Below are 115,343 nucleotides of genomic sequence, written 5' to 3' on the forward strand. Positions count from 1 at the left end.
AATAACGATACTTGCTGCGCCACTGCCATACGCCATACTGCGCTCAATTGTCCAGCCCTGCATCAATCCATACAGGAACCCAGCCGCATAGGAGTCGCCTGCACCGAACGTTTTTACCACTTTTGCCGGATAGCTGTCAGCGCGGTGGGAAAGCCCTTCACGCGTATAAGCAATGGACCCTTCCTTGCCGTGTTTGATTACAACGATATTCGCTGAGAAATCAAACCATTTCTGCGCAGTCACCTGATCGCTATGATCCGGATTGTAATCGAATGTCTCCATCATGTCGAACTCTTCACGTGTGCCGAGGATGATATCGCATTTCTCGGCTGCAAGGTTGTAATAGACCGCTGTCTCTTCATCTGATGTCCATGTGTATGGGCGATAGTCCAGATCAAACACAATAACTGTGCCATGTTTTTTTGCATACGTTAGTGCCTGTAATACGGCTTCACGGGATGGGCTCTTCGCGAGGGCTGTGCCTGAGATTAACAGCACTTTGGAGTCAGCAATCAACTGCTCTTGTACCTCTTGCGCCTGTAATAACAGATCAGCTACATTGTCCCGGTACATCAGGATACTGCAATCCGTTGGGCTTTTGATTTCGGTAAAAGCAAGCCCTGTCACCGCTCCAGTGTCATCTGTAACTACATTTGATGTGTCGATGCCGTTCTTCTCCAAATAACTCTGGATGAATCTGCCCATCTGGTCACCCGCGATCTTACCGATAAAAGCCGTCTCCATACCCAGTCTGGACATGCCAATCGTAATATTGGCCGGAGAGCCGCCAACATACTTCGTGAACGTCATCGTCTCTTCCATCGGGCGATTGATCTCATTGGCGTTCAAGTCGATGCACAAGCGACCAATGGCGGTGAAATCCTTCTTCCTGGATACCGGAAAGGATACGTAAGTCATTGCATGTGAGCCCCTTTCTGTAGTGGGATTTTCCATGTTGTATATGGATATCTAGACTAGTTACTCATTCCATCGTAAGAACTCGTAAACGGCTAGAGTAAGTCAGTTTTATTTTCCAATCGTAACGTTATACTCTTGCTGGCCTTCTTCCTTTTCACTTCATGGGTTTGGCCTCTGACCGCTGCAATGCTGAACAAATCAGCTGTGTTTGTATAAGGACTCCATATAGTTCAAGGAGCGTTTGGCATACTCGTACGGGTTATGAATCGCAGGGTCCTGCTCTCCTTCAAGCATCGCCCAGCCATCGTACCCTCGTGTGATCAGTTCTTGCAGAATTGGTGCAAAATCAATGCATCCATCTCCTGGTACGGTGAACACTCCTCTACGAATACAACCGACAAAGTCAGACTGCTCCGCGCGTGCTTCATCCAGCACATGCGGGCGGATATCTTTCAGATGGATATAGGCGATCCGATCATAATGTTTGCGTAGCAGTTCAAGTGGATCGGCTCCGCCATAATAGGCATGACCAGTATCATAGAGCAGGTACACGAGAGAAGGGTCTGTCAGCTCCATCAGTCGATCAATCTCATCCGGTTGCTCTACCACTGTGCCTCCATGATGATGGTACGTAAGCTTCAACCCATGTTCGCGGGCAATAGCTCCTGCTTCGTTCAATCCTTCAGCGAGGATATGCCATTCAGATTCGCTCAGTCTGAGCACTTCTTTTTCATTCGGTGTCCGTCTTGGATCAAAATGAAGTGACCCGCCTACCTCTGCCGTACTGATTACCTTACTGCCCATGGATTGGAGAAATTCCACATGTTTGCGATAACTGTCCAGCTCCGACTGACGATATGCCGGGTCGGAGAAAAGTACGGATTTCCACTGGGAGACCAGCTTGATATTCCTTTTACTTAATTCCTCACGCAATATAGCGGGATCGGTTGGATACTTACGTCCCATCTCTGTGCCTGTCAGCCCAAGACGCTGAATGTCATCCAGAATCTGTGCACACGTTGTCGCATCACCATGCTCCTTCACATCTTCACCGACCCAATTGATCGGATGAATCCCAAGCTGGAATGGCAGCTTGCTCATTGCCCCACGTCTCCTTTGTCGTTCAACATTGTGATTCACTATATTAAACCGGATTAAATCGGTCTTGCTTTGGCACGGTTGGCTTTCATGGTGTGATGAGCATGAACTACCTTTTCTTCGGCAGATACCTCAGGTACACCCACATTCCACCATGACTCGTATCCACCTGCGTTGGTTCCAGGCACGACCGGAATCTCAATCAACGTACTTACTGTTTCGTTCTTCGCATCTCGGAGTGCTTGTTCCAGCTGTTCTGCCGTTTCCGCTCTATAGGATTTGGCTCCCATGCTTCGGGCGTGAGCTGCAAAGTCCATTGGCATGTAATCCCCGGTCAGTCGTCCACTCTCGGATTCCCGATAACGGAACTCATTGCCGAACCCGTCACTACCATGTTCCCGCTGCAAATTATGAATACATTGGAATCCATTGTTGTTGAATAAGAGGACAGTCATCTTCTTCTGTTCCTGCAAACTGGTCACAAACTCCGAATGCAGCATCAGATAACTACCATCCCCTACCATGGCGTACACTTCACGATCCGGCTCGGCAAGTGCTGCTCCGAACGCTCCACTTACCTCGTACCCCATACAGGAGAACCCATACTCCATGTGATACGTCTTTGGTTCAGCCGCACGCCACAGACGATGCAGATCGCCTGGCAGACTGCCCGCCGCACACACTATGACGGAGGATGGATCAATGGTTCGGTTAACGATGCCAACTGCTGTAGTCTGTGCCAGTCCTGCTTCATGTTGAGCTGCATACAGACGATCCACTTCTGCATTCCACTCAGCGCGGAGATCAGCGATTTCGGATGCACCATATGCACTGCGGTATTGTCTTTCCTGCAATTCCTTTTGCAAAGCCTGCAACCCTTCGCGTGCATCTGCCAAAATGGCTTCCCCACCTAACTTGGCGGCATCCATGCCATTCAGGTTAATGTTGATGAATGAAGCTTCCGGATGTTGAAAAGCAGAGCGGGACGCCGTCGTGAAATCCGAGAACCGCGTACCGACGCCGATCACAACGTCTGTTTCTCTCGCCAGCCTATTGGCTGCTAGAGAACCTGTAACCCCGATGGCCCCCACATTTAGTGGGTGGTCCCAAGAAACTGCGCTCTTGCCCGCCTGCGTCTCGGCGATCGGAATACCAAATGCCTCGGCGAATTCCACGAGCTGGGCGGACGCCTCAGAATACAACACACCGCCGCCTGCAACGAGCAGCGGCTTTCTGCCTCGGGCAATCTGCTCCGTTGCCCGTTCAATGGCTGCCTGTACTGGGGGGCGACGATCCAGATAATGTACTTTGCGGGCAAAGAAAGATTCCGGGTAATCGTACGCTTCTGCCTGCACATCCTGCGGCAATGCGAGCGTTACTGCTCCCGTCTCTGCTGGATCGGTTAGCACACGCATCGCCTGTGTAACAGCAATCATCAACTGTTCGGGACGAACAATGCGATCCCAGTATTTACTGACGGCTTTGAATGGATCAGTGGCTGAGATTGTATAATCACTGCTCACTTCCAACTGCTGAAGTACCGGGTCCGGTTCCCGTGTAGCAAAGTTGTCTCCAGGAAGCAATAAAACCGGAATTCGGTTCACCGTTGCAGTAGCTGCCGCCGTAATCATATTCAAAGCACCAGGTCCAATGGATGTAGTACATGCATAGATCTGTCTACGGTTTTTCTGCTTGGCATAAGCCGCTGCCGTATGCACCATGCCTTGTTCGTTCTTGCCTTGCATATACGTCAGGCTTCCCGGACTGCGCTCCAGCGCTTCTCCAATGCCTGTTACATTGCCATGTCCAAAAATACCGATGATTCCCTTCACAAACTTGGTTTCCACCCCGTCAACCGAGATATATTGCTGATCCAGGTATCGAAGCAGTGCCTGAGCCATCGTTAGTCGAATTGTTTTCATGAGTTTGATCGCCGTCCTTTCCTTTATGGGTTAAGCGCTTAATCTACGTTAAGTTTAAGCGCCTTACCCCTAAAGGTTAAGCGCTTAATTGATATGGTATTACAGGTTAATGATTTACGCAAGCTATTTTTGTAAGCGTTTTTATAAATTGTGATAAAGAAAAGATATTCTTGTGTTCGAACATGTGTTAGACCTTCTCTATTTGAACACTTCCACAATGACTAAGGACAGACTTAAAAGAGAGGGGAATATATCGTGAGGATGGGATACATGTTGGTACATGCTAATCAGCTATATAATCCATGATCTTCGTATACAATCATGGTCAATATGCCTGTGAATGCAGAAAAAAAGAAAGAGACGGTGAGTACCGTCTCTTTCTTTTTCAATATATAAGCGGGTGATGGGAATCGAACCCACGCTATTAGCTTGGAAGGCTAAAGTTCTACCATTGAACTACACCCGCATAACAACAATCGGGATGACACGATTTGAACATGCGACCCCCTGGTCCCAAACCAGGTGCTCTACCAAGCTGAGCTACATCCCGTTATCTATACCGGCGAGAGGACTCGAACCTCCACGGTTTCCCACTCGATTTTGAGTCGAGCGCGTCTGCCATTCCGCCACGCCGGCAAAATATGAAGTTATAATGGCGCGCCCTGAGAGATTCGAACTCCCGGCCTTTTGATTCGTAGTCAAACGCTCTATCCAGCTGAGCTAAGGGCGCAAAATATTGGAGCGGAAGACGGGAATCGAACCCGCGACCCTCGCCTTGGCAAGGCGATGCTCTACCGCTGAGCCACTTCCGCAAATAAAGGATGCGCGTGGAGGGACTTGAACCCCCACGTCAAAGACGCTAGATCCTAAGTCTAGTGCGTCTGCCAATTCCGCCACACGCGCATATAATGGTGAGTCATGAAGGGCTCGAACCTTCGACACCCTGATTAAAAGTCAGGTGCTCTACCAACTGAGCTAATGACTCATAGAAAACTGGTGGAGGATGATGGATTCGAACCACCGAACCCGTACGGGAGCAGATTTACAGTCTGATGCGTTTGGCCGCTTCGCTAATCCTCCAGGATTACATGGTGCCGGCGAGAGGACTTGAACCCCCAACCTACTGATTACAAGTCAGTTGCTCTACCAGTTGAGCTACACCGGCGTATTACATGGTGTTATAAATGGTGGCTCGGGACGGAATCGAACCGCCGACACGAGGATTTTCAGTCCTCTGCTCTACCGACTGAGCTACCGAGCCTTACTACATTAAAAAAAAATGGCGGAACCGACGGGATTCGAACCCGCGATCTCCTGCGTGACAGGCAGGCATGTTAGGCCAACTACACCACGGTTCCAGATCACTTTCTCAAAGGAAAGTATAATTGCGGGGGCAGGATTTGAACCTGCGGCCTTCGGGTTATGAGCCCGACGAGCTACCGGGCTGCTCCACCCCGCGTCGTTATAAAGTTTATATGGTGGAGGCTGAGGGGATCGAACCCCCGACCCTCTGCTTGTAAGGCAGATGCTCTCCCAGCTGAGCTAAGCCTCCATATTATGACCCGTAGGGGATTCGAACCCCTGTTACCTCCGTGAAAGGGAGGTGTCTTAACCCCTTGACCAACGGGCCTTACTGGCTCCCCGAACAGGGCTCGAACCTGTGACAACTCGATTAACAGTCGAGTGCTCTACCAACTGAGCTATCAGGGAATGGTGGAGCCAAGCGGGATCGAACCGCTGACCTCCTGCTTGCAAGGCAGGCGCTCTCCCAGCTGAGCTATGGCCCCATACTCTGGTGTATTTCATTGTTGTGGTCTTGCTATGGGCCCTGGTGGACTCGAACCACCGGCCTCACCCTTATCAGAGGTGCGCTCTAACCAACTGAGCTAAGGGCCCTTATCAATTTTCGAAAAAAAATACCCCAATGGGGTTTCGCTTGGCGGCGTCCTACTCTCCCAGGACCCTGCGGTCCAAGTACCATCGGCGCTAGAGGGCTTAACGGTCGTGTTCGGGATGGGTACGTGTGGAACCCCTCCGCCATCGCCACCAAACGCATAGCTTACATTCAGAGATCGTTCTCTGAAAACTAGATTCGAAACGAAACACGCGAATTACAACTTGCTATTGGATAAGCCCTCGACCGATTAGTACTGGTCAGCTCCATGCATTGCTGCACTTCCACCCCCAGCCTATCTACCTCGTCGTCTTCAAGGGGTCTTACATACTGGGAAATCTCATCTTGAGGGGGGCTTCACGCTTAGATGCTTTCAGCGTTTATCCCGTCCGTACATAGCTACCCAGCGGTGCTCCTGGCGGAACAACTGGTACACCAGCGGTACGTCCATCCCGGTCCTCTCGTACTAAGGACAGCTCCTCTCAAATTTCCTACGCCCACGACAGATAGGGACCGAACTGTCTCACGACGTTCTGAACCCAGCTCGCGTACCGCTTTAATGGGCGAACAGCCCAACCCTTGGGACCTACTTCAGCCCCAGGATGCGATGAGCCGACATCGAGGTGCCAAACCTCCCCGTCGATGTGGACTCTTGGGGGAGATAAGCCTGTTATCCCCAGGGTAGCTTTTATCCGTTGAGCGATGGCCCTTCCATGCGGTACCACCGGATCACTAAGCCCGACTTTCGTCCCTGCTCGACTTGTAGGTCTCGCAGTCAAGCTCCCTTATGCCTTTGCACTCTTCGAATGATTTCCAACCATTCTGAGGGAACCTTTGGGCGCCTCCGTTACTCTTTAGGAGGCGACCGCCCCAGTCAAACTGCCCACCTGACACTGTCCCCGCACCGGATTACGGTACCAGGTTAGAACCTAGATACGATCAGGGTGGTATCCCAACGTTGCCTCCATGCAAGCTGGCGCTCACACTTCAAAGGCTCCCACCTATCCTGTACAGATCGTACCCAAATTCAATATCAAGCTGCAGTAAAGCTCCATGGGGTCTTTCCGTCTTGTCGCGGGTAACCTGCATCTTCACAGGTATTAAAATTTCACCGGATCTCTCGTTGAGACAGCGCCCAAGTCGTTACGCCATTCGTGCGGGTCAGAATTTACCTGACAAGGAATTTCGCTACCTTAGGACCGTTATAGTTACGGCCGCCGTTTACTGGGGCTTCGGTTCACAGCTTCGGATTGCTCCTAACCACTCCCCTTAACCTTCCAGCACCGGGCAGGCGTCAGCCCGTATACTTCGCCTTACGGCTTCGCACAGACCTGTGTTTTTGCTAAACAGTCGCTTGGGCCTTTTCACTGCGGCCCCCTCGTGCTATTCACACTACCGGGGCACCCCTTCTCCCGAAGTTACGGGGTCATTTTGCCGAGTTCCTTAACGAGAGTTCTTCCGCGCGCCTTAGAATACTCTTCTCGCCTACCTGTGTCGGTTTGCGGTACGGGCACCATCACCTGGCTAGAGGCTTTTCTTGGCAGTGTGAGATCATGACCTTCGCTACTATAATTTTCGCTCCCCATCACAGCTCAGCCTTACAATGTGCGGATTTGCCTACACATCAGCCTCACTGCTTAGACGGACATCCATCAGTCCGCGTCACTACCCTACTGCGTCCCCCCATTGCTCATAACGGCTTACGGTGGTACAGGAATTTCGACCTGTTGTCCTTCGACTACGCCTTTCGGCCTCGCCTTAGGTCCCGACTTACCCTGAGCGGACGAGCCTTCCTCAGGAACCCTTAGGCTTTCGGCGGATCAGATTCTCACTGATCTTTTCGTTACTCATACCGGCATTCTCACTTGTATAATGTCCAGCGCTCCTTACGGTACACCTTCAACCCTTATACAACGCTCCCCTACCCCTGATGCAAAGCATCAAGCCATAGCTTCGGTGGTGTGTTTAGCCCCGTTACATTTTCGGCGCAGAGTCACTCGACCAGTGAGCTATTACGCACTCTTTCAATGGTGGCTGCTTCTAAGCCAACATCCTGGTTGTCTGTGCAACTCCACATCCTTTCCCACTTAACACACACTTGGGGACCTTAGCTGATGGTCTGGGCTGTTTCCCTTTTGACAATGGATCTTAGCACTCACTGTCTGACTCCCGGAAGTAAGTCTATGGCATTCGGAGTTTGACTGAGCTTGGTAACCCTTGCGGGCCCCGCACCCAATCAGTGCTCTACCTCCACGACTCTGTTTTCCGAGGCTAGCCCTAAAGCTATTTCGGGGAGAACCAGCTATCTCCGAGTTCGATTGGAATTTCTCCGCTACCCCCACCTCATCCCCGCATTTTTCAACATGCGTGGGTTCGGGCCTCCAGTGCGTGTTACCGCACCTTCACCCTGGACAGGGGTAGATCACCCGGTTTCGGGTCTACGTCCACGTACTCATTCGCCCTATTCAGACTCGCTTTCGCTGCGGCTCCGGCTCTTCACCTTAACCTTGCACGGGAACGTAACTCGCCGGTTCATTCTACAAAAGGCACGCCATCACCCCTAAAACGGGCTCTGACTTTTTGTAAGCACACGGTTTCAGGTTCTATTTCACTCCCCTTCCGGGGTGCTTTTCACCTTTCCCTCACGGTACTGCTTCACTATCGGTCGCTAGGAAGTATTTAGCCTTGGCAGATGGTCCTGCCGGATTCATACGGGGTTTCACGTGCCCCGCACTACTCGGGATCCGTCTCGGAGGGAACAGACTTTCAACTACAGGGCTTTTACCTTCTTTGGCGGGCCTTTCCAGACCTCTTCGCTTAACCGGTTCCTTTGTAACTCCATGTGAGACGTCCCACAACCCCAAAGAGCAAGCTCTCTGGTTTGGGCTTCTCCGCGTTCGCTCGCCGCTACTGACGGAATCACTATTGTTTTCTCTTCCTCAGGGTACTTAGATGTTTCAGTTCCCCTGGTATGCCTCTACACAACCTATGTATTCAGTTGTGAGTAACTGGAAATTACCCCAGCTGGGTTTCCCCATTCGGACACCCCCGGATCAAAGCTTGCTTACAGCTCCCCGAGGCAGTTTCGTTGTTCGCCACGTCCTTCATCGGCTCCTAGCGCCTAGGCATCCTCCGTGTGCTCTTAGTAGCTTAACCATTTTGTTCCGGTTTCGGTCGCTCGCTTCCCTTGTTTTGCTTGCGCAAAGCCAAAAGTCGCTCTCACCCGATACCATCACAAAAGCAATTTGACTACCGTTTTTATTGAAACTTGTTTGCACAAGTTCAGCTAAAAAGGAATGTTCTAATTCGCGTTTGTTTCGTTTCGATATCTAGTTTTCAAAGAACAAGCTCCATGCAAAAGCAAGCTGTTTGAGAGTTTGAGCTCTCAAAACTGAGCAACGAGTGAGTGTTTTGCAGCTAAGCTGCATATTTGAATGTTTCCGTTGCAGGAAACGATTCTCCATAGAAAGGAGGTGATCCAGCCGCACCTTCCGATACGGCTACCTTGTTACGACTTCACCCCAATCATCTATCCCACCTTCGGCGGCTGGCTCCTTGCGGTTACCCCACCGACTTCGGGTGTTATAAACTCTCGTGGTGTGACGGGCGGTGTGTACAAGACCCGGGAACGTATTCACCGCGGCATGCTGATCCGCGATTACTAGCAATTCCGACTTCATGCAGGCGAGTTGCAGCCTGCAATCCGAACTGAGACCGGCTTTGTTGGGATTGGCTCCATCTCGCGATTTCGCAGCCCGTTGTACCGGCCATTGTAGTACGTGTGTAGCCCAGGTCATAAGGGGCATGATGATTTGACGTCATCCCCACCTTCCTCCGGTTTGTCACCGGCAGTCTATCTAGAGTGCCCATCCGAAATGCTGGCAACTAAATATAAGGGTTGCGCTCGTTGCGGGACTTAACCCAACATCTCACGACACGAGCTGACGACAACCATGCACCACCTGTCTCCTCTGTCCCGAAGGAAAGATACATCTCTGCATCGATCAGAGGGATGTCAAGACCTGGTAAGGTTCTTCGCGTTGCTTCGAATTAAACCACATACTCCACTGCTTGTGCGGGTCCCCGTCAATTCCTTTGAGTTTCAGTCTTGCGACCGTACTCCCCAGGCGGAGTGCTTAATGTGTTAACTTCGGCACCAAGGGTATCGAAACCCCTAACACCTAGCACTCATCGTTTACGGCGTGGACTACCAGGGTATCTAATCCTGTTTGCTCCCCACGCTTTCGCGCCTCAGCGTCAGTTACAGCCCAGAGAGTCGCCTTCGCCACTGGTGTTCCTCCACATATCTACGCATTTCACCGCTACACGTGGAATTCCACTCTCCTCTTCTGCACTCAAGTCACCCAGTTTCCAGTGCGATCCGGGGTTGAGCCCCGGGATTAAACACCAGACTTAAATGACCGCCTGCGCGCGCTTTACGCCCAATAATTCCGGACAACGCTTGCCCCCTACGTATTACCGCGGCTGCTGGCACGTAGTTAGCCGGGGCTTTCTTCTCAGGTACCGTCACCTTGAGAGCAGTTACTCTCCCAAGCGTTCTTCCCTGGCAACAGAGCTTTACGATCCGAAAACCTTCATCACTCACGCGGCATTGCTCCGTCAGGCTTTCGCCCATTGCGGAAGATTCCCTACTGCTGCCTCCCGTAGGAGTCTGGGCCGTGTCTCAGTCCCAGTGTGGCCGATCACCCTCTCAGGTCGGCTACGCATCGTCGCCTTGGTGAGCCGTTACCTCACCAACTAGCTAATGCGCCGCAGGCCCATCCCCAAGTGACAGATTGCTCCGTCTTTCCAGTTTCCTTCAGGCGAAGAAAACAATTATTCGGTATTAGCTACCGTTTCCGGTAGTTGTCCCAAACTTGAGGGCAGGTTGCCTACGTGTTACTCACCCGTCCGCCGCTAACCATCAGAGAAGCAAGCTTCTCTTCAAGTCCGCTCGACTTGCATGTATTAGGCATGCCGCCAGCGTTCGTCCTGAGCCAGGATCAAACTCTCCAATAAAGTATTGAAAAGAGCGATAAGCTCATTTTGAATCTGACGAGATTAAAAATCTCAATTGTGCTCCAGCCGATTCAAGCCAAGGCTTATCTCAAACTTTCGCGTTCATTCTGCAAGCAGAATGTTTACTCACTCGTTGTTCAGTTTTCAAAGATCAAACTCGTTTTCGTTACCGAGCGTTGTTCTCCTCAGCAACTTTTATATCATAACACTTCCGAACCAACTTAGCAAGCTCTTTTTTTAAGTTTCTTTCGAAGCTTATTTGTTTTGCCTGCGGCACTTTGTTTCTCGTGTTTTTTTGGCCGGAAATAGAATATATCATATACACAACACAATTACTACTTGTAAAATATCCCATCTGAAAACTTATTATATATTTGATTCAATCTCTTCATAATCTCTTTTTCCAATGGCAATATCCCCTTACTATATCCTATATACACTCACCGGTCTAATCTATCTCAATAATAGGTTGTGAATAGACTCATTCAACATCATTACATTCGTTCTATAAGATAAGAAACATAATACATCTTCTCAATAACACTGCTATCTATTATGTCGGTATCAAATCTAATAATTAAACTCCATAAGCTGTGGGCTTATATAGATTCTGCTTTTCACTTTTTATACCATTATAAGTCTCTGAACCTGCCCATCACTATCGTGTCGTAATACTGTCCATCCGCATGTCTACGATCCTTTTTCAAAATACCTTCGATCTCGAAGCCACTCTTTTGGTATAACTCGATTGCCTTTTCATTGGATGCCAGCACGTTCAACGTCATCTTCTCTACACCAGTCTGGTCTGCCCATTCTATCGACTTCTCTAACAAGTTCTTGCCAATCCCATGCCCCCAGAACTCTCTGGCTACACACACGCCGAACTCAACTTTATGGCAAAAGCGCTTCAGCTCTGTACCTTCACATCGGGAGTATCCCACAATCTCACCCGCTACTACAGCAACAAGGAACAGATTCCGTGACTTCTCAGTGTCCAAATGGATGATCCGCCTAAACCCGGCTGCGTCGATATACGCCTCGCCCTCTTCACGATCCATGTTCTCGGTTTCCCCATCGATTTGTACACGTAGTGAAGACAAGGCCTCAGCATCCTTTTCCTCTGCCGATCTAATGGAGTAAGATAAGCCTTTAATGTAATATTCCTGCTGATCGATCATCATAAGAACCATACCTCCTCTTCCACTTTATTTAATTACTATACCTGTATCGCTCTACCCCACCTCAGACGGACTCTTGCCCGTAAGCATTTTGAACACCTGGCTAAAATACGTCGCATTACGGAACCCCGTCATCTCGCTCACCTCATATACCATGTAATGTCCCGACTGCAACAGTTCCAACGCCCTCTGAATCCGGTACCCGTTCAAATAACTCACGAAATTCTCACCGGTCACCCTTTTGAACAGTTGACTCAGATACTTCGGATGTACGAACAGCCCCTTGGCGATCGCTTCAAAACTAATCTCTTCGGCGTAATGAAGCTCTACATACTGTTTCACCTGCTCGATAAGTTTATTGCTTTTCTTCTCGCCCATCTCCTTACGTATCTGTTCCAGCCAGTCGCAGATAATACGATCCATCCAGTTTACCAAATCATGCAACGCATATTTCGATTGAATTTCACGCAAAAAATCACTCATCGCCAGCGGCGGCGCTAACATAGGATGAAGTCGGTTCCAGCTATGCATCAACGTGTCAAACAGACTAACGGCCACAACCTGTACATCCTGTATCCCAACACATTTCCCCTCTTTCAGCAAAAGGCAAATATGATGCCATACCTCTTCGGCCAGGTCAGGTCGAATATCCGCCCAAGCCTCATTCCATTGACGAAGCAATAATGAATAATCGGTCACACTTGGTTCTGTTTCCTCTGATGTTTCATAGTGGTAGATACGACTTCCACCTTGGAACTCTGCTGTTTCCACCGCTTCCCTGCTCTCGAGATAGGAATCTATCACCTCACATGGGTGACTTTTGGATCTTCCGATTCCAGCACTCACTTCAATTTTCAGATACGTAAAGATCTGATCGATCATCCTCTCCACGAGTGGCAGGCATTCCTCCAGATGATCTTTATCTCCTAATAGAAGCAACACAAATACCTGATCCGAATAATCAACAATCTCTAACTGACCATTCATGCGCGCCGCTTGCTCCTTCACCGTCTCCTGAATAATATCGGCTGCACCATAACGGAGAAGCTGCCAATCCCGTTCTTTCATTCGTGTCAAAAATACGGGGCGATTCAGTTGCAGACTAATGGCGCGTGTCTGTGAGGACATATGAATGCCTATATAGTCCATGCGTTCTTTGGGCAGCTCGTCTGCCCGATATCGCGTAGTCAGCAGTTCGTGAAGAAATTGTTTGCGCAAATACGGAAGTACCCGTCCAACCTCCTGCTTGTACGTCTGCTCCAGTCGCTCATGCCGCTCTCGCACATCTTGTTCCAGTAGCACCTCCCGCAGCACAGACTCAATCTCCTCAACCTCTGCCGGCTTCAGCAAAAAGTGATTCACCCCCCAGCGCATGGCTGCCCGGGCGTTCTCGAATTCGTCATATCCACTAAGAATGATGATCGGCAAGTGGGGATGATCACGTCGCAACGTCTGTGTGATCTCAAGCCCGGTCATCCCCGGCAGGTAGACGTCAGTCATAACGACATCTGGATGCATGCGGTGAAACAGCTCCAGCGCATCCAAGCCATTGGAAGCAGTGCCTGCAATGCTGAGGCCCAGAGAAGGCCAATCGATATGATCCGTTAATGCCTTTACAATATGAGGATCGTCATCAACAAGCATAATGGTCTTCATCATTTTTCACCGTCCAGCCATAGATTTAATTGCTCGTCGGTCTCAATACGCGGCAGCGTAATGGTCACTTCCACGCCACCTGACTCTCTATCGCTCAGTTGAACACCATACCTCTTCCCACAATAAAGCTGAATGCGCTGATGTACATTCCGTACGCCGATGCCACACGTCTCTTCGAGTTTCCACCCCTCCGGCAAACCCCGCCCATTATCCGTGATACGAATGACGATATCCTCATGCGGGCCAACTTCTTCGTGCATATGCACATGAATTCGAAGTGTGCCTTCTTCAGGGTGCCCGTGCATAACGGCATTTTCGATGAAGGGCTGCAAAATGATCTTGGGAATGTAACAACCGCGAATATGCGGATCGATCTGCTCCTGATATTGAATGGAGAACGGCAGCCGCTCTGACTGGATGTTAACGTAGCAACGGGCATGTTCCAACTCATCACGAACCCGTATAAACAGTCTCCCTCCACTCAGTCCGATCCGTAACAGCTTACTTAGTTGTACAATCATGCGACTGATATCCTTGGCTTCGTAATCAAGTGCGCGCCAGTGGATCATGTCGAGGGTATTGTATAAAAAATGGGGTTTGATCTGGGCCTCAAGTAACCCCGTCTGGGCTTCACGCTTGGCCCGGCTCTCATCCTTCACCTGTTCCATCAGCGTCGTGAGCTGTGAAGCCATGTGATTAAAGCCATAAGCCAAATGGGCATATTCCTCCGTAAACGAAAGTTGGACCCGGGTATCGAAGTCCCCTTTCTCCAGTTGTCTCATTCGCTTGATTAATTGTCGCAAAGGTCGGATGATCTGCCTTACAAACAGGTACGCCAACACAGCCGAGCATAATAGTCCCAGCACGGCGATGCCAAGGATCTGCCAGCCTGCTTGTCTGAGCGGAGATAACAGTGTATATACCGGAATAGTCTGTACGAGGCGCCACTGAAGCATCGCTGGTCTGGAGTACAGCACCAATTGAGCACCTCCAGGTTGGCCGGAAACTACTTCGTACCCGTCTGCACCATGCTGGACATGTTCCTGAATCCATGCACTATCTATAATAGAAGAAGATGAATTTACAGCTTCACCCGTTTCCTGTACTGTACTCGCTTCATTTCTTCGATCCGCTCGTTCATTCTCCCCTGTTGGATCAACTCTCCCCATCTGCATTACGACATTACCAGCCGTATCTACCAACAGGACTTTTCCATCAAGCACCATGGGTACATCAGCAAACCTGCGTACGATGTCGGCTCTACTCAGTCGAATGAGCACATAGGCAACCGTCCCACCACGACTGTCGAAAATCCGTTGGGCGTATCCGACCAGGGATTGGCCAGATTCGTTCTCACGCAGCGGAACCCAAGCCGCATCAGCCTTTTCCAGCGTAGCAAACCAAGAGTCGTGTGCGATGGTGTCCACCGGAAATATGCGATCAGCCATAGTCACTGTCACTTCATTAAAGGCATCCGTATACAGTTCGATGGAAGTGATGCCTTCACTCACGACCATGGTATGATCCAGAATTCGAGAGACCTCTCTCCGCTGGTGAATCTGTGCAAGCCTGCCCGTATCAGCCGTTTCGAGCAGACTGGACAGTTCCCGATTGCTTGCCAAGGCATAGGAAGTTCCGGTTACCCCTGTGATGAAATCAAATCCCCGACGTGTGCTTTCGTTCAGAAGAGCCAGGCGTGCTTTGCTAATCTCGGCAAAGGTGACTGCTGAGAAAGACTGATATGCCAGCCAGACCACAACCGAGACGAGCAGGAGGTTAAACGCAATAAAGCAAGTCACCATCAACGTGGAGAGCTTGCTTTGTTGCAGCTTTTGATTAATAAATGAAGACCATCTTCCTTTCCTCATGGAAAAATCAACTCGTTTCGTCTTGGAATTACCCTTTGAGCCCAGAAGTCGCGATTCCTTCCACGAAGTACTTTTGACACACGATAAATACGATAAAACATGGCACCAGCGACAATACCGACATGGCAAACATCGGACCCCAATCGGATTGAGAGCTGGAATCAAGGAACAGGCGCAGACCCAGCGGCACGGTGTATTTGCTAACGTCACTCAGGTAGATCAACTGACTGAAGAAGTCGTCCCATGTCCACAAGAACGTAAAGATCATCGTAGTGACCAATGCTGGGAAAGCCAGTGGAATGATGATTTTGGTGTATATTTTCACAGGACCGCACCCATCAATAGTTGCCGCCTCATCCAGCTCTTTAGGCAATCCCCGGAAGAACTGTACCATGAGAAAAATGAAGAAGGCGTCTGTCGCCAACCATTTTGGCACCACAAGCGGCAGATACGTATTCACCCACTCCAGGTGGTTGAAAAGAATATACTGCGGGATCAGCGTCACATGATGGGGCAGCATGATCGTCATAAGCATCAGTCCGAAGCAGATGGCTTTGAAACGAAAATTCAATCGGGCGAAGGCATACGCCGCCATAGAGCAGGAAATCACATTGCCCAGCACCGCGCCAAGCGATAGAACGACAGAGTTAGTTAGAAACCGGGAGAACGGGTTGCCCTGAATTCCCGACCAGCCATTCATGTAATTTTGCCAATTCCATTCCTGTGGCCAAAACCAGGTCTCTGTAAAGATCATATGTCCCGGTTTGAATGAGCTGCCCAGCATCCAGAGGATCGGGTAGAGCATGACAAAGGCGATGCCTGAGATCAACACATGTTTGCTGACGACCCATGCTGTAGAGTTCCGTTGTCCAATCATGATTTCCCACCATCCTCATAGTGCACCCACAGCTTGCTGCTGCGGAATACGAGCAATGTAAATACGCCAATCAGGATGACCAGCACCCAGGCCATCGCAGAAGCATAGCCCATCTGAAAGAATGAAAATCCTTTTTTGTACAGATACAGAGAGTACATTAAGGTTGAGTTCACTGGTCCTCCGCTACCGTTACTGATGACAAAAGCCTGCGTGAAAGATTGAAAGGACGTAATCAGCTGCATGACGAGATTGAAGAAGATAACGGGTGACAGAATCGGCAACGTTATATAGAAGAATCTCCGCAGAGGACCTGCACCATCTACCGCTGAGGCTTCATCATACTCGGGTGGAATCTGCTTCAGGCCTGCCAGGAAAATAATCATCGACGATCCGAACTGCCACACGGATAACAGCACGATGGAGTACAGAGCATATTTCGGATTCGCTACCCAATCGGGCGCTTTAATGCCTACCATGGCAAGAACACTATTGAGTAGCCCGTCCCCACCCAGCATTTTACGCCACAACATTGCAATCGCCACGCTACCTCCAAGCAATGTCGGGATGTAATACACTGTCCGATAAATACCGAGCCCTCGAATCCCTTTATTGAGCAACATCGCTACAAGCAGCGCGAAAATCAATTTGACCGGTACGGATACAGCGACATACGTGAATGTGACTTTGAGCGACTGGGTAAATAGTTTATCCGATGTAAACATCGTGGTGTAGTTATCCAGACCGACCCAGGAAGGGGCGGCCAGGATACTGTAATCGGTGAACGAAATGTACAAGGATACCAACATGGGACCCAGGGTTAGAAATAACAATCCGACAAGCCATGGGGCGAGAAATAGAAGTGCTGCTCCATTATGCGCATATCTCCGTTTGACCCGCCGGGTAGTTACACGCTCGATTCGGGCTTGACTGACCTGTGATGTCGTCATCTTCGCAACCTCCCCGCAGAATTAGAAGTCTGAGACAGTTCCAATCATTATTGACTTGATCCAAGCGTAGCCTTGGCTCCTTCAATAAACTGGGCAATGACATCTGGAGTATTGCCTTGACCGAAGGCGATCTGCTCGCTTGCGCTTTTGAAACTCGTGTCCACTTCAGCAAATCCTTGCGGGTATGGCGGGTCAATCTCGCTGGAGTTCTTCGATACCGTATCGATAAATTGGAAAATGACTTGCTCTGCTTCCGGCAGCGTAGGTTGCATCTGTTCACGAATGCTGGAATTGACTGGCACCCCACGTTCAGAACCAAGAATGGCAGTTGCTTCTGGATCATTCACCATGAAATCAATGAACATGGCAACTTCCTTTGGATGTTTGGTTTTGCCATAACCGGAGAGGAACTGGCCTGGTTTCAGATATTCACCGATTTGCTTTTCACCTACACCATGCGGAAGCACTTGTATGCCAAGCTTATGATCCTGGTTTTTGTTCACCTGCTGGAATGTCAGCAATTGATTGGACCATGCAAAATCCATGGCGGCTGTGCCCAGTGAGATCGGGCGTGTCTCCAGCGCATTGGTTGTAGATGCTGTTATCTCCGCTGTGGTCACTCCACCATTCTCGCGTAGTGCGCTCCACATATCGAACCATTGCTGAAGCTCCTCGCTGGTAGCGGTCATTGTGCCACCGTCGAACAATCCTTTCCCGGATTGCCGGATAAACACTTCAAACATGTTTGTTGTACCGGAGATGTCTGCCGATCCATAGAACCCCTCACCTTTGGCTGCGGCAATCTTGGTTGCAATATCCCCAAAATCCTTCCATGTCCAGCTCTCTTGCGGTTCTTCAATACCTAATTCCTGAAATACGGTGGCATCATAGATGACACCCGGTGCGTTAACTCCGAGGGTAATCGCATATAATTTATCGTCAATTGATCCGGCTGTAATCATGCTCTGATCATGATCCTCTGTCCGCAGCTCTTTGCTCTCTGCAAACGGGGTTAGGTCAAGCAAAGCACCACGCCGGGCAAAGTCAGTCAAAAAGGCGTAATCCATCTGGATGATATCTGGTGCATTTGAACCGGCTACCTGTGTGGTCAACTTGTCAAAGTAACCGTCCCAACCAGAATATTCAGGTTTAATGGTGATTCCCGGATGTTTCTCTTCAAACAATTGGATCACTTTGGTCGTCAGATCATGTCTGGTCTGTGATCCCCACCAAGTCATGCGCAGTTCAATCTTGCCTGATGAATCTCCTTCACTTCCACTTGCTTCTCCAGAAGAAGATGGTGTATCGGTGGCCCCTCCAGAACAGGCTGTAGCGAACAATAACAGGGACAGGCAGAACAGGGTTACCCACTTTTTTGTAATCATCATAAATGAATTTCCTCCCCTTCTTGCATTCATGGAATCGCTTACAAAACCTATTGTATCGGTCTATTACTGCACATGACATAAACAAAAGTAAGCTTTCCTGTCAAAAAAGTAAGGAGTTACAGGAATCAAAAACCACCAGGAATGATATTCCCGGCGGTGATGATCCCGTCTCAAATATGATTACGGATATACAACCGTATTACGTGGAGAAGAAGACAACTTGTTGTATAGAAACGATAGTATGAAAATCAGACCTCGGTGGTCTGTCAGGAATGTGAGACGGCAGGTGAAGACACCCTGTGTTCAGCCAGATGTTTCTTCATTTTTGCTACTTCAGTTCCTGCCAGCATCATAATGCCTATTCCGTGATTGTCATTGGTGACGGTACGCAAGTCCTGATCATAATACTCTGCCGTAAACGCATATCTCGAACCGCTGCACACGCCATGGACATTCCCTTGACGATCAATCGCTTTGCAGATAAGTCCCTTCCAAGCCCGCTCGGCAGCTGTGACGTAAACTTCAGCGTCTTTGAACCAGCCAAAGCGTACACCTCTCGCAAAACCATAGGCAAACATCGCTGTGCAGGAGGCTTCTTCATACGTCTGCGGAACATTCAACACCTGATGCCACAACCCGCTTTCCCCTTGAAGCGCTGCGTACCCTTCACACAACTCATTAAAGAAATCTATTAAAGCTGGACGCTCGGGATGCTCTGCCGGCAAAGCTTCCAGTACCTCCGTCAAGGAAAACAGTGTCCAGCCATTTCCCCGTCCCCATGGAATCTGCGTTGCCTGTCCGTATTTGAAATCATACACATGGGACATGATCTTGAACTCAGGCATAAACAGATACTTCCGGTACAGTGAAAATTGTCTGGCGGCTTCATCCAATGCGGTTGAGTTGCCTGTCACCCGGGCATAACGAACGAGAAACGGCGTGCTCATATAGAGGTCATCTGCCCACATGGTATTCTCGGCATACTCCCCTACACATGTGCGATAAAATGCACCATCCTCCTGCCGTTCCAGGCGGGAAAGCATGAAATCTGCAATCCGTTCAGCAATCGGAAGAAACGTTGGTTCATGACACTCTGAATACGCTTCCAGCATGGCTGAACCAAAAGAACCGCAGTTATCCAGCATTTTCAGCATGACCAATTGTTGATTGACAGCCGGGAAACCATACTGCTCCCGATCCCATAATGAGTACTCATACATCTGGGTACATGCCTGCACATGCTCAGCCGCATAACGTGTAATGTCAGGTCTTTGCAAATAACGCCCCGTCCTTAATAGACCATATACAGTGACACCCAATGGATAATCCCAGCGACCATAATTGGTCACACTGCCCACTGTCCATTTGTTGCTTAACATGGCATTTTCATAATAAGGTCTGATCCAAGCATCCGGTCGATCTAAACGCCAATACGTCTGTTCTAGACCCGTTTGATACACTCGGTCCGTTCGAGTCAGATCCGCCAAGTCCGGTTCAACCTCCGACTCAAAAGGTCCAACATATAACCAAGACTCTCCATTAGCTCCGTGCACACGCTGAGGAAGTTCCAATGAGAGCGGCTTACCCGACACGGTTGCGTTCAAATTAAAATGCCAAGGTCTAGCCGTATCGTCATATTCACTTCGGACAAGCAGGTCACTCCGCCCAAAAGAAGCTGGTACATCCACCTCGAACAGACCCGCTTCCTTCACTTGCGCCACAGGCTTGCCGCTAATCCATATACTTAGAGAACCGGAAGATTGACCTGACAATCGCACTGCATTCCCGGTTGAATCGTTATTGTTCAGGTGGGTCCAAGCATAAGCATGCTTACCAGCAAGATTTCCGAATATTCGCTCGAAAGCTGGCTTGGTTTTATCTTCATCAGACCAGCCTGTCTCAGGCAGCCAGTTCAAGCTGTAGTCTGATTCTTTTCCAAGTAGGTCCGGTTGTTTACTCGTGGCTGGGTTCGGTTGGGAGAACACCCACCCCGCTTGCCCCTGTCTCTCCTGAAATGGAGCATATACATTCAAAATGCGCACTTTTCCTTCATCTGACCCAAATTGGCAACCAAATCCGGCAGGGGTGTTTTTCATCTCCAGCCAAATAGTGTTCCAACCAGGCTTGATATCGATGCTGAGCTTCACCGTTGCGTCTGGACTAATCTCATCCATTACGGTAGAGCGATAGACCAACTGCTCATTGAAATAGAAACGAACAGGCCCATAACAGCGGACCAACACGTCCAAATTCCGGTCCTCGTCCCCCCAAACCAATGCAGCTGCGTAGGATATATGGTCTTTAGGCGCATCAGGAAAGCGTTTACCTAAATTCAGATCATAAAGCCCTTTTTCATTTTGCAAAATACCAGACTTCTGGAATACCCGATATACAAAATCAGCCTGTGCATTGGCTCCAATATACCTCTCGGCCAGTACCTTCAACACCTGATCCTGATCTTCTCCAAATCGGTAATACATGCTCTGTGGTTCACTGAAATAGGTCGTCATCGATGGCACACATCCTTCTCCCGTTGAAATAAATTCTTATATCATTGCATTCATACCATCCACACTGGAGCACCAAACTAATATGCAGTAATAAAGTATAGCGCTTAACCTAGGTGGGTAATCCCCTTACCGGGAAATAGGTATGTCCCTTGGTTATCTTCTGAATAGCCGAATAATAATCCCAGTATAACTGACATGTTCGGTGGTGGCTACAGATTTTTGATTACGCTTTCAAAAAATCAGAAAATTCGGTTTTTACTTCGCCAATTACACCTTCATTGGGACATTAATTCAAAAAACGGAAAATGTTACCGATATAGAAACTATATATGTTGAACTAATCATTTACACAGAAACGTAGAGGACAGAAAAAAACTGAAAAAGCGAAGCGTTCGCCTAAAAGATTTCTGAAAGAAAGCTGCATCGTAAGCATACGCTATCACCGGATTTTTCCCTTGAGAAAAGGGAATCAAAAAAATCTGGGGATAACAGCGATTGGAAGGTTATTCTGTCATCGGAGTGTACGTGTGAATATATCTTTAGTTCAACTTATATAGATTGAAAAATTCCACTTTTTGTATCGGGAAGGAAAGATGCACATTGAATACTCTTGAATCTCTGGTAAATGCTATGCCTTTTGTTAGCCAAATGTTCCGTGACGACATATCCATATCCATTAATGATCATGAGAAAGTATTGTATTTTTCCGAAGCAAAAAGTCTGGAGATTGGCGTGAAGGTTGGGGATGAGCTGCATGATGATTATAAACATTTCAAAATGCTGACTAACAGAGATTCCCGTACCGTGGCACGCATGCCTGGTGATCTGCAGGGCAGACCTTTTGATGCCATTCTAATCCCTATTAAAGAGAACGATCAGGTCGTGGGTATATTGGGTGTGAACTACGCACTGGATAGTCACATGACACTGGAAACGCTGATCCGTGAAAATGAAACAACCATTAACGCGCTCGTCGGCGGCATTCAGCAGATTGCTGCACATTCCGAGGAACTCTCCGCGACATCGGAAGAGATTCTGCACAACTCCAAAAAAGCTTCAGAGAACTCGGTCAGTGTAAGTAAAGTAACAAACGTCATTCGTGAAGTATCAGAACAAACCAATCTGCTTGGACTAAACGCCATGATAGAGGCAGCCCGTGTGGGCGATCAGGGGGCCGGATTCGGTGTGGTGGCCAGTGAAGTACGTAAACTGTCGGATCATACGAAACAAGCAGCAGCTGATATCGAATCGTCCCTAGGCAGCGTGCAAGATTCCATGAAACATATGGAGCAGGAGATCGGTCAGATTACAACCGCAACAGTGGATCAGGCCAAGCTTGTTACCGAGTTCATGGAAAGTATCGAACAGCTTAGTGAGACAAGCGCGAATCTGAAAAAGTTTGTACATCAGATGCTGGCGCTCGAATAACAATAGAGTTCCACAACAGAAAGAACAAACGATATGAAATGTACATAACAAATGATTTAGAATGTGAAAAGCCTCCGGCCACTTCCCTTTGCAGGAAGTCAGCGGAGGCTTTGTTTCGTATTTGCGGTGATATCACCTTTACGATTTATGCTCACACGGCTGTTATATCTCTACAGCGACGCCAAAATGGTCAGACACGACCGGTCCATTTTTACCGTTCAAGACCACGGTGGAAGATTTAGCCCGAATCGGACGATTGGAGAAAATATAGTCGATCCGAAGATCGCATTTGTTATCTGCCCAGCCGGCAATGGCCTTGACCACGGTTGCTCCATCATCCTTTTGCAATGCTGTGGTGTACAGGTCATTCCAGCCTTTGTTCATCATATAATCATAGCCTTCATCACGCATTTCCGCGACATTATTGAAATCACCCATTATATATAACGGCTGGTCCATGTAGGGGGCAAGCTTGCTCTCCGTCAACTCCCACTGTCCCTTGAAAGGTTCCTGCGCATCATCCCACCAGTTATAGTGTCCGTTCACAAACCAGGTTGCTTCACCTTGGACAACCGTCTGGATTCCCACAATCTTGCGTGTACGATAGTTGTTATAATCCCGCATGTGGGACACGTATTCCCCAAAAGCCTGCTTAATCGGCGTCCGGCTAAGGATCGCCAGTCCTTCATCGTATTTTTGGAACCCGACATGCGCGGGAATCCACGTCCAGTAATATTGTTCTGTCAGCTGCTGAAGCAGGACGTAGGCATAGTTGTCTTTTTTAATCACAGCGTCGGATTCAGTAGCATAATACATCTTCAGTTCTTCTTCAGAAAGCGCCGCTTCCTGCATGGATTGGTTGACCTCCTGCATGGAGATCACATCGAATTGATGTGTATTAATAAAATCAGCCAGTTGACTGATCTTGTTCAGTTGATCCTCTTCCGCCCAGGCGTGTGTGTTTAACGTAAGTATTTTCATATGCTCTCTCCTGTTGTGTGTAGTATGGCCGTTTCCCCGGCCTGCATCGTTCCTGAAAGGAATACATACCATAAGCATACACAATATGGTGCAATCATGCATTCCATCCGCCAGCAGAACCGACGTGTTCATCCTGATTCCAGTTGGTCTAAAATAACTTCAAATTCTTCATAACCCATGCACGGATTGGCTCATAACTGATATGATGGATACAACAAATTTACAACATCACGTCATAGACGTGGTGATTACTGAACCTATGTTTACCCCAGGAGATGGAATGATGAACATACCGAATAACATGAGGATGGATGATGCGCAGTGGCAACAGTTGATCAGGCAGGTTGCAGAGCATTTTAATAACCTGACGATCATGCGCGGATTCCAATATTATAAACAGAAACGTGTCGGACCATTAACCTATTCCGAACAACAAGGGATCTCGGCCGTTGTACAAGGATCGGAAGAGTACAAAGTAACATTGAGCATGCAATCCCTGACTACAAGTCATTGTACCTGCCCGGTGAGTTCCGTATGCAAACATATGACGGCTGTATTGATGAGTTATGCCGAACAACTGGAGCGACCTGTGCATGCGATTGTGAATGCGCACTCCAGTACTGCACTCAAACAAACGACCAAACCCGTCGGGGCCATGTCCGCAGGAATATCCAGCTATGCAGATGCCGATGAACAACAGGATATGGACATTCCGGACAACCAATACAGCCAGATCAAGGAACGTGCAACAGAGCTTGCTGATCTCGAAATCTCGGAATGGCACGAACTATTCCACTCCTGTCTGAGACGGCTGGGTACTGGCACAGCAAGCACATCCTACGTACAGGAAGCAACGGACGAGCTATATGCCATTAAACCAAGGCTGTCCGCTGCAATGGACCAACTTTTTGAACTACATGTGCAGCTGCACCTCATCCGATTCTGCGTGCCGCCGGCTCGTAATTCAATCACTCATACCCCCGTGTACTTGAGCTACCCTGCCCAGCTCGCGGTGGATGCACTTCAGAAAGACATTGAACGGATCTTTAACCATCCGCTAGACCTGTCAGGTCTAAAGGGAAACAAGCTTGAACAACTTTGGAACAGACTGTCTGAAACCTCGGCTTATTTACGCAAACAGATGATGCCTGAGACAGCCAGCATGATGTTTTTCACTCCGATCTATCGACAACTATGGTTGAACTGGATCGTACCTGAGCTGCAAGGGTCGCGGGACATGTTAGTGTCGGAACAGGCCATCTTAGATGATATAGAACGCAATATAACCGCCGCTTCGTCACCTTCCCAGTCAGGTGGGAGTGTCTTGGGTAGCGCTCAAAATAATGGAAGTAGTAGTGATAGACCAGGCAAAGCCGTAACACTGCCTTTACCACTCATACTCGCGCAGAGCTGGATGCACTTCCATCTGGGGCAAGATGATCAGGCATGGCAGCGACTCATCCATGGAAGCTCGGCCTACGGCTTCCCGCCAGAACAACTGTTGCATTTTCTCCATGTACTCGCAGATTCGGCTGAATGGAAGCGACTTGGGGATTGGTTGGTACAACTTGGCCCCCTTCTGGTGAATCGGCGTAATACACCTTTGAATGATTACATGCATCTATGGGATACGGCCATTCAACATCTGCCCGATGCAGAGAACCGTATGTGGGACACGCTTGTCAGTATGCTTCCCCACTCCCGCCCCGCCTACGAGGATGCTATGCATTCGCGTGGACAGTGGCGCAGATGGATTGATTTTCAGCTGAGTACGGGAACGGAACCTCTCGAATTCCGCGTAGCGATGCTGCAACCAATCGAAAAAGATGCACCTGAGCTGCTGCTTCCCTTCTATCATCAGGCAGTGGAGCGTTATATCGGACACAAAAACAGGGACGGATACAAAGCAGCGGTGAAGCTGTTGAAACGTCTGTCCAAAATCTATAAAAAAATGAAGCAAGAAGCGCACTGGGAGCAATTCATCACCACACTCGCCGTTCGTAACAGTCGGCTGCGCGCCCTGCAGGAAGAGCTTCGGAAAGGTAAACTGATCTCATGAGCTTAATTCATCCTTACACTGAAACGATTGAGGTTCACGTCGCTTTAACCGGATATGGCGATGCTTTGTTTTACGGAGCACTCAACACACACCACTTTGTACCGGGACAGTCGCTTAAGCAGCGATTGTTCGCTTGGCATGCGCCTTCCTTCTACGGGACCGAACTGGAAGTTCGGCAGATTGAGGAGATTGAGCTGGTTGTTCTGCCTGCGGAAGAAGTGATTCCCTTTTTTGCCGAGATGCATACGCTGCTTCATATTGAATGGAAGTGGGACGAGCAAGCGGAACATCTGATTCGACTAGCTCCAGCACTGGCATCCTCCATAGAGAAACGAAAATACGTACCTAGCTTCGAGGCATACCGTGCAGGACAGCTTCAGTGGACCTGGGACCCGGATAGCTTGAAAAAGCAGGATCGGGCATCGCTTACCAAAGCGATTCAGCAAACGGACGAGAGTTATGCCGAAGGACTTGGGGCGGCCTATTCCGCCTTTGTATTCCAGCGCTGGTACAGTTCGGAAGAAGCTGCAACGGATCTGCGGCGTGAATTCCCGCAGTTGTTCCCAGAGCGTGGCACTCTACCCAAGACAGCCGGGATGGATGCTCAGTCCTGGCTCGTATCCATTGGCTGGAAAGCAGATGCCGCACCATTCAGACCCATGCTGCAATTGCAGGAGCCGGACGAGGATGAGCCATCTTGGCGGCTGCGATTGGTGTTGCAGAACAAGCTGGATGCCGCTGTATTGGTGCCCGTCATGCTGGATTCACGGGGCAGACTTGAAGGTGAATGGCCAGAGGTATGGACACCGTTCATTCTGGATCGCTCGGCCGGATGGCTGGATCAGCTGCGTGCACATCTGCCGCGTCTTGGAAGCTCCATTAGTGGTAGGCGGGATGTGCTGAGTGATCCTTTGGGAGATCAGGAAGCCTGGCAGTTCCTGACGCAGGATAGCGGGCGGTTACTCGCAGCGGGCTGGCAAGTTCTGCTGCCTGGTTGGTGGGAAGCAGCCCGTAAGAAGAAACCAAAGCTGCGTGCTAAGGTACAGCCGGAGGAAGGCAGTGAACGGGGACAGTCGTTCTTTGGACTGGACTCGATTATTCATTTTGACTGGCGAATTGCGATTGGTGACACGGATCTCAGCGAAGATGAATTCGCCGACCTTGTTGCCCGTAATGAACGACTGGTTCGCTTCCGTGGAGAATGGGTTCCTCTCGACCCCGACCTGCTGGAACAGATACGTCGTGCCATGGGCGGTGTAGATCGGGAACAGGGACTCTCATTCCAGGATATTCTGCACCTGCATCTGCTGCACAATGAGCAACGGGAATATCGCAACCAGAAATGGAAGGAAGGACAACAAACCGAGGAAGAGCAGCCACCACAGGATGATCAGAACATTCGGCTGGAAGTAGAACTGAATGAGCACCTGAACCGGGTTATTGCACAACTCGGGGGCGGACAAGGCGGCGCACCTTCCCTGCCCATTCCGACAGGGCTTCATGCCGAGCTGCGATCGTATCAGAAGGAAGGTTTTGCATGGCTTGGTTTCCTGCGCAGATTTGGCCTTGGGGCATGTCTTGCCGATGATATGGGTCTCGGGAAAACCATTCAGTTCATCACGTATCTGTTACACATCAAGGATCATGAACCACGTAAGCCGGGACAAGCCCCGGTTCTTCTGATCTGCCCAACCTCCGTACTGGGCAACTGGCAAAAGGAAATTAGCCGCTTCGCACCCTCCATTAATGTCAGTCTGCATTATGGCGCACGCCGATTAAGTGGAGAAGAATTCCGGGATCAGACCGAGCAGGTGGATATTATTATCACGTCCTTTGCTACGGCTACACTGGATCAGGAGATGTTACAAACCTATACGTGGTCATGCATCTGTCTCGATGAAGCGCAGAATATCAAAAACGCCCAGACCAAACAGTCCCTGGCTGTTCGCAGTTTCCCGGCGAAACACCGCATTGCCATGACAGGTACGCCGATCGAGAATCGGTTGTCCGAGCTGTGGTCGATCTATGACTTTATCAATCCAGGATATCTGGGCAACGCCCGGGCATTCCAGACTCGCTTCATCAGTGCCATAGAGAAAGACAAGGACGAGCAACGGATGCAGGATCTGCAGCAATTGGTGAAACCATTCATGCTACGCCGTAAGAAAAAAGATCCCAATATCCAGCTTGATCTGCCGGACAAAAACGAGATGAAAACCTATATTCACCTTACGGGCGAACAAAGTGCATTGTATGACCAGTCCGTACAGGCCCTGATGGATAAAATGAAAGAACTGGAAGGCATCAAGCGTAAAGGTGCAATTCTATCGGCGTTAACCCAGCTCAAGCAGCTGTGTGACCACCCTCTGCTGTTGACCAAAGAGGCTTTGCCGGAGGAACTTCCCGAAGACGGTGCACTGACATCTGCTTATGACATGTACAGTCCGCAAGATATGGCGATGCTGATTAGTCGCTCCGCGAAGCTGGAACGACTGATGGAACTTGTCCGCGAATTACGGGACGAGGGCGAGCGATGCCTGATTTTCACCCAATATATCGGTATGGGACAGATGCTGCAACAGGTACTGCGTCAGGAGTTGCAGGAGCCTGTGCTGTATCTGCACGGGGGCACGTCCAAGACGGCAAGGGATCGTATGATTGAGGAATTCCAATCCCGTACATTGCCTGAGGACAAGCAACCGTCCGTCTTCATTCTGTCCATCAAGGCAGGCGGTGTGGGGTTGAATCTGACCGCAGCCAATCATGTCTTCCATTTTGACCGCTGGTGGAACCCTGCTGTTGAGAATCAAGCCACCGACCGGGCTTATCGGATGGGTCAGACCAAAGATGTTCAGGTGCATAAGTTCATCTCTCTTGGCACATTGGAGGAGCGGATCGACGAGATGTTGGAGAGCAAACAGCAGCTCAGCGATAACATCATCACAAGCTCTGAGAACTGGATTACCGAATTGTCCACGGATGAGTTGCAGGATCTGTTCACTCGGCGTCGTGACTGGTCGGGCTAACTTGGATTAGATGAGATATATCATAAAAAAAGAGAAATACAAAAAGAGCGAAGTTTCGGAATTTGAATTCCGACTTCGCTCTTTTTGTATTGTTGCAGCAGTTAATCATCCGTTCTTAACGCATGTTACCGATGATGGATGATCTTGAATCCTGCATTTTTTTGACAAAGTTTGTCATGACATCAAACGCTTCATTGCGCTTGTTGGACATGGACTGCAGACGAAGCATGTCCATCTGTTGCGAGTTGCTTGCAGCATCAATTTGACCTTTCAGCTTTTGAACAGCTGCTTCATCCCCGTTTTGCTGGGCTACCTGCAATTGAGAGTTCAACTCCGCGATCTGTTGATTACGGTTCTGTACTTCCTGGATTTGCGTTTGCAATTGCGCATCCAGCAATTTGGCGCGTTCGCTCTGGACCATCATCAAAGCCGTTTCGATATCCATACTGCTAATGTTGATAGGTGTTACGCCAGAGATATCGGAGACTGAAACTGTGCTCGCTGAAGCTGAAGAGACGATGGATACTGCAGCAACAGCAGCAACCACTGTTGAAGCGAAAAATTTGCCTGAACGTTTCATGAATGTTCCTCCAAGTATATATGTAATTTGTACCAGTTTTTTGTTGGCATCTTCCGCCATTCTAAATCAAAAGAACTAGTTGTACAATCAAATTAACTTCAAATTTGAATTAATTTCGTTTCCCCTTACACACGCCTACCTCCGCTTACAATTTGAGTAAATTAAGCTGGGCATAATAAGTAAAAGTGTATTCTTACAGGCATATTTACTACGACTAGATTGTTCTTTACTCCTACGCTTGAAAGTCACATTGGAGATCGACGATACGTTCATGATTTTACTTTAGAAAATGGTTATGTTATATTTAATAATATATTTTACACAATTTAATTTTGTGATATTTATTATAAATTTATGTTATATATTTTACGGGAGGTTTTAATATGAAAAAGATACTGGTTGTTCTAACAAATGTAGATAAGTACGCAACAAAGGACGAGCCTACTGGCTTGTGGCTGAGCGAAGCAACTCATTTTATTGAAGAGTTTGACCATAATGACAATGTTCAGATCGATCTGGTTAGCCCTAAAGGCGGGAACGTACCTCTTGATCCGAAAAGTCTGGGCGACTCTCTGGATGAGAGCACCAAAGCCTATTTCGAGAACGAAATGTTCATGAACCAATTGAAAAATACGTTGAAACCTAGCGAAGTGAATGCAAGTGACTACGATGCAATCTACTTCACAGGCGGTCACGGTACGATGTGGGATTTCCCGGATAATGCTGAACTTCAAGAGCTTTCTCGTGAAATCTATGAAAAGGGTGGCGTTGTATCCGGCGTGTGCCACGGAGTTACAGCCCTGTTGAATGTGAAGCTGTCCAACGGCCTGCTTTTGATCAACGACAAAACCGTTTCCGGCTTCACGAATGAAGAAGAAACATTGGCTCAACAAACCGAGTATGTTCCTTTCCTGCTGGAAGATGCTTTGAGAGAACGCGCTGCACAATATGATAAAGCTGCTGCCTTCGGTTCCTATGTCACAACAGATGGCCGCGTGGTCACAGGACAGAATCCGCAATCTAGCAAAGCTGTAGCTGAAAGTGTTAAACAACTGCTGGGTCTGTAAAATAAACCGATCGATCCCTCTCCTCCCCCAGGAGATCATATAGATGTACAAAGCAAAACAGCACGTGATCCGTCATAATCTGACAGAACACATGCTGTTTTTTTCTAGTGATTTGTCGAAGCAGAAGCTTCCGTTGTTGTTCCTCCAGCCAGACGTTTCACGATATAAGGCACGGTCACCGACGTCAGGATCACGGCAAACGCAATCTGAGCGATAGCTGTGTCCACATATGGCGCATACGCCGGATTGAACCCGGCAGCCATCGAAGGCACCACCATGGACAATCCAGCAACCGAACATGTCGCAGCCGCTGCGTAACCGGGCCGTCTTAGTATCGTGCGATCGATTCCAATGAGCGGTAGCATGCAGATCAGCAAAAATAACACCGTGACCAACAAACCGGACAGACTGGACTGAAATGCAATACGCAGATCAATATTGGACCCGAAGCTGGTACCTAGAAAAGGTAGTAGAATCAGTGTTCCCGGAGCAAACATCTTCTGTATGTTGCTATCCAGGTTACCAAGCAGTATCCCGATCAAGAAAGGTACTAGTGTAGCAAATACACTGAGATAATCGATACCGACGCCGCTTGCCGAATTCAATATCATGACCGGAATAACCGGTACGGCGATCAGATTCAGAATGCCAAACGCAGCACGATCCACATCATCTCCATACGTGTTCATCAAGGCCAGATATAATCCTGGATTACAACTGGTCAGAACGGCAATGAAGGCTACCGCAGAAACTCCCCCGACCCCACTTATGCCAAAAAAGTGTACAAACGCCCATCCGAACAGGCAGCTGATGAGGATGCGTGAAATACAGAGCACCCCTGCTCTCTTCAAAGTCACCAGAAGCTGTGACAAGTTAAGCTGTGTTCCTGATATCAGTAAAATCATACCGATCAGCACCATGGTACCTTTCGATGTGAACAGCGCTGTTGTTGGATCTCCGATCTGAAAAAACGATGGAAACACCGTGTTGATGACCGCGGCGACCAGCATGGGAACAATCAGCAAGCCGCCGGGTATTTTTTTGATACGACCCAGAATGTTCATGGTGCGTTACAGTTCTGCTCCGTTGGTACGGATCACATTCTGATACCAGAAGAAGGAATCCTTACGATATCTTTTCAGCGTACCATTGCCATAGTCGTCCTGATCCACATAGATAAATCCGTACCGTTTGCTCATCTCGGAAGTCCCTGAACTGATCATGTCGATGGGCCCCCACATCGTGTATCCCAACACTTCGACCCCATCGGCAATGGCGAGTCCCATCTGTTCGATATGTTTGCTCAGAAAATCAATCCGGTAAGGATCGTTGATCGTTCCGTCTTCATTTAATTTATCGTAGAAGCCTGAGCTATTCTCCAGAATAAAGACCGGTTTTTGATACCTATCATAGACGAGATTCAGCGTATACCGCAGGCCAATGGGATCAATCTGCCAACCCCACTCGTTAGCGGGCAGATGCGGGTTTTTATATACACTGTGTACATTGCCTGCCGTTAGTTCGAGTTGTTCGGTATCACTACTGGAAATCATCGAGTTGTAATACGACATCCCCACGAAATCAGCCGTGTGCGCGCGAATGCTATCCAGATCGCCGTCCTCGATATTCAGCTGGATCTCCTTGTTTTTGAAATACGTTTTACTATAGTAAGGGTATTCGCCTTTATTAAGCACATCCAGATAGAACTGATTTTTCATCTGATCATCCTGTTGCATCTGGAGTGCGTCCTCCGGCTTGCAAGTGTAAGGATACGTTGTAAAATATGCCACCATGCTTCCGATCTGATTGTTTGGATCAATCTCATGGGCCATCTTGGTTGCTCTGGACGCAGCTACAAATTGATGATGCAACCCCTGGAACAGCATTTCCTCATAATTTGGAGCATCATAATCAATGATTCCCAGCGTTTTGGCCGATGCTTTCACGCTCATGTTGATCTCGTTGAATGTCACCCAATATTTCACTTTGCCCTTGTAGCGATTGAACAGCACATCACAATAGTTCACATACAGATCGATCAATTTGCGGTTATACCATCCTCCGAACTTGTCCATCAGTACAATTGGTGTATCAAAGTGACTGATCGTGATCAAGGGCTCCATACCGTGTTTAAGACATTCATCAATAACCTGATCATAGAACTCTAGTGCCTTTTCGTTCGGAGCGGCATTGTCGCCACCCGGAAATACTCTGGCCCATGAAATCGAATAACGGAATACTTTGAAGCCCATCTCAGCAAACAAGGCGATATCCTCACGGAAAGAATGATAAAAATCAATTCCCCGGCGCTTCGGATATTTCACGGTATCCTGGTCATTCCTGGCCTCTTCAATCATCTCCCAATTCACTCTGATCTGCTTGGTCACTTTGCGGTCGTTCTTCTCGTTAAATTTCATAACTTCAGGGATGGTCAGACTCTTGCCGTCCACATTATAAGCTCCCTCGGCCTGACAGGCAGACAGTGCACCGCCCCATAAAAAATCTTTTGGAAAATTGGAATTCGTCATTTTAGTTCCTCCTGTTATTACGTGTTATTAAGTCTTATTAAGACCATCTAGCTTGTAACTTGTAGCTTAATGAAAAGATGAGCAGTTCTTACGGAATCAGCTTGATCAAAGGTTCGCTCTCCCCAATCGGGCCGCTGGTCGCTGTAGTCAGCACATCTCCGTACTGTTGCATGTTGGTTACCACAATCGATGTAATGGTGTTATAACCTGCTGACGTAATACCCTTCGGATCAAAATCAACCAATAAATCCCCTGCCTTGATTGTCTGTCCCTGTTCGATATGGGCGTTAAAATATTTCCCTTTCAGACTGACGGTATCCACTCCGATATGAATCAGGATCTCGACACCATTCGCAGCTTTCAATCCGATGGCGTGTTTGGTGCGATAAAGTGCTTCGACTACCCCGTCAAATGGAGCATATACCTTGCCATCTGTCGGAACGATTGCAATGCCTTTACCCATCAATTCTTGGGCAAACGCTTGATCCTCCACTTCAGAGATCGGTTTGATCTCCCCTGTCATTGGACTAACGATAAGCATGTCAGAAGAAGTGGATGTCTGTGATGATACGGACGCTGGAGTTACCTCTGTGGCAACTGCTACCTGATTGCTATTTGCTTTATTCGTAGCTTGCTGCTTCGATTTATTTCCATCTGTATCTTCCTTGATGCCCGCCAACAGCGTGAACACAAACCCGAGTACAACTGCGGCAACACAACCAATAACGACATACATGTAACGATCCGATGAATACGTGCCAATTGCCAATACACCTGGAAGTGAAATTGCATTCGCTGTTGTATGCACCAAGCTGTAGAATCCACCAACTAATCCTCCTGCCAGACAACCTGCGAAAAACGGACGTTTGTATTTCAGCGTTACACCATAGATCGCCGGCTCGGTAATCCCGAACAACGCGGTGAATCCACTCGAAGCAGCTGCTGATTTCATCGTTTTACTCTTCGTCAGTACAAACACACCGAAGGCTGCTCCAGCCTGAGCCAAATTTGCTGCGAGTGCCGTTGGTAACAGCACGGTTGCACCTAATGTAGCCACTTGTTGAACCTGAATCGGCATGATCGCATAGTGCATACCAAACATGACCATGATCGGTTTGAAAAATCCAAGAATCGCACCAGCAAGAACACCTGCAGTGGAGAACAATGAGTTAATGCCATTGGTCAACCAATCACCGATATATGAACCTACTGGACCAAGCACAATCAGTTCCACTGGAATCATAATGAACAAAACAATCATTGGGGTAAGCAGGACCTGCAAAAACTTGGGAATCACTCGATTGACGATTGGATACACATAACTCATAATCCATACCGCCAAAATGATTGGAATGACGGAAGAGGAATATTTCATCAACAGAATCGGCATGCCGAGAAAATCAATACTGTTTACACCCGTCTCAGCAATCTGAGCCGCAGCGTTCAAAATGGTTGGATGCATTAGTCCCGCAGCAAGAGCTACCGCCAAATAGGGATTGGTTTTGAAACGGTTTGCTGCACTGACAGCCAGGAAGAACGGCATGAAGTAGAAAATGCAGTCCCCAATCATGTTAATGATCGTCAGGAAACCGGAGCCTTCCAGGTAACCCATGGCAGTTATAACGGTAGCCAAACATTTGATCATCCCGCAACCAACAAGTGCTGGCAGAACAGGCGTGAATATACCTGCGATAGTTTCAAGCACTACGTTGATGGGGTTACGTCTCTTTTTCGGCCCACTGTCTGTAGACTCTGTAAGCTCGCCAATCTTGTCAGAAGTTAGATTCTTCACTTCACTGTATACCGCGTCTACTTTAGCACCGATAACAACCTGAACCTGTCCACCGGAATTTTGTGCCTTGAGCACGCCTTCGAGCTGATCCAGCGCCTTGAGGTCTGCTTTGTTATCATCCTTCAAAACGAATCTCAAACGGGTTGCACAGTGTGTCAGACCCGATATATTTTGCTCGCCGCCAACGAGATCAAGTACGTTTTTAGCCAAGTCTTTATTGTTCATGACCCTTCTCCTCTACATGAATAAATTGGATATATAAAAAATGACCAAGCCGGGGAATCGTCATTCCCTACGCTTGGTCATGCCTGATCGAATCAGTAACAGTCCAATATGGATTATTCGGTTAGTTCCTTCATTAGGTTCATTCCGTTGGTTCATTCGAAATCAATCGTTGAATATGCAAGATCAAATATAATTTTTCATCATCGGAACAGGTCCAGCCATAATTATTTTTCAGGAAGTCAGCAATCTTCTCCACACAAGCCAGTTCTTTCGGAAACTTCTCCTTCACCATCAGGAAAAGCGATTCATTCTCATCCTTGAGCGACTTACCGCTCATCTGCCTCAGAATGAAATACCGGATATGTGTGGCAAAGCGCATGAAATGGATGGAATCCTCCTGAAAGTCAATTTTGAGCGCATATTTGATCACGGACAGGATCTCGCCCGTAACTGTAGTCACCTTGGTGGTATCCGTCATCTCTCCCGATCCAACCTGTGCATTAACAAAATGCAGAGCAATCAATGTTGTTTCGGCTGCTGGCAGAGCGATATCCATTTTTTCCTGAATCAGCTTCAGCGCAGCCTCCCCCACCCGGGTCTCGTCCGGATAGAGTGTCCGCACTTCCCATTCCAGCGGGTTTTTGATACGGATGCCTTCTCTGGTTCGGGTTAATGCAAAACTGATATGGTCGGACAGGGTGAGAAGCAGATTCGGGTTAAATGTTTTATTCAGGATCTGACTGCCCAGCTTGATGACTTCCTCCGCGAGATAAATATCCTCAATCGGAATACTGTTCAGCAGATCATACATACGGATGTTCTTTGGTGCCACAAATATTTTCTCCACCAAGTCCGTCTCCGTCAGCTCATAGGGCGTTTTCAGAAATCCTACACCCTTGCCTACGACAAAAACCTCTTCGTTATGTTCATTAATAGCGATGGCTACGTTATTGTTTACCTTCTTGATAACCTTCAATGTTCTCACCCCCCAACAAAAATAAAAAAAGACCGAAAGCGATTACAGTAAAGCAATCGAATTCGGTCATGCCTGGTTTCCCCAGTAACAGTCCGTGTTATGAATATAAGTTTATTATAGTGCTGTTTTAAAAAAAGTCAATCATCCAATCTTAGGGAAAAATCAACCTCTCTTATCATTGAAGGGAACGCAGAGACCCGATACGTCATATATAACAACGCCCTTTTTTAAAACTATAAAAAGTAAATGTGACCATATGCCCTACTCGCCAGTCTAATTCATATAAAAACCAGCCAAGTGCTGGCTTCATCCCTCCAATACGAAAGGAGCTGTTATCCATGGGTTCAACCGATCTCGTTAACCAGGCCATCCAAGGAGATCGTGAAGCCTTTATCCGGCTTATTCGAGACATTGAAAACTCTTTGTACAATACGGCAAAATCCATGCTGCGAAAAGAGGAGGACGTGGCCGATGCCATTCAGGAGACAATCCTGAACGCATACAAATCGGTGCATACACTCCGGAAACCCCGGTATTTCAAAACCTGGCTGTTTCGCATCCTCATCAATGAATGTAACACGATGCTGTCCCGCCGCTCTCTCTCCACCGCTTATGCGGAAGTACCTTCAGAAAAGCGGGAGCATTCCAGTCCCTACGATGAGGTCGATATGCGAGAAGCGGTAGACCATCTGGAGGAATCGAAACGAATTGTTGTCGTTTTGCATTATTTTGAAGACCTGTCCCTCCGTCAAGTCGCCGATGCCCTGAATATTTCCGAAAGTGCAGTGAAAATGAGACTTACTCGGGCAAGGCAGGAGTTATATCAGAAATTCAAAAATTTTCGGGAGGTAAACTTACATGTCAAACCCGTTTAATATCGATCAGGAATTAAAGAACAAAGCGAAGGAGCGTCCTCTGATGTCTGAACTCGTTCGTAACCGGATTGATGCCACACTGGAATCTCTGCCGACGTCACCAAACACATTGAAAACGGAACAGACTTTGCGCTCCAGTCGCCGGAACAAGCGATGGCACAAGGCTGCAGCTGCGACGATCGCAGCCGGAGTGTTGGGCGTTACCGTATTTGCATCCGGCTTTGTATCACCGGCCATGGCTGCCTCCTTGCGCAATATTCCACTCGTGGGCAGCCTCTTCAGCTCGATAGAAGCTGATATGGGTCTGCGAACGGCGGGCAACGAAGGCTTGACTACCCCTGTTAACAGCAAGGTTGCTTACCAGGATGTGAAGCTCGAAGTGCTTGAAGCGGTATATGATGGTACACGTGCTGCGTTTCTGGTTCATTTCACTGCGCCTAATCTGAATCAAGGCGAATATGACAATGGCAAGGAAATCGTGAAACTGAGCAGCGGAATTGAGAATGTCTTTTTAAAAGTGGACGGGACCCGTCCGAATAGCGGACTGTTCTATAGTTCGGTAGGAGAAACGCAGCCAGATACACTGCTCTTTGAGCAGGTCATTTCCTCCGATCAGGGAACAGCACATTGGCCGGATCAGTTTGACGCCAAAGTTCAATTGACATTGCAGGGTATTGATCATGAGTTCGAGCTGACGGTTCCATTTACCAAATCAACAGATAACATTCATCGGGTTCTGCCTAACACAGCCATGACCAACGATCTGTATACGGCCGCTGTTACGGAAGCTGAGGTTACCCCTGTCACCACTCGCATAACTACTGTTATCAGTTTGAATGATAAGAATGCTCTTACGGCAAAAGAGCAGGTACAGCTGAGTCACATCGGATTTGCCGTCTATGATGATCAAGGGCGGCAACTAACCTCACTTAGCGGCGAGGGCATCTATGAGGGAAACCAAATAACATCCGAGCGCATGTATGCTACGACTTCCAAAGATGTGAAATACCTGATAGTGAAACCTTTTGAGATCAAGGATGATTTCGCTGAAGAGGTTAAAGATAATCAATTCATCAAGGGAATGGAAATGAAGATTCAGCTTCAATAGCCTGATCTCATTTCCTTGTGAAGGAGCCATTCCATGTCCATCCAATATTCAATCTCATCTCTCATCGTACTTGGTCCGTTATTCGTTCTGGTCCTGCTCGCCCTGATGCTCCATGCCAGGGTGAGTAAAACCAGGTACACGGTCAGACAGTATGTGTCGATGCTCGCATTTGCCATATATATGTTGGGCGTTATGCATTTTGTATTTTTCCCTATCAACGTGAACATCGGAATCTATGCCAATCAAACGCCATGGTATCAAAGCATTCAATGGATTCCGCTCCTGACAGCGGATGCACCAAGCTTTCTCCTAAACATTGTGCTGTTTATGCCACTGGGGTTCATGCTTCCTTTCATAAAGCCTTGGATTCATTCGATGCGTACAGCAGCATCAGCAGGATTAGCCCTAAGTTTCCTCATTGAAATTACACAGCTCCTGCTCCGGATAACCTTGGGCAACGGTCGCAGCACCGATCTGAACGATATAATAGCCAATACAACAGGAAGTGTACTTGGTTTTATCATCCTGAATCTGTTCACCAAAAGTTCCATCGGCCAGCGACTAATGGCACTATGGGAGTCACCACAGGGAGTATCATCCAAAAATATGCAGTAAAATGAATATGAGCATGCATAACGCCCCTTGAAGGCAAAACATGGTCCATACACCAAGATGAAAAAAGTCGAGTGCTATGGTACAATGAAGGAATTGTGTATTAGAGACAGACATGTGGATAAAGGCCATGAACGAAGGATTTCTGATGCGCTTTTATCCATTCATCATGCTGCCATTTTAGGGAGGCTTATGGAACAACCATGCTCATTATTGGTATCGCCGGAGGAACCGGCTCCGGTAAAACGACGGTAGCTCGCTCCGTCATAGACCGTCTGGGATCAGCTAAAGTTACGTTTATCTCCCAAGACAATTATTACAAAGACCAGTCGCAGCTCACACCTGAGCAACGCCGACTCACCAATTACGATCACCCGTTTGCATTCGATAATGATCTGTTGATTGAGCATCTCACCTTGTTGAAAAAAGGCCAAGCGGCGTATGCTCCCGTATATGACTTCACCATAGATAACCGTGCTGCCAATGAGACGGTTGAACTGGCACCGAACCATATTGTCATTGTAGAAGGATTACATGTGCTGATTGATGAACATCTTCGCAGTCTGATGGACATCAAAGTATTTGTTGATACTGATTCCGATGTGCGGATTCTGCGGAGAGTACTGCGGGACATTGAAGAACGCGGACGCACGATCCAATCCGTGTACAAACAATATCTCGAAACGGTAAAACCAATGCATGATGCTTTTATCGAGCCATCCAAAAAGTATGCTGATATCATTATTCCAGAAGGCGGACATAATGAAGTAGGTATTCAGATGTTATCCATCCTCACTGAGAAATATCTCACCGGGGAAAATTGGAACGGCGCTTAATTTGCTGCAAAGCAACACAACAGAAATCCAGGTTACGATACAGCGTAATCTGGATTTTTTGTTGATTTTTCATTTATAATAGTTCCCATAATTGAAAGGAGATCCCGCTATGGCTACTTTTGAAGAGTTCATGCAGCATGACATCCGGGTTGGTACCGTGGTGGAAGCCGAACCCTTCCCCAAGGCTCGCATACCCGCTATTAAAATGACGATCGACTTCGGACCACTTGGCCTGAAACGTTCCAGTGCTCAGATCACCCAGCGATACACGCCTGACATGATCATTGGCAAACAGGTTGTTGCTGTAGTTAATTTTCCACCCCGGCGGATTGCCGGTTTTGTCTCTGAAGTACTTGTGCTAGGCGGCGTGCCTGGTGAAGGCGATGTTGTCTTGCTCACACCGGATAGTCCATTACCTAATGGAACACCGATAGCATGACTCTATTTTGAGCAAGAATAATATGGGCTTTTCAAATGTTTGGAAATCGAGTATCCTTGATGTATTGATTATTGAATTGACTATTGATGGAACTACATATGTTGGAGACCTTAAAGCATAAGGCTATGAATCTGCGGATTCGTGGCCTTTTTTTGTGTTTTTCAAGGAGATATAGGTCTGGAGAATTAGTAAGAGTTATGTGGAGAGGAGGAAATATATTGATAAATCATACCAACAGCCTAGTTATACATGGTAGAATATTGATTATTATTACAAATTTAGTATCTAGTAGCCTGAAAAGTACATATCAAGGAGAGAAGTTCACAATTGAGAGGAGTAAAATTCATGAAAAAAATGATGATTTCCGGCGTAACGGCATTAGCTTTATTAACAGGGGGTATCGTAGGTTTCGGAGGCGTTGGGAGTTCTGTAGAAGCCGCACAAGCTACAATTACATTCAAGGACGTTCCTTCTACACACTGGGCATCTTCAGCAATTAATTCGGCCGTGGAACAAGGTTATTTCAAGGGGTATGCCGACGGGACATTTAAACCAAGTTCACCTGTCACCAAAGCTGAAATGGCAAGTATCCTGGGACGTTTATCCGACCAGCCTAATGCATCAACACAAGAACAAAACAATTTTACGGACATACCCGAGTGGGCAAAAAGCGGTGTCTCTACTGCTATAGCAAAAGGTTTTATCAACCCTTCTAATTACAAGGGAAAATTGGATGCACAAGGCGCTCTTCAACGAGGAGAAATGGCTACGTGGCTGACGCAAGGGCTAACCGTGGTTGATCCTGAGTACAAACAAGCACTCTCTGATGTGACCAACACCGTTGTGCCTGCAAAGGAATATTTCACAGGTAAACTCGCCAGCGCTCAAAAAAATGCAGTAGCCGTTGCCCTGGGAACAGGACTTATGAGTGTGGCAAACGATAAAACATTTGGCGTTGATCGTACTACAACACGAGCGGAAGTAGCCGTATTGATCGCCCGTTATGCAGCAGTTGCCAAGACAAAACCTGCCGATTTTCAGGGTCTGAATGAGCTGCGGGCGGTGGGCTTGACGGGGACGAATTTGAATATTGTTGCAAAGTCTTTCAAACAAACACCTGAAAGAAAAATTATTCTATCAGGCAATCAGAAATACGATGATGTTGTGAACGATGACTTTTCAAAAGTTAGAAACAAAGAGATTGTTACCGATACAAATTATGCAGATCTTAAAATTTTGAATTGGATTATTGTAGATACTAATGTCGCTAGCAATAACCGTAGCATTTATTATCCCGTTTTTGTAGATGAAGGAGTAAAGCTCCAAAACGATAGATATTTTTCTTTCGTTGAGTTTGATTTAAATATTAAATCGGCCTCCATGAACCAACCACAAGCCGGAAGTCTCCTTAATTCAGCTACCTTTAATCCTTTAGCTTCCCCTCAGTCAAAATCATTTTTGTCATATGAAGCTCCAAAAACAGGAGATTATACCTTGAACAGAGGAGTATTTGGGGTTAAAAACCCTATATATTGGGCACAAGGAATGTTACATTTTAATCAATCTGTGACGAGGGCTGTGACCTTAGAAACCAAAGAGGGGGCAATCTTTAGTGTCATCGATACAAAATAAAATAAAAGATTTGAGGTTGAAGCCAGCTATCAGTAAATTACTGATAGCCTTTCTAACCATCTGCGCTGTATTAACACCTTATTCATTTGTGCACGCCGGTGGCGGACCTGGTACTAAACCTGCAATAAAACCGCAATATATGGTACCTGAAACACCAGCTAAATCTCAACTAAAAGTTATACCTGTTGAAGGACAAAAAATGACCAATATTGGTATTTATATTTATCAAATTGATGATTTAAGGTGGAGCGTTGATGGCGGATGTAGTGGGCCTAATGATAATATTTTGCTAGCTAACGATCCATCAACAAATCGTCCGGTTTCTTCGACAGTTTGTGTTGATCTTGATCTTGATAAAGAATTGTACAAACCTGCAGTATATATGGATAAGAACAGCGACCCTTATCCACGATCAGAATTAACCGAGGTATCCCTAACACCTCATTATATGGATGACAACCAATATTACAATGCAGATTTAAATATGCCTAAACTTGTTTCTGTTGACTCCTTCAATGGTAGAAGAACAATGTTCACCATGAAAATAGGCGGCGTTATCAATGCAACAGCCGCTAGAGAATATAACCCACCTAAATGGTCAGCAGATTACATCTTCAATACAGATCTTTACTGGAAAGGTCTTGTTGAAATAACAAAAGAGATCAATCTTACCGCTGGCGGGCAACTTAGCTTGAACCAGTCCAAACAATTGAATGCAACGGTCAAAACGAAAAATGGAGATGGAAATTTTGGAGCAGAGACCAATGTAAACACTGGAAGCGGTGGTACAACTACATGGGAATCATCCAATCCTGGTGTCGCTACCGTTAGTAACTCCGGAGTAGTCCAAGCCGTCAGCAGAGGAACAACAACCATCACCGTACTGTGGAAGAAAGATGGATTTCAGTTAACTACCACTACAAACATTGGTGTTGAAGAGAACCCAGGTACTGGCGAGGGCGACGGTAACGGGGGCGGTGGTGGTGGTTGCACGCCAACGATTGGACCACCTTCTGCTGGAACCATCATGAGCATGAATGATCTCGATCCAAATGCCAACGGTGTTATTAAGTCAGATAACAGAGATAATGAGACATTCAATGTGTTAAGAGGAATCCCTACTTCCGAGTCACTCTACACAAATGCCTTTGCTGACAATTATCTGTTTAAACAAGCTTGGGCGAAAATGAGCGGTAAAGTTACATACAACTGTAATGTCACAATCTCGTACGACAGAGAGTGGACAGTACCTGGACCAGAGGAATGTGATGATGATGGTTGTACACCAGGGCCACCTGTACCCGCGAACGACACGGTACCCAAGCCATACAACTTCCAGATCACAAGAGACTACTCCTACTGGAAAATTAACAATCTGGAAGTATACAAGATCGCTAAAGCAACCATGAATAATTACGCTTTGCCCGGTGAGACCGTTACGATGAATCCAACAGGATACACACCACCAACACTAGAGTCTAAAAATGATGAATCCGTAGAAAGCCATGTACGACCAGGGCAAACCACTTCAATCTCATATACTCCACCCAAATTAACAGGTGGTTTGAACCAACCTCCCAGTGTGCCAGTTGATACATCACGGTTAAAAGGGATGGCTGAGTCCAACACACCTCAAAGTAAAGTGAATAATGATCTAGTAAAATTCAATAGCACAACCATTATGAATGATGTGGAAGCAACCAAAGATGGACCAACGCCATCCAATATTCCTAATCCAACAACGATTGGGCGTGATGTGCTGTACAAACCGGGTAATATGATCAGCAATTCCCTGCTTAATAAAGCAAACACCACAAGCTCTGGTGAGATCTATTATGATTTGCTACCGGGTAACGTGAATGGCGGCACCAATAAAATATTACCGATTAACGGCATCAACACGGTCACGGTACACACCCCTGTCGTCAACTACGCCTGGGTATCGGATGATCAGCCGCATAATCAGAAAACCGTACCGGACCCAACCAGCGCTGCACTCATTCTGGAACGTCCGTTCATTGTGCGAATTCCCACATCGGGACAGCACTTGGACGCAGCGAGTTATCCCGGTTATGGAAATCGGGACTATGCCAAATATTTTCGGATCAAACAGGTGCAATTCCCGTTTGATGTCTATAACGCTGACCGGAGTCAGTTTATCCCTGCCAAGACATGGGTGGATATTCCGGTCAATCAACTGGACACCACATTCTATCTCCCTGTATGGGTAGACGAAGGCAAATACCATATTGTATTCCGCAATATTGCAGAGAATGCACCTGCAAACTTTACCGAGCAACAGGATGCCAATACCAATCTGGCACATCATGTTGCAGCAGACACCGTGCCGGTAGATGTTATCGGAAGGTTATATGATTTTCACGTCACTGATATCTCTGATTACAACTGGGAAAGTGTATTTCGCAAGCGGTTGGGTAGTCCCGAACCAACGGGCTATAGCTACTGGACCGGGATGAATAGCATTGATGGTGATCCGCGAGGTAACCTGGCTCCATTTGTATTGCCCATTCGACCGGGAAGCCACCCGGTACAGGGATTTGCTAACGCAACTGTGAAGACAGGGTACCATTTCAAGTTTGATCTGAAGACCAAGGGCAATATGTTTGGCAAACAGGATGGTATTCGAATTACACCCACTTTTGCTTTTGTGAGTAAAGACGGGTCCTCCCATCAAGAAGTGGATCTGTACTACCATCGCGGTCAGGAACGCCTGATCCGTATCGGATCGGTGCAGGATCTGGAGAAACGCTTTGTTGTCCTGAACTCACGTCTTCGAAATGTGCCCGGCACAGAGTTAGGCGATACAGCGCGTTACCAGTACACTTATGAACTGTCAGCTGAAGAACGTAATCAGCGTACGTTGGCAGAATATATGGTTCGCCTAGTCGATCAGACATCTCATCAAAAAACATGGGTAGGTCGTTATGACTGGATGATCCTGTCTGCTCCAATTCGGACACTCATTGGACCCAAAACGGACATTCCTTCCGGGGTCAACGTGGACCGGGCCAATGCAGCAATACAGCGTTGGTACGGGGAGTACAGCTTGCCAGCCGATGTATATGCTGTACCAAAAGGGACGGATCTCGAACCCCTCGCCCGACAAAATCAGCTGGATGAGAAATCGAATGTTTTTCTAAAGAATGGTTATATCGTAGTCAACTTCAACATGGAGAGCCTGCGGAATGGAAATACAGAGGCGCCCCATCTGCAATACATTCATGCACCACTGATGAATCAATGGCAGATGGAAGGTTTCAACAAAAAGCCAACAGACAGTCAAGGTAGAACCTGGCCGCTGAAGGATGGCGACATTGTCTTTTACCATGCTGATCAGTCTAGCCGGAATGACTTCCAATCCCAAGTACCGCACTAGTTTGAATCTCTCATATCAGCACGACTGGCTAAGCATATGTAGCCAACTACATGTGGACAGAAGAGTCTATATGCGGAGTACCTCTCCAAAAGAAGACTGAATATCTGTATACCGATAATCACCCAATGAAGCAATCAATAAATATATGATGAAATAGCCATGAAGTGCCCGACTGAGTGCTATACAGCCTGCGCAAAACTATGGTGTGCTTAATGACATAGGTGTACTGAACCACATACGATAAAGCATTCATTAGTGATTCCAGTGTCACATCCCAACTACACACAACATGCCTGTTATACAACAAAAGGGTTATCCTGAAAGTCATCTATGGACTTCTGGGGTAACCCTTCTTGCATCATTCTCTTTTTATAACCTTACTTAGACTATAAAGAAAACCCGCACATTAGTATTATCCTGACAGACTTTCTCCAGGAGACAGGTAGGTTAGCAGGAACGTCAGGAACGTGATGCCGAACAATACGACTACCAGTTGTAATAATCTTTTAACGATATCTGCTCAAATGCTCTAACGTCCTTCCCCACAACTTTTTGTATGTGCTATGATGTTCTTCGTCCACAACTCCGCTGAAATCTTATAAATTCTATCAAAAAAAGCGTCCTTCTCCGTGTTAGTGAATGAGAACGCCTTAAATAAACAGATTTTCAGAAAAAATCATGCTCTCTAAACAACTTCCTATCTCCCGTAGGGTACTACTGTGTTTCTTAAACCTGGCAGGTCTCCTGGCTCCGGAATCATCGTCACTTGCAGCTCCTTCCCGGCTTAAACCAGTGGATTATCGCTACTTGACTCCTCTGTTACAGTGGCGGGACCGCGCCGGTATCACACCAGACTTCCCTATTAAGCTTCCACCTTGACGGGCAAAGCACCAAGTTCCACATATTCAATTAAACTTCTGTATCAGTAACGCGGGACAACATTTAATGATCAAAACTTTTCTTTTAAATTTGAAGCACTAGGTGCGTCTAATCTCGATTTCTCGAACCCTTTGGAGACACACCCTTCACTCGCTTAAACATCTTGGAAAACAGTAATGGGTCTGTATAGCCGACAGAATGGGCCACTTCGCTGACCGACAGCCCTGGATTCTGAAGAAGTTCGGCAGCCCGATTCATACGGTACTCCAGAAAAAAGGACTGTAGCGACATGCTATATCGCTCTTTAAACAATCCCGACAGATACGTGCGATCCAGTCCTACAGCTTGGGCAATATTCAGAATGGAGGTTCGCTGGCTGTACCTGTTCTCCATAAACTGTACCGCCTGCCGGATATACGTCTCTTTGTTCGAAAGGAGCTGCCCTATTTCTTCCTCTACAGGAGAAGAAGAGATTAATTCTGCCATCAAGCGGTACAAGAGACTCTGATTCATCACATCGCCTCCCGGACGCGTAGAAGCCTGGACCATCTCCGTATACAACTTTTCCATCGTATTTGTATCATGGGCATTATATATCGGGTGCTCCGGGCTCAATTGGGCACGTTGCATGAATGCTTTGGCTTGTATGCCTTTAAAACCAAACCACGAATACGTCCAGGGCTCCTTCGGATCCGCCTCATAATGAATAAGTGTGTCCGGGAGAATGACAAAACCCTGTCCCTCGCTAAGCTTGTATTCCTGATCTCCCATGTACACGGTGCCCCGTCCTTCATGGATGTAGTGCACAATGTAAGAATCACGTACACCCGGTCCCCAATAATGCGCAGGGTCACATGCCTCCCACCCAAAAAACAACAACAGCAACTCCATCTGTGTCCAGCCTGCGGGAACCACATTCATCTCAATGCGACTCATTTTTCTCCCTCCATCCTGACTTCGTTCCGCTTACCTCTTCATTTCGTCTATTTATATTATAACAGCTAAAGTGCTTCCATATTAGTTGAAAGCGGGAACAAAAATGGGATTATGCCATGTTTGAAAGGGGTTGAGCCATAGTTATATGTGCCGAATCGGCCTATAGTTGGGGTACAACATTTTTCAGGGAGGCTGAACTTAAATGAATAAAATTACATTTCTCGGTGCGGGAAGCACCGTCTTTGTCAAAAATGTATTGGGTGATGTCATGATGACCGAAGCACTGCAAGATTTTGAATTGGCATTGTTCGATATCGATGCTGAACGTTTGAGCGATTCAGAGCGTTTGCTGACCAGTCTGGCCCGTTCACTCGGAAGTCGTTGCGTTGTGAACGTATATCATGACCGCAAAGAAGCGCTACGCGGGGCCAAATATGTCATCAACGCCATCCAGGTGGGTGGATATGATCCATGTACCATTACGGACTTCGAGATTCCTAAGAAATACGGACTGCGTCAAACGATTGCAGATACACTCGGTATCGGCGGAATTTTCCGTAATCTGCGTACGATTCCGGTCATGCTGGATTTTGCCCGAGATATGCAGGAAGTATGTCCAGATGCGTGGTTCCTGAACTACACCAACCCGATGGCCGTGCTTACCAACGTCATGAATGTACATGGTGGGATCAAAACTGTAGGATTGTGTCATAGTGTGCAGGTATGTGTACCACATCTGTTTGATGCACTGGGGATCGATCAGACAGGTGTTGTGGCTAAGATTGCAGGGATCAACCACATGGCGTGGCTGCTCGAAGTTACAAAAGACGGGCAGGATCTGTACCCCGAGATTAAACGTCTGGCGAAGGAAAAACAGAAAGAACAGCATGACGACATGGTTCGTTTTGAGCTGATGCAGCGTTTTGGCTATTATGTAACGGAATCCTCTGAACATAATGCCGAGTACCACCCTTACTTCATCAAGCGGAATTACCCGGAGTTGATTGAACGCTTCAACATTCCATTGGATGAGTATCCACGCCGCTGTGTGAACCAGATTGAAGGCTGGAAAGAAATGCGTACCAAGCTGTTTGCCAGCGAAAATATTGAACATACCCGCAGCCGTGAATACGCATCGCATATTATCGAAGCGATGGAGACGAATAACCCGTACAAAATTGGCGGAAACGTTATGAACAACGGACTGATCACCAACCTGCCTCGCGAGGCTTGTGTTGAGGTACCTTGTTTGGTGGATGGATCAGGAATCAGCCCTACGTACATTGGGGATCTGCCTCCACAACTCGCGGCATTGAACCGGACAAACATCAACACGCAACTGCTAACAATTGAAGCGGCAATCACTGGCAAAAAAGAACATATCTATCACGCCGCCATGCTTGATCCACATACAGCTGCGGAGCTGTCTATCGATGACATCGTAGCGATGTGTGATGAGTTGATTGAGGCTCACGGCGACTGGTTGCCAAAATACACGTCATAATACAAAAGCACCGTTTCCTTTGCAGCTAAAGGGGACGGTGTATTGTTCGTTCTATAGCGCTCACCCGCTGAAGCGTACATCACATCATTTATAAGAAACGCCCCGCTCCATTAAACCTTATTCTGCAGGAAGCAAAAAGCGATAACCAATGCCAGGCTCCGTTTGAATATATCGGGGATTCGTCGGATCTTCCTTTAATTTTTTACGCAGATGTCCCACATATACCCGGAGGTAATGACTGTCAGACTCATGATGATGCCCTCCCCATACTTGCTGCAAAAGCTGACGCTGAGTGATGATTTTCCCCGCATTCGAGGCGAGCACCTTCAGCATCTCATATTCCGTCGGGGTTAATTTGACCAAAGTCCCCTCCAGTTCGACCTGCCTTTGGGCCAGGTCAACCGTTAGTGATCCGAAGCGCAGTATTGGCTCATCCGTCGTTTTGGCTACATGACGCAGCGCCACCCGAATACGGGCGACCAACTCACCCATCCCGAATGGTTTAGTTACATAATCATCTGCACCACCATCCAGAGCGGCAATTTTGTCTCCCTCCTGATCCTTCGCTGTCAGCACAATAATCGGTACCTGTGACCATTCGCGAATCCGGCGAAGTACCTCCATGCCAGACATGCCCGGCAAACCAAGATCAAGGATGATCAGATCCGGATGTACAATACTGGCCTGAATAACGCCCTCTTCGCCATCCCCACACTCGTGGAGTTCGAATTGGTGTGCCTGAAGGGTGACCTTGAGCAATTTGCGAATCTGCGGCTCATCATCGATCACCAGTATGCGAGCCCCTAGTGGTGCGTTCATGTTATTCTTCAACCTCTCCTTGTTCTGAATAGGGAAACCGTGATCCGTGAGCCTCCATGGGGATATCTATGCGCATTCTCGTTCCCCCGCCCGGATTCGGCTCTGCCACAATGGTACCTCCGTGGACTTCCACAATACCTTTGCAGATCGCCAGACCAAGCCCCGTCCCTGTGACATGCTGAGTCGACTCTGAGCGATAGAACTTATCAAATATACGTATTCTTTCTGCTTCCGGTATACCGATGCCTTGATCAGCAACCATGATCGTCAATTGATTCGGACTTCTGTCACTCGCCACAATGATGACAATCTGGGTCTCGTCGGGCGAATATTTGATGGCGTTGCTGACGATATTGACCAGCACCTGCTCCAGCAATACTTCATCTCCATAAATGAACACCGGATCATCAGGAAGTTCAACTTGAATGTTACGATGCGGACTGAATTCCCGAACTTGTGTCAGTAGAACGCTGATTATATCTTCCACGTCACACCATTTCCGGTTCAGTTGCAACATGCCGCTCTCCAGCCGAACCATACCTAACAGATTTGTGACGAGACGATTCATACGCAAGGCTCCATCCCGAATGTTGCCTGTTAATTCTCTCCGATCCTCGGGTGTAAAAAGCGTATCATTCTCCAACAATCCTGTAGCCGAGCCGATAATGGCGGTTAGGGGTGTACGCAATTCATGAGAGACAGAATCCAGCAGCGCTGTGCGTATGCGCTCTGATTCAGCAGTAATCTGCGCCAATCTGGCCTCTTCCGCCAGCTTCACTCGGGCAATAGCACCTGCGGCCAGTCCTCCGCATGCCTCCAACAGACGAAGCTCTTCTTGCTGCTCATGAATCTCGCCAGCGTCCATGCTTACGGCGAGCACGCCATGAATCTGCTCCTCTGTGCGTAGCGGCACATATAGCCCGAGAGATTCCCGCAATGTGGATGATCCTTTACCAGCGATCTGTCCGTGATTATACACCCATTTGGCAATGGCAATCTCCGACTCTCCATCTCCCCAGCCATCCTTTTCGCCTTCTGATGCGGGTGCAGAAGAGCTTGTAACCAGCAGATCACCCTGCCCATTCGGAAGATACACAGCTACTGGCTTACCCATGGTAAGCGATACTTGGGTTGCAATGTTAACCAGTAATGTATTCAGATCCGTAATAGCTGTCATCTGACGACTCAATGCGTATAGGGAGTTAGTCGTGGCCTCGCGTGCTTTTACCATCTCCAACTGTTGTCGCAATCGACCTGCAAGACTGGCTGTCAGGATCGCCACCGCAAGATATACAACAAAGGAGATGAGATATCTCAAATCCTCAACCGTAAAGCTCAAATATGGCGGGACAAAAAAGAAGTCAAACATAATGACGCTAAAACTCGCGGCATATACAGCTGGCCCCATTCCCCAATACACGGCACTCACCAGGACGGGAAACAGATATATAAGCGCTACATTAACCAAATCACCACTCATGCCGATGGCATGAAGCAGTAAAGTTAGCAGCGTCACCCCGAGGGTCACCCATACATATGCCGGAACCCGTTTCCCGTGGGCTGCCTGCGTTTCTTTTTTTATTTGTTCAGACAATATCCATTCACATCCCGCTCAGTTCATAATCATAATCTGCAACGATTAATACATCCAGATGCCGCGACAAGCGTACAAGTCGGTTGACCACCGACCCTGAGCCGCGATAGCCATTCAGCCACCACACCCGTCTTGCCTGCCCGACCACCAGCTGGGTTGCTCTTGCCTTCGATGCCTTTCTTGCCAAAATCTCAGGTACATCGCGCAGTCTTGGACTGTGATGAATATGAAATTGACCACCAAGCCGAATTGTCAGCTGCTCCAACGCTTCCAGATGGCACTTCACTTCGTCACTCATGGACTCACCGATGTGGATATGATGTACATGCCAGATGGCTTTTAGACGATAAGCCATGCGGAATCCGCGCCGGATCAGCCGCTCGGCATGACGATCACTGCTTACACATACAAAGACCGCTTCCTGTCTGCGCCAAGGTCCTCGAAGTGCAATTTTGGCCTGCTGTGTTTCAAGCCGTTCATCGACATCGTCCGCCAGTTCGCGCAGGGCAAGTTCTCGCAAGGCAATCAGATTGCCAATTTTGAAAAAATTCGCAAGGGCTTGCTCGACCTTGGCAGTTGCATAGATTTTACCCTCCCTCATGCGCTGCCGCAAGGCTTGGGGTGCGACATCAATCAGCTGCACCTCATCCGCCATCTGAATGATCCGATCGGGTACGGTCTCACGGACACGAACACCGGTAATATGTTCAACGGCATCATTCAGACTTTCGAGATGCTGTACGTTCATTGTGGTAATCACCGAGATGCCTGCATTCAGCAGGAGCAGAACATCTTCATAGCGCTTTTGCCAAACACTCCCTGGTACATTCGTATGCGCCAGTTCATCCACAAGCACCACTTCTGGGCAATGATGCAGAATGGCCTCCGTGTCCATCTCTTCCAGACGAGTCTCCTGATAAACGCGCTTCGCGCGAGGGATCACAGACAGGTGACCCATCTGCTCCACGGTTTCCGCCCGCCCATGTGTCTCCAGCAAACCGATTTGCACATCGATGCCCTTACGGAGCAAATCATTGCCTTCTCGCAGCATCATGTAGGTTTTGCCTACACCTGGTGCGGCTCCGATATATATTTTGAATGTACCGCGCTGAATCTGGCCAATCTGTTCCTTCATTTCCTGCTCGCTTAGTCTGCGGTATGTCAGTGACTCCACATCGTTTACCTTGGCCGGAACCACACGTTCACCCTCCCGGGCCGCTCGATCAGCAACCAGAAACAGATCAACGCCACGTAATCTGCGTAGCAACGAGTTAACAACGGACCCTTGCAACAGTTCCTGCCAGCGTGTACGCCGGGAGTGTCCCATCACAATCCGGGTAATCTGGTGCTCCATGGCGTAACGCGCCAGCGTAGACGGGATGTTACGACGGTGTAATATAGACAGCTCCTCCATATGGCCGCCAAACTTCTCTACCAACTTGATCATATTACGCCGAAATACGATTGCCTCCTTGGTTAATGGCTGCTTCATATTCCGGAAAACAACGGCGCACAAATCACCATTCAGCCGTTTGGCAATCTGTTGCCCACGCCGGATATAGATAGAGCCATTCCAATGATATTGCGTGGACACCAGAATCCGTTCCATGATGCCTGTTGTGACGGTAATTCCCATCTCCTCCCGATGCTCACGCAGGGATTCATTCACCCCTTCTGCAACCAATCTCAGGGCCAGTTCGCGCAGAATACCCAGATTGCCTTGACGAAAAACTACTTCTCCCTCATGCCCCTTCAGATGACCTTCTGCCAGACGGCTCAGTATGGTTTCTGGTGTGACGTCTATCAGCTTCACTTCATCCGCAAGCTCCAATGTATCGGCAGGCACCGTATATTCTGCTGCAATCCCCGTAAGTTGTCGTGCCAGCTCTGTATAGCCTTCCAGCTCATACACATTCACCGTTGTCATGACACTGATGTTGTTTCGGAGCAAAAAATGAATATCCTCCAGCCGGGTAGCATATCGAGCACCTTCTCTGTTGCGATGTGCCAAACCATCCACCAGCACAACCTCCGGATTACGTGCCAATAGTGCATCCAAGTTCAGATCCTTCATCTCTACATCATCACTCTCGCGTAACCAGTGAATGCTTGGAATCCGTTCGAGTGCGCCAAGCTGTTCCACCGTTTCCGGTCTACGCATCGTGGAGACGGCGCATATGACCACATCAATGCCCTGTTGGCGTAACGTGTTCCCTTCCCGCAGCATGTGATACGTCTTGCCCGATCCGCTGACTGGGCCGATGTAGATTTTGAGCGTACCCTGCTGAAGCTTCGTAATCATCTTCAACATCTCTTCCGGTGATTTGCGCTTGAAGCTGTCTTCCATCCGTCCTCTCCCCCTTTCTTGTTTACTATGAAGATAAAAATGGAGAAAGCCCCTCCCGATATATCGTGAGCAGGCTAATATGTTCGTTCGTTACTTCAGTTCTGCTGTCAGCGCCAGATTCAGAGCCGTTACATTCACACGAGGTTCCCCGAATATACCCATCTGACGACCTTCCGTCTGCTCTTTTACAAGTTGCATAAGCTGCTGTTCACTAAGCCCTGTAGCTTCACTAATGCGCGGCATCTGTGCCTCAGCGGCTTCGGGAGAGAGATCCGGGTCAAGTCCAGAGCCTGAACCCGTCACGAGATCAGCAGGGATCTGCTTCAATCCCGGATTTTCCTGCCTAAGCTGAGCAATCTTTTCTTTCATCTCGCCGATATACTCCTCTGAGGCTACAGCGCGATTGGAACCGGCCGAAGCCGTTGGATCATAACCAGCATTTGATGCCCGGGGCTGGAACAGCCCCGGCGATTGGAAATCCTGCGCCAGCAGGGACGAGCCGATGATTTTCTCATTTTGCGTAATCAGACTGCCATTCGCCTGCGCAGGAAAGAGAAGCTGGGCTACACCAGTCGTTACAAGCGGGTAGATTAGGCCGCATATCAGCATAAGCACAACGGATAACCGTACGGCGGGCAAGAACATGTTCATACAGATCACTTCCTGAATTCATTAGGATAGAAGGACAATATTGATATAGGTTGTTATCTCGTTAAAAAAATCCCGACAGAACCATGTCAATCAGCTTAATGCCGATAAAAGGTACAATCACACCACCTACGCCATAGATGAACACATTGCGGCCAAGCAACCTTTCGGCTGACATCGCCCGATACTTAACCCCTTTCATCGCGATGGGAATAAGCAGCGGAATAATAATGGCGTTGAAGATCAGCGCCGACAGGATCGCAGACTGTGGTGAAGCCAGATTCATAATATTAAGCGCCTGAAGCTGCGGCATGGCGAGAATAAACATAGCTGGAATGATAGCAAAATACTTCGCAATATCATTGGATATCGAAAAGGTTGTGAGTGCGCCGCGTGTAATCAGTAGCTGCTTGCCAATGGAGACAACCGACAATAACTTGGTCGGGTCTGAATCCAAGTCAATCATGTTGGCCGCTTCCTTGGCCGCCATGGTGCCCGAATTCATCGCCAGGCCCACATCGGCCTGCGCCAGAGCAGGAGCATCGTTGGTACCGTCGCCCGTCATGGCGACGAGCTTGCCCTCCTGCTGCTCTTTTTTGATCGCCGCAATCTTGTCCTCGGGCTTCGCTTCGGCAATAAAATCATCCACGCCCGCTTCCAGCGCTATGGTTGCTGCGGTCAGCGGATTGTCGCCTGTACACATAATGGTCTTGATGCCCATGGCGCGCATCTCAGCGAACTTCTCCTTCAACCCTGGCTTCACAGTGTCTTTCAGATAGATCACACCGTAGATTCGTTCATCGATGGTAACAGCAAGCGGCGTGCCTCCGGCCTTCGCAATACGATTTGCAATCTCATCCAGATCTCCCGGTATACGGCCTCCTTCGGAAGCAATATAACGTTTGATTGCATCCACCGCTCCTTTGCGGATCTTCATTCCGCTGATCAGATTCAGACCAGACATCCGGGTCTCTGCCGTGAACTCCACATTTTCCGCATTGGCATACTCCGTCTCAGACCAACTTTGGCCTTGTTTGCCTGCCAATTCCACAACAGAACGCCCTTCCGGGGTCTCATCTCGCACAGAAGCCTGTAAAGCAGCCCGCGTCATCTCTGATGAAGTAATGCCCTGAACTGGAATGAATTCAGATGCCATACGGTTTCCGTATGTGATCGTCCCCGTTTTGTCCAGAATCAGCGTATCGATATCCCCGGCCGCTTCCACCGCTTTACCCGACATGGCGAGCACATTGAACTGCGTAACCCGATCCATTCCGGCAATACCAATGGCGGACAGCAATCCACCAATTGTGGTTGGGATCAGGCAGACAAGCAGTGCGATCAGTGTCGCCAGATCCAGTCGAATACCCAGGTAATTCGCCATCGGAACCATCGTTAGAATGACGATCAGAAAGATCAGGGTTAAAACGGCGAGCAGGGTTGTCAGCGCGATTTCATTAGGTGTTTTCTGGCGCTGTGCACCCTCAACCAGAGAGATCATCCGGTCAAGGAATGACTCCCCAGGATCGGTCTGAACACGCATGACGATGTAATCGGACACGACGCGTGTACCTCCGGTAACAGAGGAGAAATCTCCCCCTGCTTCCTTGATGACAGGGGCGGATTCTCCGGTAATGGCCGATTCATCAATGGAGGCCAAGCCTTCCATAATCTCACCGTCCGTCGGGATCAGTTCACCAACTTCCACACGGACCATATCGCCTTTTTTCAACTGGGTCGAAGATACTTGCCGGATTGTTCCATCCTTCTGCACCAGATTGGCCATGGTGTCCGACTTCGTCTTGCGTAACGTATCCGCCTGCGCCTTACCTCTACCTTCTGCAAGTGCCTCCGCGAAGTTGGCGAACAGCAGCGTGAACAGCAAAATGAAAAACACGGCAATGTTGTACCCGCGCCCAGCCTCGGATGCGGTGAACAGATCGGGGTTGATGCATAATAAGAGCGTAATGAATGTACCCACCTCGACAATAAACATGACCGGATTTTTGATCATGACCACCGGATTTAGTTTCTTGAACGCATCCAGTGAAGCCTGAAGTATCATATCCTTGCTTAACGACCGTTTTGATCCGGGATCACGTTGAATATTACCACGGTTGTTATCTGGCTCATTGCCCTTCGTCCTAAACATTTCTGTATCCATGTGTTGCATCGTCTGCTCCTTCTTTCGTTCGACTGCATTCATCGTGCACTGCCACCTCCGTACGTTACATCCTTATACCAATTCCTCTGTTGCTCCCCTGTCATATCTCTCATTGAATCATTGCCAGATGCTCTGCGATCGGTCCAAGGGCAAGCGACGGGAAGAACGTAAGCGCACCGACTACAATGATCATCATGACCAAAATGCCAGCAAACAGAGGTGTGTGTGTCCGCAACGTGCCCGTAGTTAAAGGCACAACCCGTTTGGTGGCCAGTGAACCCGCAATAGCCAGCATGGCGATCATCGAAACGTACCTTCCCAGCAGCATAACGATACCAATTGCGATGTTGTAAAAGTCTGTATTGGCATTCAGTCCGGCAAAGGCCGATCCATTATTGGCTGCACCCGAGGCAAAAGCATAGAGAACTTCAGTCAGGCCATGCATGCCCCCGTTCGAGATGGACGCAATGGCTTCGGGCCGCATAAGCGCGAGTGCCGTTGGCACCAGAATAATCAAAGGATGAATGAGCAAGGCGATGGATGCGAGCTTCACTTCTTTGCCCTCGATTTTTTTGCCCAGAAACTCAGGTGTTCGTCCCACCATCAATCCACAGATAAACACAGCCAGAATCACATACAGCAGTCCGTTGATCAGCCCTACCCCTTTGCCCCCAAACACGTTATTGAGCATCATCTGAGCCAGTGATACCATGCCTCCAAGTGGAGTGAGCGACTCGTGCATATTGTTGACCGAACCTGTTGTAGCCGCTGTCGTGACTGCCGTGAATAAAGCCGATTCGGGTATGCCAAACCTGACCTCTTTCCCCTCCATATTGCCCTGTAGACCTGCTGCATCCAGCGCGGGTACACCGCGATATTCGGAGACAAATACGGTGGTCAACATCACAAGGAAAAGAAAACTCATCCCTACGAACAATGCCCAACCCTGCTTCCGGTTATTGACCATCAAGCCGAAGGCGTATACCAGTGCAGTGGGTAACAGCATCATACAGACGATATGCACCAGATTGCTCAGGGCCGTCGGATTCTCGAATGGATGTGCAGCATTGGTTCCAAACCAGCCACCACCGTTGGTGCCAATGTGTTTGATCGACTCCAGTGAAGCGACCAGTCCACGTGTGATCGTCTGCTGCGCGCCTTCCAGCGTGGTTGCATTCACCGCTCCCGCAAGCGTCTGAGGCACCCCCTGGAATACAAGGAACAAGGCTACGATGAAGCTCAGCGGTAAAAAAATCCTCGTAATCGACCGTACAAGATCGACGTAAAAGTTCCCCAGTTCATCCCGGCGGCCTATCAGCCCGCGAATGAACGCAATAGCCACCGCGAATCCGGTCGCTGCCGACGTAAACATCGGAAACGTCACGGCCAACATCTGTGACAGATACGACAAGGCGTTCTCGCCCGTATACGACTGCCAGTTCGTGTTGGTAATGAACGAAACGGCCGTATTAAATGCCTGCGCCGCTGGCATATTGCCGATTCCATCCGGATTGAGCGGTAAATATTTTTGCAGCCGCAGCACCAGAAACATCAATACCAACATTACAAAGTTGGAGAGGAGAACGGCCGTGAGGTACTTTTTCCACCCCATAGACTCGTTCTCCCGTACCCCCATCACTCGATAGAGCAGTCGCTCCGGCCCGCCAAAAACCCGATCCAGCCCCGTTCGCTGTCCATCAAACACGTTCACTATATATTTTCCCACCGGTTTCACCAGCAGCAGGATGATCAGCAGCGTCACCGCTACTTGCACTACACCGATACCCATATCCACATTTCCTCCCTATTCGACGTTCCCTTGTTCCTGCATTACGCACATTGTCAGTATCAGAATTTCTCCGGCTTCACCAGCACATAACCGAGATAAATCACCAGTGCAAGCACAATCATACCGATGACGATCATTTGGCATCCCCCTCTCTACCCTCAAGCCTTCTCGCAGAATTTCACGAATCCCCAAAACACCGCAAACAGCAGTACAACCAATCCAATCATCGTGGCATCATTCACCATGCGCCCTTCCTCCCTCTCTCTACCGTTCTCTGCACCTGCTACATGTAAAATCGTAATATGAAACGCTGTAAAAAAGGGGTAAAGAAATGCCTCCACAGGTGTAAAAAAAGCGTAAAAAAGACCCGATCTCCTCAGCAATGGGCTGAAAAGAACGGGTCTATAAGGTTTACTATTTATCCAAATGGATTCTGTGCCCACTGCAATAATCTCTTTTTTGTTATTTTGCCATGGGAGGTATGATTGACAACTTGCCCCTGATCGAGCAAAAGTACCTGTGGTGACTCATGGTGAACCTCTGTCTCTTCCGCAATATGGCGGGACAACGAACGATTTTCAATCACTTTGACGATACGGTAGTCCATAGGTTGTTTGGGATCTGATGCATGAGTGCCTACAAAAGCCATAAACTCTCTGTACGCTCTCGCACTGGTCGGACACGTCGTGCTGTGCTTCAGGATAAGCACCGGATGATCCTGCGAGCGATGAAGTGCGTCTTCCCAGTCATCTGGTTTGTGCAATTCACGGACATGTTCGCTGAGCATATGTTCCGAGTCTGACCCCGCACGTTTGCTAACCACCGAACCAATCACAATGCCAAGCGCCACGCCAAAAGCAATCCCGAGTCCAAGCTGCTGTGTAGCCGTACCAATGCTAACTCCCATGGCAACACCTATAGCAAGCCATACAGCTTGATGATTTACTTTTTTCTTCATGCAGATCTTCCCTCCCTGAGATATGTATATCAAGGCAACCTTCCCACCGTATATTCTAATCAAATTATAGCATAGGCCTCTGTGAGCAGGCGTTGATAATCTTCATCTCCGGGTACAGGTTTCAGTGATTGGATTTATGCAAAATGCTCATTTGTGATACACTGGTTGTAATTTGGAAACGATGAACATGAAGAATGGATTGGAAGGGCGGAAATTCCATATGACATACGCATTTATGATTGAACCGCAGGATTTTATTGCGCTGAATAACGAAGATGAACTGATTGAGAAATGTCAGGAGTGGGGCCTGCTTTCTGGTAAAGCGACCAAACTCAAAACGTTCTATTATAAAGGAAACGGATTAAACATGCCGTGTACCATCATTGGATATGTGGATCACATGGCAGCCGTTATTCAACTGGATAATGGACAAAAGCATTGTATTCACCCGTCGTATCTGAAGGAAATGCAAGCGTCCAGTTACAGCGCCAGAAGCATAAGTAATGTCGGGTCAGATCGCAGCACAGAACCCTCAACTTCGGATACAGTCGTACCAGTTACCCCTGTTGAACTTACGCAAACTCCAGATGCCTTGGTTAATCCGGATGAAATTCCGTCGGATCTGGATGATTCGGACGACACGGACACAGATGAATTCTCCTCGGGGATGAAGGGTGATCCAGATGGGCTAGTAGAAGAGTATGTTGGACCTCAGTCTGGGGCAGCCAGTGAAGCCAAACCTAAAGCCAAAACAGCGAGCAAAGCTAAGAGCGTCAAGATTGATCTGCCCGAAGGCAAAGTGAAGATGAGTGCCGTTGTCAAAGAGTTCACCACCGTACCGAATCACTTCTCTGACAATGACGACGAAGTCATCATCTATGAAGCAGTTACCATTACGGAGCCAGACGTCATTGATGTTGGGGAAGCCTGGTCAAGCCACAGTGCCACCGTTAAGAAACAGGAACTGGAAGTGGGCGACGTTATCACGTTTGAAGCGAAAATTATCAAGAAGAAGCTGACACGTAACCCGGTTCCCTATAAAATCAACAATCCTTCCAAGATTCAGAAGGAAGACTAATCAAGGAAGATTAATCACGAGTCATTACAAAAAAAACAAAAAACCTCCAAGACTGCCTGAAGCAGATCGCGGAGGTTTTGCCATTTGAAGTTTATATTAGTGAAGAGTACACTCTTAAGCTTGTCCCGGCGTAGCACTGATCTGAAACTGTACGCCAAACTTATCGACAACCGAACCGTAGGCTGGACTCCAGAACGTTTCTTGTATCGGCATTTTCACTTCGCCACCGTCTTGCAACTGGTTGAAAATCGCTTTGGCTTCATCCGTCGTATCCGTGTTCACCGTAACCGTAACATGATTACCTACAGTGTACGGCATACCTGGAAACGTATCAGACAACATTAATACCGAGCTGCCAATCTGCAAAGAAGCATGCATAATACGGTCTTTCGCTTCTGGCGGGATGGGGTGATTCGGGTCAGATGGACCGTCGCCAAATGTTTGAAGCGCGAGCACTTCGGCTCCAAATGCCTTTTGATAAAAATCTACCGCTTCACGTCCATTACCGTCTGTAACCAGATACACATTCAAGCTGATCGACATGCGTTCTTCATCTCCTTGGGCTCTTGTAATTATACGATTCACGCCACTTGCGACATGAGTATATATGAACAGGTTGTCCTTTGACAAGCGTATATTTCTGCACTCATCACTGCGGACCTTTACACGATTAGGGTTACCAACATATTCTTAATCCATCCCTCTCCCACTACTTCTTGCGCCTGCGTATGTAGTAGAGAACCGTGATCAGAACACCCGGAACCAGTGCTGCAAAACTGGCATAGATCAGACACCATTTCAACAGGGTAAATATCGGAGTGAGTTCAGCAAGCACAGGCGTACGTTCAGGATAACGATGCATGATCAGGGACGCACCTATGTTTTCAAGCATGTCCATAGCCCAACCTAAGACCGGAATCAGATTCACCCAGCGCCAGCTACTCTTTACCGGAAGTTCGCGATATAGTATCGATAACAGAACAACCAACAGAAACAGATAGGCCAAGGGCCATATGAGGTCAAATGTGAACCGTGCCTGAATATAGGCGCTCCGCCCTGCTTCACCATACTGCTCAGCCATCTGATACAGATCATCCGCCGTGTACAGAAAAGACGAATCCGGGGACTGCCCTCCACCGGTGGCCTCCTCCGACTTTGCCGCCTGCCAGGGCAGAATAAATGCAATGAAACAAGCAAATACAACAATCGCAGCTGCAACCCATTTCCAATTCACCCGCTGATAGAACCAACCTGACACTTTATTCAGCACGTTCTGTCCCCTTTCCCATAAAAAAAAGACCACTCTCCCGAATCCTGTCGGTAAAATGGTTGTGTTCAATCCTATGAAGTTATCGAGCTTGAACGATGTTATCTATTTCACTTTTCAATAAGAGGTATCGGTGAACACTTCTCATGATCGGGACCTTCGTTAGTTTGTTCTTGTCCACGTACAGTTTCATCTGGTCTTTGGTCAAACCAAGCAAACTTCCAGCTTCCGATACCGTCAACACTACCTCTGGGTTCGTAGCATTAAACGTCCTCTTTACTTTCTGATTCCAGTCCTCGAATACCTGCATAGATCAGTGACATCTCCTATCCATAGCCAGTTATTATCAGGCTGAATATATCCAGTATACCACACTTGTGCTGCTCGTAACTTAATCCTTGCGCAGAACCATATTCTGATAGGCATATTTCCTGCTTGACCCTGACGTTAACTCGAGGGTTTATACTGGCTTCAGGAGGGGATTAGCATGAGTATGTCAACTGAACATGTAACCAAGAAACGACGCAGCAGTGGAATATCCATTATTGGGATGAGTTGGTTGACGATGACATTGGGTCTGTTTTTTGCTACACTCGCAGGGGAGTTTGTCAGCACTATTGGTGCTGCTGAATGGATGGTTCATCTCATCCAGGCTGTTGTCATTATTAGTATCGTCTTACCCGTATTATTCGTCATTCGAAGACACTTCCATATGAAGTCCGTTCTTCTTCCTCTGACAGGAAAAAGCATAATTCACTTGCTCTTTGGCGCATTATTTGCCACTTCTCTGGCCTTCATCGGGTTAGCGATAGCCAGTATGAACAACTGGATTACGATTACGGAGTGGCACTTCTCAGCCGAGTTCTTGCTTGCTGTTGCACTTAATAGTTGTATTGCTTTCTTGTACGAAGCTTTGCCAGAGGAACTATCCATGCGAGGCATGGTCTATGATGGATTACGCCTCAGACTGCGACTTCCTGTGTTTTTCGCTTATGTAACTCAAATCATACTCTTTCTGCTGGTTCCGATGAGTGTCAGCCTATTGCAAGAGCTCGTCGGTATGGATGCCGGAAACCGGATAACCTTGGATTATATGATCCTACTCTTGACCTATGGAATTACGTTACAGCTTCTGCGCAGTTTGACCGGTTCTCTATGGGCCTCCATCGGATTTCATGTCGCTTACCTGGAAGTAGCCCGATTCGTTGTTATGCCAGGTGATAGACCGGCATTGTTAAGCTATACCGCGCAAGATAATGGGTTGGCCGAAATATTTATTTTGTATATGATGATAATCTTCGTCGGTGGGATCATTCTGGCGGTGCTCAATGCATGGCGCTGGTGGAGAATACATAAATCATGAGGGAGGGATCTGCTGTTGTATACCGTTGGACAACTATCCAAACATACCGGAGTATCCATCCGAACACTGCATTATTATGAGAAGCTGGGTTTACTGCGACCGGCCCGTAATGAGAACAATCAGTATCGCTTATATGGTGAAAAGGATATTTTACGGCTTCAGCAGATTACCATTCTGAAGAAAATGCATTTTAAATTGAATGAGATTGGAGAATTCCTCGATCAGGATGCTGCTCGCTCCGAACCAGAGAGTACCCTTACTTTATGGAATAATACTTTGGAACAACAACTGGCCGTCGTTAAGGAACAGCAGGAGAGATTAAGCAAGGTCGAGCATCTTCTTTTTTCAACCATATATGCCATCAGAGCATCTGGTACAATCAGTCTGGATGAAATGTTGGGTTTCATCCGTGAACTGGATCAGCCTCCGGGCAAGTTCCGACAAGATGTTTTTACACCTGAAGAAATGGAATCGTTACCTCTGAATAATCAGAACAATTCAATATCCATGGAATGGGCTGATATTCTTAAAGATGTCCATACATGCAAGATGGAACCTCCGGATTCCGAAGCCTCACGGTTACTGGCCATTCGAATCTCTGATTATGCTGAAAGGGCTTTTCAAGGGAATGCAGAATTGGCAGAAAAATATTGGGATTATATCACCCCAGAGGATGATCAGTCAGCTCGTCTATATGGTATGACTACGGATACCATGCGTTACATCGAAATGATCCTGGACCGATGGACAGTCCAGAATCCTGATGATCAACAATAAGAGCCACTTCGAAAAGTGGCCCTTGATCCATTCCCTTATTATGTTTCATCATGCTTCGTTACGCCTCTTCCCAGAAGCGGCGCAGGTTGTCCATGGCGATTTTAGATGCGGATTTGCATTCCTCCATGCCTTCGAACTCCACCGTAATGTTGCCATCATAGCCGGAGTCTTTGATCAGCTTCACAATTTTACGAATTGGAATGTCACCTTGTCCAACGATGGCCCCTCGCAGGAAGTTACCATAGGCTGTCGTGAACCATTCACCCTCACCCGGATGCTCATCATAAGGACGGAAGTAGAAATCTTTGAAGTGGACCAGAGAAGCGTACGGCAGATTTTTCATGACACCGATGATCGGATTCTCATCCACACACATGAAGTTTCCAATATCGAGTGTTGTTTTGAAGTTCGGACGATCTACAGCATGCAGAACACGCTGCACCCGATCACTCGCCTGCACGCTGAAGCCGTGATTTTCAATGGTTGTGGTGATGCCAAACTGCGCGGCATAGTCCGCAATAATCTGGCTTCCCCGCACCATCAGCGGCAGATGTTCCTCGAACCAGGTGATGGTCATCTTCTCCTTTGGCAGAGTAAACGCCGTGACGTCATGACGCAGATGTTTTACACCCATCCGGTGTACGACATCCACATGTCTTTTGACCCGAGCCATCTCCTCTTCAAACGCCTCTTCCGTCTCCTGCACGAAATTCGCTGGCATGGAGTAGTTGGACAGTTCAATACCCGTAGACGCTGCCCGTTCCCGAATCGCATCCGCCAGATCGTGATTATCCTCCACGGTATAACCGTAAGGCACCATCTCCATATGCTCGCCGCCGTTCGCCGCAATCCAGTCGATCACATCCAGCACCGTCATCTCACCCGAATTCAAATCGTTCAACAAACTATACGTGCTCAGGCCCACTTTCATCTGCTCAGCTCCCTATCGATATTGTTGGATAAATTGAACCGCTTTGCGAATGTCCTGCTCCGGTTGATGGCCTACTTCACGTTCAATCGTCAGATAACCGGTGTAACCAATCTCCTGAAGCGCTGCAAAGTATCCATCAAAATCAACGCCACCCTCGCCCAGCGGCACCTCACGGAAGAAAGTCCCGGAAGAGACCATCTCGGCAATCTTATCGTGATCCATAGGGGCATAACCGACCGCTCCGTATACGTCTCGTGGGTCAACTTCCTTCAGCCGCACACCATCCTTCACATGAGTATGTACGATGTAATCCTTGAGCAGATGAACGCCCCGCGCCGGATCATCTCCGGTCACCATCACCATATTCGCCGGGTCAAAATTCACCGATACTCCGTTGGTCGATAACGTATCCAGGAATCCTTTCAAGTCAGCAGCCGTTTCCGGTCCTGTCTCAATGGCAAAGTATGCGCCAACACTTTTGGCGTATTGGCCCAGTTCCTCACAAGCAGCATGCAGCGTGGCATAAACTTCTGATGAAGGGTCATGTGGAACAATGCCGATATGTGTAGTGACAATGTTGGTGCCTAGATCGAGGGCCAGATCCACGATCCGCTTCGACTTCTCTACTTTCCACGGATTATCTTCCTTGACCTGAAACCCATGTCCGCCCAGATCACCGACCAATGCTGAAATGTCGAGACCTAGCGAATCGATGTAACTCTTCAACTCCTTACGCGCCGCAGGCGACAAATTTTCAGGGTCCATCTCTCCCTTGACGGCGTAGATCTGCACACCTTCTGCTCCTACGTCTTTGGCTTTGTTCAACCCTTCCCGTACACCTACGCCAAAGCTATCCACGATGACACCAATCTTATTCGTTAATTTCATGTCATACCTCCTGTGATTGAGTGAGTAACTCTACGTTCTCATGTAAATGTAAGGTTCGACTCATTACTGATATCAACAAGTTTCACCGACTTGATCTCATACGGTTTGAATGTCAGTTCAATTGTGCCGTTTGAACAAGCCAACGGATGGATCTCATCCTCCAGAAGATTAATGATGGACGCTTTGATTTCCTTTTCGGCCCACTGAACCTGCACCGTTTCCCGACCTCCGGATGATTCGTAGAAACGTAGTACTGTTCCCGAACCGTCTTCCGCTGGCTTGATTGCATCCAGAATAACATGTTCACTGTGGAACTGAACCCAAGCATGTTCAGCTGGCAAGTGACCGGAAGACTGACTCGCTGCCACAACTTCGACCGGATGATTCAGCTCCATCGCCCGGCGAACGACGGTAGCTTGTCGCCAATCGCCCTGATGGGGCAGGATAGAATACGTGAATTCATGATCGCCCTGATCGGCATGTTCATCCGGCCATTTCGGAGCACGAAGCAGAGACAGGCGGATCGTCCGATCCTTGATGTCATACCCGTACTTGCAATCATTCAGCAAACTCACACCGCTGTTGCCCTCCGAGATATCCGCCCAACGATGTCCACAGACCTCGAACTGCGCCTGCTCCCAACTGGTGTTGTTATGAGTTGGACGCTCCAACGCTCCAAACGGAATTTCATAAGCCGCTTTGGCTGCCACCAGGTCCACCGGAAATGCCACCTTGAGCAGTTTATGGCTCTCATTCCAGTTCACTTTTGTACGGAAATCAACACGCCGCTGGTAACGATGCAAAATGATATCCTGACTGATCTCCGATTGATTCAGCTTCCATACAAAACGCAGTACATCTCGCGTAGCCCCGCTCTGTACAACCTCTCTGGAGATCAACTGCACTGCACCTGCTCGCTGGGATTCAAATCGTGGATCGATATCCCATGCATCCCAGTACGTCGGTTTGTCGTGGAAAAACTGCCACTCATTCGCCCGATCACCAGGCTTCAGCCAGTCACGTCCTACCGTTTTGTCATACCATCGAGTAATCTCTCCCAAGTCATTAAACTCAAGCGTGTAAAATTCAGTTTCCCACGTGGAAGGGAAGGATTTTTCTTCCCTTACTGGAAGGATAACATCCGATGCTTCGCGCAGCCATATGGTTGTATACCCAAAAGCAGGAATCGACGGAACATGCACGAGTAGCGTATACTTGTCTTCCTTTTGTTCAAGATCACAGGCCAGACGGTTTCCTTGACGATCAAATGCTGCCATCCTGGCGAGGTGAGCATCCCCTGTAATGGTGATATTTTCTCCACGTTCCCAGCCGAGGCTGTTAAATATAATGTAGGGGAGACCATCAACTTCATCTGTTGCAATGTTCTCCGCAAGGGTATCCAGCGTTTCCCGTAGTGCGGATGTACCCAGTGCAAATACCTTCGTGTACTCCTCGGTGGACGTTACGTATACTTCAGGAATCGACGTTCCCGGAATAATGTCATGGAATTGGTTGAGCATAATCAACTTCCAGCCTTCATCCAGATCATTCTTCGTGTGCGCGCCGTAAGCCCTGGCAAATTGCCCCCAGATTTCCGCTTCCCGATATAATACCTCTGCCTTGCGGTTGCTACGTTTGTTCCTCGCATGAGTTGTATACGTTCCGCGATGCAGTTCCAGATACAAGTCCCCGTGCCATTTTGGCAACGTCGGATTATTTAATGATATGTCTTCAAAAAAAGCCCCTGCTGTGCTGAATTTGCTGATTGGCTGTCCCACCATCAAGTGGGATCGCTCCGCAAACTCCACCATCTCATTCGTCACGCCGCCACCACCATCGCCATGTCCGTAAAGCAACATTTGCTCAGGGTGAACATCCTTTTGTTTAAATGATTGCCAATGTTCATCCACATCTTTGGGACGTGTATGCTCATTCACCCCATGGTTCAGATACGCAAGCACCGAAGTACCATCAATGCCTACCCAGTCGAAGAGGTCATACGGAAACGCATTGGTATCATTCCAATTCAGCTTGGTGGTCATAAAATAAGGAATATCCGCGAGTTTCAGCATCTGCGGCAAGGAAGCACAGTAGCCAAAGGTATCCGGCAGCCACTCGATGTTGGAGCGTTTGCCAAACTCCGCCTGATAGAAGTTCTGTCCATACAGAATCTGCCGAACTAACGACTCGCCACTCGGAATATTCAGATCCGGCTCGACCCACATGCCTCCGACCAGCTCCCAGCGGCCTTCAGCAATACGGGCTTTAACTCGCTCGTACAGCTCCGGGTAATGATCCTTCACGAAGGCGTACAACTGCGGTTGGCTCTGGGAATACACAAAATCCGGGTACGTATCCATCAAGGTGCACATGGTCGAGAACGTGCGACTGGACTTGCGAACCGTCTCACGTACAGGCCACAGCCAGGCAATATCAATGTGGGATTGTCCAACCAGATGCATGAAGCCACTTCGATATTCCTCCGGGTCTTCCTGCTGTACTGACTGTGCTAATACATATTCGAAGTTCTGTATCCAGGTTGCATCATTCCAGCGTTCCGGGTCATTGTACATGTTATCCATCACCTGATGAATAGCCTGAACAAGTGCCATCCGCTTGGGCTCCTTCTCGTTATATGCCCGGAGCGACTCGGCGAGTACCGTCACGCTGTACATCAGGCTCTGCAGTGGCTGATTAACATGAACCAACGCTGCCCGAATGCCCTGAATAGGCGGCTGAATGACAGCTTGTCGGTTGAGTGGATCATGCGGCTCTGGAATCGGATCGTAGAGTTCAATCTCCAACTGCGGTGTATTTCCTACCCGACTTCTCGGAAGGGGTACGAACCCGTGGTTCCGGTCCAATCCGTGATAAGGCATGTCATTCACCTTAAGCAGCCCTTCTCCTCCGGCCTCGAAGATCAGCCCAACGGCTTGATCTTGCCATTCCGCAGGAATCTCCACAATTTTGCTCAGAAAATACGTCGTTCCATGTACGCTGTTCAGCGGATTCAAGTTTTGCACTGCCTTGTGGGACTGCTCATCTTCATTTACTTCTGCCTGTTCGTACTCGTATTCCCCTGGCCGAATGTATCTGGCCCTCTGCATCTCCCACGCTGGAAGCTCGATCGTATCCAGCCATTGCCGCTGTTTCAGATCTTCGATGAATCGCTGAATTCGAATCATACCTCCACCCCCACCTTCTGAATGTGCAGACTGCAGGCGGTCCAATCCATAGAATTGCAGCCAACCATGAGCCTGAATTCACCCGGTTCTACGACAGACTGGAGACGGGAGTCGATCAGTGCGAGATGTTCTTTTTGCACAGGGAATGTAACGGTCTGGGTCTGTCCTGGCTTCAGATGAATTTTACGAAAACCCTTAAGTGACATTTCAGCCCGCGTAACCGAAGCCGACACATCCGTGATGTACAACTGCACAACCTCGCTTCCCGCAACCGCTCCGGTATTCGTGACTTCAACCATCACCTGAGCTTCATCTTCCGGGCCGATGACTTCTGGCATTACTCTTACATTCTCGTATTTGAATTCGGTGTAGCTCAGTCCATATCCAAACGGATACTGCGGCGCCAGATCCATCTCCAGATACCGCTTGCCACGAGTGCGTTTGGCATGATAATAGACCGGAAGTTGCCCAACATGCTTGGGAATGGAGACGGTAAGACGACCCGATGGATTCACATCGCCAAACAGAATATCCGCAATCGCGTTACCACCTTCCTGTCCGGGGTACCACGCTTCCACAATGGCATGGACATGCTCATCAATCCAAGGTTCAGCAATGGGGCGGCCGTTAATATACACCACAATAACGGGTTTCCCCAGCTTATGTACCTCCTGCACCAGCTCCAATTGAACACCCATGAGATTCAAAGACGCCCGGTCAATGCCCTCACCGCACTCCATATCGTTCCATGGATCATCGGTTACCACAGACGCACCTGTCCGCAAGTCGATCGTACCTTCACCAAAATCGCGGGCGCTGGAACCACCCATCACCATCACGATGACATCGGCCTGTTCCGCACAGGCGAGCGCTTGTGCAAAGCCCTCTCTGGAATCGCCTTTAATCCGGCAGCCGGGTGCGTACAGCACCTGACCCGAATCCGCACCAAGCTTGCGTATAATGCCATCCAGTACGGTGACGATCTGCTCTCTCGGCTGTGGCGAGGTATAGTCCCCGAGCTGGTTATAGATATGGTTCGCGTTCGGACCAATGACAGCTAGCTTTGTACCTGTTTTGGCAAGCGGAAGAGTATTTCCCTCATTTTTCAGTAAAACAATCCCCTCTTGTGCAACTTCCCTCGCCAGCTGTGTATGGTCTTCACATCCGATGACCTGTTCTGCAAAGTCAGGATCTACGAAAGGCTTTTCAAATAGCCCCAGTCTGAATTTCATCTCCAGCACCCGCCACACAGCCAAGTCCAGATCCTTCTCTACGATCAATCCCTGCTCAAGCGCCTGACCAAGATGTTTGCGGTACATGTACCCGGACATTTCCATGTCTACCCCTGCCTGAAGGGACTGTGCTACGGCCTGCTCCCCGTTCTCAGCGGTGTAATGTCCATGGACCAGCATCTGAATGGCGCCAAAATCAGTAATGACGAATCCATCAAACCCCCACTGCTCACGCAGAAGGTCATTCAACAGATACGTACTGGACGTGCACGGTACCCCATCAATCTCGTTATAAGCGGTCATCACGGAGCAAGCCCCGGCTTCCACTGCCTTTTTGAACGGCAACAGGTCTATTTCATGCAATTCACGTAATCCCATATGCACAGGTGCTGCATTACGCCCACCCTCCGAACTGCCATAAGCCGCAAAATGCTTGAGTGTCGCCACAATTGTCTGGTTGGAATCAAGGCGGTCACCCTGTAGTCCCTTCATGGCTTCCACTGCGAATTCACCGATTAAGTATGGATCTTCGGCAAAACATTCTTCCGTCCGTCCCCATCTCGGGTCACGTACGACATCAAGCACCGGGGAATACGTTGCCGCTCCACCTTGGCTCCGGGTCTCCACAGCGATGGCTTCACACATCTTGCGGTACAACTCCATATTCCATGTGCTGCCCACTGTTAACGGTACCGGAAATACTGTCGCCCCAATCGCCATATGCCCGTGGGAACACTCTTCTCCGAACAAAATGGGAATGCCCAGCCGAGAATGCTCCATGGCATACTGTTGAATGACATTTGTGGCAACGGCTCCCTGCCGTGGGGTCAGCCCCGTTTCCAGCGTCACTTCGGTCCATGGATCGGCCCGAAGCACACCATACAGAGAACCGACACCGCCCTGTTCCATGTCCGCTTTGAACTCTTCCGTCACCCGTACTGTACCATCTGCTGCTTTGTCATACGTCTTCCACCCCATCGGCTGGATGAGTTGTCCGATCTTCTCGGCTGTTGTCATCCGTCCGATCAGATCCTGAACCCGCTCCTGAATGGGAAGCGAAGCATCTTTATAGTCCATATACACATTCTCCTTATGCGTTCGGAATTAGTTAGGCGCATGCACTCACATGGCTTTGCGGTAGTCACTTGGTGCCACACCCACCACGTTCTTGAAAGCCCGGTTGAAGGAATTATAGTTCGTGTATCCCACTTCTTCACTGATCTCCTGAATAGCCTTATCCGTCTCCTGCATGAGCAGCTTGGCTTTTTCGATGCGATGACTAATGAGCAGATCCACAAACTTCTCCCCAATCTCATCCTTGAAAAGCTTGCTCAGATACTTCGGATTAATATCGAATAGATCACTAAGGTAGTTGAGTGACAGATCAGGATTGTTGTAATGCTCTTCGATGTATTTGCGTATCTCCAGAATATGTGATCTGTGTTTTCGGGAACAATGCAGCGTCTGCATCTGCAACGCCAGTTCTCTGAACCCTTCCCAGCACAGCTCACGCAGATCGTCTAACGTCTCCCAGCCCTCCAGCCTTGGAAGAAGTGGGGTGAATATAGCGGCCCATGACTCCTGATACTCTCGTGGAAGTTCGGCGAATTCCCGATTGTAATGTTGAAATAACAATTGGATCGTATTCATAATCTCCTGACGGGACAGAACGGACTCACTGATTTGTTCAAACAGTCTCTCAAAATGCTTTTCCCAAACATCGTCCGACAAGCGCATCGCCTGTACCAGCAGGGAGATGGTCTTCAGGAACTCATACACATCATTGGTCGAATTCGGCACATCACTACACGGAATGATGCGATTTATGCCCAGTACAGCCTTGTACTCCAGCGCATGCACAGCTTCTTTCAATGAAGCTCTCAACCCCCGAATATCAACAGCAACCCGACCAACACCAATGGTCACGGTGAAGTTCAGATACTGATCGATTCTGTCCAGATAACCAGCAAGCAATCGATGCTCAGTCTCCTCGGCCTGTTCCATTGCCGGAATCCAGAGGATGGCGTACAGACGCTGATCGGAGATCCATTCAGCCCATACTTCCGTTCCTTCATGACGCGCACTCTCCTGCAGAATACTGGATAACACAAATTTCAGGAGGGATTGGTCCTGATGATGATACTCCGTCACAAATGCATCATACCGATCCATTTCAACTACCATGACGGCCCAACGATGCTCCAGCTCAGGCAGTTTGAACTTCTTCATCTCGGCTGTCAGCTCCGTGCTCGTAAAGTCTCGTGTGCCCTCCAGCAACTCCTGAAAGAACATTTTTTTCTGCAAAATCAGATTCTCTTCATGCTCCTCCTGATATTGCCTCGTCTGATCAATCATGCGTTCCAGCGTTGTATGGATGAATCGAAACTCATTCTCCTTGCCATAGTTGAGCCCCGATTGCTTCTGCGAAGAGACGGTCTGAATTAACGTGACAATCTGCTGAATCGGCTTGTAGTTTCTGCGGGTAACATAGATCACCCACACCACACCAATCAACACAACCACTACCGCAAAGGCAAACCAGATATTATAAAATTGCAGCGTCCATTTGACGATTTTTCCATTATTGAGACCTGTCTGCACCTTCCAACCGCTATAACTCGACGTAAATTCGGAGAAAACTTCTCCCGACGTGGTTTTAGTAGAAGCTGCAACCCCTCCTGGCATGCTGCTATCCCACAGATTGCCGCCCGAACGGTTGAAGATGTTCACAAACGTAAATTCCGGATCATACATCTGCATAATGGATTTCCTCAGGATACTCAGGTCCACATTTGTCACCACAAGTCCTTTGCCGTTTCCTACACTTCGCACAATCGTAATCACCTGCTCCGTCGCTTGTGAAGGAAAAGCTCGGAACGCTCGTGCCCCTGCCCACTTCTGTTCATCCCTTGACCGGCTATCTGCAATAAAGTCTGCATCCGGGAACTCTTCAATCGGAACAGCCTTCCCGTTACTGAAGACCGTGCCATCCCCGTATCGAACGAGATAAATTGAATCAATCAGCGGATACTCTATTTTCAATTCATCAACCACCTGGACCGCCTGAATGCCGGCATACACATCATCGCTGCCAGATACCGAGAAATAATTCTTCAAGTTAGGGTTGGTCAAAATCTCACGCAGTACCTTGAAGTCGATGGAACGCAGGGAGTTGTCCAGATATTGCGTGACCTGAGAGGCCAGAAATTCATTGGCCTTGAGCGCTTCTCTACGGTTCTGTTCATTGAATACTTGAAAGAAAATAAAGAATAGAATGGTCGTCACAATAAAGAAAACAGGCAGATACGATAACAGCAAACGTCTAAACCAATTGTTGTTCATCTCCGAGATCCCCCCACCATTACTGTTCATGCTGAATGACGACAAACATCTGTGCTGATCGCTAATTTTCCATAAATATTCAGTACATTATATCGGATGACGTGGGGTTGTCATAGGAGAAGACCGTCCCGGTCACGGGTGACAGACGGGACAGCCTCTATATTGAATCCTTCAATTATTGATTTTTCTCAATGGCACGCTGGTAGATCTCAAGGTAATTACTCAGTCCGAGACCATCGAAGCCTTTGACATACGAATCCCATTCCTTATCAATGCTTTTGCTGCCAATAATGAACTGTGCCATATTCGTCTGCACATAATCCTTAATGGCCGTAGTCAGTTGTGCAGCTGATTCCGTATCCTCCGGACGGATAAACACGTTCGCAGGGTATACTTCTTTGGGTGCATAAGGTTCATACACATTGGTAGCTTGAGCCAGACGTGTACCATAACCCTCTGCTTCTAAAGGATTCTGTCCTTCCGCAAACAAATTACGGAACGTGTTGGACAAGTCATGTGCTCCGATCTGTGACCAACTCTCGTTCACAACAACGTTTGGATCACGCTCAGGCAGGTTGTAGTAGCTGTATTTGGCCGGCTCGCCATTGATGTTTTTCTCATCGGCATCTGCCTTCTTCCAGCCCTTGCCTTCAGTTGGTCCATACTCCGCGTACAGCGCACCTTCTTCACTGAACATGTAGTCTACGATCTTGATGGCGGCAATCTGCTGTGCTTCTGTCGCTTTGTTTGTGATGGCAAACTCAAACTCACCTACGCTCTGCGTGGCGCCTGTCGTCTGCACTCCATCTGGTCCTTTCAATGGAGGAACGATCTCCCAGTGCTGGTGACGAGTGATATCTTTGTCATAAGTATTCACGAGATAACTGACCAGCGCCGTTGTAATGGAGCCGACCACTTCATCGCCTTCCTTGTTCCCCAGCTGTCCAATCGCCTGATCGTTCTGTGTAAAGGAAGCCGGATCAATCAGGCCATCTGCATAGAGCTTGTTCATGTACTCCAGCCCTTTCTTCCAGCCTTCCTGATTGGCGGCAAAACTCACCTTGCCATCGTTCACGATTAGGTATTTGTCGTTATCATTGTATATAAAGCTATTCATCAGGTAGGCATCAATGTTGCCATTCCATACATACTTGTTCGGTGCGCCCGTGAGTGGAATCTCGTCCGCTTTCCCGTTACCGTTTGGATCTTGTGTCTTAAACGCCTTCAGAACGGTATACAGTTCATCAGTTGTGGTTGGCATTTTCAGACCCAAATTATCGAGCCATTCCGTGTTGATCCAGTATTTCTGTGCATACGTACAGTGGTAACATTCATTGAAGATAGGCAGCGCATAGATGTTGCCGTCCGGTGCCGTAATGGCTTCTTTGAAGTATGGTTTCTCTTCCATAATCTTGGTAAGATTCGGACCATACTTCTGAATCAGATCTTGTAGCGGAAGGAACACGCCCTGTTTTCCATAGGTTTGAAGGTCTGAGGTGGTGAACTTGCCGTGAAGAAATACTTCCGGATAATCACCACTAGCCAGCAGCAATTGTCTGCGATCCTGCAAAGCGTCCGTTGGGGCCAGATCCCATTTTAGGGTAACGTCGAACTTGTCTTCGATAAATTGGGTAAATTCATTCTCTTCCATGGACGCTTTGCCTTGCGGAGCAAAGAGGGTCATGGTTACAGGACCGCCGCTCTCCCCGCTACCGTCGCTACTTCCACCCGATTCCTCGGATGAACTGCATGCGGACAACAAAGCCATCGAAGCAAAGACCAGAAACAACATCGAAATCCAAGATTTTCTCAATCTGACTCCTCCTTTTTGTTCATAACGGCAAATTATTGACTTGTACTGCACGTGTATAAAATCGACCCCGGAAGCCGGCGTGTTCCTTCCACCTCCTTTCAAGAGGCAACCGGGCTTAACTCACAAGGATTAACCTTTCAGGGAACCAACCATGACCCCTTTAACAAAATGTTTCTGTACAAATGGATACATGATCAGAATTGGAATGCTCGCGACAACAATCAGTGCATATTTCAACACCTGCTCGAACCCTTGGTCCCGCATCTGTTGGCTGGTATTGGCGAGCATCGCCGGATCAGCCGCGTTCAGGATGAGCAGATTGCGAAGCACGTATTGTAGAGGGAACAATTTCTCGGAACGCAGGTAGATCAATGCATCAAAGTACGCATTCCAGTGACCTACGGCATACATGAGTGTCATGACTGCCAGAATGGGCTTTGATAAGGGAAGAACTACGCTGATCAGATACCGGATATCCCGGCAACCATCCATTTCCGCGGCCTCCCCGAGTTCTTCCGGAATGGAAGATTGGAAGAAAGTTCTTGCCACGATGACCTGGAATACTGCGAGCGCCCCGGGCAGCCACATCGCCCAACGTGTATCGAGCAGGTGCAAATCCTTCATCAAGAGGTAGGTGGGAATCAGACCGCCATCAAAGAACATCGTGATCATCATGAAAATAATGATGGCCCCTCGTCCATAAAACGATTTTCGTGACAAAGGATACGCCAGCATGACGGTCAGCACCACGTTAATGAACGTGCCCACCACGGTGTAGATGATCGTGTTATAAAAACCGAGCATAAGCTGTTGGCTTTTGAAAATGGAGATGTACGCCTTGATGTTAAAGTCTACCGGGAACAGCCACACCTGACCGGATGTCACGGCTCGTGAAGAGCTGAACGAAGAACTGATGATATACAAAAGCGGATAAAACACTGTTAGCAGTATGGCGAACAGAAAGATATAGTTGAATGTCATGAAAATGCGGTCACCGAGTGGGTCCTTGATCCGGTTACGATTAATCAGGTTGAACATGGATAAACTCCTCCTTTACCACAAGCTGTTCTGGGATACTTTGCGCGATATGCCGTTGACGATAACCAGCAGGATCAGGTTGATAATGGAGTTGAAGAACCCTACTGCCGAGGAGAAGCTGAAATTCGCCCCGATCAGACCCACCTTGTACACATACGTGGAGATGACCTCCGAAGCGCTTGTGTTGAGTGGATTCTGCATCAGGTATATTTTCTCGAAGCCCACGCCCATAATGCTGCCCAGACTCAGAATCAGCATGATAACGGTGACTGGAACGAGTGTTGGAAGGTCGATGTGCCAGATTTTCCGAAGCCTTGATGCGCCGTCCATCTTTGCTGCTTCATAGAGAGATGGATCAACACCAGCAAGGGCGGCAATGTATATAATCGATGAATATCCCATGCCCTGCCAGACACCTGACCAGACATATATCGATTTGAAGTATTCTGGAATACCCATGAAGTTGGTCATCGGGAAGCCGAGCAGTGTGAACAGCTTGTCTACCACGCCCACATGCGGGGAGAGCATCAGAATGATAATGGATACCATGACAACCGTGGAGATAAAATGCGGAGCGTAGGTAACCATCTGGACGGTCTTCTTAAAGTAACCCGTTCGAATCTCATTCAGCGCCAGGGCCAGCAGGATCGGAATGGGGAAACCCGCAATTAAGGAATAGAAGCTGATACCTATCGTATTCTTGATCAGTAGCCAGAAGTTTGGAGATTGGAAGAAGGCTTCAAAGTGTTTGAATCCGACCCACGGGCTTCCCCAGATTCCTTTGACTACACTGAAGTCCTTGAAGGCGATCTGGACACCCACCATAGGAATGTACTTGAAGATCAACAGGTACAACACCGGGGGCAGCACGAGCAGGTATAGCTCCCAGTGCTTCTTGAGGCTTTTGATGAATGGATGCTGCCGCTTGGGCTCCACATGTTTCCTCTGCTGGAGTTCCATCTTGGCGGGTATGCTTTCCGTAGCTCGACTCATTTGCGTCACTCCTTCTACACCTCAAGTGTAATAATACATTACATTTACATCACTTAAACATCCTTTTTTCTGTTCATAGTTCCTTGTTTAACAAATACGATGTAAATATTCATATCAGGTAGCGCTTTCTTGATTTGATAGTACCTCGCCCGATAAACTTTTATCAATTTGCAATTTTCTCCGACTTCTCTTTATTCTAAAAACCCTTATGTGGCAAGCGATTTCGGGCCATTTCTATTGGCAATTATGTCCCTTATGTATGAATATAAAAATCCCGGAGGCTGTTATATCTCCCCCGGAATTGACATGGCATTCTATGCGCTTGTGATCAATCTGAACGTATGTGTGATCGGCGCTTCACTCGTTGCAGCGGATTGTGGCAAATTCACAAGAAGTCCGTCTTCCGTCTGCTGATACGAAAGTACGTCATCGCTACCGATGAGTTCGATCCGCTCTACCTTTTCCAGATAAGGAATGATTAACTGTGGTTGTACGGTCTCATTCTCATTTCGGTATATACGGAAGGCATATACGGTGTTGATCTCTTCTTTCTGCGTGAAAGCCCAATCCTTCGTAAAATAAGGCCCGCATATCCGGGTTCCATAAACACCTTCTCCGTGAGTACTCAGCCATTCACCGAGGCCCTTGATGCCTCGAATTGCCCCTTTTGGCAGACGGCCATCCGGTTGCGGTCCTACATTCAGTGCCAGGTTACCACCTTTGGATACGACTTCGAGTAGAATATGTGCCAGCTGTCTCCCCGTTTTATACTGATCATCGAATCCAAAAGCAAAGGAGTTGCCCACGGTAATACAACTTTCCCATGGAATGTTCATCGGATGTTCCGGTATGGTCTGCTCGGGGGTAACGATATTCTCATACGGCCCACCCACGGTGCGATCTGCGGACAGGAGCCAAGGCTGGGTGGTCTGACGCGCCCGTTCCACGACTTCACCAAGCCTGATATCCTGACCGTGGCGACCTTCGCGCACCCAGCCGGCATCCAGCCACAGACATTCGATCCGTCCGTAATTCGTCAGCAGCTCCATGATCTGCTCATGTGTGAACTCCACGAATTTCTCCCACAGCCATGGATATTTATGAGGATCATACGAGGGCCCGCGCCACATATGACGTCCACGTTCCATGCCCGGTGCCCAGTAATACGGGGTATGCCAGTCCGCTTTGGAGAAGTACGCTGATATGCCAAGTCCTTTGGCCCGGAAAGCGTCAAATAGCGCTCGACAGATGTCCGCATACTTATGGGTGTGAAAAGGCGTGTCTTTACCCGTAATCCGGTAATCCGTCGTCTTGGTATCCCACATGCAGAAACCGTCATGGTGCTTGGTGGTAAACAGGAAGTATTTGAACCCGTTATCTGCCGCCATCTGTGCCCATTCCTCGGGCTGGAAGCGAATCGGATTGAAGGTTTTGTTCAGATCGAAGTATTCCCGTTTGAAATCTTCCATGTCATCCGTCCAATCGATGTCATCGCGCGACCAATCGCCATCCTCGTCGCTCAGCGCCCAGGATTCCACGAGACCAAGCTGGGAATACGGCCCCCAGTGCATCATCAGCCCCAGCTTCTGATCCTTGAACCACTCCAGCCGCTCATTCAGCAACGGGTCCTCCGGTTTGATCCATTCTTCCTCTTTGCTAAAATTGTGTACGCCGGCTTCGACAATCTGCTCTTCCTGCTCCAGTACGGTTTCTTTGGTTTCGCTCATCCTGTTTCATCTCCTTTGGATTAGATAAAAGATAAACCATGCATGTTACGCCTGGTCACTCCGAGTGCAGTACCATCTTCCGATCGCTGTTACCCCCGGATTTCTCTTATTTCACTGTATAATTGTTGGAAATCCGGTGATAAAGGCGAGCGCTTCGCTTCTTCAGATTGGTTCTACACTCTCCGTTTTGGCGTAAACGCTAGTTTAACTATTAAGGGGCTTAGTAACTTTGTTATTTCGAGTGCGGTGCCATCTTCAATTACTATGAACCCCTTATTCCCCTCATTTCTATAGGGAAATCCAAGGGCAGAGAGAGTGTGCTTCGTTGTTTCGAATTGGTTTTGTGTTCTCCGTTTTGGCATAAACGGTTCGCTTAACCTATAAAGGGTGTAGTCTGTCCGTCGTTGCGATTGCGGTGCCCTCTCCAATTACTATGGACCCCTTATTTCCCCTGTTTCTATAGGGAATACAAGATCAGAGAGAGTGCGATTCGTTGTTTTGGATTGGTTTTGTGTTCTCCGTTTTGGCATAAACGGTAAGTCTTCTATAGGGTCTGTCTTCAACTTCAGTTCAGGGAAGATATACGATGATGGATGTCAGTGCGTTTATAACGTCTCGAAATCCAAGCGGCTGATCCTGCTGAATGGGTTGAAAATTTTCTAAGGAACTCAGGGCGTCTTATTTAGCCTTTTGGTCCTCTTTTTAAATTGTAAGGAACATCAGACACGTTATTTCCCGAAATTAGCTGATAAAAACGCTGTAAACTGCTGCTTATTCTGATATAGCGTGTGTCAGGTTCTTAGATTTCTGCTAGCGCTTCGAATCCTTGAATAAGACGCCTCAGATTCGTTAGCACTCGCTCCATGCTCTGCTCCAACCTCAAGCCGAGAGGACGAATCCATACCTGCTCGGAGCGGAGCTTTCCATTGAAAAGGAGCGAATTGCTCATAACGTTCAATGAAACGGGAGTAGTAAAGTATCAACGTAGCGTAACAACGCCATACAATCCTAGCTTTACAGCGTGATTTCGCGGCCTTGGCGTGCTGATTCGTAGATGGCGCAGAGCATTTTCATCACTTCGACGCCGTCTTCGACGGGGCTAAGTGTTTCTTTGCGGCCCTGCGTGCTGTCGATAAAATGGTTGATTTCGTTGCGGAATGAGCCCATAAAGTCGAATGATTTGAAATCTACCTGTGGAGTCATGTTCAAAATGGTGTTGAATTTCTCGCCAATGATCGAAATTTCCGGCTCCAGCTCGGCACCGCCTTTGTCGCCATATAGTTTGACCGAAGTCTCATCCGCTTTGGCATGGAGCGTGAAGCTGACATCCACGAGTAGGCTCGCACCGTTCTCGAAACGAATCAGGGCATTTGCCATATCCTCAACGGTGTTCTGTTCCGCATCATAGTCCGCTGCTTTGTAGAACGACAGATTGTTAATGTTCGAGCGGTTCCCCAATCGGTTGGACACGTTAGCGGAGACGGATTTCACCTTCGGTCTGCCCATCAGATACCAGCAAATGTCGATTACATGCACCCCGATATCGATCAGCGGACCACCTCCGGAACGATTGATATCCGAGAACCAGCCACCCGGATTGCCCAGACGACGAAGACTGGAGGCTTTGGCATAATAGATCTCGCCCAGCTCACCCTCGTCGATAAACTTCTTCAGAATCTGTGCATTGTCGCTATAGCGGCGAACAAAACCGACTTGAAGCAGCTTTCCACTGCGATGAACCGCCTTCTCTACCTCAAGGGCATCCTCCACCGTTTGACAGAGTGGTTTCTCACACAGCACGTTTTTTCCCGCGTCCAGGGCAGCAATACTAATCTCAGCATGGGAGTCGTTCCATGTACAGATGCTGACGGAATGGATCTCGGGCAGTTCGAGCAGTTCCTTATAATCGGTAAACACATGAGGTGCATTATATTGCTTCGCGACTTCTGCGGCACGTTCTGCATTCAGGTCACAGATGGCATATATTTCAACGTCCGGGTTACTGGCGTAGGCTTGCAAATGGCAATCGGATATTGATCCGGCACCGATGACGGCGACTTTCAATTTGGACATAGTGCTGATTCCTCCATCGTTTTCATATGAATTGACTCAAGAAATTATAATATTCGGCTTAACGTAACGACGGTGAATGCTTGGACTTTCGGCCGCTGTTGTCTGCAAATTTCTTTTATTGACCGCTCTAGCGGTTGAAATCCGCAGACAAAGGCGGTCGCTAACGCTCCTACAGTTCCAAGCTTCCCCTCTGTTACTCACGCCTTCTTTAGAATTTGATTCAATTTTATTCATTTAAAACAAGTACTCAGCCCTATGACTCTTCCCATAGGCGGCGGACGTTATCCATGGCAATGCGTGAGGCGGTTTTGCAATCTTCCATGCCTTCAAATTCAACCGAGATATATCCGTCATACCCGGATTTTTTCAACACACGGAACACCTCAGGCATGTCGATATCGCCATGGCCCATAATGGCACCGCGCAGGTAATTGCCATGCGAGGTTTGGAACCAGCCTTCACCGGGGTTCCGGTAGGAAGGTCTCCAGTAGAAGTCTTTGGCGTGCACGATCGACGCATACGGAATGTTATTTTTTACGGCACTCACCGGATCTTCATCCACACAGAGGAAATTGCCGACATCCAGTGTGGTCTTAAAGTTACTCCGCGCCGTTTCGTGTAACAAACGCTGAATTCGCTCACTCGACTGCACATAGTACCCATGGTTCTCGACGCTTGTTGTGATTCCAAAACCTGCTGCATAATCGGCTATCCGCTGACAGGCTTTCACCAGTACCGGTAGGTCGATCTCGAACTGTGTTACAGTTCCTTCTGATGCGGGGCGGAAAGCCACGTCATGACGCATCAGTTTTACACCCAATGCAGCAGCCACATCCACATGTCGCATCACATTCTGGATCTCTTGCTCCAACGCTTCGGCGTCTTCCTGCACAGCAAAGTTAGCGCCGATGGCATAATTGGAAATATCGATTCCTACCTCTTTTGCCACAGCTTTAATCTCATCAATCAACTCCGGATTATCGATCAGACTGAATCCCATTGGAACAATCTCCACATGTTCTCCACCCTGATCAGCAATCCAGCGAATGGCATCCGGCACGTTTAATTCTTTGCGATCCAGTGCTTGTTGCAGACTGTAGGTGCTGAGTCCAACTTTCATTTCCCCTCATCCTCTCCTGTAGTCGATGTCCATACCCAACGTATACCTTTTTCCGGCGGACACGACAATTCTCAATAATCGTTTGGCTCTACTATTTTCCTTTTCCTAGCCCAAATCTGGTGTATCCACGAACGTTACGGCCAGTTCAGACGTCTGATGTAGTTCGAATACAATGATTTCATTCTCACCTTCGTGAAGGAGCGGAGCAGGTACATACAATGTTTTTTGCGGTCCTTTATTCCAGTAGCGCCCCAGATTGAATCCGTTTACAAATACAACTCCCTTGGTCCATTTATCCAGACGCAGAAAAGTATCTCTTACATCCGTGATATTAAACTCTCCTCGATAAAATGCTGGTCCCTGTACTTCATTAATTGTTTCATTAATTGCTTCGCTAATCACATCGCTGAATTGCAAATCCGACAAATCAGTTAATGGCAGACAATGAATCGTCCAATCATATAAAAATTGAAAACCATGTCGCACTCCCTCCGTAATGCCCTTCGGATCTCTCAGGTACGGACCATAGTTGATTCGCCCCATATTTTCAACAAGGATCAATAGATCTACGCCCTCTGGCGGCACTTCAAAGGATACCGATAATGCTGGATTTCCGCGTTCCAATACACCCTGAAATTGCCTATCAACAAACACAAGCGCACGGTCACGAACCTCCTGAACCACCAGTTCCTGTCGCTCCCTTGGCCCGGATATTCGGGTTTGATAACAAACAAAGCCATAATCCTGAACCAGCTTCTCCATCGGTTCCGGATTCGTACGTTGCACCGGGGCTGATATCCGGTCCAACTGCGCCAGTAATGGCGCCTGCTGGTTCAACTCCACTCGCCCATAGGCGATAGTCCCCTTCAATTTTGGTAGCACAAGCTCACCCAGATCTTCGCCGCTATACTGAGCAATAAGGTCCCTCACCGCATGGAACTTCGCTGTCGGCTCCCCCGATTCACTGAGCAGTGAATCGTAGTCGTAACTTGTAATCGTTGGTTCGTATTGATCCTTCTGCTGACAGTTCGCCCCGTTATAAAATCCAAAATTCGTTCCACCGTGGAACATATAAAAGTTAACCGAAGCTCCTGCTCGAAGCATCTCCTCAAACACACCAGCCACATCTGCGGCTTCTCGGGTATGATGTGACTCTCCCCAGTGATCGAACCAGCCGTTCCAATACTCCATGCACATTAAAGGTTCGTCCGCCTGATATTCACGCAGCTTGGCGAACGCTCCTTCCGTTCCTGATCCAAAATTGACCGTAGCCAGATGCCCCGGCACTGATCCCGCCTGCAGCATGTGGTCTGTCGGTCCGTCCGAGGTAAATAACAAAACATCCATACCGCGCTCCACCATGCCATCACGTAAATACTGTAGGTAACTCGCGTCATTACCGAAGCTGCCGTACTCATTCTCAATCTGCATTGCGATGATCGGCCCGCCATGGGTGCTCAGGAGGGGTTTCAATTTGGGCAAAAGCACATCATAATACCGATCCACATTCGCCAGAAATTTTGCATCATTACACCGCAGACGAATCTCATCATCGGCAAGCAGCCAGGCAGGTAATCCGCCAAACTCCCACTCGGCACATATATAAGGACTTGGGCGAACAATCACATGCAGACCCACATCTCCCGCAATGCGAATAAAACGTTCCAGATCAGCCATGCCTTCAAAACAATACCGACCCGGCTGCGGCTCATGGACATTCCACGGCACATACGTTTCCACCGTATTGAAACCGCAGGCTTTCAACTTGAGTAACCGATCCTCCCAATATTCGGGGACCACTCTGAAATAATGGATAGCACCCGACAAAATCCGAATGGGCTTGCCATCATACATAAATTGTGAACCTTTATACGTTAGCACGGCCATATTACAACCCTCCCCGCTCGCTCAGATATATGCCTAACCCGGACAACGTAGGGCACCATCTGGATTCATGAATGCTTAAACGCATCTTTCTCGATGTAACCTGTGGGAAACAGCAAATTCGCTTATACCCCACCACCGTCCCCTTGTAAAACTCTTCCCAACCACCATCTGCCCTCTGCGACTCCAGCGTAAAACGCTCAATCCGTTGGCCTGTCTGGATATGTTCCATCAGCACCACCCGGTCAAACGATCGTTCCCCCTGCAAATCCAGCTCGATCCAAGCCTGCTCCGTTCCTTCGTGAGGACACCAATACGTATCCCGTCGTTCCGTGAGCACTTCCGATACGGCATGTTGTTCATCCATCGTCTCCGATGCTTTTACCAGCGCCTGCAAGGCGAAATTTTCCTGAAAAATGGTGCGCAGCGAATCTCCCAATTCCTGTAGTCGCTCGACATCCGTTTCGTGAATGAGACCACGCGTATCCGGTGGCAGATTGAGTAAAAAGGTAGCGTTGCCCCCCACTGCGCCGTAATAGACGGCGAGCAGTTCTTCCAGTGTTTTGACCTGATCATCTTCACTGGCATGATAGAACCATCCTGGGCGAATTGAGGTATTCACCTCGGCAGGGTACCAGATCAGTTGGTCACCTTGGGAACGAATGACCTCTCGGCTTCCCAAATCACTGTCCTGTGTATTGACTCTTGTTGCGAACTCACCATCATCCACCTGTTGCGATTGCTCCTGAATCTTCTCATTATCCTGCATATGCGCTGGCACAACGCTCCATTCCGATTCCCGTGTATGCCCCGCCTCATTGCCGCACCAGCGAACATCCGGGCCACATACTGAGATGACAGCCTCAGGCTGAAGTTCACGAATAAGCGCATAATAGGCGTCCCAGTCATAGACCTGCCTTTTGCCATTCGGACCCTCACCACATGCACCATCGAACCATACACAGAAGATGTCGCCATAATTCGTGAGTAGCTCGCGCAACTGATGGAGGAAAAACTCGTTATACCTCTCGGAATCTCCATAAGTGGCTTCATGCCGATCCCAAGGAGACAGGTACACGCCAAACTTCAATCCACCCTCACGGCAGGCATCGGCGACTTCCCGAACCAAATCCCCCGTACCGTTCCTCCACGGACTAGCCGCGACCGTATGCGCTGTAAACTGACTTGGCCACAAACAAAATCCATCATGATGCTTACATGTCAAAATCAGCCCCTTCATCCCCGCAGCCTTGCACGCCTGCACCCATTGCGCTGCGCTCAGTTCAGAAGGATTGAAAATCGACGGGTCTTCCTCCCCAGTGCCCCATTCCTGATCCGTAAATGTATTTACCGTAAAATGAATAAACGCGTAGAACTCCATCTCCTGCCATCTCAGTTGGCGTTCGGATGGGCTGACCTGTGCTGCGGACTTAATCCATTCGGCTGGTTGCAGTTCATAATTCATGGCGTATCACTCCTTTTATTTAGCGCATCCCTAAATCATTGGACCACCCTTGCTTGGACCGCTACTCAGTGCACTACTGTCCATGAATGGCTGTGATGCAAGCACTAACTGCTGCTTGGCTTCTTCAACCAAATGTGGATCAATGGGATAATTAAAGCTGCCTTCGTACCTTACGCCTGATCCCATATGGATTTCCGTGATACCCGTCTGACTCACTAGCGTTTGAATTCCCTCTATGGTGACCCCCGACCCTGCCATGACAGCGATGTTCAAGGTTCGTCCCAATTGCTGAAGCTGTTTCAGTTCCAGTATGGCTTCAGGCGCTGCCTGTTTCCCTCCCGATGTAAGCACACGCTCCACGTTGCCCAATCTGTTAATGGCCTTGAGCGCCTCAGTCAGGCTTGTGCTCACATCAATTGCCCGATGAAACGTAACGCCCAAACCCTGTGCTTCGGCCATACATGATTGCAAGGATATGAGGTCGACTTCACCAGCTCCTGTAAGAGCCCCGATCACGATGCCAGCGGCTCCAAGTTCCCTCGCCACGCAGACATCCCGGGTCATGGCGTGGATGTCATCTGCGCTATAGCGGAACGAGCGGCTATGGGGACGGATCATGACATACACCGGAATGGATACCTGGGACACCACATGCTCCATGACGCCATAACTGGGAGTAAGCCCTCCTTCAGACATCGCAGACACCAGCTCAATCCGATCGGCTCCTCCCTCCTCAGCTGCCTTGGCATCTTCCACATCCACAGCAATGACTTCCAATACAGGCTGTCTCTTCATAAGGATCGCTCCCTTCACTTCATCGTTGAATATTCTAGAACCGTTAACCCGTATCGATACACATCTCTCGAACTGCACACAGCCTGATCCATGACATAAAGGACCGACTGAACGCTTCATCAGCGCTCCTGCGGTCCTTCTTCATCATTATTTGACGACGGTCAGCTTCCAGATTGCAATCTGCAAAGGCTGGCCGTCCTGAACGATATATGGTTTGTCGGTAATGATCTTCATGATTGGATTCTCCTTTGGGGACCGGAATGGGCTAGCAAATAGAGAGTGCAATGGACATCATATACTTTGTTTAATGATTTTGTTATTTTTGTTATTTATAATGTTATTATCAATTAGCAATAGTCTAAAACGTTAGGATCAGAACGTCAATACAAAAAAAGACACCCAGAGGGTGTCTTCGTGTCTTGGATAACCTTCTGGTTATCCGAGCTTTTTCTATTTTCTACGCCGAGCCTTCGTCATTCGATTAAACATAATCAGTGCAGCAATAATCATGGCTATCATGGCAATATTACTCGCCACTTCTTGTGATAATCCGAAAAGAACTCCCAGGTTAGTCACCAGGCCTCTCACAATCAGCGCCACCACAACCAGCAGGATTGGACTCAAAAAATTATAATTTCTCATTCCTCGCAACACCCCTGACCCCATTGTTCAGAACTACGAATCTCATAACACTATCATAACAGTAGCTATTCTGTGTTACAACAAAGGACACCCGCGTACAGTGTCCTTTGTCATATACCAACGTATTCTGCTTTGGATGACAGAACAACCTTTCGATTGCTCTTATCACCTGATATTTCCGATTATCTTCTACACCTGTTTGAATTCGATCCAGTCAATCTGGAGACCTGGTTTGGTGAAGTCCAGTTTCAATTCATACAGTCCTGCTTCAAGATCTACTTTGACAAGTTTCTGTCTGATCCATTTGCCTTCTGTACCATTCGTTTGGATGGTGGTCACCAACTGATCATTCAGGAGCAGGTTACATGCACTTTGAGCCAGTTCCGGCTCAGGGGACATGATCTGTACGATAATCCGGTAATGGCCTGCCTTGTCCACTTTCATGTAGACCGGTTCAGCTACCGCAGGTTTCACCTGTGCGTTCTCAACCAGATCCTGAGCTTGTGCAGCAGACAGAGATGCATTCGCTTGGAATGAAGCGACGTTCTCCACGATCTCGTGTTTTCTGCCGGACACCGGTGCATTCATGATGAACTTGCAGATGTTAATCGCCGAGCGTTGCAGCTCTCCGCGAGTCAATGTTCCATTTTCCAAGGATTCAATTGTATTATCGTCCCAGCCATTAATCTCTGCGCCGTAGTTCGGTACAACCATGTAGAGATCATTCTGCGCACGAATCATCCAGTTGGTGTATTTGCGATCAGCTTCTCCACCTTCGGTCACATCGTTCATAATCGCCCACCAGTCGGTCATGACGATTCCCTCGAAATTCCATTCGCCACGCAAAATCGTGGTGTTCAGGTCGTAGTTGGATGCCGCCCAGTGTCCGTTAACCGGGTTGTAGGAGGTCATGATGGAGTTTGCTCCGCCTTCTTTTACAGCGATTTCGAACCCTTTCAGGTAAATTTCACGCAGTGCACGTTCGGAGACAACAGCATCTACTTTACTGCGGTGTTTCTCCTGATTGTTGCAGGCAAAGTGTTTCAGTGTGGCATTGGAACCACCCTTCATGATACCTTTCGTACATGCTGCGGCAAATACACCCGAGATCAGCGGATCTTCGGAGAAGTACTCAAAGTTCCGGCCATTGAGCGGGCTCCGGCGGATATTGAGTCCAGGTCCGAGCAGGGTATCCACCTGATTTCTCAGCAATTCCTGTCCTTCCATCACATACAACTCTTCAACAAGATCCTTGTTCCATGTCGCCGCAAGCAACGTACCAATGGATACCTGTGTTGCCTTTTCGCCACTATCCATACGAATACCGGACGGGCCATCTGCCGTACATGCTACCGGAATACCGTAGTTAAACAGGCTGTCGCTGACACCACCAAATGCAGATGCCGTCCCCGAAGTAACGAGCGGACTGCTCATGCCTTCACCACGGACAATCGCTGCCAGATCCTGATCACTCAGTTGAGCGATGAAGGTTTCCAGACTCACTTTGCCAGCCTTAACATCACTCAGCTTGTGGCCCTGGTTACCCGTCTGCTCCAGCGTTTGCGGGAGATTCTGCTCAATCCGGTTCGCCATGGATATCTTACGTTTCGGTACTTCTGCATAAGTCAGTTCATAAGATCCATCTTCCTTGCGTGAACCTGGTTTCATCCGTGTAAAATCTTCAGTTGGGGCCATCGCTTCTTGCAGTTGCTCCACCAATTGAAGAGATTCAATACTATAGCCATCCTGGCCATCAATGCTGATATGCTGCACTTGTTTCACACTGGTTCCTACATGCAGTCGGTATGTGCCTTCTTCCAATACGTACGCGGAAGCAAGACCTGTAACGCCTGCATCATCGTAAGATGCCATGGCATGGATCGGGAAGCTGATCGTCAGAAGTTCTGACTCGCCCGGCTGCAACAATCCTGTTTTACCAAAAGCCACCAAAGCCTTCACCGGTTGTCCCAGTTTGCCTTGTGGTGCCTCATAATAAACTTGCACAACCTCTTTGCCCGCATATGTTGTACCTGAGTTGGTCACATTTACACGAACTTCAATGTAGGTTTCGCCGTCTTTGGACACGGATTTTGCTTCCTCGTGTTGGGCCAAAAACGTCGTATAAGACAGGCCGTAACCGAATTCAAACTGAACGCGCTCAGGTCGAAACGTTTCGAAATAACGATAACCTACATAGATATCTTCCTGATACAGGTTCTTGAACTCATTGCCGTAGTTGCTGGTCGAAGGGTAATCTTCGATGGAATATGCAATCGTATCTGTCAGTTTACCGCTTGGCGTAACGTCCCCCGCCAGCACATCAGCAATCGCATTACCACCCTCCATACCGCCATGCCAGGAGTAAATTACGCCTTGGATCGGATGTAGATACGTTTCGTTTAACCAACTCATGTCGATGATATTTGAGACATTCAACACAACAATTGTGTGTTCAAATTGCGAAGTAACTTGCTTCAACATCGCTTTCTCATCTTCTGTCAGTTGGTAACTTCCTGGCGCATCTGCATTATCCTGGTCTTCTCCTGCTGTACGTCCAATCACAATAATGGCTTTGCTGGATTTGCTTCTAGCCTGTGCAACCAGTTCATCCGTCAAAGGCATTTCTTTTTGATTCCATGGCTCGGCCGCCCATACTTTTCCGCCATCATCAAATGGATTTTCCTCGATCCACTTCTCATAGACAGCTGCCAGCTCTTCATTGACCGTTATATTCTTCTTGCTGCGCAGACCATCCAATAGATTCGTTGTGTACGCCACATGAACACTACCGCCTGAACCCGTACCGCTCCGATAATAATTGACTTGAATCCGTCCAAAAACTGAAACGTTTTCGTTTTCACGAAGTGGAAGCACTTGGCCTTCATTTCTGAGTAAAACGGCGCCTTCAGCGGCAACCGTACGACTAAATTCTGCAAACCCTTCCAATGGAACTCCGATTTGATGTGTGCTCAATGATTTCCCTCCTGATTGTCATCCCCATATCTACGAATCGCTATGTATAAAATGAACTATATAAATTGAACTAAAGAATATTTACACTGGACACTCCGATGACAGAATAACCTTCCGATCGCTGTTATCCCCAGATTTTATGAATCCCCCTTATATGGGGAAAATCCGGGGATAAAGGCGAACGCTTTCGCTTCTTCAGGTTTTTTCTGTCCTCTCCGTTTCGTGTAAATGTTTAGTTCAATTTATATAACAAAACGTACACTCATTTTATATAAAAGATATTCTATGATCTGGTAGATTCACTTGTACATAGTCTCATATTAACAGATTCTATCGAAGAAATTAAATTAGATTTGTGCTTTATTTATATTATTAAAAAATGTCCAGGATTAGCGGCATAATAAAAAGCCACGGACACCTGTTGTCCGTGACTTTTCTTGATTTTATATTACTCATATTAAGTCGTAAGTTTCGCATACACCAGGAAGAATAACATGTCTTCGCCCATGATCACATAAGCAGGAACCCGGTAGACCAGATCCACAAAGACAAATGCTACCAGTAACCCCACCATGACTGCCAGATGACGTGGCCGGAGTCGTAGATGTGCGTGTCTGTAACGATGGAACACAAGTGATGTCGACAAGAAATACAGTAACGCTGATCCAAATACAAACCCCAGCATGAACACATAGTTTAACTGATTCTGATATAACAGCTGAATTGAGGCAGCGATCATACTCATAGAGATGTAGATGAACAGATGGCCGTATATGATCGCTTGCCCGGCAGTCTGAATCTCTTTGCTGACTTTTTTCTCCACGTTGTCGAAGTATTGCCACCATATCGCAATGACAAAGATGGACGTAAAGGCGGCAAACAGAATCGATTTCATATCCCAATGATCGGCTTGCAGCACAGCGATAATGCTTACCACCGATTCACCCAGCAGGATAAGTGTAAAGAGCGCGAAACGTTCCAACAAATGATGGGTCTGAACCGGTACTTTCGCCAGATTTTTGCGTCCAATCAACGGAAGTACGATGTCAACGGCAATCCCCGCATACAAAATCACGTAACGCAGCCAGGAATCGAAGAACAATGAACCTGATGAGATCAATATGCCAATGAGGAAACAGATACCCAAATAACGGGCCGCTCGCTGCTGATGCTCGCCTTTTGACTTGTGAGCCGTCAGATACTGAATCGCCGTAAATGCCCGCGAGCCGATATATCCTATGAAGAAGGACAAGTAGTATTGGTCAAAATGGGTAGAAAGACTCGCCGTCATGACCATAACGGACAGAAGCTGAAGGATGAGGAATATTCGATGGATCAGGATGTCTTGACCATAACGGTTAATAAACAAGGTCTGACCGACCCATGCCCACCAAACAGGGATAAAAATAAGCACAAACTTCATTAAATATTCAAACGTAATTACTCCATGTTCGGCATGTAACAAGACATGACCCGCTTTGGCGACCGCTGCTACAAAGAGCAGATCGTAAAACAGCTCCAGCCAGGTAACCTTTTTCTCCATCATCCTTCGTTGCTCCTTTGGTTTTTCATTTACACATACACTTCGATGACGAGTAACCCTTCAATCGCTGTTATCCCCGGATTTTCCCTTTTCCCAAGGGAAAATCCGGGGATAGCGTATACTTCCGATGTAGCTTTCTTTCAGAAAGCTTTTAGGCGAACGCTTCGCTTTTTCAGGTTTTTTCTAGAACTCTTATTAGTTCGCAGCTGTAGCAGGTACGAGCGTTCTTACCACAATCGGTTGCAGATTGTCCTCAATTTGAGGGCGGTATTTCTCAAACCATTCAGGCAGCATCAATTTTTGTCCAAGCAAATCAGCAGGTTCATCTTTGGCAAAGCCCGGAGGATCTGTAGCAATTTCAAACAGAATGCCGCCAGCTTCTCTGAAGTAGATTGCGTTAAAGTACTGACGATCCCGCACTGGAGTCGGTTGGTACCCGTAATCACGTACAGCTTCGCTCCACTGTGCATGCTCCTCATCATCTTTGGCGCGCCATGCAATATGGTGCACGGTTCCTGCGCCGCCCATACCCAGAGCCATACGGGTCACTGGAACATCTACGACATTACCGATATCCCCGCTGGACCGGAAACGGGCATACTCTTCATTTTCACTCACTCTGACAAATCCCAAAATTTTCTCAAGAGCATCCATCGTTCTTTGCGGGTTAACACTGAACAGGACAGCACCGCCGAAGCCTTTGATTGCTTTATCTGTTGGAATGCCTTCGTGTGCCCAAGTGCTGGTTGCTCCCTCTTCCCGTTCAACAAGCTCAAGCCGCAGGCCTTCGCCATCTTCGAATTGAAGCAGGTCTTCATTGAAGCGACTTGTTTTGGTTACCTCAATGTTATACTGTTCCAGCCGATTCTGCCAGAAGCCAATCGACCCAGGAGGAATGACATAGGAAGTGATGCCGACCTGACCTCCGCCAATTTTGCCCCGTGGTGATCCAGCAGATGGGAAGAAGGTAATGATGGTGCCTGGGCTTCCGTGTTCATCGCCAAAATACAGATGATATACATCAGGTGCATCGAAGTTGATTGTTTTTTTCACCAGACGAAGTCCCAGAACTCCGGCATAAAAATCAACGTTGGCCTGTGGATCTCCTGCGAAAGCTGTAATATGGTGAATACCTGCTGTTTGAATAGTCATGATTAATTCCTCCTTGGTTTGGTAAGTGATTTATAGTAAGTTTGTATTATCTTTAAATTAAGATATATGATCTAGCGAATTGTATTCTAGTCGTTATTTTGATTGGCCTGTTTTTGTTTCAATTTATCAGGAGTCACGTCATCGCCGTTTGGATCATAGATGGTTGCATTCAGCAGAATGTCGTTGACCGAACCGCGAAAAGTTTGCAGATATTCCTGGCGAAGACGAACCTGTTCCTCTTTCTCCATCTCCGTCAATCCGCCCTCTTTGGCTTTTCTTGAAAGTTCATTTATTCTGGTCAATGTTGGGATAATCATCTTGATCTCTCCTTGTGTAATGGATTAAAGATATTTGTTTAGGTTGTTATTTATATTTAAATTAAATATCTTAAGTTAAAGATAAATGATTTGTGAGCGGTTGTCAACTCTTTTATCAAAATTAAAAAGGGCTAGCTCCGCAGTAATTTCACTTACTACGAACCTAGCCCTACATGTATTTATTTAATTAGCTCAGCTTTTGCCCACAATTCGGACAGAAGTTGGCTCCTTCATTTTTGGCTCCACAGTTCGGGCAGAAGTTTGGCTTCTTGTTGCCTTCTGTAGATGAAGATGTATTTGAATCACCGTTGCTATTTCCCGCTGGTTTCTGATCGTTATTCTGATTCTGAGACGAATTGGAATTATTGTTCTGGTTTTGGCCTTGGTTCTGGTTCATGTTTTTCATCATTTCATTGGCCATGTTCATACCCATCATCATGCCCGCCATATCCGAAGCCGCGCCGCCGCCCTGTACTTTACCGGATGAGATGCCGTCTGTCATACTCACCTGCTGATACTTTTGCAGATTACCAATCATCTCATGCGAAGCGGTCTTTGTAATCATATCCTGAATCTCTTTTGGATAGTTGAAGCTCATCACTTGGAAACCGGTAATCCCAATGCCGATATCCATCATTTGCATATCCAGATCTTCCTGAATACCTTTGGCAATATCCGAGGCGTTCGCCTGCAGGTTAAACATATCCTTCCCTTCACGGCTAATCCACTTCATTAGAAGCTGATCCAGCACGGAAGTGATTCGGATTTTGACATCCTCCACCAGATAACTTTGTTTGATCCCTGCAATCTTATCAATCAGGGTGACATAGTCACTTACTTTAAAATTAAATGTACCGTTGGCCCGAATCGGCATCCCGCCCGGCAGTTGTGGTGTTGGAATCAACACCGGACTTTGTGTGCCCCACCGCACGGTGAACTCTTTTGTATTTACAAACAAGACTTCGACCCGCATGCCGCTGTTGAATCCAAATTTGAATCCTTTTAAGGTAGAAAGAAACGGAATGATCTCGGAATCGATATTAAATGATCCTTCGTCCTCGAAAATGCCTTCCACCTTACCGTTATTCAGGAAAATGGCGTCCTGACCGGAACGGATGATCAGTTTACTCCCCTTCTTAATCTCCCGGTTGCTCCACTTCCAAAATATCATGTCATCTCTGAACTCTTCCCATTCCACCACATTCGAAAATTGATTTCTGAAAAATCCCATACTAATTCCCATCCCTTCTATTTAACGTAATCCGATTACTCAGTTACTAAAACGAACCTCTACTTCCACTGTGTGAATGACCGCCTCGGGAGGTACCCCCGCCTCCTCCTCCGCCACCGTTGTTGTTGTTCTTCTCGATTTTGCGCTTGGTTACGGTTGTACGGATATAACGATCCTGACGATCAATTACACTAGAATTGCTTGAATCCTCATAAGTCGCACGATTGACCGTGACACGTCCCCCGGAACGATAGGTCATAATACCAACAACAATACCGCCAAGAACTACAGATACTCCCAACTGAAACCAACCGTTGAACAAAATATTGTTTGGATTCACACCAGGTTCATACCCCATATATTTGTAAGAGAGCTCAATATATTTCTCAAATGCGAGTTTATAATCCCCACTGGACAATTCAGAGGTAACTCGGGTACGAATAGCATCAAGCCGCTGATCGCTCAGATATTCTTTTGCCTTATAAAACCCAGCCAAATATACTTCACGATTATTCATGTCCATCGTCAATATGACAGCATTACCATGTTCTTTATCGTATCCTAGCCTCTGCTCATCATAAAAATCTTCAGTTAAGAGTATAACATCCTGATTCTCAACATTATTTGTTGTCAAAATAACAAAGTCCGTCTGCCGTTCCGCGCCATACTGATTCGCAAGTGCATTCAATTCACTTTTCTCCTGCTCACTCAGCAGGTTGGCCTCATCGTAGATGAGATTTTTGCCCTCCGCTGCGGATGTCGATGACATGGGAATCAACGGAGCGACAAGGGTGATCATAAGTAAAATGAGCGTAGCCATCACGGCCAGAGGGATTCTTTTTCTCATAAGAATCCACCTCCCATCATCCAGGAAACCAGCTTCAGTGACAACAACGAGACCGCAGAGACTCCTGCGAACCATCCTGCCACTTTGGCTTTGCTGATCGGTGGTTTGCCGACCACTTTACCTGTCTGACCATTCATGGCAAAGGTATACTGTGCCCGATTGTAGTCATAGTTGACCATCCACACTGGGAGCAGCACATAGTCCGCATTTTTGAGCGTAGTATCAATCTGTTTGTCCGTGTAGCTCACGCTGGTATATCCGGATACAGTTGAGGCAATATAAGAATCAATGTACGATCTCGTTTTATCCTTGGCCCGTGGGAAAAGTTCCTCGTCCGTATAACTGTATTTTTCCGCAATGTACCCCGCCAGATACGGGGTCTTGAACAATTTCAGCTGATTATATGGAAAAGGCTCAAGCTTATCCATCAGTTCATCTTTCATTTTCTCCGATGCATCGATGGGCAGGTTCACGTAATTCAGCCGAATCCGGCGGTATATATCGAAATGCTGTGTTTCCGTGTAATGGTAGTCGCCCTGGGTGTAGGATCTGACCTTGGTGCCACGACCATGCACTTCGATTTTGTTATGTAACTCGTACAACCAGAACGGAACGTACATGCCGGTAATGCTCTGAATCCGATCGGCGGACATGAAGCCACTTGGCGTTAAAAGGCCGTTTTTGCACCACTTTTTGAAAGCCTGCTTGGCTTGATCCTTGTTGATCGAAAAGGGAATCACCATCGCAGGGGCCAGATTGCCCGTCAGCCGATCACTGAGTACAACCGCTGCACCGCAGAAACTGCAGGTCGTCGCACTGGTCTCCGGTTCTGTCACAATGTCAGCTCCGCAGCTGTTACAGTGGTATTCCTTGACCTCATTTTCGGTGAATACTTGTCTCTTCAAGGGATCGGGGATCTGCTCTATGTTGTCCTGGCGGCCGCAGCTGGGACAGGATAATGCACCTGACACACTGTCAAAGATCATACCACTGCCGCAGTTTGGACATTTATATTCAATAACCGGCATCTGCTCACCTCAATGTTAACGAAATGGTGTAACGTATTACTTATTCTTCAGCTTTTCCTGAATCGCTGCGAGTTCTTCCTCTGCACTTGGCGACGCACTCTCATTATTACCCGCATCTGCGTTCATGTCCCTCTCCAACTGGGCAATTAATTCGTCCAAATCATCTTCCTGTGCCCCAGCACGAAGTTCTGCCAAAGCCTCTGCTTCGTTCAGCGCCTGGTTCGCCTTGTCTTCCATGGCCTTCAATGTAGCATCAGCTCTGCCCGCAGATGCATTCCGTTCGTTGACCTGTTGCTGCCCCTTTGCATCTGCCATGCGACCTTTCAGTTCTGCATGCCGCGCCTCCAATTTCCCCAGATCTGCAACGAGTTTATCATTCATATGTTTCATCATCTTGGCTTTGGCTGAAGCACGTTCATAGGCAGCCTGTAATTCGTTCAATTTGTCAGCCAACTTCACTTTCTTCTCCAGAAAACCACGTGCCTTGTCTTCGTCTCCCGACTCCGCCGATTTTTCCGCATACCGCTGTAACTTGTTGACCTCGGCGCTGCACTCATCCAATGCTCGCTTCGCCCGGCTCTCATCCGACAGCACCGCTGCCGTTTCAGCCTTCACCTGACCCAGATCACTGCTCAGGCTGCGCATATATTCATTCACACTTTTCTCCGGGTCTTCCGCCCGAGACAACATGTGGTTCACATTGGCCTTCATCACGTCTCTAAACCTCGATAAGATTCCCATTACTTGTTCCTCCTCCGAAAAGTTCATATGTATACTATAATACATGAATACGCCCACATACGTTTCACATTTCACGATGGCAAGTGGAGTTACTACGATCCAAACTCGGGTAATGATGGAGTAATAAAAGAAAAGACGAACACCTATAGTGTCGCCTTATGACCTTGTATAAACACACAAAAACGTAAGTATTAAACCCTTTGCCCGCAATCCACAATTCCCTGCTAATCTATGGCTCAACTGGAAGGCTCTCCACCGCTGTGAAAAACACATCCAACAGCTCAACGTTATACGTTTTATGGACGTATTTTGTGATTAACGCCACATTCTCTTCCCTTTGATACTCCAGACATGGGCGGCCTTCACTCCACAGCACCCTGCACGGGAACTTTCCGACAACATCCTTAATGATGTGATCCGGCTCAGCAACTTTATGAATCTCTCCCATTTAGAATCTCCTCATTTCTCTATACTTAGCGTGTGCAATTATGCATTAATTTTGAAATACATAACGATTCGATTCAGTGCATTTCATCACATTCCACTCGGAGAGTTATGAAGGCATAAACACAGGTATTTTGCAGACACAACAGGGCTGGTTCCCCCATAGGTGCCATTCCTTCGCAAGTTGGCTATAATAAGGGGATCAAAGTTTTCTATAAAGGCAGGAAAATTATGCGTACACGAGTTCACTTTATTGCTCCCTACGAATCGATGATTCCTATTATACAAGAGTGCATTCCTCGCTTTCCCCAGTTAACCATTCAGACGGACGTGGGCGACTTGGCAAACGGTGTGGAATTAGCAACTCAAGCTGAGAAAAACGGTGCAGAGATTATCATCAGCCGCGGCGGAACCGCCCAACTCATTAAAAAAGCAGTGACCATTCCCGTCATTGATGTGCAGTTATCGGGCTATGATATGATTCGTTCACTTACACTAGCAAGCCAGTTTAACGGCCAAACAGCTATTGTTGGCTTCTCCAACATCACCTCTGGTGCACAATCGATTATTGATCTGATGGATCTGCCCCTCAAGGTCTATACCATACATAGCTCGGAAGATGTGGCACGATTACTCTTGGAGTTGAAAGCTTCCGGGTACCGACAGATTGTCGGAGATGTGATCACCGTCAACACCGCGAAGACTTATGGTCTGGAGGGATTGTTGATCCAATCCGGCCAGGAATCCATCCTTAGAGCGATGGAGGATGCGCAGTTGGTCTATCGTTATTTGAGCAAAAATCATGCGATATCGATCATCCTGAATGACCTGGTTACACGGGAACATCCCAATTTAGTTATTTTAAATGAACGGAATGAGGTTGTATTTGAGAACCTGACCGATTTTGAGCAAAATCCGCTGACCGATAATCACATATATCTGACCAATACCAGTCTGGAATTCCATCAATCCCAGATCCAAAATGTGTTTATGGTGGACGATTATCAACTTACGGTTAACGCCTATGAAACGACCTTGGACAACAAGAACTACAAGGTATATATGCTGGAAAAAGGACAACCCTATGCCTTTGCACAATTCGGCATCACAACGTTTACGGACGCATCGATGGAGCCTATCGTTGCCGAATCCCCTGCCATGCAGGCGGTATTACAGAACATTCGGGCACTCTACGAGAATCATGAACCGATCTATCTGCGGGGTGAAGCGGATTCCGGTAAATCTTTTCTGGTCAAACATATTCATCAGATGTACTCCGGTGGCGGACTCTTATTACAGATGGATCTCTCACAAGTTCCGCCCGGTCATTTGCACAAGATACCACTCGCCAAGGTTAGAAATGTAGAGATTAACCACATGGAAACACGTATGGAAGATCCGGAGTTGCTCGCCTTTATCCAGAGTTGCCTTCAAAACCAAATAGGTGTGTTTATACTCGGGGAACAGATATTGAACCCGCAGTGGTCACTTGATCTGGAGCTTAATACAATCATGATGCCAAATCTTGCGGATAGACCGGAGGATCTGGCTCCACTGATGCAGCATTTCCTGACGGATTACTACCACAAATACGGAACTACTGCGGTGAGAATCAAAGAAGATGCTCTACAGCTGATCCAAGATCAGATCACACATATGAATGTCAACCAGCTGAAACATCTGATCAAGCAGGCTGCACTCAACGAACAAGATTATGTAATCACCACGGCTACCTTGTCCCGCTTGCTGGATCAGCAACCTTCTTCAAGCCCAATGAAGTTGAACGGTACGCTGAAGGAGATTGAGAAAGAAGTTATTCAGTTCGTGCTTCAGGAGGAAAATAACAATCAATCAAAGGCCGCAGAGCGTCTGGGGATTAACCGGGCCACATTATGGCGTAAACTTAAAGATTAACTTTAAGTTTGCGTCTTTTTTATCGCTTTTATGTGTTGCATTTTTAAACAGTTAACAGCGTATTTAAAATTTACAATAATTTATTGTTGCTATATTAAACGATATGGGATAATATAATCCCTGCAAGCGCTTCATAAAAACGATTACTTCATAAGGAGCTACTACTATGAACATTAAAGCAACTTTAGATCGCATCCCTGGCGGTATGATGGTCGTTCCCCTGTTACTTGGTGCAACCATTAATACATTCTTCCCGAATGCCCTGCGCATTGGCGGATTCACGGAAGCACTTTTTGTTAACAGTGCCAGTACGTTGATTGCCCTATTCCTGTTCATTGCGGGTACACAGATTACGTTTAAAACAGCAGGTTCCTCTGTCGGCAAAGGTTTGACCTTGCTTACGTTCAAATGGGTGATTGGTGCAGCCCTTGGTTTTATCGCTATTTTGTTCGCGGATTCAAACGGGTTATTTCTCGGTCTGGCCCCGCTTGCCATTATTGCTGCGATGACTAACTCTAATGGCGGTTTGTACATTGCTCTCGCCGGCCAATACGGGAAAGAAGATGACAAAGCAGCCTACCCTTTCCTCGCTCTCAGTGATGGTCCTTTCCTGACCATGGTAGCGCTCTCCATCTTTGGTGCGATGGGTTTTGCAAACGGTATGTTTTCCCCTATGGCCTTTGTTGCGGTATTGCTTCCACTCATCGTTGGTGTCATTATTGGTAATCTGGACCGCAATCTGGCGGAATGGCTGCATAAAGGCAGTGACAAACTTGTTCCGTTCTTTGCATTTGCTCTGGGTATGAACATTAGCTTCTCCTCCATCATTCAAGGTGGTCTTAGCGGAATTTTACTGGGTGTGTTAACCGTGTTATTAACGGGGGGAATCGGTTTCCTGCTCTTTAAAGCCATCGGCTGGAACCCTATCGTTGGTGCTTCCGAAGGTTCAACTGCCGGGAATGCCGTAGGTACACCTGCTGCCATCGTGGCTGCTAATGCTTCATTTGGCCCAATTGCCGAGATTGCTACGGTGCAAATTGCAGCGAGCGTTGTAACAACAGCCATCCTGTTGCCGATCTTCATCGGGTTCCTCTCCAAACGATTAGAGAAATCAGGTGGAGTCGAGAAATACAATCAACGACCAACCACATAAATGGGTATCACCTGATTTAATTTGCTTAATCTGTGCTTAATGGATGATCTGAACGGACTTTTTATTAAATTGTGCTTACAAGGAGGGATGACTGCATGAAATTAGCCATTATTGCAGATGATTTGACCGGTGCCAATGACAGCGGGGTGCAGCTTGCCCGTCACGGCTTGAAGACCAGTGTTCTTTTTAATATGGATGAAGGCCCTCTTACACGTTACGATGCCGTCGTCTTTGATACAGATAGTCGTTCCATATCCTCGCAGGAAGCGTATGACCGTGTATATCGGGCTGCTGAATTGCTGAAGAACAACGGATTTGAGACGATTTTCAAAAAAATGGACTCCACCATGCGCGGTAATATCGGTATCGAGATTGATGCTGTATATGATGTCGTAAAGCCGGACTTTATGATGATTGCCCCAGGTTATCCAAAAAATAACCGGACGATATTGGAAGGAATTCATTACCTGAACGGCGTTCCGCTGGCAGATACTGAAATTGCCCATGATCCGAAGACACCTGTAACGATTTCCTACCTTCCGGACTTGTTGAAACAACAGACCAAGTACGAAGTTGGCGAGATCACCGTCGCCGATCTGGAAGCCGGGCAGAATCATATTCGCACCAAGCTAGAGCAGTTGAAAACAAAGAATATCCCGTATGTAATGGTGGACTCCACCGAAGAAAGACATCTGGAACTGATTCTGCAGATGACTCGCGAGTTGGAGTATACCTTTACTTGGGCAGGTTCGGCGGGCATTGCCAATTACCTCCCCGCACATTACGAGTTGGAATCCAGGGCTTCGTCACTTGATATCCCGGAGAATCCCGGTCCAATCCTAACGGTGGTTGGCAGCGTGAACAAAAACTCCCGAGAGCAGCTGCATCGCTTGATGCGCAAGTCCCGCGTAGCTTCAGTCTCCTTCCATTCTTTCAAAGCGGTATCCGCAACCGCAGACCGCGCGGAAGAGATGGAACGTGTATATAACGAGGTTCGAGACAAAGCGCTGGAAGGACAAGATGTTGTCCTCTACTCCACCGCTGAACAGGTGGATATCGAACTGGCACGAGCAACGGGCGAAATTCGTGGTCTCAATCACACGGAAGTCAGCAACGAGATTGTACTTGCGATGGGTGAGATCTGTGCCAAACTGCTGGAAGAGGGATTGTTCAAAGGGGTATCCATGACCGGTGGCGATACAGCAAAACAAATCTGTCTGAAATGGAATATTAGCGGCTTCGAGTTGCTGGATGAGCTTGAAATCGGCGTGCCGATCTCCAAGTTTATAGGGATTGATGATCTGCATGTGATTACCAAAGCAGGCGGATTCGGTAAACCGGATGTCTTTATCCATGCGATTCAAAAATTAAAAGGGGGTATTCTCGTATGAAACCTACAATTGGAATTACGATGGGCGACGCAGCAGGTATTGGACCGGAGATTATTATGAAAGCACTGGGTCATCAAGAAATGTACGATCAGTGCAATCCACTCGTTATCGGTGATGCAAAGATTCTGGAGCGTGTGTTGCCAGTCATCGGTTCAAGTCTGAACGTTAATGCGATTCAAGAGCCTTCTGAAGCCAAGTATGAATTCGGTACTGTGGATGTGATTGATCTGAACCTCGTTCCTGCGGATCTGGAATACGGTAAAGTATCTGCCGTGGCTGGAGATGCAGCATTCCAGTTTCTCGCCAAAGCCATTGATCTTGCCAAAAAACAGCAGATTCACTCCATCTGCACCGCACCTTTGAATAAAGAAGCTCTCCATCAAGGGGGGCACCTGTATCCGGGGCACACCGAGATTCTGGCTGACCTGACCGATACACAGGACTTCTCGATGATGCTGACCACGCCTAATCTGCGCGTTATTCACCTGACAACACACATGGGTCTGATCGATGCCATTGCAAGTATTAACCCGGAAAGAACCTACACCGTCGTGAAGCTTGCTCATGATACGTTGAAAAAAGCAGGCTTTGAGAATCCGCGCGTTGCCGTATGCGGAATCAATCCTCATGCTGGAGAGAACGGCTTGTTCGGTAATGGAGAAGAAGAAGAGAAGCTTCAGCCCGGTATCGAACGTGCACAGAAGGAAGGCATTAACGTCGTTGGTCCACTCCCGGCGGACACACTCTTCTTCCGCGCTGGTCGCGGTGACTTCGATATCGTCGTAGCCTGCTATCACGACCAAGGCCATGCACCGATCAAGGTAATGGGCATTGAAGAAGGCGTGAACATCACCGTTGGTCTGAAAGGCGGTATCATCCGTACGTCTGTTGACCACGGTACAGCCTTCGATATCGCCGGTAAAAATATCGCCGATGATAAAAGCATGCTGGCTGCCATTCGCTCTGCTATCGAGCTGGCGCCGAAGGATCGAGGATAACATCAAGATTCATTCGGTACATGCGTGAGTCTGATCGTAAGATCAATTGTATTCGTATCGGTATATATTCGTTATTCGATAAATAGAAAGAAAAAGGCAAACCCTCTGTAAGTTCAAGGGTTTGCCTTTTGTATATCGTCCGCCCATTTATCCAGAACAATAGTCTTGGTTGGTATTATGGCCATCAAACATATGCTAAACTGATCATAATAAGCAAGTAAAGTGAAGAACTTCTACAGACCTGCAGTACACATCGATTACGTGAAGTTCACACCGATTTTAAATGATAAAAAGGAAGAGATTTAATGGGACGAAAACAATCTTTTACTGAAACAGAGCTACTGGACACAACTAAAAAATTAGTACTTGAGCATGGCTATGACGGTTTTCATCTCAAGCTGCTCTCACAGCATCTGTCCGGAGCCCGGAGCACGATATATCAATATTACGCGAATAAAGAAGAGATCGTCGCTGCTTGTATGAAGCGATCAATTGCAACCGTATTAGAGAATTCATTAGCCATTGATGAGACTGATCCAATGGATGCTCTTGAGCAACTGCTTCTGATCTACGCAGAAGAATCTACGCTCCATCAACTTCTGGGAGATGCCAGTAAAATTAATACAACTAATTCTGCTGCGGCAGCGAGAGATCTTGAATTTATTGAGGAAGCACATAGGACCCTAAAAATTCAATTATCACGCTTGTTTGAACGCGCTCAGCAGAATCAAGCCCTGCGACAAGATATTCCTCTACCTGTACTTATTGGTGTTTTTTTTAACTTAATTAATACGCCTAATATGCTAAATATCCCTACGCCTGATTGGGGAAAGCTGCTGTTCCAAATGTGGATCGGAGGAGCCAAGAGCTAACTTTATTCTTGGCTTTAATTTGACACAAGTGTCATTTATATCGTTTAATAATGAAGACCGCGTGGCCGCGCATCTAAATTGACACTTGTGTCAAAAAAAAGATAGAGAAGGAGTTGAACAGATCATGTTTTTAGCGATGAAGGAGTTAATGCATAGTAAAATGAAGTTTTTGATGATTATCATTATCTTCGTACTAATGGCTTGGTTGGTATTTATTTTATCCGGTCTGGGAAATGGATTGTCTACGCTAGCTGCATCAACATTCAAGACCATGAAGGCTGATTATGTCATCTTTGAAGAAGGAGCTCAGTCTTCCATGAGCAAGTCACTGCTGTCAGATCAACTGGTGGCGAAGGCGGAACAACTTCCTAATGTGGATGCTGCTGCACCCATGGGAAGTACGATGGCAACGGCACTGAAAGAGAATAGCACCAAGAATGAAGATAAGGTGGATATAGCGATTATAGGAATTGACCCAGGAAGCTTTTTGGAACCAGCTATTGTAGAAGGTGAAAGCCTGTCTTCCGAGAACCCTACGGGTGTCGTGGTGAATTCAACCATGAAAGATGAGGGCTATCAACTTGGGGACACGTTTCAACTGGATGGAACGACGGAATCATTGACTATTATCGGATTTGTGGAGAATCAGACGTATAACCACGTTGCATCCGTATTTACCCCAATGGCTGAATGGCGGAAGATTGCCTTCGCGGCTCCAGGTTCAGATAAAGGAATTGCCGGACCGGTTAATGCGATCATGTTACAAGGCGAGAATATTGATCCAGAAGCTATAAATAAAGAGTTATCCAGCACGGATACAGTTACCCGGTCGGAAGCTGTGCAAGGCATGCCAGGGTACAAAGAGGAGAACGGAACTATTCTGATGATGCTTGCATTTCTACTAGCGATCTCTGCATTTGTACTCGGGGTATTCTTCTATGTCATTACGATGCAAAAAACCAACCAGTTTGGCATTATGAAAGCGATAGGCGCTAGTAACCGTTTCTTGGGAAAAGCCATTATCTCGCAAGTGTTTGTACTTTCGCTGACTAGTATTGTTGTTGGAATCTTGCTGACTTATGGGACAGCAGCAATTATGCCAAAAGGAATGCCATTTAAGCTGGAAACCAGTCTTGTCTTCAATTATTCTGTTATCTTGCTGGTTATTGCTATGTTAAGTTCGCTGGTATCTGTTCGCAAAATTACTAAGATTGATCCGCTTAAGGCGCTCGGGAGGGTTGAATAATGAGTAAGGGACTGCACATGCGGGAAGTGACTATGTATTATGCCGAAGGAAACAATCGGATCACCGCGCTTGATCATGTATCCATATCCGTGGAACCGGGGGAGTTTGTTGCTGTAGTTGGACCTTCTGGTTCTGGTAAAAGTACATTCTTATCTATTGCTGGGGCCATGCTGAAAGCCTCCGAAGGAGATATTCAACTAAACGGAAATCATATTTCGAAGCTTACGGAGAAAGAGTTATCTAATATAAGGCTGCAAGAAGTTGGATTTATTATGCAATCTTCAAATCTAGTTCCCTATCTAAATGTTCTGGATCAACTGCTAGTTGTAAAAAGGATGGCGGGGACGATTAAAAAAGAGGATAAGGCATTTGCCACCAAGCTGCTGGAAGAACTGGGGCTGGGTTTGAAGTTAAAAAGTTTTCCCGAAGAGTTATCCGGTGGTGAGAAACAACGGACAGCCATTGCTCGTTCTTTAATGAATAATCCCAACATCATCTTAGCCGATGAACCAACCGCCAGTTTGGATACCAAACGAGCCCATGAAGTGGTTAGTCTAATCGCGCAAGAAGTGAAATCACGCCAAAAGGCGGCCATTATGGTTACCCATGATGAGCGTATGCTTGAATATTGTGACAAAGTATATCGGATGTATGATGGCGGTTTGTCCCTAGCTGAATCGTAAATATATGGACCAAACAATATACCATTTCTCTTCTCTATTCCTTCTTTTATAAAAAGCTTCTATTCAGAAAAGAGTAACATGTTAAGTAGATTATAGGTCTGTCCATCACTCTCCTCGTCCCTCTCACTCTAGGCTCCCAAGTGGTTCGGGTCTCTCACCCACAAGCATAACTTCACGCTCGCTCTGCGAATGTCTGCTTCGGCGATATGCACTTGGTGACATTCCGTTCTGTTTGTTGAAGATGCGATTGAACTGGGAAAAGCTTGTGAACCCACACTGTGCAGCAATATCTGTGATTTTCTCACTCGAATTCAGCAGCATTTGCTGGGCATTCCGAATACGGGTCATCTGCACATACTCCGTGAAGGTGAAGCCGGTAACCTTATTGAATTGGCGAGACAAGTGATGGGCACTTACATAAAAACGCTTGGATACCTCGTCCAAAGATAAATCCTGCTGATAATGGCTGTGAATATAAGAGGCAATGGCATACATGCGCCTGGACATCGTTGATCCAGTCTCTTCACGCACATACCCGTTCTCTGGTGAGTAACGATGAAGAGCACAGAGAAACTCCACGAACTTGCTATGAATCATAACCGATTGAAGGACAGAAGACTGCTGCGATATAGCAAAAATATCATTGATCGGCGCGAGGACTTCCTTGCGTCTTTCTTCTGTAAATCGGAATATCGGGACCGGTTTATTAAAAATCGAAAACAGCTCTGTGTAACCGCTCTCAAGACCAGGTGTATTACGTGGCATGGCAAAGGTGATCATCAATCGTTTCGGCGGGGCACCCTTCGGATATTGCGTTTTATGCAGCAATGAAGGCCGCAGCAGAACGATATCCAGAGGCTGGATCTCATATAAACTGCCTTCAATGATGTGCGCAGCTGTTCGATCCAGAAGAATACAGATTTCATAGAAATCATGGAAATGCTGAAATTCCATATTCAGTTCATGGGAGCGCTCGTCATAATCCAGATGATAAAAAAGTGAATCTCCAGGCTGGTTCACATGGATCGCATATCCTTGCTCGTATGCCAAAACCGATGGTGTCATGGACATGCCCCCTATCCTGATTCTAATGATTTTATTTTAGCATGAAATGCAATAAAAAGACGTTATTTTCAGCATACAATACGTAGTTTCGCCCATTTCTCTTTTGTTATGATAGAGTTGATATGTTAGCGCTTGCAGTATTTTCGCCCCAACAACGACTACAGCCTGTACTTACTACAAACCAAGGTGGGAAACCAACATGAAAATGAATTCCTTATATACTCGAATCCATACCATTGTGAAACACTTGGAACGTGCACGACTAACCTCAAAGACATATATCCCTGAGCTTTATCATAAAGAAAGTGGATACCACTCCTGGGAACTGGTGCATGAGGACCCTTCCTCCTGGAACGTATTCCGTAAGGGTGATGGCTGGGGTGGCAAAGATGTACACAGTTGCTTCAAAACCCGCATTCGAATCCCGGACCATCTGGAAGGAAAAAAGGTCGTATGTACCATCGTTACTGGTGCTGATGACATCTGGAATTACGATAATCCGCAATTCTTAGCATTCCTCAATGGGGAACTGATCTGCGGTCTAGACGTGAACCATACGGAAATTGACCTGACACCCGCTGCGGCAAAAGGTGATGAATTCGAACTGGCATTATATGCGTATTGCAGTACGTCTGCTGCGGATGTTTTTCTAAATGTATATATCGCCGAGCATCATCAGCAAGTCTCCGATTTGTATTACGATCTCAAGGCTGCGCTGGATGCTGCGGATCTGTTGCGTGAGGATGATCTGGAGCGCCTGAAGTTGGTCGAACATCTGAATAAAGCCGTGAATTTGCTGGATTTGCGTCAGGAAAACAGTGCAGAATTCCATGCGTCGGTACTGGAAGCGCGCCGATATCTGCAAGATCATGTCTATGGTGATATCCGCCCTGCCGGTGATCACATCCCTACCGTGCACTGTATCGGACACACGCATATCGATGTGGCATGGCTGTGGACGCTGGATCAGACTCGGGAGAAGGTCATTCGTAGCTTCGCGAGTGTATTGTATCTGATGGACAAGTTCCCGGAGTATACCTTTATGTCCTCTCAGCCCCAGCTGTATGCATACCTGAAAGCAGACTACCCGTCCCTATATGAAAAAATCAAAGAAAAGGTGGCCGAAGGCCGCTGGGAAGCGGAAGGTTCAATGTGGCTGGAAGCCGATTGTAACCTGATCTCGGGTGAATCCATGATTCGTCAGATTATATACGGGAAACGTTTCTTCAAGGAAGAATTCGGTGTGGAGAACCGTGTGCTCTGGTTGCCGGATGTATTTGGTTATAGTGCAGCGATGCCGCAGATTATGCGCAAGAGCGGCATTGATTATTTTATGACAACCAAAATTGCCTGGAATGATACAAACCAAATTCCAAACGATACGATGTACTGGAAAGGAATCGACGGATCAGAGGTCCTGACCCACTTTATCACAGCAACAGACTATGACAAACACCCTGATTTCAGGCAGCGTCGCTTCGAAACGACCTATAATGGACGATTTAATGCTTCGCAAGTGAAAGGTACATGGCAGCGATACCAGAACAAAAACATCAATGCAGATGTGCTTCAATGTTTCGGATTTGGAGATGGCGGCGGCGGACCAACCGAAGAGATGCTGGAGCATGGCAGACGACTCGATGTCGGATTGCCGGGTGTACCCGCGGTGAAACGCACCTTTGTACGCGAGTTTTTCGAGAAGCTGGAGCAAAATCTGGCTGATGTTCCTTCCGTTCCTCGCTGGTCGGGTGAGCTGTATCTGGAGTATCACCGGGGTACCTACACTTCCATGGCGCGCAACAAACGGTATAACCGTCATAGCGAATTTGCGCTGGCCGATGCCGAACTATATGCCATGATTCATCGTCAGGCGAATGCACATGCGGCCTATCCAACCGATGCACTGGAGCATGCGTGGAAGCTCACGATGCTGAACCAGTTCCATGATATTCTCCCGGGCAGCTCCATTGAGCAGGTATATGTGGATTCCAAGGAGCAGTATGAAGAAGTTCTGCGTGTCACGGATGAGCTGAAAGACAGTGCGCTGAACGGCATTGCAAGCCAAATTACATCTGATGGCGAAGCCATTGTAGTATTCAACACGACCGGATTTGTACGGACGGATGTGGTTGAACTGCCTGCTTTTGCGAGAAAAGTAACCGTCTATGATGGAGATCGCCCTGTACCAAGCCAGCGGACTCCCGAAGGCGGACTTGTGTTCCTTGCAGAGAACGTGCCTGCATCCGGGTATAAATCCTTCCGAATCACACCAGATCTGACAGACGAGCTTGTTGCGGGCGTATCGGTTGCACAGTGGGAAGCAGATCGGCGCCACATCCATACACCTTGGTACAATATTCACCTGAATGAAAGTGCCGAGTTCACATCCGTATGGGACAAGCTGGAGGGCCGTGAGCTGCTTCAGTCTGGCAAGCGTGGTAACGTGCTGCAAGTGTTCGAGGATCGACCTGCGGAATACGAGGCATGGAACATTGACGATTATTATGAACAGCATATGTGGGAGATTAATGACCTGCAGTCGCTGGAGTGGGTTGAAAGTGGGCCGGTACGTTCCGTGCTTCAAGTGAAGCGACAGTTCCTGGACTCGGTCATTGAGCAGACAATCATCTTCTACGCGCATACGCGCCGGATTGATTTCCGTACGTTTGTGGACTGGAAGCAGGAGCATTTGCTGCTGAAAGCCGCTTTCCCGCTGGATATCTGGAGTGAAAAGGCCGTCTACGAAATCCAGTATGGCAACGTTGAGCGTGCTACCCACCGTAATACGAGCTGGGATCAAGCCCGGTTTGAAGTATGCGGGCAGAAGTGGGCCGATCTGGCGGAGAACGGGTACGGTGCTGCTCTGCTGAACGACTGCAAATACGGATATGATATTCATAACTCGGTGATGCGACTGTCGCTGATCAAGAGCGCAACGTACCCGAATGAAAATGCCGACAAAGAGCAGCACGTATTCACCTACGCGCTCTATCCGCATCAGGGCGACTTCCGTGAAGGACGTGTCATCCAAGCTGCTTATGATCTCAACCGTCCGCTGGTTGCCCGTGAAGTAAGTCCGCAAACCGGTACGTTGCCGGGAACATGGTCAATTGCATCGGTCGATCAGGATAATGTCGTGCTGGAGGTTATCAAAAAAGCCGAGAACAACGATGATATGATCATCCGAGTCTACGAAGCACATGGCCGCCGCAGCCGTGCTTCCCTGCAATTGCCTGAGGGAGCAGGTGCTACGGCGTACGCGTGTGATTTGCTCGAGAATAACGAAGCGGAATGCGCCGTGGAAAATGGTCGAATTTCTTTTGATATCAAACCGTATGAGATTCTGACCTTCCGTATCCCTGCTGAACAGTAAACAGAAATTACGCAACATGAAAAACTGCAACATTGCTTAATATGCTTCAACAATAAAGCAATAAAGGGCTGCCTCCTGTCATATCTGACATGAGAGCAGCCCTTCATTTGTCGTTCTTTAAAATTCTTCGTACTCGCTTGGGTCCTGATCCCACAAACGTCCATCCGGACGATTAAATGCAGAGATGACCTGCATCTCTTCTGTGCTCAACTCAAAATCGAATATATCGATATTTTCCTGTTGATGCTGCAAGGAGCCGGCTTTCGGAATGGGAATGGAACCCAGTTGAACATGCCAGCGCAGAATGATCTGGGTTGGCGTTTTGCCATGCGTTTCCGCAATCCGAAGAATGTTCTCATCCTTCAGAATATCCTGTACGGCATCATTGCCACGTCCAATCGGACTCCAGGATTCGTTCACGATGCCATGCTTTTTATCCTGTTCCCGCTGATCGGCTTGGTCAAAGAACGGATGCAGCTCAATCTGATTCAGACTCGGCGCTATCCCCGTTTCCTTAATCAGCCGATCATTGTGCTCAGGCAGGAAGTTGCTGACTCCAATGGATCGTATATATCCACGTTTTTTGGCTTCGATCAGTGCTTGCCATGCCTCGACATACATGTCCTTTTTCGGATTGGGCCAGTGAATCAGATACAGGTCGTAATAATCCAGATCCGCTCTGTACAGGGATTCCTGGATCGCCACAAGTGCTTTATCATGAGCGTGATAACGCCCCGGCAGCTTCGAGGAAATGAGCAGTTCTTCTCTGGCGATGGAGCTTTGTTTGATTGCTCTGCCCACCGTTGCCTCATTCTCATAGTTATACGCCGTATCAATTAATCGATAACCCGTATCCATTGCGGACGCGATCGATTCAACGCCTTCTTCACCTTTTAAACTATAGGTACCAAATCCAATTGCAGGCACTTTCAAGCCATCGTTCAATGTATATTCCGGAATTTGATGATTCATCTGAAGACTCTCCTTTGCAAAAGGTATACGAACAATATGGTAAAAATAATGCCCCTCTCCGTTTATCTACCCCTCCATACGCGCTTGAATCAATTGGAAGTCACCACTCCGTTTTAGTCGGGTGACGGCTTCCTCTTCTAGCTCTCATGAAGAACGCTCTCCTTTTCATTCAAACGAAGAGATGGGCGTCGCCGATAACGGCTGATTGCCTATAAAGTTCTTAATAGCCATAGCAGCCTGCTTATACCCGCCAGCATCGCGTAACGTTTTCCCAATAACCTCAGCATGCTCCTTGTAGGAGGCATTACCGAGCACTTCTAATACTGCGTTTCTAAGCACATCGGGTGTAAGGTTATTTTTGTCCACGATGACCCCTGCTCCCAACTCCTGTACCCGGCCTGCTACACGCGGCTGATCCGATGTTAACGGAAGCATGATTAATGGTACATTGTAATACAAAGCTTCGCTGGTACTGTTCATGCCTGCATGGGTCAGAAAAGCATCTACACACTGCAACACTTCCAGTTGAGGGACATAGGGTCTTATGATGAAATTGTCAGGAATGAGATCAGCAATGGGCTCTATATCGGTATCCTTCCCAGAAGATAATATAAACTGCACAGGCAAATTACGAAAGGCCGTAAAGCAAAGCTTATAAAAATCAAGATCTTTATTTAAAATGGTTCCCATCGAAATATAAACGACCTGCTTATAAAGAGCATGCAGAGATTCACTTGCAAAAGCTGGCGCATCCTTGCGTGGGATAATGGATGGGCCGGTGAACACAAAGCTGTCGTCCAGCTTGTCCCCCATGGGTTGAAAATAACGACTTGTATAGATAATCTTCAGTTGTCCTGAATGCCCTGAAAGTTCCGCCAGGGAAGGTACAGCCACATCGAACTGGGAAGCTATTTGCTGGGACATTTCCACGATGCTATTATATAGCTCCTTGACCTCCTCCGTATCATCATTCAGTTGATTGTCTGATCCAAGAGGCTCCACAAAAACAAAGGTGCTGGTTGAGCATACCGTTGGTATACCTAACTTCTCACCTAGAATTTGTCCTCCCCAGCCTATTATGGAGTCAAAAATGATATAATCGTAGGTTTCATGTTCGATCAGATTCAGAACATCTGGTATAAAGCGTTGAATCACTTTATTCAATATCATATATAAAAATTGGTAAGGATGCTTGAGTTCGAATGGCTTCATTCCAGGGTTATTGAGCAGAGTTGCCTCGTTGAAAGAGTATGCTTTAAATTGTGCGCCTATCGCTTCAATCTTCGTCCGGTATTTTTCGGTACAACAGTAGACCACTTCATCACCGTTCTCAACCAGTTCCTTGATTAATCCAAGCGACGGATTGATATGGCCTTCTGCAGGAATCATCACAACTAATGCACGTGCCACGACACTCACCTCCATTAAATTTTCCAATGAACTCAAGTGGGGAAATGATAACCCATTCTTCCAGACCATTGGCTTGAATAAATAAAACTCTACTACCTCATTGAGGCGGTAGAGTTCCTATTCATGAGACGGAAGCATTAAAGTCTACGATACCTAACGTTATTTTACTCTCACGAGCTGGTCACGGCACCCAGACATCCCTTTTATAAAAGGTTACGCTGTAAGCATCGGTATCGCTGTATCTTCCATCTTTGCTTACCACTTTAAAATATACATTATTGTAGTCGACAAGAACCGTATCCGCTCCTGACGTATTCGTAGAAGAAGCAACCAAATTTCCAGCGCTGTCATAGGCGTACAAATCGTAATCATAACCGGAAGGAGAACCCAGCACGACAGATTTGCCATGCCCTCTGAATGTAAAGTAGTCTACATCTGTCGGGGAAGATAGATAAGACCAAGCACTTCCACCCCAGTAAGCCGGACCGTAGGGAGTGGCCACCGTTTGCGTTGGGATTTTATACGCGCTGCTCAAAGTGTCATTCGACTCGTAATTATCCGCCAAGGCCGTACCCACAATCGATCCTGATAAAAGCGTCATCATAATAGCAGAATACAATGTTTTCTTCATTTCATTCTCCCTCCATTTCTTTTGAAAAGTTAGCACGCCAAAGAGACTCCATGCTTTTCCCTCGTTCATAGACACGCCTGATCAGAAAAAGCTCCAAATCACCCCTTTCAAAATATGGAATTAATTAGATTATAATGTAAAGAAATACATATTGTCTACTTGTTTTTACAGTAATTCTGTTTTGCTAACTGTATTTGATCCCGATTCCAGAACTGTGCCGTCAGTCTCATAAATAAAGCACTTGGATCTGTTCCTGTAATTTTAAAATTAGCCAACTTACCAACACTCGACGTGTTCTCACCCATGGCCAATTTGGAGGGGCATCCAAACGTAAAAACGACCACCAATATGGTGGCCGTCACATCTATTTTGATAAATCTTCTTAATACTCTCGTGCATATTGCTTATCCTCTTTCAGTTGCACAATGTCATGTCCGGTTGGATTCTGGAAGGCCCGTAGTCCAAATGTTGACGCCACCGCGAAGATATGGTCAAAGATATCCGCCTGAACGTTCTCATATACACCCCAGTTGATATCATTGCTGAATGCATAGATTTCCAGAGGCAGCCCGCGATCTTCCGGTGCTAATTGTCGCACAATCATCGTCATATCTTTATTGATTTTTGGATGATTCCTCAAATATTGATGGATATATTCCCGGAATACACCGACGTTTGTCAGTTGTCTGCCGTTCACGTTGCTTTCGGTATTCACCTCGTGCTCCATGTTGTATGCTTGAATTTCCTTCAATTTTGCCGTGACATAATCAGTCAGGTAGTGGATTTTCTCAAATTCAGCTACCATCTCTTCCGTACAAAAACGGATACTGCTGATATCAATATAGATACTCCGCTTAATCCTTCTGCCGCCGGACACCTGCATGCCTCTCCAGTTACGGAACGAATCCGAAATGAGGGCGTAGCTTGGAATCATCGTAATCGTTTTATCAAAATTCATAACCTTTACCGTGTTCAATGTAATGTCGATGACGTCACCGTCCGCATTATACTTTGGCATCTCGATCCAATCACCAACGCGCACCATATCGTTTGACGATAGCTGTACACCGGCCACGAGGCCCAGGATTGAGTCTTTGAATACGAGCATTAATACCGCCGATAACGCCCCAAGTCCACTAAGGATAATGAGTGGGTTCTGTCCGATCAGGCTGGAAATAACGATAATGCCCCCGATAATGAACAGGACAATCTTGGCTACCTGAATGTAACTCTTGATTGGGCGTATCTTCGACACCTCATAGGTACGATAGATATCATCGAAGACATTCAGCAGAGCATTCAGAACCGTAATCATAATAACAATCATATAGGTCATTGCTGATTTTTCAATTATGGCCTGATAGGGCGAGAAAATATAAGCAGAATAATAGATTATAATGGCTGGCACAAGATGCGACAGCTTCTGAAATAAATTTTTCTGAACCACAATATGGCCCCACTTGAAACGGTTGTTACTTACGATACGATGAACCGTCTTCAGTACCACTCGCTTGGCAATCACATTCGCCAATATCGAGATCACTGCTATAAAAATAATCATAATGATGTTTGAAAGATAACCAATGGAGGGTCCACTCATGCCGAGTTCTTCTAGTTGATTTCTGATAAAGTCCATTGTTTCCTCCTGACATAATCTAGTTTAGCCTATTATTATAAAGTAGTTTGAGAGGGCAAGCAAAGTTTGTGCTCCCGCTTCATTCTTCCTATGTATTATATATATTAAAAAAAGACCCTGTCATTCAAAGAATGATGGGCCCACTTGATTATGTCGTCTTTGCATCATGCTCACGAGAAATGTCTAACAACTCACTCACCGTCACCAAACGGTACCCTTCCGCGACCAGTTCCTCCACCAGCACACGAACCGCCTCCACCGTCTGGGAACGATCCCCGTACCCGTCATGGAATATGAGCACGCTGCCGGGTTTCACTACTGACCGAGTATGCTCCAGAATGTGCTCAACGCCGGGATTGTCCCAATCCCTTGCATCACCGTTCACCGCACCAATCGTACGATATCCACGTTCCGCCGCCAGAGACAATATATCATCGTTTACGCCAAAATACGGCGGTCGGAAGCAGCGGGCAGGTTGCCCCGTAACTTTTTGAACAAGATTTTCTGCACGTTGCAGCTCCTCTCCGGCTTCCTCCAGCGTCAACTTGGTCAGATCCGGATGCGTGTACGTATGGTTGGCGATCTCATGCCCTTCACGGTGCACCTCCGCCGCAATCTCCGGGTGGTTCTCTATCTCTTGGCCAATCATGAAAAACGTCGCCTGCCCACCGGCACGCCGGAATATCTCAAGCACTTGAGGTGTATACACCGGATGTGGCCCATCATCAAACGTGAACGCCACAACCTTTTCCCGAACAGACTCCTGCTCTACCATCGCGATATTGACCATAAATAATGACCCCTCTCTGCAACTGCCTGCTACATACCCCCTTATTATTCCATGACCACAGGCTCCGGTCTAGTCCAGAGATCACACCTTGCGAAATCCCAAATCAAGCCGATATCCACCAGAAAGAGAGTACAGCGAGCGAGCAGTAAGCCCTTCTACCGCCACGCCCTCCAGTCCAGCCTCCAGCTAACCTTTGATTGCACCTGCGATCATACTCTTCTGCACCTGTTTGTTCAGCAGCAGATAGATGACCACCGTTGGCACTGTCGTAATCATCAGTCCAGCACCAATGATACCCCATTGCGTAATGTACGTTCCCACCATCGACATCATACCCACCGTCAACGTCTGGTAAGCCGTGTTATTGATAAACGTAACTGCAAACATCAGCTCATTCCAGCATGACAGAAATGTGAAGATGGCTACCGTTGATATAGCCGGGGTTACCAGAGGCAGGATAATGGAGAAAAACGTCCGGTATATGCCGCAGCCGTCGATAACCGCCGACTCCTCCATCTCTCTTGGGATACCTTTGAAAAAACTGCCCAGAATGAATACCGCCATCGGAATGCCAAATGCCACATAGGGAATGATCAGAGACCAGTAACTGTTGAGCAGGCTCAGATTCTTCAAAATAATAAACAATGGCAGCAGCGCCGCATGAATCGGCACCATCATGCCCAGCAAAATAATCGTCATCGTCAACCCGCTAAGCTTCCAGTTCATTCTCGTGATTGCGTAACCCGTCATGGAGGACAGGATCAGTACCAAGACAATGGAGGCCGCAGTAACCAGCACACTATTCATAAAATAGGTCAGCACATGGCCGTCGGACATTGCTTTGGT

The 115,343-nt window shown here is 47.7% G+C and carries 83 protein-coding genes, 17 tRNA genes, 3 rRNA genes and 1 riboswitch (2 of these 104 cut by a window edge); of the genes, 23 read left to right on the forward strand and 80 right to left on the reverse strand.

Annotation, left to right across the window (positions count from 1 at the left end; translation table 11 throughout):
* From iolC to MKY28_RS24750, 30 genes are all read right to left on the reverse strand, one after another.
* A protein-coding gene (gene iolC, locus MKY28_RS24605; RefSeq protein ID WP_340937284.1) for a 5-dehydro-2-deoxygluconokinase crosses the window boundary here: on the reverse strand, positions 1–918 show its 5' portion. The gene continues 93 nt to the left of window position 1, outside the view; the window shows 918 of its 1,011 coding nt (coding positions 1–918); it begins with the start codon at positions 916–918; its stop codon lies beyond the left edge, outside the window.
* Positions 919–1,116: 198 nt separating this feature from the next.
* Positions 1,117–2,019 carry a myo-inosose-2 dehydratase gene (gene iolE / locus MKY28_RS24610; RefSeq protein ID WP_340937285.1) on the reverse strand — a complete coding sequence of 301 codons (903 nt, stop codon included), beginning with the start codon at positions 2,017–2,019 and terminating at the stop codon, positions 1,117–1,119.
* A gap of 53 nt (positions 2,020–2,072) precedes the next feature.
* Complete coding sequence (gene iolD / locus MKY28_RS24615; RefSeq protein WP_340937286.1) at positions 2,073–3,938, reverse strand: 3D-(3,5/4)-trihydroxycyclohexane-1,2-dione acylhydrolase (decyclizing); 1,866 nt, start codon at positions 3,936–3,938, stop codon at positions 2,073–2,075.
* 395 nt (positions 3,939–4,333) lie between these two features.
* Positions 4,334–4,404: transfer RNA gene (locus MKY28_RS24620), tRNA-Gly, on the reverse strand.
* Between the two features lie 10 nt (positions 4,405–4,414).
* Positions 4,415–4,488: transfer RNA gene (locus MKY28_RS24625), tRNA-Pro, on the reverse strand.
* A 7-nt stretch (positions 4,489–4,495) separates the two neighbouring features.
* Positions 4,496–4,574, reverse strand: a tRNA-Leu gene (locus tag MKY28_RS24630).
* A 17-nt stretch (positions 4,575–4,591) separates the two neighbouring features.
* Positions 4,592–4,668, reverse strand: a tRNA-Arg gene (locus MKY28_RS24635).
* A 7-nt stretch (positions 4,669–4,675) separates the two neighbouring features.
* A tRNA-Gly gene (locus MKY28_RS24640) sits at positions 4,676–4,750 on the reverse strand.
* A 10-nt stretch (positions 4,751–4,760) separates the two neighbouring features.
* Positions 4,761–4,841 (reverse strand) — tRNA-Leu (locus tag MKY28_RS24645).
* Between the two features lie 6 nt (positions 4,842–4,847).
* Positions 4,848–4,923: transfer RNA gene (locus MKY28_RS24650), tRNA-Lys, on the reverse strand.
* A 9-nt stretch (positions 4,924–4,932) separates the two neighbouring features.
* A tRNA-Tyr gene (locus MKY28_RS24655) sits at positions 4,933–5,018 on the reverse strand.
* A 9-nt stretch (positions 5,019–5,027) separates the two neighbouring features.
* Positions 5,028–5,103: transfer RNA gene (locus tag MKY28_RS24660), tRNA-Thr, on the reverse strand.
* A gap of 20 nt (positions 5,104–5,123) precedes the next feature.
* A tRNA-Phe gene (locus tag MKY28_RS24665) sits at positions 5,124–5,199 on the reverse strand.
* Positions 5,200–5,218: 19 nt separating this feature from the next.
* Positions 5,219–5,296: transfer RNA gene (locus MKY28_RS24670), tRNA-Asp, on the reverse strand.
* Positions 5,297–5,323: 27 nt separating this feature from the next.
* Positions 5,324–5,397 (reverse strand) — tRNA-Met (locus tag MKY28_RS24675).
* A 17-nt stretch (positions 5,398–5,414) separates the two neighbouring features.
* A tRNA-Val gene (locus tag MKY28_RS24680) sits at positions 5,415–5,490 on the reverse strand.
* Between the two features lie 6 nt (positions 5,491–5,496).
* Positions 5,497–5,568 (reverse strand) — tRNA-Glu (locus tag MKY28_RS24685).
* Positions 5,569–5,572: 4 nt separating this feature from the next.
* Positions 5,573–5,648: transfer RNA gene (locus MKY28_RS24690), tRNA-Asn, on the reverse strand.
* A 1-nt stretch (position 5,649) separates the two neighbouring features.
* Positions 5,650–5,725 (reverse strand) — tRNA-Ala (locus tag MKY28_RS24695).
* 35 nt (positions 5,726–5,760) lie between these two features.
* Positions 5,761–5,834: transfer RNA gene (locus MKY28_RS24700), tRNA-Ile, on the reverse strand.
* A gap of 38 nt (positions 5,835–5,872) precedes the next feature.
* Positions 5,873–5,989, reverse strand: a 5S ribosomal RNA gene (gene rrf / locus MKY28_RS24705).
* A gap of 73 nt (positions 5,990–6,062) precedes the next feature.
* Positions 6,063–8,988: ribosomal RNA gene (locus MKY28_RS24710) — 23S ribosomal RNA — on the reverse strand.
* A gap of 310 nt (positions 8,989–9,298) precedes the next feature.
* Positions 9,299–10,851, reverse strand: a 16S ribosomal RNA gene (locus tag MKY28_RS24715).
* The 16S, 23S and 5S rRNA genes sit together here with 17 tRNA genes alongside, the layout of an rRNA operon.
* Positions 10,852–11,483: 632 nt before the next feature.
* Entirely contained in the window at positions 11,484–12,032 is a 549-nt protein-coding gene (locus tag MKY28_RS24720) for a GNAT family N-acetyltransferase (RefSeq protein ID WP_340388415.1), read from the reverse strand.
* Positions 12,033–12,083: 51 nt separating this feature from the next.
* Entirely contained in the window at positions 12,084–13,685 is a 1,602-nt protein-coding gene (locus MKY28_RS24725; protein WP_340937287.1) for a response regulator, read from the reverse strand.
* Positions 13,685–15,553 carry a cache domain-containing sensor histidine kinase gene (locus MKY28_RS24730; RefSeq protein WP_340937288.1) on the reverse strand — a complete coding sequence of 623 codons (1,869 nt, stop codon included), beginning with the start codon at positions 15,551–15,553 and terminating at the stop codon, positions 13,685–13,687. The genes MKY28_RS24725 and MKY28_RS24730 overlap by 1 nt, the downstream gene beginning before the upstream one ends.
* A 28-nt stretch (positions 15,554–15,581) precedes the next feature.
* Complete coding sequence (locus tag MKY28_RS24735) at positions 15,582–16,430, reverse strand: carbohydrate ABC transporter permease (protein ID WP_047841525.1); 849 nt, start codon at positions 16,428–16,430, stop codon at positions 15,582–15,584.
* Positions 16,427–17,377 (reverse strand): carbohydrate ABC transporter permease, encoded by a 951-nt coding sequence (locus tag MKY28_RS24740; protein ID WP_036616398.1) that lies wholly within the window; start codon positions 17,375–17,377, stop codon positions 16,427–16,429. Before MKY28_RS24740 ends, MKY28_RS24735 begins: the two co-directional genes overlap by 4 nt.
* Before the next feature lie 47 nt (positions 17,378–17,424).
* A complete protein-coding gene (locus MKY28_RS24745; protein WP_340937289.1) occupies positions 17,425–18,765 on the reverse strand; it encodes an ABC transporter substrate-binding protein in 1,341 nt (446 codons plus the stop codon).
* Between the two features lie 266 nt (positions 18,766–19,031).
* Positions 19,032–21,275, reverse strand: a complete 2,244-nt coding sequence (locus tag MKY28_RS24750; RefSeq protein ID WP_340938035.1) for a glycoside hydrolase family 88/105 protein — start codon at positions 21,273–21,275, stop codon at positions 19,032–19,034.
* A 600-nt stretch (positions 21,276–21,875) separates the two neighbouring features.
* On the opposite strand from MKY28_RS24750, the gene MKY28_RS24755 reads away from it, so the two are divergent.
* Positions 21,876–22,703, forward strand: coding sequence for a methyl-accepting chemotaxis protein (locus MKY28_RS24755; RefSeq protein WP_340937290.1), 828 nt, complete (start codon positions 21,876–21,878; stop codon positions 22,701–22,703).
* Positions 22,704–22,865: 162 nt separating this feature from the next.
* Here MKY28_RS24755 and MKY28_RS24760 read toward each other — a convergent pair whose 3' ends face one another.
* The gene (locus MKY28_RS24760) at positions 22,866–23,684 is read right to left on the reverse strand and encodes an endonuclease/exonuclease/phosphatase family protein (protein WP_340937292.1); all 819 of its coding nucleotides are present in this window, start codon (positions 23,682–23,684) and stop codon (positions 22,866–22,868) included.
* 283 nt (positions 23,685–23,967) lie between these two features.
* Between MKY28_RS24760 and MKY28_RS24765 the strand changes: the two genes are divergently transcribed.
* Together MKY28_RS24765 and MKY28_RS24770 are read left to right on the forward strand one after the other, a co-directional pair.
* On the forward strand, positions 23,968–25,743 hold the full coding sequence (locus MKY28_RS24765; RefSeq protein ID WP_340937293.1) for an SWIM zinc finger family protein: 1,776 nt from the start codon (positions 23,968–23,970) through the stop codon (positions 25,741–25,743).
* A gap of 5 nt (positions 25,744–25,748) precedes the next feature.
* Positions 25,749–28,769 (forward strand): DEAD/DEAH box helicase, encoded by a 3,021-nt coding sequence (locus MKY28_RS24770; protein WP_340938036.1) that lies wholly within the window; start codon positions 25,749–25,751, stop codon positions 28,767–28,769.
* Between the two features lie 115 nt (positions 28,770–28,884).
* On the opposite strand, the gene MKY28_RS24775 is transcribed toward MKY28_RS24770, so the two are convergent.
* Positions 28,885–29,349: a hypothetical protein gene (locus MKY28_RS24775; protein ID WP_340937294.1), complete on the reverse strand. Its 465-nt coding sequence runs from the start codon at positions 29,347–29,349 to the stop codon at positions 28,885–28,887.
* A gap of 383 nt (positions 29,350–29,732) precedes the next feature.
* On the opposite strand from MKY28_RS24775, the gene MKY28_RS24780 reads away from it, so the two are divergent.
* A complete protein-coding gene (locus MKY28_RS24780; protein ID WP_340937295.1) occupies positions 29,733–30,416 on the forward strand; it encodes a type 1 glutamine amidotransferase domain-containing protein in 684 nt (227 codons plus the stop codon).
* A 104-nt stretch (positions 30,417–30,520) separates the two neighbouring features.
* On the opposite strand, the gene MKY28_RS24785 is transcribed toward MKY28_RS24780, so the two are convergent.
* The 4 genes from MKY28_RS24785 to MKY28_RS24800 all read right to left on the reverse strand — a co-directional run bounded on the left by MKY28_RS24785 (position 30,521) and on the right by MKY28_RS24800 (position 35,937).
* A complete protein-coding gene (locus tag MKY28_RS24785) occupies positions 30,521–31,480 on the reverse strand; it encodes a 2-keto-3-deoxygluconate permease (RefSeq protein ID WP_340937296.1) in 960 nt (319 codons plus the stop codon).
* Between the two features lie 6 nt (positions 31,481–31,486).
* A complete protein-coding gene (locus tag MKY28_RS24790) occupies positions 31,487–32,944 on the reverse strand; it encodes a glycoside hydrolase family 1 protein (protein WP_340937297.1) in 1,458 nt (485 codons plus the stop codon).
* An 88-nt stretch (positions 32,945–33,032) separates the two neighbouring features.
* Entirely contained in the window at positions 33,033–34,961 is a 1,929-nt protein-coding gene (locus MKY28_RS24795; RefSeq protein WP_340937298.1) for a beta-glucoside-specific PTS transporter subunit IIABC, read from the reverse strand.
* Positions 34,962–35,100: 139 nt separating this feature from the next.
* The gene (locus MKY28_RS24800; RefSeq protein ID WP_282319700.1) at positions 35,101–35,937 is read right to left on the reverse strand and encodes a PRD domain-containing protein; all 837 of its coding nucleotides are present in this window, start codon (positions 35,935–35,937) and stop codon (positions 35,101–35,103) included.
* A 338-nt stretch (positions 35,938–36,275) separates the two neighbouring features.
* Here MKY28_RS24800 and MKY28_RS24805 point away from each other — a divergent pair, with 338 nt between their 5' ends.
* The 7 genes from MKY28_RS24805 (at position 36,276) to MKY28_RS24835 (ending at position 44,836) form a co-directional block, all read left to right on the forward strand.
* Positions 36,276–36,812, forward strand: coding sequence for a sigma-70 family RNA polymerase sigma factor (locus MKY28_RS24805; RefSeq protein WP_340937299.1), 537 nt, complete (start codon positions 36,276–36,278; stop codon positions 36,810–36,812).
* A complete protein-coding gene (locus MKY28_RS24810) occupies positions 36,796–37,920 on the forward strand; it encodes a DUF4179 domain-containing protein (protein ID WP_340937300.1) in 1,125 nt (374 codons plus the stop codon). Before MKY28_RS24805 ends, MKY28_RS24810 begins: the two co-directional genes overlap by 17 nt.
* Positions 37,921–37,953: 33 nt before the next feature.
* A complete protein-coding gene (locus MKY28_RS24815) occupies positions 37,954–38,535 on the forward strand; it encodes a VanZ family protein (RefSeq protein WP_340937301.1) in 582 nt (193 codons plus the stop codon).
* 200 nt (positions 38,536–38,735) lie between these two features.
* Positions 38,736–39,368: a uridine kinase gene (udk, locus tag MKY28_RS24820; RefSeq protein WP_036616377.1), complete on the forward strand. Its 633-nt coding sequence runs from the start codon at positions 38,736–38,738 to the stop codon at positions 39,366–39,368.
* A 109-nt stretch (positions 39,369–39,477) separates the two neighbouring features.
* A complete protein-coding gene (gene csaA, locus MKY28_RS24825) occupies positions 39,478–39,807 on the forward strand; it encodes a chaperone CsaA (RefSeq protein WP_062837691.1) in 330 nt (109 codons plus the stop codon).
* 345 nt (positions 39,808–40,152) lie between these two features.
* Positions 40,153–41,439, forward strand: coding sequence for an S-layer homology domain-containing protein (locus MKY28_RS24830; RefSeq protein ID WP_340937302.1), 1,287 nt, complete (start codon positions 40,153–40,155; stop codon positions 41,437–41,439).
* A gap of 382 nt (positions 41,440–41,821) precedes the next feature.
* Complete coding sequence (locus MKY28_RS24835) at positions 41,822–44,836, forward strand: DUF5704 domain-containing protein (RefSeq protein WP_340937304.1); 3,015 nt, start codon at positions 41,822–41,824, stop codon at positions 44,834–44,836.
* A 717-nt stretch (positions 44,837–45,553) separates the two neighbouring features.
* A riboswitch (cobalamin riboswitch) is annotated at positions 45,554–45,746 on the reverse strand.
* Positions 45,747–45,823: 77 nt separating this feature from the next.
* Here the strand turns inward: MKY28_RS24835 and MKY28_RS24840 are convergent.
* Entirely contained in the window at positions 45,824–46,651 is an 828-nt protein-coding gene (locus MKY28_RS24840) for an AraC family transcriptional regulator (protein WP_340937306.1), read from the reverse strand.
* Between the two features lie 202 nt (positions 46,652–46,853).
* Between MKY28_RS24840 and MKY28_RS24845 the strand changes: the two genes are divergently transcribed.
* A complete protein-coding gene (locus tag MKY28_RS24845; protein ID WP_036616368.1) occupies positions 46,854–48,155 on the forward strand; it encodes an alpha-glucosidase/alpha-galactosidase in 1,302 nt (433 codons plus the stop codon).
* A gap of 117 nt (positions 48,156–48,272) precedes the next feature.
* Here MKY28_RS24845 and MKY28_RS24850 read toward each other — a convergent pair whose 3' ends face one another.
* The 9 genes from MKY28_RS24850 to ytxJ form a co-directional block, all read right to left on the reverse strand.
* Positions 48,273–48,974 (reverse strand): response regulator, encoded by a 702-nt coding sequence (locus tag MKY28_RS24850; protein WP_076254201.1) that lies wholly within the window; start codon positions 48,972–48,974, stop codon positions 48,273–48,275.
* A 1-nt stretch (position 48,975) separates the two neighbouring features.
* Positions 48,976–50,568, reverse strand: coding sequence for an ATP-binding protein (locus MKY28_RS24855; RefSeq protein WP_340937307.1), 1,593 nt, complete (start codon positions 50,566–50,568; stop codon positions 48,976–48,978).
* Between the two features lie 7 nt (positions 50,569–50,575).
* Positions 50,576–52,915 carry a histidine kinase gene (locus MKY28_RS24860; protein WP_340937308.1) on the reverse strand — a complete coding sequence of 780 codons (2,340 nt, stop codon included), beginning with the start codon at positions 52,913–52,915 and terminating at the stop codon, positions 50,576–50,578.
* A gap of 90 nt (positions 52,916–53,005) precedes the next feature.
* Complete coding sequence (kdpC, locus tag MKY28_RS24865) at positions 53,006–53,566, reverse strand: potassium-transporting ATPase subunit KdpC (RefSeq protein WP_340937309.1); 561 nt, start codon at positions 53,564–53,566, stop codon at positions 53,006–53,008.
* A gap of 61 nt (positions 53,567–53,627) precedes the next feature.
* The gene (gene kdpB, locus MKY28_RS24870; protein WP_340938038.1) at positions 53,628–55,628 is read right to left on the reverse strand and encodes a potassium-transporting ATPase subunit KdpB; all 2,001 of its coding nucleotides are present in this window, start codon (positions 55,626–55,628) and stop codon (positions 53,628–53,630) included.
* Between the two features lie 208 nt (positions 55,629–55,836).
* Complete coding sequence (kdpA, locus tag MKY28_RS24875) at positions 55,837–57,516, reverse strand: potassium-transporting ATPase subunit KdpA (protein ID WP_445670909.1); 1,680 nt, start codon at positions 57,514–57,516, stop codon at positions 55,837–55,839.
* Positions 57,517–57,575: 59 nt separating this feature from the next.
* The gene (locus MKY28_RS31740) at positions 57,576–57,653 is read right to left on the reverse strand and encodes a potassium-transporting ATPase subunit F (RefSeq protein WP_074096687.1); all 78 of its coding nucleotides are present in this window, start codon (positions 57,651–57,653) and stop codon (positions 57,576–57,578) included.
* A 21-nt stretch (positions 57,654–57,674) separates the two neighbouring features.
* Positions 57,675–57,857 (reverse strand): hypothetical protein, encoded by a 183-nt coding sequence (locus MKY28_RS24880; protein WP_338707523.1) that lies wholly within the window; start codon positions 57,855–57,857, stop codon positions 57,675–57,677.
* A 77-nt stretch (positions 57,858–57,934) separates the two neighbouring features.
* Positions 57,935–58,474 (reverse strand): bacillithiol system redox-active protein YtxJ, encoded by a 540-nt coding sequence (gene ytxJ / locus MKY28_RS24885; RefSeq protein WP_340937310.1) that lies wholly within the window; start codon positions 58,472–58,474, stop codon positions 57,935–57,937.
* 220 nt (positions 58,475–58,694) lie between these two features.
* Here ytxJ and MKY28_RS24890 point away from each other — a divergent pair, with 220 nt between their 5' ends.
* Positions 58,695–59,552 carry a hypothetical protein gene (locus tag MKY28_RS24890; RefSeq protein WP_340937311.1) on the forward strand — a complete coding sequence of 286 codons (858 nt, stop codon included), beginning with the start codon at positions 58,695–58,697 and terminating at the stop codon, positions 59,550–59,552.
* Between the two features lie 114 nt (positions 59,553–59,666).
* Here MKY28_RS24890 and MKY28_RS24895 read toward each other — a convergent pair whose 3' ends face one another.
* The 3 genes from MKY28_RS24895 to MKY28_RS24905 form a co-directional block, all read right to left on the reverse strand.
* Positions 59,667–60,095, reverse strand: coding sequence for a VOC family protein (locus MKY28_RS24895; protein ID WP_036616351.1), 429 nt, complete (start codon positions 60,093–60,095; stop codon positions 59,667–59,669).
* A 166-nt stretch (positions 60,096–60,261) separates the two neighbouring features.
* Entirely contained in the window at positions 60,262–60,822 is a 561-nt protein-coding gene (locus MKY28_RS24900) for a hypothetical protein (protein ID WP_340937313.1), read from the reverse strand.
* Positions 60,823–60,901: 79 nt separating this feature from the next.
* On the reverse strand, positions 60,902–61,129 hold the full coding sequence (locus MKY28_RS24905) for a hypothetical protein (RefSeq protein ID WP_017691180.1): 228 nt from the start codon (positions 61,127–61,129) through the stop codon (positions 60,902–60,904).
* Between the two features lie 177 nt (positions 61,130–61,306).
* On the opposite strand from MKY28_RS24905, the gene MKY28_RS24910 reads away from it, so the two are divergent.
* Together MKY28_RS24910 and MKY28_RS24915 are read left to right on the forward strand one after the other, a co-directional pair.
* Positions 61,307–62,182, forward strand: a complete 876-nt coding sequence (locus MKY28_RS24910) for a CPBP family glutamic-type intramembrane protease (protein WP_315371086.1) — start codon at positions 61,307–61,309, stop codon at positions 62,180–62,182.
* Positions 62,183–62,197: 15 nt separating this feature from the next.
* Complete coding sequence (locus MKY28_RS24915; protein WP_340937314.1) at positions 62,198–62,959, forward strand: MerR family transcriptional regulator; 762 nt, start codon at positions 62,198–62,200, stop codon at positions 62,957–62,959.
* Positions 62,960–63,017: 58 nt separating this feature from the next.
* Here the strand turns inward: MKY28_RS24915 and MKY28_RS24920 are convergent, their stop codons facing one another.
* The 24 genes from MKY28_RS24920 to MKY28_RS25035 all read right to left on the reverse strand — a co-directional run bounded on the left by MKY28_RS24920 (position 63,018) and on the right by MKY28_RS25035 (position 96,367).
* Positions 63,018–63,890 carry a sugar phosphate isomerase/epimerase family protein gene (locus MKY28_RS24920; RefSeq protein ID WP_340937316.1) on the reverse strand — a complete coding sequence of 291 codons (873 nt, stop codon included), beginning with the start codon at positions 63,888–63,890 and terminating at the stop codon, positions 63,018–63,020.
* Positions 63,891–63,902: 12 nt separating this feature from the next.
* Positions 63,903–64,778 (reverse strand): sugar phosphate isomerase/epimerase family protein, encoded by an 876-nt coding sequence (locus MKY28_RS24925; RefSeq protein ID WP_036674684.1) that lies wholly within the window; start codon positions 64,776–64,778, stop codon positions 63,903–63,905.
* Positions 64,779–64,816: 38 nt separating this feature from the next.
* Complete coding sequence (locus MKY28_RS24930) at positions 64,817–67,963, reverse strand: alpha-mannosidase (RefSeq protein WP_340937317.1); 3,147 nt, start codon at positions 67,961–67,963, stop codon at positions 64,817–64,819.
* On the reverse strand, positions 67,960–70,272 hold the full coding sequence (locus MKY28_RS24935) for a glycoside hydrolase family 3 N-terminal domain-containing protein (protein ID WP_340937318.1): 2,313 nt from the start codon (positions 70,270–70,272) through the stop codon (positions 67,960–67,962). Before MKY28_RS24935 ends, MKY28_RS24930 begins: the two co-directional genes overlap by 4 nt.
* Positions 70,273–70,317: 45 nt before the next feature.
* Positions 70,318–72,537 carry a helix-turn-helix domain-containing protein gene (locus tag MKY28_RS24940; protein WP_340937319.1) on the reverse strand — a complete coding sequence of 740 codons (2,220 nt, stop codon included), beginning with the start codon at positions 72,535–72,537 and terminating at the stop codon, positions 70,318–70,320.
* Positions 72,538–72,712: 175 nt separating this feature from the next.
* Complete coding sequence (locus MKY28_RS24945; RefSeq protein WP_083677571.1) at positions 72,713–74,350, reverse strand: extracellular solute-binding protein; 1,638 nt, start codon at positions 74,348–74,350, stop codon at positions 72,713–72,715.
* Positions 74,351–74,479: 129 nt separating this feature from the next.
* Entirely contained in the window at positions 74,480–75,388 is a 909-nt protein-coding gene (locus tag MKY28_RS24950) for a carbohydrate ABC transporter permease (protein WP_017691189.1), read from the reverse strand.
* Positions 75,389–75,403: 15 nt separating this feature from the next.
* Positions 75,404–76,381, reverse strand: coding sequence for an ABC transporter permease (locus MKY28_RS24955; protein ID WP_105602244.1), 978 nt, complete (start codon positions 76,379–76,381; stop codon positions 75,404–75,406).
* A gap of 314 nt (positions 76,382–76,695) precedes the next feature.
* Positions 76,696–78,108: an alpha-L-fucosidase gene (locus MKY28_RS24960; RefSeq protein ID WP_340937320.1), complete on the reverse strand. Its 1,413-nt coding sequence runs from the start codon at positions 78,106–78,108 to the stop codon at positions 76,696–76,698.
* A 1,014-nt stretch (positions 78,109–79,122) separates the two neighbouring features.
* Positions 79,123–80,181, reverse strand: a complete 1,059-nt coding sequence (locus tag MKY28_RS24965) for a Gfo/Idh/MocA family protein (RefSeq protein ID WP_340937321.1) — start codon at positions 80,179–80,181, stop codon at positions 79,123–79,125.
* 253 nt (positions 80,182–80,434) lie between these two features.
* Positions 80,435–81,301 (reverse strand): sugar phosphate isomerase/epimerase family protein, encoded by an 867-nt coding sequence (locus MKY28_RS24970; protein WP_340937322.1) that lies wholly within the window; start codon positions 81,299–81,301, stop codon positions 80,435–80,437.
* 105 nt (positions 81,302–81,406) lie between these two features.
* Positions 81,407–83,188 (reverse strand): glycoside hydrolase family 35 protein, encoded by a 1,782-nt coding sequence (locus tag MKY28_RS24975; RefSeq protein ID WP_340937324.1) that lies wholly within the window; start codon positions 83,186–83,188, stop codon positions 81,407–81,409.
* A 1-nt stretch (position 83,189) separates the two neighbouring features.
* Positions 83,190–84,650: an alpha-L-fucosidase gene (locus tag MKY28_RS24980; RefSeq protein ID WP_340937325.1), complete on the reverse strand. Its 1,461-nt coding sequence runs from the start codon at positions 84,648–84,650 to the stop codon at positions 83,190–83,192.
* Between the two features lie 30 nt (positions 84,651–84,680).
* Positions 84,681–85,445: a copper homeostasis protein CutC gene (locus tag MKY28_RS24985; RefSeq protein WP_340937326.1), complete on the reverse strand. Its 765-nt coding sequence runs from the start codon at positions 85,443–85,445 to the stop codon at positions 84,681–84,683.
* Positions 85,446–85,895: 450 nt separating this feature from the next.
* Positions 85,896–86,087 (reverse strand): hypothetical protein, encoded by a 192-nt coding sequence (locus tag MKY28_RS24990; protein ID WP_017691199.1) that lies wholly within the window; start codon positions 86,085–86,087, stop codon positions 85,896–85,898.
* A 189-nt stretch (positions 86,088–86,276) separates the two neighbouring features.
* On the reverse strand, positions 86,277–89,060 hold the full coding sequence (locus MKY28_RS24995; protein ID WP_036616315.1) for a glycoside hydrolase family 3 C-terminal domain-containing protein: 2,784 nt from the start codon (positions 89,058–89,060) through the stop codon (positions 86,277–86,279).
* 457 nt (positions 89,061–89,517) lie between these two features.
* Positions 89,518–90,606, reverse strand: coding sequence for a low temperature requirement protein A (locus MKY28_RS25000; protein ID WP_340937327.1), 1,089 nt, complete (start codon positions 90,604–90,606; stop codon positions 89,518–89,520).
* 192 nt (positions 90,607–90,798) lie between these two features.
* On the reverse strand, positions 90,799–91,755 hold the full coding sequence (locus MKY28_RS25005; RefSeq protein ID WP_340937328.1) for a ring-cleaving dioxygenase: 957 nt from the start codon (positions 91,753–91,755) through the stop codon (positions 90,799–90,801).
* Positions 91,756–91,841: 86 nt separating this feature from the next.
* Positions 91,842–92,072: a DUF896 domain-containing protein gene (locus MKY28_RS25010; protein ID WP_340937329.1), complete on the reverse strand. Its 231-nt coding sequence runs from the start codon at positions 92,070–92,072 to the stop codon at positions 91,842–91,844.
* A 187-nt stretch (positions 92,073–92,259) separates the two neighbouring features.
* The gene (locus MKY28_RS25015) at positions 92,260–93,303 is read right to left on the reverse strand and encodes an SPFH domain-containing protein (protein ID WP_036616306.1); all 1,044 of its coding nucleotides are present in this window, start codon (positions 93,301–93,303) and stop codon (positions 92,260–92,262) included.
* 46 nt (positions 93,304–93,349) lie between these two features.
* Entirely contained in the window at positions 93,350–94,150 is an 801-nt protein-coding gene (locus MKY28_RS25020) for a TPM domain-containing protein (RefSeq protein WP_340937330.1), read from the reverse strand.
* Positions 94,147–95,178, reverse strand: coding sequence for a hypothetical protein (locus tag MKY28_RS25025; RefSeq protein WP_036616300.1), 1,032 nt, complete (start codon positions 95,176–95,178; stop codon positions 94,147–94,149). Before MKY28_RS25025 ends, MKY28_RS25020 begins: the two co-directional genes overlap by 4 nt.
* 36 nt (positions 95,179–95,214) lie before the next feature.
* Entirely contained in the window at positions 95,215–95,919 is a 705-nt protein-coding gene (locus tag MKY28_RS25030; protein WP_036616298.1) for a PspA/IM30 family protein, read from the reverse strand.
* 229 nt (positions 95,920–96,148) lie between these two features.
* The gene (locus MKY28_RS25035) at positions 96,149–96,367 is read right to left on the reverse strand and encodes a hypothetical protein (RefSeq protein WP_036616296.1); all 219 of its coding nucleotides are present in this window, start codon (positions 96,365–96,367) and stop codon (positions 96,149–96,151) included.
* 227 nt (positions 96,368–96,594) lie between these two features.
* Here MKY28_RS25035 and MKY28_RS25040 point away from each other — a divergent pair, with 227 nt between their 5' ends.
* From MKY28_RS25040 to MKY28_RS25070, 7 genes are all read left to right on the forward strand, one after another.
* The gene (locus MKY28_RS25040) at positions 96,595–98,277 is read left to right on the forward strand and encodes a sigma-54-dependent transcriptional regulator (protein WP_036616294.1); all 1,683 of its coding nucleotides are present in this window, start codon (positions 96,595–96,597) and stop codon (positions 98,275–98,277) included.
* A 166-nt stretch (positions 98,278–98,443) separates the two neighbouring features.
* Positions 98,444–99,430 carry a 2-keto-3-deoxygluconate permease gene (locus MKY28_RS25045; RefSeq protein WP_036616292.1) on the forward strand — a complete coding sequence of 329 codons (987 nt, stop codon included), beginning with the start codon at positions 98,444–98,446 and terminating at the stop codon, positions 99,428–99,430.
* Positions 99,431–99,525: 95 nt separating this feature from the next.
* The gene (locus MKY28_RS25050) at positions 99,526–100,821 is read left to right on the forward strand and encodes a four-carbon acid sugar kinase family protein (RefSeq protein WP_036616289.1); all 1,296 of its coding nucleotides are present in this window, start codon (positions 99,526–99,528) and stop codon (positions 100,819–100,821) included.
* Positions 100,818–101,819: a 4-hydroxythreonine-4-phosphate dehydrogenase PdxA gene (pdxA, locus tag MKY28_RS25055; RefSeq protein ID WP_036616286.1), complete on the forward strand. Its 1,002-nt coding sequence runs from the start codon at positions 100,818–100,820 to the stop codon at positions 101,817–101,819. Before MKY28_RS25050 ends, pdxA begins: the two co-directional genes overlap by 4 nt.
* 305 nt (positions 101,820–102,124) lie before the next feature.
* The gene (locus tag MKY28_RS25060) at positions 102,125–102,691 is read left to right on the forward strand and encodes a TetR/AcrR family transcriptional regulator (protein WP_076320064.1); all 567 of its coding nucleotides are present in this window, start codon (positions 102,125–102,127) and stop codon (positions 102,689–102,691) included.
* A 124-nt stretch (positions 102,692–102,815) separates the two neighbouring features.
* Complete coding sequence (locus MKY28_RS25065) at positions 102,816–103,937, forward strand: ABC transporter permease (RefSeq protein ID WP_076320063.1); 1,122 nt, start codon at positions 102,816–102,818, stop codon at positions 103,935–103,937.
* Complete coding sequence (locus MKY28_RS25070; protein ID WP_076320062.1) at positions 103,937–104,620, forward strand: ABC transporter ATP-binding protein; 684 nt, start codon at positions 103,937–103,939, stop codon at positions 104,618–104,620. Before MKY28_RS25065 ends, MKY28_RS25070 begins: the two co-directional genes overlap by 1 nt.
* A 123-nt stretch (positions 104,621–104,743) precedes the next feature.
* Here the strand turns inward: MKY28_RS25070 and MKY28_RS25075 are convergent, their stop codons facing one another.
* The gene (locus tag MKY28_RS25075) at positions 104,744–105,685 is read right to left on the reverse strand and encodes an AraC family transcriptional regulator (protein WP_076320061.1); all 942 of its coding nucleotides are present in this window, start codon (positions 105,683–105,685) and stop codon (positions 104,744–104,746) included.
* Positions 105,686–105,884: 199 nt separating this feature from the next.
* Here MKY28_RS25075 and MKY28_RS25080 point away from each other — a divergent pair, with 199 nt between their 5' ends.
* The gene (locus MKY28_RS25080; RefSeq protein WP_051447420.1) at positions 105,885–109,058 is read left to right on the forward strand and encodes an alpha-mannosidase; all 3,174 of its coding nucleotides are present in this window, start codon (positions 105,885–105,887) and stop codon (positions 109,056–109,058) included.
* A gap of 117 nt (positions 109,059–109,175) precedes the next feature.
* Here the strand turns inward: MKY28_RS25080 and MKY28_RS25085 are convergent, their stop codons facing one another.
* The 6 genes from MKY28_RS25085 to MKY28_RS25110 all read right to left on the reverse strand — a co-directional run.
* The gene (locus MKY28_RS25085; RefSeq protein WP_036616272.1) at positions 109,176–110,030 is read right to left on the reverse strand and encodes an aldo/keto reductase; all 855 of its coding nucleotides are present in this window, start codon (positions 110,028–110,030) and stop codon (positions 109,176–109,178) included.
* Positions 110,031–110,195: 165 nt separating this feature from the next.
* Complete coding sequence (locus MKY28_RS25090; protein WP_340938041.1) at positions 110,196–111,440, reverse strand: macrolide family glycosyltransferase; 1,245 nt, start codon at positions 111,438–111,440, stop codon at positions 110,196–110,198.
* Between the two features lie 181 nt (positions 111,441–111,621).
* A complete protein-coding gene (locus tag MKY28_RS25095) occupies positions 111,622–112,071 on the reverse strand; it encodes a hypothetical protein (RefSeq protein ID WP_036616266.1) in 450 nt (149 codons plus the stop codon).
* Between the two features lie 382 nt (positions 112,072–112,453).
* The gene (locus MKY28_RS25100; protein ID WP_076254274.1) at positions 112,454–113,707 is read right to left on the reverse strand and encodes a mechanosensitive ion channel family protein; all 1,254 of its coding nucleotides are present in this window, start codon (positions 113,705–113,707) and stop codon (positions 112,454–112,456) included.
* A 148-nt stretch (positions 113,708–113,855) separates the two neighbouring features.
* The gene (locus MKY28_RS25105; RefSeq protein ID WP_076254276.1) at positions 113,856–114,497 is read right to left on the reverse strand and encodes a polysaccharide deacetylase family protein; all 642 of its coding nucleotides are present in this window, start codon (positions 114,495–114,497) and stop codon (positions 113,856–113,858) included.
* A gap of 186 nt (positions 114,498–114,683) precedes the next feature.
* On the reverse strand, positions 114,684–115,343 hold the 3' portion of the coding sequence (locus tag MKY28_RS25110) for a carbohydrate ABC transporter permease (protein ID WP_047841470.1). Its footprint extends 216 nt past the window's final position; 660 of the gene's 876 nt are visible here — the last part of the coding sequence; its start codon lies off the right edge, out of view; its stop codon occupies positions 114,684–114,686.

The organism is Paenibacillus sp. FSL R5-0473 (assembly GCF_038004565.1).
Lineage (GTDB): Bacteria > Bacillota > Bacilli > Paenibacillales > Paenibacillaceae > Paenibacillus > Paenibacillus amylolyticus.

Bases quoted from the DNA above. Each gene is read 5' to 3' on its own strand.
- MKY28_RS25045 (WP_036616292.1), top strand. From the start codon at position 98,444: ATGAACATTAAAGCAACTTTAGATCGCATCCCTGGCGGTATGATGGTC.
- MKY28_RS24830 (WP_340937302.1), top strand. From the start codon at position 40,153: ATGAAAAAAATGATGATTTCCGGCGTAACGGCATTAGCTTTATTAACA.
- MKY28_RS25030 (WP_036616298.1), bottom strand. From the start codon at position 95,919: ATGGGAATCTTATCGAGGTTTAGAGACGTGATGAAGGCCAATGTGAAC.
- MKY28_RS25010 (WP_340937329.1), bottom strand. From the start codon at position 92,072: ATGATTATCCCAACATTGACCAGAATAAATGAACTTTCAAGAAAAGCC.
- MKY28_RS24745 (WP_340937289.1), bottom strand. From the start codon at position 18,765: ATGATGATTACAAAAAAGTGGGTAACCCTGTTCTGCCTGTCCCTGTTA.
- MKY28_RS24965 (WP_340937321.1), bottom strand. From the start codon at position 80,181: ATGTCCAAATTGAAAGTCGCCGTCATCGGTGCCGGATCAATATCCGAT.
- MKY28_RS24775 (WP_340937294.1), bottom strand. From the start codon at position 29,349: ATGAAACGTTCAGGCAAATTTTTCGCTTCAACAGTGGTTGCTGCTGTT.
- MKY28_RS25025 (WP_036616300.1), bottom strand. From the start codon at position 95,178: ATGCCGGTTATTGAATATAAATGTCCAAACTGCGGCAGTGGTATGATC.
- MKY28_RS24795 (WP_340937298.1), bottom strand. From the start codon at position 34,961: ATGAACAATAAAGACTTGGCTAAAAACGTACTTGATCTCGTTGGCGGC.
- udk (WP_036616377.1), top strand. From the start codon at position 38,736: ATGCTCATTATTGGTATCGCCGGAGGAACCGGCTCCGGTAAAACGACG.
- MKY28_RS24750 (WP_340938035.1), bottom strand. From the start codon at position 21,275: ATGACGACCTATTTCAGTGAACCACAGAGCATGTATTACCGATTTGGA.
- pdxA (WP_036616286.1), top strand. From the start codon at position 100,818: ATGAAACCTACAATTGGAATTACGATGGGCGACGCAGCAGGTATTGGA.
- kdpC (WP_340937309.1), bottom strand. From the start codon at position 53,566: ATGAACATGTTCTTGCCCGCCGTACGGTTATCCGTTGTGCTTATGCTG.
- MKY28_RS24960 (WP_340937320.1), bottom strand. From the start codon at position 78,108: ATGAGCGAAACCAAAGAAACCGTACTGGAGCAGGAAGAGCAGATTGTC.
- MKY28_RS24925 (WP_036674684.1), bottom strand. From the start codon at position 64,778: ATGAAATTAACGAATAAGATTGGTGTCATCGTGGATAGCTTTGGCGTA.
- MKY28_RS24990 (WP_017691199.1), bottom strand. From the start codon at position 86,087: ATGAGAAATTATAATTTTTTGAGTCCAATCCTGCTGGTTGTGGTGGCG.
- MKY28_RS24860 (WP_340937308.1), bottom strand. From the start codon at position 52,915: ATGGAAGACAGCTTCAAGCGCAAATCACCGGAAGAGATGTTGAAGATG.
- MKY28_RS24970 (WP_340937322.1), bottom strand. From the start codon at position 81,301: ATGAAAGTTGGACTCAGCACCTACAGTCTGCAACAAGCACTGGATCGC.
- MKY28_RS24790 (WP_340937297.1), bottom strand. From the start codon at position 32,944: ATGACGAATTCCAATTTTCCAAAAGATTTTTTATGGGGCGGTGCACTG.
- MKY28_RS25050 (WP_036616289.1), top strand. From the start codon at position 99,526: ATGAAATTAGCCATTATTGCAGATGATTTGACCGGTGCCAATGACAGC.
- MKY28_RS24850 (WP_076254201.1), bottom strand. From the start codon at position 48,974: ATGAACGCACCACTAGGGGCTCGCATACTGGTGATCGATGATGAGCCG.
- MKY28_RS25100 (WP_076254274.1), bottom strand. From the start codon at position 113,707: ATGGACTTTATCAGAAATCAACTAGAAGAACTCGGCATGAGTGGACCC.
- iolD (WP_340937286.1), bottom strand. From the start codon at position 3,938: ATGAAAACAATTCGACTAACGATGGCTCAGGCACTGCTTCGATACCTG.
- MKY28_RS24760 (WP_340937292.1), bottom strand. From the start codon at position 23,684: ATGAAAATACTTACGTTAAACACACACGCCTGGGCGGAAGAGGATCAA.
- MKY28_RS25005 (WP_340937328.1), bottom strand. From the start codon at position 91,755: ATGACTATTCAAACAGCAGGTATTCACCATATTACAGCTTTCGCAGGA.
- MKY28_RS25105 (WP_076254276.1), bottom strand. From the start codon at position 114,497: ATGGTCAATATCGCGATGGTAGAGCAGGAGTCTGTTCGGGAAAAGGTT.
- MKY28_RS24765 (WP_340937293.1), top strand. From the start codon at position 23,968: ATGAACATACCGAATAACATGAGGATGGATGATGCGCAGTGGCAACAG.
- MKY28_RS24725 (WP_340937287.1), bottom strand. From the start codon at position 13,685: ATGAAGACCATTATGCTTGTTGATGACGATCCTCATATTGTAAAGGCA.
- MKY28_RS24975 (WP_340937324.1), bottom strand. From the start codon at position 83,188: ATGGCCGTGCTAACGTATAAAGGTTCACAATTTATGTATGATGGCAAG.
- MKY28_RS24735 (WP_047841525.1), bottom strand. From the start codon at position 16,430: ATGATTGGACAACGGAACTCTACAGCATGGGTCGTCAGCAAACATGTG.
- iolE (WP_340937285.1), bottom strand. From the start codon at position 2,019: ATGAGCAAGCTGCCATTCCAGCTTGGGATTCATCCGATCAATTGGGTC.
- MKY28_RS24890 (WP_340937311.1), top strand. From the start codon at position 58,695: ATGACATACGCATTTATGATTGAACCGCAGGATTTTATTGCGCTGAAT.
- MKY28_RS25020 (WP_340937330.1), bottom strand. From the start codon at position 94,150: ATGAGAAAAAGAATCCCTCTGGCCGTGATGGCTACGCTCATTTTACTT.
- MKY28_RS24935 (WP_340937318.1), bottom strand. From the start codon at position 70,272: ATGGACTATAAAGATGCTTCGCTTCCCATTCAGGAGCGGGTTCAGGAT.
- csaA (WP_062837691.1), top strand. From the start codon at position 39,478: ATGGCTACTTTTGAAGAGTTCATGCAGCATGACATCCGGGTTGGTACC.
- MKY28_RS24730 (WP_340937288.1), bottom strand. From the start codon at position 15,553: ATGAGGAAAGGAAGATGGTCTTCATTTATTAATCAAAAGCTGCAACAA.
- MKY28_RS25085 (WP_036616272.1), bottom strand. From the start codon at position 110,030: ATGAATCATCAAATTCCGGAATATACATTGAACGATGGCTTGAAAGTG.
- MKY28_RS24905 (WP_017691180.1), bottom strand. From the start codon at position 61,129: ATGCAGGTATTCGAGGACTGGAATCAGAAAGTAAAGAGGACGTTTAAT.
- MKY28_RS24840 (WP_340937306.1), bottom strand. From the start codon at position 46,651: ATGAGTCGCATTGAGATGAATGTGGTTCCCGCAGGCTGGACACAGATG.
- MKY28_RS24895 (WP_036616351.1), bottom strand. From the start codon at position 60,095: ATGTCGATCAGCTTGAATGTGTATCTGGTTACAGACGGTAATGGACGT.
- kdpA (WP_445670909.1), bottom strand. From the start codon at position 57,516: ATGGGTATCGGTGTAGTGCAAGTAGCGGTGACGCTGCTGATCATCCTG.
- MKY28_RS24780 (WP_340937295.1), top strand. From the start codon at position 29,733: ATGAAAAAGATACTGGTTGTTCTAACAAATGTAGATAAGTACGCAACA.
- MKY28_RS25015 (WP_036616306.1), bottom strand. From the start codon at position 93,303: ATGGGATTTTTCAGAAATCAATTTTCGAATGTGGTGGAATGGGAAGAG.
- MKY28_RS24950 (WP_017691189.1), bottom strand. From the start codon at position 75,388: ATGTTCAACCTGATTAATCGTAACCGGATCAAGGACCCACTCGGTGAC.
- MKY28_RS25080 (WP_051447420.1), top strand. From the start codon at position 105,885: ATGAAAATGAATTCCTTATATACTCGAATCCATACCATTGTGAAACAC.
- MKY28_RS24805 (WP_340937299.1), top strand. From the start codon at position 36,276: ATGGGTTCAACCGATCTCGTTAACCAGGCCATCCAAGGAGATCGTGAA.
- ytxJ (WP_340937310.1), bottom strand. From the start codon at position 58,474: ATGAAGAAAAAAGTAAATCATCAAGCTGTATGGCTTGCTATAGGTGTT.
- MKY28_RS24810 (WP_340937300.1), top strand. From the start codon at position 36,796: ATGTCAAACCCGTTTAATATCGATCAGGAATTAAAGAACAAAGCGAAG.
- MKY28_RS25060 (WP_076320064.1), top strand. From the start codon at position 102,125: ATGGGACGAAAACAATCTTTTACTGAAACAGAGCTACTGGACACAACT.
- MKY28_RS24835 (WP_340937304.1), top strand. From the start codon at position 41,822: ATGGATAAGAACAGCGACCCTTATCCACGATCAGAATTAACCGAGGTA.
- MKY28_RS25070 (WP_076320062.1), top strand. From the start codon at position 103,937: ATGAGTAAGGGACTGCACATGCGGGAAGTGACTATGTATTATGCCGAA.
- MKY28_RS24985 (WP_340937326.1), bottom strand. From the start codon at position 85,445: ATGAAGAGACAGCCTGTATTGGAAGTCATTGCTGTGGATGTGGAAGAT.
- MKY28_RS24910 (WP_315371086.1), top strand. From the start codon at position 61,307: ATGAGTATGTCAACTGAACATGTAACCAAGAAACGACGCAGCAGTGGA.
- MKY28_RS25040 (WP_036616294.1), top strand. From the start codon at position 96,595: ATGCGTACACGAGTTCACTTTATTGCTCCCTACGAATCGATGATTCCT.
- MKY28_RS24980 (WP_340937325.1), bottom strand. From the start codon at position 84,650: ATGAATTATGAACTGCAACCAGCCGAATGGATTAAGTCCGCAGCACAG.
- MKY28_RS25000 (WP_340937327.1), bottom strand. From the start codon at position 90,606: ATGATGGAGAAAAAGGTTACCTGGCTGGAGCTGTTTTACGATCTGCTC.
- MKY28_RS24930 (WP_340937317.1), bottom strand. From the start codon at position 67,963: ATGATTCGAATTCAGCGATTCATCGAAGATCTGAAACAGCGGCAATGG.
- MKY28_RS24845 (WP_036616368.1), top strand. From the start codon at position 46,854: ATGAATAAAATTACATTTCTCGGTGCGGGAAGCACCGTCTTTGTCAAA.
- MKY28_RS24740 (WP_036616398.1), bottom strand. From the start codon at position 17,377: ATGACGACATCACAGGTCAGTCAAGCCCGAATCGAGCGTGTAACTACC.
- MKY28_RS25035 (WP_036616296.1), bottom strand. From the start codon at position 96,367: ATGGGAGAGATTCATAAAGTTGCTGAGCCGGATCACATCATTAAGGAT.
- MKY28_RS24940 (WP_340937319.1), bottom strand. From the start codon at position 72,537: ATGAACAACAATTGGTTTAGACGTTTGCTGTTATCGTATCTGCCTGTT.
- MKY28_RS24785 (WP_340937296.1), bottom strand. From the start codon at position 31,480: ATGAACATTCTGGGTCGTATCAAAAAAATACCCGGCGGCTTGCTGATT.
- MKY28_RS24955 (WP_105602244.1), bottom strand. From the start codon at position 76,381: ATGAGTCGAGCTACGGAAAGCATACCCGCCAAGATGGAACTCCAGCAG.
- MKY28_RS25095 (WP_036616266.1), bottom strand. From the start codon at position 112,071: ATGAAGAAAACATTGTATTCTGCTATTATGATGACGCTTTTATCAGGA.
- MKY28_RS31740 (WP_074096687.1), bottom strand. From the start codon at position 57,653: ATGATCGTCATCGGTATGATTGTGCTTGCACTGGTGATTTATCTCGGT.
- MKY28_RS24920 (WP_340937316.1), bottom strand. From the start codon at position 63,890: ATGAAAGTGGGCCTGAGCACGTATAGTTTGTTGAACGATTTGAATTCG.
- MKY28_RS25065 (WP_076320063.1), top strand. From the start codon at position 102,816: ATGTTTTTAGCGATGAAGGAGTTAATGCATAGTAAAATGAAGTTTTTG.
- kdpB (WP_340938038.1), bottom strand. From the start codon at position 55,628: ATGATACTTCAGGCTTCACTGGATGCGTTCAAGAAACTAAATCCGGTG.
- MKY28_RS24815 (WP_340937301.1), top strand. From the start codon at position 37,954: ATGTCCATCCAATATTCAATCTCATCTCTCATCGTACTTGGTCCGTTA.
- MKY28_RS24720 (WP_340388415.1), bottom strand. From the start codon at position 12,032: ATGATGATCGATCAGCAGGAATATTACATTAAAGGCTTATCTTACTCC.
- MKY28_RS25075 (WP_076320061.1), bottom strand. From the start codon at position 105,685: ATGACACCATCGGTTTTGGCATACGAGCAAGGATATGCGATCCATGTG.